67 protein-coding genes, 1 tRNA gene and 1 pseudogene are annotated in these 82,567 nt (G+C 59.9%); 50 read left to right on the top strand and 19 right to left on the bottom strand.

All coding sequences use genetic code 11. From position 1 onward, the window contains the following. Both D3P04_RS21155 and guaD read left to right on the top strand, forming a co-directional pair. Nucleotides 1–438: XdhC family protein (locus D3P04_RS21155; protein ID WP_182912955.1), on the top strand; the 438-nt coding region annotated here is incomplete at its 5' end. Next, nucleotides 426–1,715, top strand: a complete 1,290-nt coding sequence (gene guaD / locus D3P04_RS21150; protein WP_119751865.1) for a guanine deaminase — start codon at nt 426–428, stop codon at nt 1,713–1,715. The genes D3P04_RS21155 and guaD, both read left to right, overlap by 13 nt. Before the next feature lie 146 nt (nt 1,716–1,861). On the opposite strand, the gene D3P04_RS21145 is transcribed toward guaD, so the two are convergent. Next, nucleotides 1,862–2,659: a helix-turn-helix transcriptional regulator gene (locus D3P04_RS21145; protein WP_119751868.1), complete on the bottom strand. Its 798-nt coding sequence runs from the start codon at nt 2,657–2,659 to the stop codon at nt 1,862–1,864. 163 nt (nt 2,660–2,822) lie between these two features. Here D3P04_RS21145 and D3P04_RS21140 point away from each other — a divergent pair, with 163 nt between their 5' ends. From D3P04_RS21140 to D3P04_RS21115, 6 genes are all read left to right on the top strand, one after another. Then, a complete protein-coding gene (locus tag D3P04_RS21140; RefSeq protein ID WP_119751864.1) occupies nt 2,823–3,590 on the top strand; it encodes an SDR family NAD(P)-dependent oxidoreductase in 768 nt (255 codons plus the stop codon). Between the two features lie 22 nt (nt 3,591–3,612). After that, entirely contained in the window at nt 3,613–4,884 is a 1,272-nt protein-coding gene (locus tag D3P04_RS21135) for a D-arabinono-1,4-lactone oxidase (protein ID WP_119751863.1), read from the top strand. 62 nt (nt 4,885–4,946) lie between these two features. Continuing rightward, nucleotides 4,947–6,143: an ethanolamine utilization protein EutH gene (gene eutH / locus D3P04_RS21130; RefSeq protein ID WP_119751862.1), complete on the top strand. Its 1,197-nt coding sequence runs from the start codon at nt 4,947–4,949 to the stop codon at nt 6,141–6,143. A gap of 230 nt (nt 6,144–6,373) precedes the next feature. Beyond that, nucleotides 6,374–7,906 carry a mannose-1-phosphate guanylyltransferase/mannose-6-phosphate isomerase gene (locus D3P04_RS21125; RefSeq protein ID WP_119751861.1) on the top strand — a complete coding sequence of 511 codons (1,533 nt, stop codon included), beginning with the start codon at nt 6,374–6,376 and terminating at the stop codon, nt 7,904–7,906. 141 nt (nt 7,907–8,047) lie between these two features. After that, entirely contained in the window at nt 8,048–9,280 is a 1,233-nt protein-coding gene (locus tag D3P04_RS21120; protein WP_119751860.1) for an aromatic ring-hydroxylating oxygenase subunit alpha, read from the top strand. 3 nt (nt 9,281–9,283) lie between these two features. Next, nucleotides 9,284–10,360, top strand: coding sequence for a hybrid-cluster NAD(P)-dependent oxidoreductase (locus tag D3P04_RS21115; RefSeq protein ID WP_119751859.1), 1,077 nt, complete (start codon nt 9,284–9,286; stop codon nt 10,358–10,360). 63 nt (nt 10,361–10,423) lie between these two features. Here D3P04_RS21115 and metH read toward each other — a convergent pair whose 3' ends face one another. From metH to D3P04_RS21100, 3 genes are all read right to left on the bottom strand, one after another. Beyond that, entirely contained in the window at nt 10,424–13,135 is a 2,712-nt protein-coding gene (gene metH, locus D3P04_RS21110; protein WP_119751858.1) for a methionine synthase, read from the bottom strand. Continuing rightward, complete coding sequence (locus D3P04_RS21105; RefSeq protein ID WP_119751857.1) at nt 13,128–14,171, bottom strand: homocysteine S-methyltransferase family protein; 1,044 nt, start codon at nt 14,169–14,171, stop codon at nt 13,128–13,130. The genes metH and D3P04_RS21105 overlap by 8 nt, the downstream gene beginning before the upstream one ends. Before the next feature lie 106 nt (nt 14,172–14,277). Next, entirely contained in the window at nt 14,278–15,441 is a 1,164-nt protein-coding gene (locus D3P04_RS21100) for a deoxyguanosinetriphosphate triphosphohydrolase (RefSeq protein WP_119751856.1), read from the bottom strand. Between the two features lie 69 nt (nt 15,442–15,510). Between D3P04_RS21100 and D3P04_RS21095 the strand changes: the two genes are divergently transcribed. From D3P04_RS21095 to D3P04_RS21085, 3 genes are all read left to right on the top strand, one after another. Further along, nucleotides 15,511–15,834: a HesB/IscA family protein gene (locus D3P04_RS21095; RefSeq protein ID WP_119751855.1), complete on the top strand. Its 324-nt coding sequence runs from the start codon at nt 15,511–15,513 to the stop codon at nt 15,832–15,834. 145 nt (nt 15,835–15,979) lie between these two features. Beyond that, nucleotides 15,980–16,765 carry an exodeoxyribonuclease III gene (xth, locus tag D3P04_RS21090; protein WP_119751854.1) on the top strand — a complete coding sequence of 262 codons (786 nt, stop codon included), beginning with the start codon at nt 15,980–15,982 and terminating at the stop codon, nt 16,763–16,765. A 180-nt stretch (nt 16,766–16,945) separates the two neighbouring features. Beyond that, nucleotides 16,946–17,698 (top strand): FkbM family methyltransferase, encoded by a 753-nt coding sequence (locus tag D3P04_RS21085; protein WP_119751853.1) that lies wholly within the window; start codon nt 16,946–16,948, stop codon nt 17,696–17,698. Nucleotides 17,699–17,717: 19 nt separating this feature from the next. Here D3P04_RS21085 and D3P04_RS21080 read toward each other — a convergent pair whose 3' ends face one another. Both D3P04_RS21080 and D3P04_RS21075 read right to left on the bottom strand, forming a co-directional pair. Next, on the bottom strand, nt 17,718–18,419 hold the full coding sequence (locus D3P04_RS21080) for a response regulator transcription factor (protein WP_119751852.1): 702 nt from the start codon (nt 18,417–18,419) through the stop codon (nt 17,718–17,720). After that, entirely contained in the window at nt 18,416–20,287 is a 1,872-nt protein-coding gene (locus D3P04_RS21075; protein WP_119751851.1) for a PAS-domain containing protein, read from the bottom strand. The genes D3P04_RS21080 and D3P04_RS21075 overlap by 4 nt, the downstream gene beginning before the upstream one ends. A 192-nt stretch (nt 20,288–20,479) precedes the next feature. On the opposite strand from D3P04_RS21075, the gene D3P04_RS21070 reads away from it, so the two are divergent. The 12 genes from D3P04_RS21070 to D3P04_RS21015 all read left to right on the top strand — a co-directional run bounded on the left by D3P04_RS21070 (nt 20,480) and on the right by D3P04_RS21015 (nt 34,744). Further along, nucleotides 20,480–22,456, top strand: a complete 1,977-nt coding sequence (locus tag D3P04_RS21070) for an AMP-binding protein (RefSeq protein WP_119751850.1) — start codon at nt 20,480–20,482, stop codon at nt 22,454–22,456. Continuing rightward, nucleotides 22,453–23,265: an ABC transporter ATP-binding protein gene (locus tag D3P04_RS21065; RefSeq protein ID WP_119751849.1), complete on the top strand. Its 813-nt coding sequence runs from the start codon at nt 22,453–22,455 to the stop codon at nt 23,263–23,265. Before D3P04_RS21070 ends, D3P04_RS21065 begins: the two co-directional genes overlap by 4 nt. Before the next feature lie 21 nt (nt 23,266–23,286). Beyond that, nucleotides 23,287–24,273, top strand: a complete 987-nt coding sequence (locus D3P04_RS21060; protein WP_182912957.1) for a branched-chain amino acid ABC transporter permease — start codon at nt 23,287–23,289, stop codon at nt 24,271–24,273. Between the two features lie 108 nt (nt 24,274–24,381). Further along, nucleotides 24,382–25,458: a branched-chain amino acid ABC transporter permease gene (locus tag D3P04_RS21055; protein WP_119751847.1), complete on the top strand. Its 1,077-nt coding sequence runs from the start codon at nt 24,382–24,384 to the stop codon at nt 25,456–25,458. A 51-nt stretch (nt 25,459–25,509) separates the two neighbouring features. Then, nucleotides 25,510–26,793, top strand: a complete 1,284-nt coding sequence (locus D3P04_RS21050) for an ABC transporter substrate-binding protein (protein WP_119751846.1) — start codon at nt 25,510–25,512, stop codon at nt 26,791–26,793. Between the two features lie 54 nt (nt 26,794–26,847). After that, entirely contained in the window at nt 26,848–27,669 is an 822-nt protein-coding gene (locus D3P04_RS21045) for an ABC transporter ATP-binding protein (RefSeq protein ID WP_119751845.1), read from the top strand. A 9-nt stretch (nt 27,670–27,678) separates the two neighbouring features. Further along, a complete protein-coding gene (locus D3P04_RS21040) occupies nt 27,679–28,899 on the top strand; it encodes a phenylacetate--CoA ligase family protein (RefSeq protein WP_119751844.1) in 1,221 nt (406 codons plus the stop codon). An 89-nt stretch (nt 28,900–28,988) separates the two neighbouring features. After that, complete coding sequence (locus tag D3P04_RS21035) at nt 28,989–29,741, top strand: flagellar motor protein MotB (RefSeq protein ID WP_119751867.1); 753 nt, start codon at nt 28,989–28,991, stop codon at nt 29,739–29,741. Continuing rightward, nucleotides 29,701–31,140 carry a flagellar hook protein FlgE gene (locus D3P04_RS21030; protein ID WP_333473111.1) on the top strand — a complete coding sequence of 480 codons (1,440 nt, stop codon included), beginning with the start codon at nt 29,701–29,703 and terminating at the stop codon, nt 31,138–31,140. Before D3P04_RS21035 ends, D3P04_RS21030 begins: the two co-directional genes overlap by 41 nt. 40 nt (nt 31,141–31,180) lie before the next feature. Next, nucleotides 31,181–32,629, top strand: coding sequence for a flagellar hook-associated protein FlgK (gene flgK / locus D3P04_RS21025; RefSeq protein WP_119751842.1), 1,449 nt, complete (start codon nt 31,181–31,183; stop codon nt 32,627–32,629). Between the two features lies 1 nt (nt 32,630). Beyond that, entirely contained in the window at nt 32,631–33,647 is a 1,017-nt protein-coding gene (locus tag D3P04_RS21020; protein ID WP_119751841.1) for a hypothetical protein, read from the top strand. Further along, a complete protein-coding gene (locus D3P04_RS21015; RefSeq protein WP_119751840.1) occupies nt 33,644–34,744 on the top strand; it encodes a flagellar basal body P-ring protein FlgI in 1,101 nt (366 codons plus the stop codon). Before D3P04_RS21020 ends, D3P04_RS21015 begins: the two co-directional genes overlap by 4 nt. Before the next feature lie 48 nt (nt 34,745–34,792). On the opposite strand, the gene D3P04_RS21010 is transcribed toward D3P04_RS21015, so the two are convergent. Together D3P04_RS21010 and D3P04_RS21005 are read right to left on the bottom strand one after the other, a co-directional pair. Further along, nucleotides 34,793–35,437 (bottom strand): GntR family transcriptional regulator, encoded by a 645-nt coding sequence (locus D3P04_RS21010; protein WP_119751839.1) that lies wholly within the window; start codon nt 35,435–35,437, stop codon nt 34,793–34,795. Between the two features lie 31 nt (nt 35,438–35,468). Beyond that, nucleotides 35,469–36,155: a M48 family metallopeptidase gene (locus D3P04_RS21005; protein ID WP_232845113.1), complete on the bottom strand. Its 687-nt coding sequence runs from the start codon at nt 36,153–36,155 to the stop codon at nt 35,469–35,471. Nucleotides 36,156–36,260: 105 nt separating this feature from the next. Between D3P04_RS21005 and D3P04_RS21000 the strand changes: the two genes are divergently transcribed. The 7 genes from D3P04_RS21000 to D3P04_RS20970 all read left to right on the top strand — a co-directional run bounded on the left by D3P04_RS21000 (nt 36,261) and on the right by D3P04_RS20970 (nt 44,179). Next, nucleotides 36,261–36,581: a TIGR02300 family protein gene (locus D3P04_RS21000; protein ID WP_119751837.1), complete on the top strand. Its 321-nt coding sequence runs from the start codon at nt 36,261–36,263 to the stop codon at nt 36,579–36,581. A 47-nt stretch (nt 36,582–36,628) separates the two neighbouring features. Further along, on the top strand, nt 36,629–37,021 hold the full coding sequence (locus D3P04_RS20995) for a DoxX family protein (RefSeq protein ID WP_119751836.1): 393 nt from the start codon (nt 36,629–36,631) through the stop codon (nt 37,019–37,021). 145 nt (nt 37,022–37,166) lie between these two features. Further along, nucleotides 37,167–39,023: an extracellular solute-binding protein gene (locus tag D3P04_RS20990; protein WP_119751835.1), complete on the top strand. Its 1,857-nt coding sequence runs from the start codon at nt 37,167–37,169 to the stop codon at nt 39,021–39,023. Nucleotides 39,024–39,130: 107 nt separating this feature from the next. After that, on the top strand, nt 39,131–40,210 hold the full coding sequence (locus D3P04_RS20985) for a microcin C ABC transporter permease YejB (RefSeq protein ID WP_119751834.1): 1,080 nt from the start codon (nt 39,131–39,133) through the stop codon (nt 40,208–40,210). Continuing rightward, on the top strand, nt 40,210–41,313 hold the full coding sequence (locus D3P04_RS20980; RefSeq protein ID WP_119751833.1) for an ABC transporter permease: 1,104 nt from the start codon (nt 40,210–40,212) through the stop codon (nt 41,311–41,313). Before D3P04_RS20985 ends, D3P04_RS20980 begins: the two co-directional genes overlap by 1 nt. Then, entirely contained in the window at nt 41,310–42,959 is a 1,650-nt protein-coding gene (locus D3P04_RS20975) for an ABC transporter ATP-binding protein (RefSeq protein WP_119751832.1), read from the top strand. Before D3P04_RS20980 ends, D3P04_RS20975 begins: the two co-directional genes overlap by 4 nt. Continuing rightward, nucleotides 42,956–44,179: a glycosyltransferase family 4 protein gene (locus tag D3P04_RS20970; RefSeq protein ID WP_119751831.1), complete on the top strand. Its 1,224-nt coding sequence runs from the start codon at nt 42,956–42,958 to the stop codon at nt 44,177–44,179. The genes D3P04_RS20975 and D3P04_RS20970 overlap by 4 nt, the downstream gene beginning before the upstream one ends. Nucleotides 44,180–44,232: 53 nt before the next feature. Here the strand turns inward: D3P04_RS20970 and bhcR are convergent, their stop codons facing one another. Next, the gene (bhcR, locus tag D3P04_RS20965) at nt 44,233–45,033 is read right to left on the bottom strand and encodes an HTH-type transcriptional regulator BhcR (RefSeq protein WP_119751830.1); all 801 of its coding nucleotides are present in this window, start codon (nt 45,031–45,033) and stop codon (nt 44,233–44,235) included. A 185-nt stretch (nt 45,034–45,218) separates the two neighbouring features. Between bhcR and bhcA the strand changes: the two genes are divergently transcribed. From bhcA to D3P04_RS20935, 6 genes are read left to right on the top strand one after another with little or no spacing between them, the layout of a single operon-like run. After that, nucleotides 45,219–46,406, top strand: coding sequence for an L-aspartate--glyoxylate aminotransferase BhcA (gene bhcA, locus D3P04_RS20960; protein ID WP_119751829.1), 1,188 nt, complete (start codon nt 45,219–45,221; stop codon nt 46,404–46,406). Continuing rightward, nucleotides 46,406–47,383, top strand: coding sequence for a beta-hydroxyaspartate dehydratase BhcB (gene bhcB / locus D3P04_RS20955; RefSeq protein ID WP_220475385.1), 978 nt, complete (start codon nt 46,406–46,408; stop codon nt 47,381–47,383). Before bhcA ends, bhcB begins: the two co-directional genes overlap by 1 nt. Continuing rightward, a complete protein-coding gene (bhcC, locus tag D3P04_RS20950) occupies nt 47,380–48,543 on the top strand; it encodes a 3-hydroxy-D-aspartate aldolase BhcC (protein WP_119751827.1) in 1,164 nt (387 codons plus the stop codon). Before bhcB ends, bhcC begins: the two co-directional genes overlap by 4 nt. Then, entirely contained in the window at nt 48,543–49,505 is a 963-nt protein-coding gene (gene bhcD, locus D3P04_RS20945; RefSeq protein WP_119751826.1) for an iminosuccinate reductase BhcD, read from the top strand. Before bhcC ends, bhcD begins: the two co-directional genes overlap by 1 nt. A 35-nt stretch (nt 49,506–49,540) precedes the next feature. Then, entirely contained in the window at nt 49,541–51,034 is a 1,494-nt protein-coding gene (locus D3P04_RS20940; protein WP_119751825.1) for a nucleobase:cation symporter-2 family protein, read from the top strand. Then, entirely contained in the window at nt 51,021–52,379 is a 1,359-nt protein-coding gene (locus D3P04_RS20935; protein ID WP_119751824.1) for an 8-oxoguanine deaminase, read from the top strand. The genes D3P04_RS20940 and D3P04_RS20935 overlap by 14 nt, the downstream gene beginning before the upstream one ends. Before the next feature lie 41 nt (nt 52,380–52,420). On the opposite strand, the gene D3P04_RS20930 is transcribed toward D3P04_RS20935, so the two are convergent. The 4 genes from D3P04_RS20930 to D3P04_RS20915 all read right to left on the bottom strand — a co-directional run bounded on the left by D3P04_RS20930 (nt 52,421) and on the right by D3P04_RS20915 (nt 57,197). Beyond that, nucleotides 52,421–54,142: an ABC transporter permease gene (locus D3P04_RS20930; protein ID WP_220475384.1), complete on the bottom strand. Its 1,722-nt coding sequence runs from the start codon at nt 54,140–54,142 to the stop codon at nt 52,421–52,423. Nucleotides 54,143–54,161: 19 nt separating this feature from the next. Next, entirely contained in the window at nt 54,162–55,130 is a 969-nt protein-coding gene (locus D3P04_RS20925) for an ABC transporter substrate-binding protein (RefSeq protein WP_119751823.1), read from the bottom strand. 29 nt (nt 55,131–55,159) lie between these two features. After that, entirely contained in the window at nt 55,160–56,251 is a 1,092-nt protein-coding gene (locus tag D3P04_RS20920; RefSeq protein WP_119751822.1) for an ABC transporter ATP-binding protein, read from the bottom strand. A gap of 343 nt (nt 56,252–56,594) precedes the next feature. Continuing rightward, nucleotides 56,595–57,197 carry a thiamine phosphate synthase gene (locus D3P04_RS20915; protein ID WP_119751821.1) on the bottom strand — a complete coding sequence of 201 codons (603 nt, stop codon included), beginning with the start codon at nt 57,195–57,197 and terminating at the stop codon, nt 56,595–56,597. Between the two features lie 72 nt (nt 57,198–57,269). Here D3P04_RS20915 and D3P04_RS20910 point away from each other — a divergent pair, with 72 nt between their 5' ends. The 3 genes from D3P04_RS20910 to D3P04_RS20900 are packed head-to-tail and all read left to right on the top strand — an operon-like array spanning nt 57,270 to nt 60,653. Beyond that, the gene (locus D3P04_RS20910; RefSeq protein WP_119751820.1) at nt 57,270–57,998 is read left to right on the top strand and encodes an RNA methyltransferase; all 729 of its coding nucleotides are present in this window, start codon (nt 57,270–57,272) and stop codon (nt 57,996–57,998) included. A gap of 40 nt (nt 57,999–58,038) precedes the next feature. After that, nucleotides 58,039–59,184 (top strand): heme A synthase, encoded by a 1,146-nt coding sequence (gene ctaA, locus D3P04_RS20905; RefSeq protein WP_119751819.1) that lies wholly within the window; start codon nt 58,039–58,041, stop codon nt 59,182–59,184. After that, nucleotides 59,181–60,653, top strand: a complete 1,473-nt coding sequence (locus tag D3P04_RS20900; RefSeq protein WP_119751818.1) for a carboxypeptidase M32 — start codon at nt 59,181–59,183, stop codon at nt 60,651–60,653. The genes ctaA and D3P04_RS20900 overlap by 4 nt, the downstream gene beginning before the upstream one ends. 403 nt (nt 60,654–61,056) lie before the next feature. On the opposite strand, the gene D3P04_RS20895 is transcribed toward D3P04_RS20900, so the two are convergent. Both D3P04_RS20895 and D3P04_RS20890 read right to left on the bottom strand, forming a co-directional pair. After that, nucleotides 61,057–61,812 carry a hydroxypyruvate isomerase family protein gene (locus D3P04_RS20895; RefSeq protein WP_119751817.1) on the bottom strand — a complete coding sequence of 252 codons (756 nt, stop codon included), beginning with the start codon at nt 61,810–61,812 and terminating at the stop codon, nt 61,057–61,059. 5 nt (nt 61,813–61,817) lie between these two features. Next, the gene (locus D3P04_RS20890; RefSeq protein WP_119751816.1) at nt 61,818–62,366 is read right to left on the bottom strand and encodes a DUF1285 domain-containing protein; all 549 of its coding nucleotides are present in this window, start codon (nt 62,364–62,366) and stop codon (nt 61,818–61,820) included. Between the two features lie 63 nt (nt 62,367–62,429). Between D3P04_RS20890 and D3P04_RS20885 the strand changes: the two genes are divergently transcribed. The 11 genes from D3P04_RS20885 to D3P04_RS20835 all read left to right on the top strand — a co-directional run bounded on the left by D3P04_RS20885 (nt 62,430) and on the right by D3P04_RS20835 (nt 77,213). After that, nucleotides 62,430–63,437, top strand: coding sequence for an AAA family ATPase (locus D3P04_RS20885; RefSeq protein ID WP_119751815.1), 1,008 nt, complete (start codon nt 62,430–62,432; stop codon nt 63,435–63,437). Nucleotides 63,438–63,444: 7 nt separating this feature from the next. After that, nucleotides 63,445–64,314, top strand: coding sequence for a DUF58 domain-containing protein (locus D3P04_RS20880; protein WP_119751814.1), 870 nt, complete (start codon nt 63,445–63,447; stop codon nt 64,312–64,314). After that, nucleotides 64,314–67,070 carry a DUF4159 domain-containing protein gene (locus tag D3P04_RS20875; RefSeq protein ID WP_119751813.1) on the top strand — a complete coding sequence of 919 codons (2,757 nt, stop codon included), beginning with the start codon at nt 64,314–64,316 and terminating at the stop codon, nt 67,068–67,070. Before D3P04_RS20880 ends, D3P04_RS20875 begins: the two co-directional genes overlap by 1 nt. After that, the gene (locus D3P04_RS20870) at nt 67,067–69,199 is read left to right on the top strand and encodes a hypothetical protein (RefSeq protein WP_119751812.1); all 2,133 of its coding nucleotides are present in this window, start codon (nt 67,067–67,069) and stop codon (nt 69,197–69,199) included. The genes D3P04_RS20875 and D3P04_RS20870 overlap by 4 nt, the downstream gene beginning before the upstream one ends. A gap of 58 nt (nt 69,200–69,257) precedes the next feature. Further along, a complete protein-coding gene (fabZ, locus tag D3P04_RS20865) occupies nt 69,258–69,737 on the top strand; it encodes a 3-hydroxyacyl-ACP dehydratase FabZ (protein WP_119751811.1) in 480 nt (159 codons plus the stop codon). Next, the gene (gene lpxA / locus D3P04_RS20860; RefSeq protein ID WP_119751810.1) at nt 69,730–70,515 is read left to right on the top strand and encodes an acyl-ACP--UDP-N-acetylglucosamine O-acyltransferase; all 786 of its coding nucleotides are present in this window, start codon (nt 69,730–69,732) and stop codon (nt 70,513–70,515) included. The genes fabZ and lpxA overlap by 8 nt, the downstream gene beginning before the upstream one ends. Then, a complete protein-coding gene (locus D3P04_RS20855) occupies nt 70,512–71,312 on the top strand; it encodes an LpxI family protein (RefSeq protein WP_119751809.1) in 801 nt (266 codons plus the stop codon). Before lpxA ends, D3P04_RS20855 begins: the two co-directional genes overlap by 4 nt. Nucleotides 71,313–71,393: 81 nt before the next feature. Continuing rightward, nucleotides 71,394–72,554 carry a lipid-A-disaccharide synthase gene (gene lpxB / locus D3P04_RS20850; protein ID WP_119751808.1) on the top strand — a complete coding sequence of 387 codons (1,161 nt, stop codon included), beginning with the start codon at nt 71,394–71,396 and terminating at the stop codon, nt 72,552–72,554. 120 nt (nt 72,555–72,674) lie between these two features. After that, on the top strand, nt 72,675–74,018 hold the full coding sequence (gene aroA, locus D3P04_RS20845) for a 3-phosphoshikimate 1-carboxyvinyltransferase (protein WP_119751807.1): 1,344 nt from the start codon (nt 72,675–72,677) through the stop codon (nt 74,016–74,018). Between the two features lie 142 nt (nt 74,019–74,160). Then, on the top strand, nt 74,161–77,019 hold the full coding sequence (gene uvrA, locus D3P04_RS20840; protein ID WP_119751806.1) for an excinuclease ABC subunit UvrA: 2,859 nt from the start codon (nt 74,161–74,163) through the stop codon (nt 77,017–77,019). A gap of 119 nt (nt 77,020–77,138) precedes the next feature. Then, nucleotides 77,139–77,213: transfer RNA gene (locus D3P04_RS20835), tRNA-Gly, on the top strand. Nucleotides 77,214–77,643: 430 nt separating this feature from the next. Here D3P04_RS20835 and ispG read toward each other — a convergent pair. The 4 genes and pseudogenes from ispG to D3P04_RS20815 all read right to left on the bottom strand — a co-directional run. Further along, entirely contained in the window at nt 77,644–78,765 is a 1,122-nt protein-coding gene (ispG, locus tag D3P04_RS20830) for a flavodoxin-dependent (E)-4-hydroxy-3-methylbut-2-enyl-diphosphate synthase (RefSeq protein WP_119751805.1), read from the bottom strand. 96 nt (nt 78,766–78,861) lie between these two features. Next, a complete protein-coding gene (gene metK / locus D3P04_RS20825) occupies nt 78,862–80,040 on the bottom strand; it encodes a methionine adenosyltransferase (RefSeq protein ID WP_119751804.1) in 1,179 nt (392 codons plus the stop codon). A gap of 3 nt (nt 80,041–80,043) precedes the next feature. Continuing rightward, nucleotides 80,044–81,435 (bottom strand): adenosylhomocysteinase, encoded by a 1,392-nt coding sequence (ahcY, locus tag D3P04_RS20820; RefSeq protein WP_119751803.1) that lies wholly within the window; start codon nt 81,433–81,435, stop codon nt 80,044–80,046. Nucleotides 81,436–81,652: 217 nt separating this feature from the next. Further along, a pseudogene (locus tag D3P04_RS20815) lies at nt 81,653–82,567 on the bottom strand (translational GTPase TypA); the annotation flags it as partial.

The following is an 82,567-nucleotide window of genomic DNA, read 5'->3' as shown; positions in this document are numbered from 1 at the left end:
GCATTGGCGCTTGCGCTGCACCCGCTGCCGGTCAATGCGGTCCTGATCGATCAACGTGCCGAAGAGCTGTCGCTGGCGACCCCTGGGCTGGATACCCGTCTCACCCCGCTGCCCGAAGCCGAAATCCGCCACGCCCGTCCCGGCAGTTTCATCGTCATCGTGACCCATGATCACGCGCTGGATTTCCTGCTGGCCGCAGAGGCGCTTGCCCGAAACGATCTTGCCTATATCGGCATGATCGGCAGCGGCACGAAGCGCGCGCAGTTCAACCGCTTTGCCCAGCAGCGGGGGATCGACCCCGCGCCGCTGATTTCACCGATCGGCGCGGGGTTCTCACCCGACAAACGCCCGGCGGTGATCGCCGCCTTTACCGCTGCCGAGTTGATGACCCGGCTGAACGCAACAACTTCCTTGTCAAGGCACTCATGCAACATCTGATCCGGGGGCGCGTCCTCGGCTTTCACGCCGATCCCGCCCAAACCGAAGACAATCACCGCTATCTCGAAGACGGCGCCATTCTGATCGAGGATGGCCGCATTGTCGCTGTCGACGATTATACCGCGCTTGCCCGGCCCGATCTGGCCGTGACGGATCACCGCCCGCATCTGATCATGCCGGGTTTCATCGACCCGCATATCCATTTCCCGCAGGTGCAGGTGATCGCAAGCTGGGGCGCGCAGCTTCTGGACTGGCTGAACAGCTATACTTTCCCGGAAGAGGCGCGTTTCAGCAATCGTGGTCACGCCACCCGCATGGCAGGGCTGTTCCTTGATCAACTTGTGGCGCATGGCACGACCTCTGCCGTTGCCTTCTGCTCGGTTCATCCCGAAAGCGCCGAGGCGTTGTTCGAGGCGGCCGAAGCCCGGAACATGGCCATGGTCGCCGGCAAGGTGATGATGGACCGCAACGCGCCGGACGGGGTTCTGGATACGCCGCAGCAGGGCTATGATGACAGCAAGCGGTTGCTGGAGAAATGGCACGGGCGCGGCAGGCTGCGTTATGCGATCACGCCGCGCTTCGCCATTACCTCGACGCCGGAACAGATGGAGATGGCGGGCGCCTTGGTCCGCGAATACCCGGAATGTCACCTCCAGACCCATCTCAGCGAAAATCTCGAAGAAATCGAATTTACGCTAAATTTATACCCCAAGGCACGGGATTATCTGGATATTTATGAAAGTTACGGGTTGCTTTCGGACAGGCTATTGCTTGGACATTGCATCCATCTGCGTGAACGTGAAATCGCCCGGATGGCGGAAACGGGCAGTCGTGCGGTGTTCTGTCCGACCTCGAATCTTTTCCTTGGCTCGGGGCTGTTTGACGAGGCTGGGTTAAGCGCGGCGGGTATCGTCAGCGGAATCGCCACGGATGTCGGCGGAGGAAGCAGTTATTCCATGCTGCAGACGCTGAACGAGGGTTACAAGATCCTGCAGCTGAACGGGCAGAAACTGCATCCGCTGAAGGCGTTTCACTGGGCCACGCGCGGAAATGCCGTCGCATTGGGGATGCAGGACCGGATCGGGACATTGGCTCCGGGATCGGATGCGGATCTGGTCGTGCTGAACGTTCATGCCACCGGCGCGATGTCCTTGCGGGCCGAGCGGGCGCAAACGCTGGCCGAAGAATTGTTCATTTTGCAGATCATGGGCGACGATCGCGCAGTTCAACAGGTCTATATCGCCGGAGCGCCAGCGAAAGACATAACGGGCATTTAGAGCATGTCGCGCCTTCCCGGATTGGTTCCCTCTTCTCCTCCTTCTTCTTTGCGGTAAATACCTCAGGGGTCCGGGGGCAGCGCCCCCGGCCTTCGCGGGACGCACATAACCGCCGTTTCCGATTCAGCGCGACAGGCTCTTGGGCCTTATTCCACAAGATGGTCAATAAATCGCTGGAAGAGCTCGCTTTGGCTGGAAATGCCAAGGCGGCGATAGATGTTGGACCGGTGAAGCTTGACCGTGCCTTCCGTAATGCCAAGATGCTCGGCGATTGACAGGCTGCTGTGTCCGCGCAGGATCAGTTGAGTCACCGAATGCTGGGCCGGGGTAAGCGCATCCCCGAAAACCTGCTGAAAGACCAGGTCGGCATCCCGGCGAGCGGCCGGGGCGTCCGCCTCCGAATTCTGGATGAACGGCCAGTGCTGCCTTATGCTGGCGGCGATGATCGGTGTCAGCCTGGCCAGGGACTCGAATTCGGCGTCGTCGAATAGCTGGCCGCCGCGATTGCGCATCAGTGAATAATTGGCTGCCGTTCCGTTGGCGAGGGGAACGATGAAGCCCACTTCCTCGACCAGCGTTCCGGCCTGATCCGAAATGCAGGGATGAACCTCGCGCGACCATGCGAATTGCGCGTCATAAAACCGGTCCGGCGCCAGATCGCGCATGCGCCACAGACCTTCGGCCACGCCCGAGACGCAGGCGGTATAGAAAGGATCCAGAAGATAGGCCCCGCGAAGATAGGAACGCAGGGCGCGACGATCGACGGTCTCGGAATAGCCGTCATGGATGACGATGGGCCTATGGTTGGAACTGAAGACGAATGCGCAGCTCATGTCGAATTCTGCCGCATATTCTGTCAATGAATCAAGAGCTTGTCCATAATGCACATTGCCGGTGGCCGCGATCATCCCTGCCACCGCATCGGAAAGTCGTTGCGAGATCATCTGCCCGCCTCCGGACATATAACTTTCGACATATGGCCATTCATGTGCTGTCGCCTAGGCTTTCTCTTACCCGGCCTTGGGAGGGACCGGCCCAGGGTTCGCCCAGGGTTCCATGAACCCGTATTGTGGCCGGGTGCGCAAGTTCTGGTCAAGGGAGGCTGATGTGACAGGAAGATTGGCGGGCAAGGTGGCGTTGATTACCGGCGGTGCGGGCGGTTGCGGACTGGCCGCGTCAGAGCTTTTCGCGGCGGAAGGCGCGAAGGTCGGTATTGTCGATCTGCCGCAAAGCAAGGGGGACGACGTCGCCCGGCGTTTGCGCGATGCCGGCCATGACGTGATTTTTGCCCCTGCGGATGTTTCGGACGCAGATCAGGTGAAGCATTGCGTCAAGGCCGTGACGGACGCATTTGGGCCGGTCACGGTGCTGATGAATCATGCCGGAATTCTGGCAGCCGTGCCATTCCTCGAAACAAGCGAGGAGGAATGGGACAGGATCATGGCCGTGAATGTGAAAAGCATGTTCCTTGTCAGCAAGGCGGTGCTGCCCGGCATGATCGAGGCGGGCGGCGGCAGCGTGATCTGCACCTCTTCGATTTCAGCGGTGGTCGGCACGCCGATGGAAGTGCTTTACTGCACCAGCAAAGGCGCGTGCCACATGTTCGCGCGTGCATTGGCCGTAGAGTTCCGGGACCGCAATATCCGCTCGAACGCGGTCTGTCCCGGTTTCATCGCGACCGCTCATGGCCTGCGCGAGATCGAGTTGCTGACCAAAAATGGCGTCGATGTATCCGAGGAGGCCATCGCCGCCGCTCAGGGCAGGCTTTGCCGTCCCGATGAGGTCGCGAAAGCTGCTTTGTTCCTGGCCAGCGATGATGCGAGCTTCGTGAACGGGGCGCATCTGTTCGCCGACAATGCCTACACCGCCATCTGATCCGGAAGCAAAGGGGGAAGATATGAACACGTCGTCACATGGGATGACCATCAATGATTTCGGCCTGGAACACGCCCATTGGCGCAACTGGGTCGGTAACCAGTCCTGTGTCCGCGCCGCAAGAGGGGCGCCGCAAAGCGAAGATGAGCTATGCGCCATGATCGCCGATGCGACAGCGAAAGGGCTTAATGTCCGGGTTGCCGGCTCGGGTCACAGTTTTACACCGGTTGCCCTGACCAACGGGCTTCACCTGACGCTGGCCAATATGAAGGGCGTCAAAAGCATCGATCATGAGAAACGCAGGGTGACCGCCTCTGCCGGGACGACGTTCAACGATCTTGTCAAGGTGCTGAAGGCGGAAGGCCTGTCGATGATCAATCAGGGCGATATCGACAGTCAGGCGATTGCCGGGGCGTTGACCACCGGTACGCATGGCACCGGCGCGAGTCTGCCGGTTCTGGCGGATTCCATCGTTGGCATGCGTCTGATCCAGCCCGATGGGTCCGTCCAGATCGTCGATGAAAGCACGCCCGAGCTTCTTCTTGCCAGCCGTGTTTCGCTGGGAACATTAGGGGCGATTTCGGAAATGACGCTGCAACTGACCGACAGTTACCGGCTGCACGAGAAAATCTGGCGCGAGGATTTCGATTCCGCGATGGAGAGGCATGACGAGCTTGCCGAGACGCATCGTCATTTCAGCTTCTTCTGGTGCCCTTATGAGGAAAGCCGGCATTGTTATTGCCTGCCAGACACCTCGGCCACCTCGAAGACGGGGCGCAGTACGGATGTCTGCGAAATGAAGGTGATCGACATCACTGACGCGGAACCATTCGAAACCGAATTCGAGAAAGTCGCCTATAGTTCGGATGTCTATCCGATCGAATATATCGCGAATTTCCACGAACTCGAATATGCCGTACCGCGCGAACACGGAAAGGATGCAGTGCGCGCGGTTCGCAAGCTGATGCTGGAAGAGTTCCCCGAGGCGATCTATCCCATCGAATACCGCTTCACCGCCGGTGACGAGGCGTGGCTTAGTCCCTTCTACCGGCAGGACAGCGTGACCGTCTCGGTCTCGGGCGAGCCCGGCAAGGATTACTGGGATTATCTGCGTGCGGTCGATCGGATCCTGCGCAGCTTTGGTTCGCGTCCGCATTGGGGCAAGATGCACTTCCTGACCGGCGAGGATGTTACCTCGATCTATCCGCGCGCCGACGATTTCCGCGAGTTGCGGCGCAAGCTGGACCCGGAAGGGGTCTATCTCAACGACCATCTGGCTCAGCTTTTCCGCTGAGCTTTCGGTGGAAGCGGACTGCAAGAATCCGCCCGCCTCTCACCTCGACAGGGAGTTCGCCAATGGCCCATATCGGCACATTCGTTATCTACATCATCATGATTTCAGCGATTATCGGCGCGGTTGCCTCGATCATCGACAGCGAAAGCCCGTTGGGGAAAGAGTTCAATGCGGGTCTCCACGCCATCGGCTATATCTTCATTCCCGTGGCCGGGATCATGGCATCGATCCCTTATCTTTCCGCCTTCGTTACGGCGGTGATCAGTCCTGCCTTTCAGGCAATCAATGCCGATCCGGCCATGGCGGCGACCTCGATCATCGCTGTGGATATGGGCGGTTATCAACTGGCCAAAGAGCTTGCGCTCTCAACCGAGGGCTGGATCATGGCCTCCCTTACCGGATTCATGGCCGGCGCCACAATCATCTTCACTATCCCCGTGGGGCTCGCCATGCTGGACAAGGAAGATCATGAATTCATGGCCGTTGGCATCATGTGCGGCGTGTTGTCGATCCCTATAGGCGTGCTGGTCTCTTGCCTGGTGCTGGGCGTGATGGAGGTTGCAATCCGGCCCGAGATCGCGGCCACCGGGGAGGCGACCTATCAACTGGCGATGGGTATGCTGGGCGTTTTGCGAAACATCGCACCGCTGATTCTGTTCTGTGTGGTCCTTGCAGTAGGGTTGCGGCTGTTTCCGGCATTCATGATCCGGCTGTTCCTTGGGTTCGGGCGGATCATGAATGCGGCCATCACGCTGGTTCTGGTTTTCTCGATCGTCGAATATTTCACCGGTTTCTTCACCTCGATTTTCGGTCACTGGGGTTTCGCCCCGATCATCGCTGATGAAGAGGACCAGTTCCGTGCGCTTGAAATCGCAGGCTATATCGGGATCATGCTGTGCGGTGCGTTCCCGATGGTCTGGATGCTGAATCATTTCCTGCAAAAACCGATGCAATGGGTGGGAGCCCGGCTGGGCCTGTCATCGGCAGGCACGGCCGGTCTGCTGGCCGCCTCGGCCAATGTGCTGGCGATGTTCAGGTTGATCAAGGACATGCCACCGCGCGACAAGGTGCTGGTGATCTCCTTCGCGGTCTGCGGTGCCTTCATGTTCGGGGACCATCTGGCCTTTTCGGCGAATTTCCAGCCGACAATCATTCTGCCGTTGCTGCTTGGGAAACTGGCGGGAGGTGTGGCAGGGTTTGCGCTTGCGGTCTGGGTATTGGCGGCCCGGTCCAAACAGCCGTTGGCGTCAAGCGGCTAGAATTGCCTCGCCCCCGCGCCAGACCGCAGGTTGCGATAGGACTTGAACGCTTGTGGGCGGCATGTTCGGGCGGGTGGGAAAAATGGCGAAACAGGTACGCGCCTCCGTTCTTCGGCACTTCCACATAATGCCGAAAATTGTAGCGATCTCCTTCACTGGCCACCCGATTGCGGGCATGTTTGTCAAGGCGCAATGCGGTGCCGTGTTCAGGGTAATTGGGACATTGGACGATGAAGGATCATGTTTCGGGGAAAATCACCCCTGTATTGCTGGCAGGAGGTTCCGGCACGCGGCTTTGGCCCGTTTCACGCAAGACATTCCCCAAGCAATTTTCTTCAATTACGGGCGATGAAACGCTTTTTCAGGCGGCGGTTCGCCGCCTCGCCGGGCCAGTCTATGCACCACCAATCGTCATGACGAATGCAGATTTCCGGTTCATCGTTGCCGGGCAGCTTGAGCAAACCGGCGTTTCGGGCGCGACAATCGTTGTCGAGCCTGTGGGTCGGAATACCGCTCCGGCCATATTGGCTGCCGCGCAAATGGTCGCCTCGGGGAACCCTCTTGGTCTGGTTCTGGTCGCGCCATCGGATCACATGATTTCGGATTCAGCCGCGTTTTCGGCAATTGTGACGAAGGCGGTGGAAATTGTGAAAACCGGCCGGATCGTCGTTTTCGGTGTCCGGCCAGACCGTCCGGCATCCGCCTATGGTTATCTGGAACTGGCCGATCAGGAAGGCGATTTTCAGATGGTGCGCCGCTTTATCGAGAAACCGGCAACCGATCGCGCGGCGGATCTCCTGGCCGATGGCAATTGTCTGTGGAATGCGGGGATATTCCTGTTCCAGGCGCAGGCCATGATCGACGAATTCCGAAACCATGCGCCGGAATTTCTGTCGCCGGTTCAGGCCTCTCTTGATCTTGCCCGACATGATACTGATTTTCTGTGGCTTGGGGATGAGCCGTGGCGGGAATTGCCGGATCGCTCGATTGATTATGCGATCATGGAAAAATCCGGGAATATTGCGGTCTGCCGCCTTTCTTGCCACTGGGCCGATCTCGGTGGATGGGATTCCGTCTGGCATGAGGCGGTGGCGGCCTGTCCGACCGGAAATGCAGTTGTCGCGGATGAGGGCGCTACCGCGATAGATTGCCGGAATGTGTTATTGCGTTCGGGGGGCGACGATTTGCAGGTCGTCGGCATCGGATTGCGGGATATGATCGTCGTGGCCACAAGCGACGCGGTTCTGGTGGCGGATTTGAAACGGGCGCAGGATGTGCGTCTGGCCGTTGATGCGCTCGCCGCGAAACGGCGCAAACAGGCCGTCGCATTTCCGAGGGAACACCGCCCCTGGGGGTGGTATGAGACGCTGGCGCGCGCTGATCGGTTTCAGGTCAAGCGCATCATGGTCGAACCGGGTGCGTCGCTTTCGCTGCAAAAGCACATGCACCGGTCAGAGCATTGGGTGGTCGTTTCCGGAACCGCTCAGGTGACGATCAATGACGACCTGCGGCTGGTGAGCGAAAACGAGTCCGTTTATGTGCCGCTGGGCGCGGTTCACCGGATGACGAATCCGGGCAAGGTACCGGTCATCCTGATCGAGGTGCAGACCGGTGTTTATCTGGAAGAAGACGATATCATCCGCTATCACGATCAATATGCGCGGCCGGTTCATCCGCAAATGCCCGTGGATGGGGACGGGGCTGAAGCCCTGCCGTTCGCTGCACAAGCAGACGTGAATAACGCTGCGCGCCACGTGTCTTAATCCGTCAATGTTGTGTCGCAAATTGTCCTTATGGCCCGGCTGCAGAGGTTAGATTGGTAAAACAGGCAGTACGACTCAGCGGTCGTGGAGCCTGCGTCAACCAAGTCGCGCATGATGCGCATGTCACAAGCCAGGTACGTGATGATCACAGCACACTCTACCGCCGAACTGATCGCGGCCCGAAAGCCCGGCTTCTCGTTGCCGCGCGATCTTTACTGCAGCCAACAGGCATATCAGGATGATCTGGAGCAAATCTGGTATCGCGAATGGCTGTTCGCGCTGCCTTCCTGCGAGATTCCCTCGACCGGCAATCTTGTTACGCTGAATGTCGGACAATATCCGGTGATCGTCGTCAGGGGTGCCGATGGCCGTATTCGTGCCTTCCACAATGTCTGCCGGCATCGGGGGCAGCGGCTTTGTCCCAAGACCAATGGCACCGGTCCCAAACTGGTCTGCCCATATCATCAGTGGACCTATGATCTGGACGGCAAACTCCTTTATGCGCGCGATATGGGTGAGGGGTTCGATCCGGCGAAATTCGGGTTGAAACCGGTTCATTGCGTCGATCTGGGCGGCATGGTTTTCATCTGCCTTGCGCAAATCCCCCCTGCCATCAATGAGCTTGCCCAGAATCTGATGACCTATCTCACCCCCAGCGGGCTTGCAGATTCCAAGGTTGCGTTCAGCTCGACCATCATCGAGAAGGGCAACTGGAAGCTGGTGATGGAGAATAACCGCGAATGTTATCATTGCGGCGGCTCGCATCCTTCGCTTTGCCGGACCTATTCGGAAGATCCCGAAATGACGGTGATGGAGGGGCCGCATTCCGCCAGCGACATCATTCTGGAACATTGGGACCGCTGCGACGCCGCCCGGTTGCCCTCCCGTTTCGTGAGCGCGCCGGATCTGCAATGGCGCATGGCGCGGGTGCCGCTGATGGATCATCAGGAAAGCTTCACCATGTCGGGCAAGGCCGCCGTCGCCCGGCGGATGGGAACGATTCCGTGGAACGATGCCGGGTCGCTGATGTTCTATCATTTCCCGACCAGCTGGAACCATCTTTTGCCCGATCATGCCATCCTCTTCAGAATCCTGCCGATCAGCCCGACGGAAACCGAAGTCACGACCAAATGGCTGGTCCACAAGGATGCCGAGGAAGGGAAGGATTACGACCTGGCCAAGCTGACCGAAGTCTGGCTGGCGACAAATGACGAAGATCGTCAGGTGGTCGAAGAAAATCAGGCCGGCATCCTGAGTCCGGCCTATGAGCCCGGTCCTTATTCTCCGCGGCAGGAAATGGGGGTTCTGCATCTGATCGACTGGTATTGCGGAGTAATGAGCAGCCGGCTGGCGTTGCAGACGGCGGCGGAGTAGGTAATGGTCAAGCAGCGTATAAACTGGTCGGCCGAGCCGTGGGACGATTCCGAGCTTCTGGAATTTACCCAGATGGTGCCGGAAACGGCGGATACCGCGACATTTACCTTTCGCGCGCCGTCCGGTGCCTGGTTCGATTACGAGCCGGGGCAGTTCATCACGCTGGACCTGCCCGTGCCGGGCGGGAATGTGCAGCGAACCTATACGCTTTCTTCTTCGCCTTCGCGGCCGATGTATGTCTCGATCACCGCGAAGGCGCAGCCCAATTCGATCGCGACCCGGTGGATGATGGATAACCTGAAGCCGGGAATGCAGGTCAAGGCGTACGGTCCTGCCGGGATTTTCAGCCTTCAGCGGCATCCGGGTGAGAAATATCTTTTCATTTCTGCCGGTTCCGGAATCACGCCGATGATGTCGATGACGACATGGCTGTGGGATTCGGGGAAGAAACCCGATGTCGCTTTTCTCCATGCAGCCCGGCGTCCATCCGATGTGATCTTCAAGGAACAGTTGCATCACATGGCAAACCGGGAATCCGGTCTGCAGTTGCATATCACCGTCGAAGAGCATGACGAGTTTCAGTCATGGCACGGTTATCGGGGCAGAATCAGCCAGTTGATGCTAGGTCTCATGGCGCCCGATTACCTTGAGCGAGAGGTGTTCTGCTGCGGCCCCGAGCCCTTCATGCAGGCGGTGCGCGATATCCTGATCTCGCTTGGCTTCGACATGGATCATTATCATCAGGAAAGCTTCGGCGCGCCGGTCGAAACCGAGGCCGAGGCACCGGATCTGGACGATGTCGTTCCGGACGTGGAATCCAAATCAGAGCTTGTATTTGCCGCGTCGGGGGTCAGTGCGCGCTGCAACGAGACCGATACCGTTCTGGCCGTTGCCAAGGCAAGCGGACTGAATATCCCCTCGGGCTGTACATTCGGCCTGTGCGGTACCTGCAAGACCCGCAAGCTCGAAGGCGAGGTGCATATGGTCCATAACGGCGGCATATCGGATGAGGATATCGAGGCGGGGTATATCCTGGCCTGTTGCTCGAACCCGATTGGAAAGGTCGTTGTGGATATCTGACACGGCACCGGGGGATCGTTTCCCCCGGGTTCCGTCATCCTCGGTCATGGCGATGGCTGCCTGTCAGGCAACCGCATCCTTGCGGATGTAATTGAGGATCGGGGCCAGCCAGCGTTCCGTTTCCTTTAGCGACATCCCTTTGCGGGTGGCGTAATCCCGAACCTGATCCTCTTCGACCTTGGCGACACCGAAATAGTAAGCCTCGGGATGTCCGATATAGAATCCGGACACCGACGAACCCGGCCACATCGCCATGCTTTCAGTCAGTTCGACGCCCGTTGCATTGGTGGCGTCAAGCAGGTTGAACAGGGTCAGCTTCTCGGTGTGATCCGGTTGGGCAGGATAGCCGGGAGCAGGGCGGATACCGTCATAACGCTCGGCAATCAGGTCGGCATTGCCAAGATTCTCGTCCGGCGCATAACCCCATAATTCGCGGCGCACACGTTCATGCAGCATCTCGGCCATGGCTTCGGCGAAACGGTCGGCCAGCGCCTTGACCATGATCGAGGAATAATCGTCATTCGCGCGCTCGAACCGGGTGGCGATCTCGGATTCCTCGGGTCCTGCCGTGACCACGAAGCCGCCGACATAATCCGGCCCGGCTCCTTCCGGCGCGACGAAATCCGACAGCGCCACATTCGGACGGTTACCGCGTTTCCACACCTGCTGCCGCAGGGTGTGCAGCATGGTCAGGGTCTCTGTCCGATCCTCGCCGGTATAAAGACGGATATCGTCGCCTACGGAATTGGCAGGCCAGAAACCGACCACGGCACGGGGGCGGAACCAGTTTCCGTCGATGATGCGGGCAAGCATTTCCTGAGCCTCGGCGAACAGGGCACGGGCAGCCTCGCCCTGTTTCTCGTCATCGAGGATGCGGGGATAGACGCCTTTCATTTCCCATGTCTGGAAGAATGGCGTCCAGTCGATATAGCGGGCGATATCCTGCAAATTCCAGTCATCGATGATGCGCGTACCGGTGAAAGAGGGGGTATGCGCCGCGAAGCCGGCCCAGTCCAGCTTAAGGGCGTTTGCCCGCGCATCGGCCAAAGGCAGCCGTTTTTTGGCCGCTTCCGAGCGTTCATGCCGTTCGGCCACATCCAGATATTCGGCGCGGATATTCTCGATATAAGCTTTTTGCTGCGAGGGGCTCAACAGCGATGACACGACACCGACGGCCCGGCTGGCATCGGTGACATAGATCGCCGTGTTCTTCTGATACTGCGGAGAAATCTTGACCGCGGTATGGGTCTTCGAGGTCGTTGCCCCACCGATCAGCAGCGGGATATTGAAACCCTCACGCTCCATCTCCGAGGCGACATGCACCATCTCGTCCAGAGACGGGGTGATCAGGCCGGAAAGGCCGATCGCGTCGACATTCTGTTCGCGCGCGACCTCAAGGATTTTCTGCGAGGGCACCATCACGCCAAGATCGATCACCTCGTAATTGTTGCAGGCCAGGACGACGCCGACGATATTCTTGCCGATATCGTGTACATCGCCCTTGACCGTGGCCATCAGCACCTTGCCCGCAGTTTCGCGGTCACTGCCGCCGTTCAGGCGCTTTTCCTCCTCCATATAGGGCAGCAATACGGCGACGGCCTGTTTCATGACACGGGCGGATTTGACCACCTGCGGCAGGAACATCTTGCCCGCGCCAAACAGGTCACCGACGACATTCATACCGGCCATCAGCGGTCCTTCGATCACGTCAAGCGGCCGGGTGGCTTGCAGGCGGGCCTCTTCGGTGTCGGCTTCGACATATTCGACAATGCCATTGACAAGCGCATGCTCCAGCCGCTTTTCGACTGAAAATTCGCGCCATGACAGGTCTTTCTCACGTTTGGGGCCACCAGCCTCGCCACGGTATTTTTCGGCTATTTCCAAAAGCCGCTCGGTGGCGTCGTCGCGACGGTTCAGAACGACATCCTCGCAAGCCTCGCGCAACTCGGCGTCGATCTGATCGTAGACCGCAAGCTGTCCGGCATTGACGATGCCCATATCCATCCCGGCCTGAATGGCGTGATACAGGAACACCGCGTGCATCGCCTCGCGCACGGGCTCATTGCCGCGAAAGCTGAAGGACAGGTTCGAGACGCCGCCCGAAATATGAGCATGTGGCAGGTTCTGGCGGATCCAGCGGGCCGCCTCGATGAAATCCACGCCGTAATTGTTATGTTCTTCGATCCCGGTCGCGATGGCGAAGATATTCGGGTCGAAAATGATGTCCTCGGGCGGGAACCCGATTTCCTCGGTCAGAATCTTATAGGCGCGGGCGCAGATCTCGGTCTTGCGTTCGAACGTGTCGGCCTGTCCGGATTCGTCGAAGGCCATGACGACCACCGCCGCACCATAGGCCAGACAGAGCCCGGCATGATGGCGGAACTGTTCCTCGCCTTCCTTGAGGCTGATCGAGTTCACGACGGATTTGCCCTGCACGCATTGCAGCCCGGCCTCGATTACCTCCCATTTGGAACTGTCCAGCATGATCGGGACGCGGGCGATATCGGGTTCAGCCGCAAGAAGATTCAGGAACTCGACCATCACGGCTTTCGAATCGATCAGCCCCTCATCCATGTTGATATCGATGATCTGGGCACCGTTCTCGACCTGATCGCGGGCGACTTCCAGCGCCGTGGCGTAGTCGCGTTCCTTGATCAGCTTGCGAAAACGGGCCGAGCCGGTGACATTCGTGCGTTCCCCGACATTCACGAAGGGAATGTCAGAGGTCAGGACAAAGGGCTCCAGCCCGGAAAGGCGCAGAAGACGTTCAGGCATATTCCGGCACCTTTCGGGGGCTATGTTCGGCCACGGCTTCGGCGATGGCGCGGATATGTTCAGGGGTCGTGCCGCAGCAGCCGCCGACCACATTCACAAGCCCTTCGCGGGCGAATTCGGCGACCTGCTGGGCGGTATCCTCGGGGCCTTCGTCATATTGACCGAAGGCATTGGGCAGGCCGGCATTGGGATAGGCGCAGACCAGCGTATCGGCCACGCCCGAAATCTCGCTCAGATGCGGACGCATGGCCTCGGCGCCAAGGGCGCAGTTCAGGCCGACCGTCCAGGGGCGGGCATGGCTGACGGAATACCAGAAGGCCGTGGGCGTCTGGCCCGATAATGTGCGGCCCGAGGCATCGGTGATCGTGCCCGAGATCATCAGCGGCAATTGCCTGCCATGCGCCTGCATCGCCTGTCCACAGGCGAAGATCGCGGCCTTGGCGTTCAGCGTGTCGAAAATGGTTTCGATCAGCAGGAGATCCACCCCGCCCTCGATCAGGGCGGTCGCCTGTTCCAGATATGCCACGCGGAGGCCGTCAAAGCTGATGGCGCGGAAACCGGGATCGTTCACGTCCGGGCTGATGGATGCCGTGCGGTTGGTCGGGCCAAGGGCTCCGGCGACATAGCGCGGTTTGCCGTCTTCCGCAGTCGCGCGGTCCATGGCGCGGCGTGCGGCCTGCGCACCGGCGACGTTCAGATCATGTACCGCCGCCTGCAATCCGTAATCCGCTTGCGCGATCGTGGTCGAGGAAAACGTGTTCGTTTCGACGATTTCTGCCCCGGCCATGGCAAATTTGTAATGGATCTCCTCTATCACCTTGGGTTGGGTGAGGCTGAGCAGATCATTATTGCCCTTTTGCGGATGCTCGGTCCTGTGGCGCAGGGATTGGCCCGAGGAGGTGCCGGTAAAATCACCCTCGTCCAGCCCCAGCGTCTGGATCTGCGTGCCCATGGCTCCGTCCAGAATCAGGATTCGCTCACGGGCGGCGCGGTTCAGCGCCTCGAATACGGGGGAAAGGGTCAGTTTGCCGCTCATTACTCTTATCCTTGCTCAGGCCAGCCGTAACATAGGCAGTGTATGACCCGCCCGCAAATTCATAATTTTCTACAAGATCATGAGGTGGATTGATAATTCGTTGAGATTATCCGTTCTGCGCCGAAAACAATCGCTGATGCTCGGCAATTGCATAGCGGTCGGTCATGCCCGCGACGTAATCCAGAACGATGCGGGCGCGTTCGGTCTCGTTGCCAGCCTGCTCGGCAGCCTGTCGCCAGCTTTGCGGAAGCTGCGAAGGATCGTTCAGGAACAGCGGAAACATATCGTTGAGGATTGCGGTGACCTGATGGCGTTCATCCACGACCGAAGGGGCGCGGTACATCCGTTGGAACAGGAAGGCCTTTATCGCCTTGATATTCTGATACAGCGGTTTCGAGAACCGGATGATCGGCCCGTCCATGTCGCGGATTTCCTGCGCCGACCGGGGTTGCAGCCCGGTCAGCCGGTTTTGGGCCACGGCAATCACATCCTCGACCATCACGCCGAAGACCCGGCGCAGGGCCTCGTGCCGTCGCCGCATGCGATCCAGTCCGGGATGTAGCCGGTCCACCTCGGCAAATGCCGGGCCGATGACGGGCAGTTCGGCCAATTCCTCTTCAGTGAACAGACCGGCACGCAGCCCGTCATGCAGGTCGTGATGGTTATAGGCCACATCATCGGCGACCGCCGCGACCTGCGCCTCGGCGCTTGCATTCGTGTGCAGTTCCAGATCCCATGCGGCATTCACCTCTGCCAGCGCGTAGGGCAACGGACCGGTCACCGGGCCGTTATGCTTGGCGATGCCTTCCAATGTCTCCCATGTCAGGTTGAGGCCGTCGAAATCGGCGTAATGCCGTTCCAGCATGGTAACGATCCGCAATGCCTGTGCATTATGGTCAAAGCCGCCATAAGGCTGCATCAGCACGGCCAGCGCATCCTCGCCCGTATGACCGAAAGGCGGATGTCCCAGATCATGCGCAAGGGCGACGGATTCGGCCAGATCGGTGTTCAGTTCCAACGCGCCGGCAATCGTGCGCGCGACTTGCGCAACCTCGATCGTATGCGTCAGCCGGGTCCGGTAATAATCGCCGCGATATTCCTCGCCGTCATGCTCGACAAAGACCTGCGTCTTGTGCTTCAGCCGCCGGAAAGCCGAGGAATGGATGATCCGGTCCCGGTCCCGCTGCCATGGCGAGCGGAAGGTTGATAATTGTTCGGACCACAGCCGGCCGCGGCTGTCTTCGGGTTTGCAGGCATAGGGTGCAGTCATGGACCATCCTTGCAGGGTGTTCGACGCAAGCCTATATTCCCATTAAGCAGACGAAAACGGGAACGCCCCATGAACGTGCCTCCGAAAGTGACCGAACGCGCCTTTGCCCAACTGGCCGAGATCAACGCAGATACCGATCCCCGCCCGCTTCGTGTGGCGGTTGCGGGGGGCGGCTGTTCAGGATTCCAGTACGATATCCGGCTGGATGACGCCGAAGATGACGATCTGATTCTGGAAGGTGGTGGCCAGAAGGTTGTGGTTGACCCGGTGTCGCTGCCCTATCTGACCGGCGCGGTCATAGATTTCACCGATGAATTGATCGGCGCGCGCTTCACGATCGAGAATCCGAATGCCACCTCGAGCTGTGGCTGCGGCACCTCCTTCTCGATCTGAACTATTCACCTTAACCGCTTCTTCTTCATGGAAATATCCTTGGGGGAGTCCGATCCGTCCTGATCAGGCGGAGGCAGGCAGCTCCCTATGCCAATAGCCCTGCTCAGCGCTTGCCAATTCTGTCGCAGCGCCCCACTATGTCGCCATGAAAATCGCATCCTTCAATATCAACGGCATCAAGGCCCGTATCAATGCGCTGACCGACTGGCTGGCCGGGGCAGATGCCGATGTCGTGGTTCTGCAAGAGATCAAATCCGTCGACGAGACTTTCCCGCGCGCGCATTTCGAGGATCTGGGCTGGAATATCGAAACGCATGGGCAAAAGGGTTTCAACGGGGTGGCGATCCTGTCGAAGCTGCCGCTGGAAGATGTGATCCGCGGCCTGCCGGGCGACGATGGTGATGAACAGTCCCGTTATATCGAAGCGACCGTAACAGGCGCGCAGGCGGTTCGGATCGCGGGATTGTACCTGCCGAACGGCAATCCGGTGCCGGGACCGAAATATGACTACAAGCTTGCTTGGATGGAGCGGCTGCGGCTGCGTGCCCAGGAATTGCTGGCGGCAGAGATGCCGGTCGTGATGCTGGGCGATTTCAATATCATCCCCGAGGCGCGCGATGCCGCCAGTCCCGAGAAATGGCGGGAAGACGCATTGTTCCTGCCGCAAAGCCGTGCTGCCTTGCGCAGAATCGTCTGGCAAGGCTGGACCGATGCGATCCGGGCCCGTGATCCGTGGTCCACGCGCGGTCCCTTCACCTTCTGGGATTTCCAGGGCGGAGCGTGGAACAAGGATGACGGAATCCGGATCGATCACATGCTCCTGTCGCCTCAGGCGGCCGATCTGCTTGAGGAAACCGGCGTAGACCGTGAGGCCAGGGCAGGGGAAAAACCCAGCGATCATGTTCCGGTCTGGGTGCGCTTGTCTGCATAGGCGGTATCCGGTCTTCCCGCTCCTATTCGCTTGGGTCCGATGATGAAGGCGACTTCATGCCGATTCGATGTGCCAGCATCGCCGACGGAAATTAAGGATGTAATAATGCTCAGATATCGTTAATATTTGTCGGTATTCGTAACGATTGCCAGCCCATTTCCTGGTAAGAGAGGGCATGATATGTCTGTCAGCACTGAACATCTGTTTTCCATACCCTATCTGCGGACACGCATCCGCCACAGCAAGCTTGAATATGAAATCGAAATTGATGTGCCCGTCCGCGGAGGACATCGTCCGGCGGTCAGGTGCTGCCTTGCCGGTAATTATTATGAACCGTTTTCCCATGTGAATTTCAAGAAGATACTGGATTATCGCAAGAATGGCTCGGCGATTCATGCGGGCACGTTTTTCGGCGATATGCTGCATACTTATTCCCGCTCGGCCAGAATGGTCTATGCGTTTGAGCCGGTGCTGGAAAATTATGTTCTCGCCAAGCAAAACGCCGAAAGGCTTGGTCTGAGGAATGTCGTTCTGGTCAATGCTGCGCTGTCGCGTGAGAACGGGATAATGTCCCTGTCCACGCATGACGCGGAAGGGGGATTCCTGGGTGGCGCGTCGGGCTTTCACAATGAGAATATCGGCAGGTGCGAACTTGTTCCGACCTTCAGGATCGACGATTTCAAAACCGAGGATATCTGCCTTATTCAATTGGATGTGGAAGGCCACGAACTGAGTGCGCTTGAAGGGGCGGCCAACACGATCACGCGTCACTCTCCGGTCATCCTGATCGAAGACAATCTGAAGAATTGCGGGCCATTTCTGAATAACCTTGATTACGCGCATTGTTTTACGCGCGGCGGTCTGAGCTATTGGGCAAGGCAAGCCGATTACGATTTCGTCAGTACACTCAGGGGTGACCCGCAGACAGGATGATATTCCGAAAAGACGCAGGTCATGTTACTTCGGCAAGGAAAATATAACCGGCTCCATAGATCGTCTTTATCAGTTGCGGGTTTCTGGGATCCTCGCGAAGCTTTGTGCGCAGGCGCGAGATCCGGACATCCATGGCGCGATCGAAACTGTCCCCGGCCGAGCCTCCCAATGCGTCAAGCATCTGGGTCCGGGTAATCAGGCGTCGCGGGGCATCCGTGAACATGCGCAGCACCTCGGCCTCGGCATGGCTGAGCGGGATCTCGGCCTTGTCAGGAGCAATCAGCAGATAACGGTCGAAATCCGCGGTCCAGCCCGAGAATCCGACGATCTGGGCGTCGTGGCTGGCAGGCTGAACCGGGCGTCGCAGCCGGGCGCGGATACGGGCAACGACCTCGACAGGCTCGAATGGCTTGATGACATAATCATCCGCGCCCAGTTCCAGCCCCGCCACACGGTCCTGCACCTGAGCGCGACCCGAAATGATGATGATTGCGGCCCCCGATTCCGTCGCGAGCCGGTGAACAAGGGCAAGCCCGTCCCGGTCCGGCAGACCAAGGTCGATCAGGCAGGCATCCGGGGTGATCCGGCGCAAAGCGGCCTCGAACTCGGCGGCGCGGGCAAAGCTGTGCGTCCGGAACCCCGCTTCTTCGAGGGCGGATGACAGCAGGCGCCGGATTTCGGGCTCATCATCCAGAATCGCGATAACGGGAATATCTGTCATGCGGATTCCTTCATTGCGCCGTTCAGGGCGGCCGCCAGACGGGCGGCAGTGAAAGGCTTGGTCAAGACCTGCCCGGAAATCGAACGCCGCAGCGGGTCATCCGGCGGTACGGAACTCATCAGCAGGATCGGCAGGCCCGCGCCCGTCAGATCAAGCCCAAGCCCGTCGCCCAGATGGATATCCGACAGGATCATCGTCAATCCCGGCAGATCGGTCATCCTGCGGGCTTCCGTCAGGCTGCCTGCCTCGATGACGGAATGCCCCAGATTGGTCAGCTGGCTCCGGATATCGGCGCGGATCGTGTCGTCATCCTCGACCAGCAGGATCATCTGCGGCGTGACCGGACGGTATGGCAGGCGCAGGCTGACCCGCGCGCCTGTGGCGGTATTTTCCAGCCGCATGACCCCGTCGACCAGCTTGGTCTGATCATAGACCATGGACAGACCAAGCCCCGAACCCTGTTCCTTCTTGGTGCTGAAAAAAGGCTCGGTTGCACGTGTAAGCGCTTCGTTCGAGAAGCCGGGACCGGTATCGGCGACGGCGATTTCGATCCAGTCGCCACCGATCTGTGCGATCAGATCGATTTGTCCCGGCCCATCAAGCGCGGCATTCGCGTTGAGGATCAGGTTCAAAAGCGAATCCTGCAAGGCATCAGGATCAAGAAGCAGCGGCGCATCCGGCAACCTGGCGGTCAAGCCAAGTGTCACCCCCTCATGAAGCGACGGGCGGGCGAGTGTCACCATCTCGTTCAGAAGTGGCCGCAATTCCACGGGTTGCAACGCGGTTTTGCGAGGACCGCTGATCTTGGCAAGCCGATCCAGAAGCGAGGCGCCGCGGCGGGCCGCGGCCAATGTCGCCTTCACGTCTTCGGCTGCCTCTGCGGGCAAGGCCATCGAGGCAAGTCGTCCCTGAAGACCAAGGATAATCGTCAGAAGGTTGCCGAAATCATGGGCCATTCCCGAGGTCAGCCCGGCGGCAAGGCTGCGCTTGCTGGCATGCGTCAGTGCTTCCCGGGCCTGCACTTCGGCACTGACATCGGTCGACAGGACATAGACCCCTTGTCCCAGACGATCAGGCGTAAGCGCGATGCGGACACGATGTCCCGACGGTCTGTGGGTCATTTCGAAGACCTGGGACTCTCCGGCCAGCGCGCGATCGATCCACGGTTGCAGGGTTGCGAAAGTCTCGGCCCCCAGTGCCTCGGCAACCGTATTTCCGATCACCTTGCCGGTACTGCCGGGAAAGACCGTCGGTTGCTGGTGGTTCGAGAATGTATAGCGATAAGCGGTATCCAGATGCGCGATATGCGCTGGCACCATCTCGGTCACTTGCCGGGTACGGGCTTCGATCTGCGTCAGGACCCGCTGCGCTTCCTGCAGGGCGGCATTGGCGGCGGCCAGCTCGCGATTGGCGCTGGCAAGCCGTTCGGTATGATCCAGCAATTGCTCGGACAATTCCTCGGACCGGGCGCGCAGCAGGGATTCCTGCTTTTTGCTGTGGGTGATGTCGGTATAGACGGTGACCCAGCCGCCTTGCGACAGGGGCGCGCCCTCGACCGCGATCCAGCGGCCATTGGCGCGTTGACGCTCGAAGTAATGCGGCTCGAACGCGCGGGCCTGTTCCACGCGTGAGGCGACGGCCGCCCTGGGGTCGTCCTGGGGACCATAATCACCGCGATTGACCATGTGGCGGATGGTGTCCTCGAAGCTGGTGCCGGGCTTCACGAGTTCATCGGGCAAGTCGAACATGCTTTGATATTGCCGGTTCGCCACCGCCAGACGCAGATCGGCGTCGAAGATCGACAATGCCTGACCTATGAGGTTCAGGCCCGAGCGGGTCAGATCATCGCGCATCTCAGTTGGCGTCATTCGTGTTTCTGTCCTCCGCGGACCTGATTAGCACCGGTTCAGGTTCAAATGGAAATGTTTCAATCGAAGCGGCGTAACAATTCGTAGGATTCGCGCAAAACTGCGGTAAAGATTGCTGGCAAATGTGATCGTCAACCGGGGTGGGAGGCGCTTCGGCAGACATGCGGTAAACGCATGCGACAGGGAGGAGACATGACGGACCAGCAGACGCCTGCGGGCGCGTTGCATTCGATTCCTGCACTTCTGGCGCGGAATGTGGCCCTCTTTGGCGACAGACCCGCCTATCGGGAAAAAGAATTCGGCATCTGGCAAAGCTGGACCTGGGCCGAGGCGGCCGAAGAAATCAGGGCGCTTGCACTCGGGATGCTGGTTCTCGGTCTCAGACAGGGCGATTACGTGGCTGTCATCGGCCGGAATCGTCCCGCGCATTACTGGAGCATGATCGCTGCTCAGATGTGCGGGGCGATTCCGGTGCCGCTTTATCAGGACGCGGTGGCGGAAGAGATGGCCTATGTGCTGGAACATTGCGGCGCGCGCTTCGTGATCTGCGGCGATCAGGAGCAGGTGGACAAGGTTCTGGAGGTCGAAGAATCCGTCAAGGGGATCCAGCGGATCCTTTATAACGACAAGCGCGGGATGCGGAAATACGACCATTCCCGTATGAATTCCATTGCCGATACACAGGATCAGGGTCGGGCGGCGGAACCCCGGCTGGGGCTTGAACTGGACGCGCGTATTGCTGCACTGGATGAGAGCAGCATCTGCGTGATGCTGTATACGTCGGGCACGACGGGCAAGCCCAAAGGCGTGGTGCTGTCCAACCGCAATATCATCGAGACGGCGAAGAATACCTGCGATTTCGACCGCCTGACCATGCGCGAGGAAATCGTCGCCTATCTGCCGATGGCATGGGTAGGCGATTTCATCTTTTCGATGGGGCAGGCGCTTTGGGCGGGCTTTACCGTCAATTGCCCCGAAAGCGCGCATACGATGGCGACGGATACACGCGAAATCGGCCCGACTTATTTCTTTGCGCCGCCACGGGTCTTCGAAGGGCAACTGACCTCGGTGATGATCCGGATGGAGGATGCCGGGCGGGTCAAGAAATGGCTGTTCGACCGGTTCATGAAGATCGCACGGCGCGTTGGACCGGCGCTTCTGGACGGGGAAACCGTCGGGTTCACGGATCGGTTGGCATATGGGCTGGGCAAGCTGCTGGTTTACGGCCCGCTGAAAAATACGCTGGGCTACAGCCGTATCAGGGTTGGATACACCGCCGGCGAGGCGATCGGCCCCGAGATTTTCGATTTCTACCGCAGTCTGGGTATCAATCTGAAACAGCTATACGGCCAGACCGAGGCCTCGGTGTTCATAACCCAGCAGCCGGACGGCCAGGTACGTTCCGATACGGTCGGTGTGCCGTCTCCGGAGGTCGAGGTGAAGATTGCCGAGAATGGCGAGGTCTTCTATCGCAGCCCCGGCACTTTCGTTGAATATTACAAGAACCCGGACAGCACCGCCTCGACCAAGGATCCTGACGGATGGGTCGCGACGGGCGATGCAGGCTTTTTCGAGGAATCGACCGGGCATCTGCGCATCATCGACCGGGCCAAGGATGTGGGCAAGATGGCCGACGGCAGTATGTTTGCGCCGAAATACGTTGAAAACAAACTAAAATTCTTTCCAAATATTCTTGAGGCAGTCGTGCTTGGGAATAATCGCGACTATTGCACGGTGATGATCAACATCGATCTGAACGCTGTCGGCAATTGGGCCGAGCGGAACAATATCGCCTATGCCTCCTATCAGGAACTGGCCGCGCATCCGCAGATCTATGCGGCCATCAGGACCCATGTCGAAGAGGTGAATGCCTCGGTGGCTGAAGATGAGATGCTGTCCAATTGCCAGATTCACCGCTTTCTTGTGCTGCACAAGGAACTCGATCCCGATGATGGCGAAATGACGCGCACCCGCAAGGTGCGCCGCGCCGTCATCAGCGAGAAATTCGCCGATCTGGTCGGGGCTCTCTATGATGGTTCGGACAGTATCTATACCGAAACCGAAGTGACTTATGAGGACGGCCGCAAGGGCAAGATAAAGGCAACGCTAAGAATCGAGGATGTGCAGGTCTTCGGCGGTGCGGTGCAGCAGAAGGTGGCGGCGCAATGAATACGCAGACGGATATCGCCATAGCCGACCGTCAACTAGGCGGCACCTTGATGGAGCTGAGGAACATCACGCTGCGTTTCGGCGGTGTCGAGGCGATCAAGAATATCAGCTTTGACATTCGCGAGGGCGAGATCCGCGCGATCATCGGGCCGAATGGCGCCGGAAAATCCTCGATGCTCAACGTGATTTCGGGTTTCTATGTTCCTCAGGAGGGCGAGGTCTGGTTTCGGGGCGAGCGGCGCGGGCCGGTCAAACCCTATGAGGTGGCCCGGCTGGGCATTGCCCGGACCTTCCAGAATATCGCCCTGTTCGACGGGATGAGCGTGCTGGATAATATCATGACAGGACGCCTGCACCGGATGAAGGCGGGATTTCTGTCGCAGGCGCTGTGGTGGGGGCCCGCGGAGCGCGAGGAGATCGAGAATCGCGCGCAGGTCGAGCGGATCATCGACTTTCTGGAAATCCAGAATATCCGCAAGACGCCGGTCGGACGGTTGCCCTACGGGCTGAAGAAGCGGGTCGAACTGGCCCGCGCCCTGGCAGCAGAGCCGCAGCTTTTATTGCTGGACGAACCGATGGCGGGAATGAATGTCGAGGAAAAGGAAGACATGTCGCGCTTCGTCCTCGATGTGAATGACGAGTTCGGGACCACCATCGCGCTGATCGAACATGACATGGGTGTCGTCATGGATCTTTCGGACCGGGTAGTGGTGATGGATTACGGTCGCAAGATAGGCGACGGCTCTCCCGATGAGGTTCGGAACAATCAAGAGGTTATCGATGCCTATCTGGGGGTGGCGCATGACTGACATGCAGGCAGGGGGTGCAAGCTGATGGACCAACTGGTCTTCGCCGCCGAGGTGTTCATGAACGGCCTGATGACCGGCGTGATGTATGCGCTTGTCGCCCTGGGTTTCGTGCTGATCTTCAAGGCCTCTGGCGTCTTCAACTATGCGCAGGGCGTGCTGGCCTTGTTCGCGGCGCTGACACTGGTGGGAATACAGCAGGGGCAGGTGCCTTTCGCGCATCTGATCAACTCGATATTCGGCACTCATTTGGAATATTTCGGCTGGACCGTTCCCGTGGTTCTCGCGATCCTGCTGGCGGGTGCGGTCATGGTGCTGCTGGCCTTCCTGGTCGAAAAACTGGTGCTTCAGCATCTGGTCGGACAGGAGCCGATCATCCTGTTCATGGCGACGATCGGGTTGGCCTATTTCCTGGAAGGGCTGGGCGATGTGATGTGGGGGGCGGATATCAAGAACCTGGATGTCGGGCTGCCGCAGGGAATCTCGGAAAGCATCGAGAGCGTCTCGGCGAACTGGTTCGGCTACGGGTTCTTCATTGACAGGCTCGATATCTGGGCTGCGATCATCGCGGCATTGCTGGTCACCGCCCTTGTCGCCTTCGCGCAATATACCAAGCAAGGCCGCGCCATGCGGGCAGTGGCCGATGACCATCAGGCGGCGCTGTCGGTGGGGATCTCGCTGCGCTTCATCTGGGTGATGGTCTGGTCGATCGCGGGTTTCGTGGCGCTTGTCGCCGGGATCATGTGGGGCACAAAATCCGGCGTTCAGTTCAGCCTTTCGCTGATCGCGCTGAAGGCATTGCCGGTGCTGATGCTGGGTGGGTTCACCTCGATTCCCGGCGCCATCGCGGGCGGGCTGATCATCGGCGTGGGCGAAAAGATGTTCGAATTCTTCATCGGCCCGATGATCGGCGGCGCGACCGAAAACTGGTTCGCCTATGTGCTGGCGCTCTTGTTTCTCGTCTTCCGTCCGCAGGGGCTGTTCGGCGAGAGGATTATCGAAAGGGTCTGAGGGATGGACAGGTTTGATGCCTCCGGTGAGGATATTTGGGTGACGAAGCCGCACGGCCTTCTTCTGCATATGAATATCCAAATCCGGCAGATCGGGCAGGAGTGACAAATGCTGTATCGTGAGGCGGGCGATTTCAAGACGAGCTATCGTGACGATGGCCAGACATTCCCGATCCGGCTGGACCGGGTCGCCTATTATGCCGTGCTGATCGTGGCGTTCCTGATCGTGCCCTTCGTTATCAACGATTATTGGGCGAATGCGGTTGTGGTGCCGTTCCTGATCTATGCCATTGCGGCATTGGGGCTGAACATCCTGACGGGATATGCCGGGCAGGTCAGTCTTGGGACCGGCGGCTTCATGGCGGTGGGGGCCTATGCGGTTTACAAGCTGATGACCACCTTCCCCGAGATCAATATCATCATCCATATCCTGTTGGCCGGCGGCATCACCGCGATCGTCGGAGTGCTGTTCGGGCTGCCTTCGCTGCGGATCAAGGGATTCTACCTGGCCGTCGCGACGCTGGCCGCGCAGTTCTTTCTTGTCTGGCTTTTCAACAAGGTGCCGTGGTTCTACAATTATTCCGCATCGGGGCAGATCACGGCGCCGACACGCACCGTATTCGGCCTTGCCGTGACCGGGCCGTCGACCAGCGCCGCGGCAAAATATCTGATCTGCCTGCTATTTGTTTTCATTCTGGCCTGGGTGGCGCGGAACCTGACGCGGGGAACGCTGGGCCGCAAATGGATGGCTATCCGCGATATGGATATCGCTGCCGAGATCATCGGGGTGAATCCCTTGAGCGCCAAACTCTCGGCATTTGCCGTATCGAGCTTTTTCGTCGGGGTCTCCGGGGCGTTGCTGTTCTCGGTCTATCTTGGGGCTGCGGAAGTGGGCGAGGCCTTCGGGATCAACAAGAGCTTTCTTGTTCTGTTCATGATCATCATCGGTGGCTTGGGCAGCATCTTCGGAAGCTTCGCTGGCGCGGCTTTCATGGTTCTGATGCCGGTGGTGCTGAAGAACCTGCTGGTCGGACAATTCGGCTGGGCCACCGATCTTGCAGCGCATTTCGAACTGATGATCGTGGGCGCGCTGATCGTGTTCTTCCTGATCGCCGAACCGCATGGGCTGGCGCGCCTCTGGGCACTGACCAAGGAGAAACTGCGGCTCTGGCCATTCCCGCATTAACCTTAGTGACCGGGACAACCGGCCAATCTCAACTTTGGGGAGGAGACCCGAATGAAACGGAAATTCATTGCGCTTCTGGCAGCCGGGATAGTGGCGGCAAGCCCGGCACTGGCCGATCTGGTGGTGCCTAACCTGTCCTATCGCACAGGTGCATATGGGGCGAACGGGACCCAATATGCCGACGGTTTCAACGATTATTTCACTTTGCTGAACGAACGTGACGGCGGGATCGGCGGCGAGAAGATCCAGGTGCCGGAATGCGAGACGGCCTATAACACCGAAAAGGGCGTGGAATGCTACGAGGCGACCAAGGATTCGGGCGCATTGGTTTACAACCCGCTTTCGACGGGGATCACTTATCAGCTTATTCCGAAGGTCTCGGTCGACAAGAAAGTCCTGTATACGCCGGGATATGGACGCACTTCGGCCAAGAACGGCACGGTGTTCGAGTGGATTTTCAATGCTCCGGCGAATTACTGGGACGGAGCCTCGGTTGCGATCAAATATCTGCTGGACGAGAATGGCGGCGATCTGAACGGCAAGAAGATTGCCTTGGTCTATCATAATTCGGCCTATGGGAAGGAACCGATCCGGACGCTTCAGGTTCTGGCTGAAAAGCATGGCTTCACGCTGACGCAGCTTCCGGTGGATGCGCCGGGACAGGAGCAGAAAAGCCAATGGCTCCAAATCCGCCGCGATCGCCCGGATTACGTCATCATGTGGGGTTGGGGCGTGATGAACCAGGCGGCGATTCAGGAGGCCGCGAATATCCGTTTCCCGATGGAGAATTTCATCGGAATCTGGTGGTCTGGCTCCGAGGTTGATGTGAAGCCGGTAGGCGCCCAGGCGAATGGCTACAAGGCATTGACCTTCCACGGCGTCGGTACGGATTATCCGGTCTATGACGACCTGCAGGAATATGTGATCGAGCCGGGCAAGGCCTCGCAGGGCGGCGAGCATGTCGGCTCGGTGCTGTATTCGCGCGGCATGTATGCGGCGCTGGTGATTTCCGAGGCGATCCGGAAGGCGCAGGAACTTGCCGGGACCCCGGAGATCGATCCCGAGCAACTGCGCGATGGCTTCGAGCAGCTTGACATCACGCCCGAACGGCTGACGGAGCTTGGCCTTCCCGATTTCGGTCCCGAGATCAAGATGACCTGCGACAATCACGGCGGCAGTGGAATGTCGCGGATGCAGCAATGGGATGCCAAAGCCGGCAAGTGGAACCTGATCACCGAATTCACCGAGCCGGATCAGGACGTTCTCAAGCCGCTGATCACCGAGGACAGCGAGGCCTATGCCAAGGAAGCCGGGGTCACCCCCCGCGATTGCTGACGACATGTCCGGCGGCGGAGATCGCCGCCGGATCCCTATTGCCGGAGAAGGTCCATGCTTGACGCCGAAGACGGTGAAACCCTGCTGGAAGTCAATAATATCGAGGTGATTTATAATCACGTCATTCTGGTCCTGAAGGGCGTCAGCCTTTCGGTTCCAAAGGGTGGGATCACTGCCCTGCTTGGCGGTAACGGCGCTGGCAAGACAACGACGTTGAAGGCGATCTCGAACCTTTTGGCCAGTGAGCGGGGAGAGGTGACAAAGGGCTCCATCCTCTATCGTGGCGAGCCGGTGGCAGCGCGAAATCCCGCGGCGCTGGTGTCGCGTGGAGTCATTCAGGTGATGGAAGGGCGGCACTGCTTCGAACATCTGACCGTCGAAGAGAACCTGCTGACCGGTGCTTACACTCGTAAGGACGGCGGGGCGGCGATCAGGCGCGATCTCGAGATGGTCTATGATTATTTTCCTCGTCTGCGCGAGCGCCGTAAATCTCAGGCCGGTTATACCTCGGGCGGTGAGCAGCAGATGACCGCCATGGGGCGTGCGCTGATGTCGCGTCCCGAGACGATTCTGCTGGACGAACCTTCGATGGGGCTGGCTCCGCAACTGGTCGAGCAGATTTTCCAGATCGTGAAGGCGGTGAACGAGGGCGAGGGGGTGACCTTCCTTCTGGCCGAGCAGAATACCAATGTGGCGCTGCGCTATGCGCATTACGGCTATATCCTTGAAAATGGCCGGATCGTGATGGACGGTCCCGCTGCCGCCCTGCGCGAGAACCCGGATGTCAAGGAATTCTATCTGGGCATGTCGGATGAAGGCCGGAAATCCTTCCGCAACGTGCGCAGCTACCGCCGCCGCAAACGCTGGCTGGCGTAAGGAGCAACAATGACCGGAAATTACGACGATCTGGAAACCCGCGATCCCGAGGCGCGTATCGCCGATCTGGCCGAGGCACTGCCCAGGGCGATCGCCCGTGCCAAGGCCGCGCCTGCGCTGGCCCGGCTGCTGCAAGAGGTCGAGCCCGGGCAGGTGACCGATCATGCCGCCCTTGCCCATTTGCCGGTGATCCGCAAGGCCGAACTCTCAACGGCGCAGAAGGAATACCCGCCTTTCGGTGGCTATACCACGCGGTCGCCTGCGGAATTCGATCTGATCTTTCAAAGCCCCGGCCCGATCTATGAACCGGGGCGGCACGAGCGCGACTGGTGGCGTCTGGGCCGCTTTCTGCATGCTTCGGGCATAGGGCGTGGCGATATCGTGCAGAATTGCTTCAGCTATCACCTGACGCCAGCGGGGATGATGTTCGATTCCGGCGCCCGGGCGGTCGGCGCGGCGGTGCTGCCTGCCGGAACCGGTCAGACCGATCTTCAGGTGCAGGCCGCCGTGGATATCGGCTCCACATGTTACGCCGGAACGCCGGATTTCCTGAAGGTCATTCTGGATCGTGCCGACGAATTGGGTCTGCATCTGTCCATAACTCGCGCCGTGGTCGGCGGGGGAGCGCTGTTTCCGTCACTGCGGCAAGGCTATGCGGATCGTGGGATCGTGACACGGCAATGCTACGCGACCGCCGATCTGGGGAATATCGCTTATGAAAGCGATGCCCTGGACGGGATGATCGTCGATGAAGGTGTGATCGTCGAGATCGTCCGGCCGGGCACCGGTGACCCGGTGCCGGATGGTGAAGTGGGTGAGATCGTGGTGACGTCGCTCAATCCCGATTATCCGCTGATTCGATTTGCGACTGGTGATCTGTCGGCCGTGATGCCGGGGATTTCGTCCTGCGGGCGAACCAATATGCGTATCAGGGGCTGGCTGGGCCGTGCCGATCAGACCACGAAGATCAAGGGCATGTTCGTTCGGCCCGAACAGGTCGCGGTTCTGATTGCCAGACATCCCGAAATCACCCGCGCGCGCATCATCGCCGAGCGCGAGGGCGAGATGGATCTGATGACCGTGCAGATCGAAGCGCAGCAGGGGGACCCGAATGTCTACGCGGGGTCGGTGGTGGATACGCTCAAACTGAAGGGGCGGATCGAAATCGTTCCGCCGGGCAGTCTTCCCAATGACGGCAAGGTCATCGAGGACCGGCGAAGCTATGACTGAGCACGAAGATGAACTGCATTTGATGCATTAACTTGTTCCCTGATTGTTCTCCTCCATAAATGCATTCGTTGCAATTGGTGGGTATAATCATGGCTGTGGACAGGAATAAGATCATTATCAAAAGGGTCGTCGCTGCGGGGCGCGCGCAGCATCATGGGGGGGCCTGGAAGGTCGCCTATGCGGATTTCGTAACGGCAATGATGGCCTTCTTTCTTTTGATGTGGCTGCTGAATGCCACGACCGAACAGCAGCGTTCGGGCCTTGCGGATTATTTCAATCCGACAATAGTCCAGAAATCCGGCGCTTCCGGCGATGGGGTGGAACTAGGGGTTCGCCATGCCATATTCGAAGATCTTCCTGATAGTCAGAAGAGCTCTGATTTCGAAGAACTGGCTAGGCAGGTTCAGGATCGGCTGACCGGAACCGGGGCAGAATCTCAGCAATTGACCAATCTGCTGCGCCATGTCGTCACCAGAATGACGGATGAGGGTCTGGTAATCGAAGTCGGTGATCTGACCGATCAGCCGCTTTTTGTGGAAGATACCGCCCAGGCACGACCGGTTTTGAAAGAGATTGCAACGGTGCTTGCCCGTGTTCTTGAAGACACCAGAAATGACTTGGCAATTTCTGGTCACGTGCGTGCCTATCCCGAGACGCTGATTGCCTCGCCGGTCTGGGCGCTGTCCGATGCAAGGGCGCATACATTGCGTAATCTGCTTGATCAGGCCGGATTGCCGGATCGGCGCATTCAGCGGGTGACCGGCTTTGCGGATCGGAAGAATCGCAACGGAAACCCCATGAATGCCGCCAATAACCGGATTGAAGTCATCCTGCTTCGTTAAGGTGCAATATCGCGCCGTTAGGCGAATCTTAAACTGTCTCTCTGATGCTGCCGGTATTGGACCAAGTAAAGAGGTTTCTCTTATGTCGATGACTTCAGCAATGGGTGCCGGTGTCGCCGGTCTGACGGCAAACGCGATCCGGCTCGCCTCCATATCGGATAATATCGCGAATTCCTCGACAATGGGATATCGCCGGGTCGAAACGGAATTCGACGCAGTCGTTTTGGGCGGTACGGGTGGCGGGGGATATTCCGCCGGTGGTGTGCGCACGTCGAATGGCCGCCGGGTGGATCAGTCCGGCCCACTTGTCTCGACCAAAAACGCATTGGATTTGGCAATTGACGGTGGTGGAATGCTTCCCACGACGGGAATCGCCGATGTGGTTGCGGATTCTTCAAATCTGCCCCTGCTCATGACCCGAACCGCAAGTTTCGAGCCCGATGCCGATGGCTATCTGCGAACCGCCTCGGGATTGGTATTGATGGGATGGGCCTATAATGCGGATGGTACATTTTCGTCGCCGTCTCGTGATACCTCCTCCAGTCTGACACCTGTTCGGCTGCCGCTCAGCCAGGCAACAAGTACTCCGACGACCAGGATTGAACTGGGCGTTACCCTGCCCGCGACCGAGACCGCCCTGGGGGCTGATGGCGCCGTGTCTCGTTCCACGATCGAATATTACGCCAATTTGGGAACGACGGAGTTTCTGGATATCACCTACACGCCGCAGGTGTCGAACACGAACGATATGTCGTTGACCTGGCGGATGGATGTCAGGGATCTGGCCAAGGGACCGACGGATAACCTGATCGGCTCATATACCGTGGTGTTTGATGGCACGGCGGAATATGCTGGCTCGATCGCCTCGGTGACGACGATTTCCGGAGAAGATTATGATCCGGAAACAGGTATCATTCCCCTGAATGTCGCGGGAGGGGAGCTTGATCTGATGATTGGTCAGCCGCGCGGGCAGAACAAGTTACTGCAACAGATCGGTGACACCTATGCACAGGAAAATATTGATCGGAACGGCGCTCCGGTAGGCAGATATGTTTCGGCGGAAATTGATAAAAACGGCATCCTCCGGGTGAAATATGACAACGACGAAATTCAATCATACTATAAGATTCCCGTCGTTACCGTTCCGAACATGAACGGTCTGAACGCTGGGAATGCCCAGACATATACCGTGTCCCAGGCCTCTGGAAGATTCTTTCTCTGGGATGCCGGAGACGGGCCGGCAGGTACGATCAACGGTTACGCGCGCGAATCATCGACCACAGATATCGCGGAAGAATTGACGAATATGATTCAAACCCAGCGCGCCTACGCGTCGAATGCGAAAATCATCCAGACCGTGGACGAGATGATGCAGGAAACGACCAATATAAAACGATAATTCAAAGCATATCATCCCAGGGTTAATCAGGAGTTGTGGCATGAGTTTGGGAAATGCATTGCTGAATGCGGTATCGGGCCTCGCCGTTTCCTCGCGCGGCACCGAGATTGTCGCCGACAATTTGGCGAATGCCAAAACTCCGGGATTTGTGCGCCGCGAAATGCATGTGAGTTCGCGCGGCCAAAGCGGGGGAGTACGAATTGACGGGATCGCACGCGTCGTCAATACCGGGCTTCTGGCCGAGCAGCGGCACGCGGCAGCGGCGCGTAACGATTCCGAAATTCGCTTCAAATTCTTTCAGAACATGGAGAATGTGATTGGCTTGCCCGGAACGCCCGGCGGGCTGAGCCAGACCTTGAATGAACTTCAGGTAAGTTTTGTCGACGCAAGCAGGCGACCGGACAGTGATTTGAACCTGGAGAATGTCGTTCAGGCGGCTCGAACTTTTGGCAATCGCTTGCGAAATGCGTCCGAAGCTGTTCAGACCGCGCGTGTAACGGCCGATTCCGCAATTGCAAAAAGCGTGGAAGAACTGAATTTACGTGTTTCGCAGGTTGCGTATCTTAACCGACGGATATCAAGCCTATCAAATCAGGGAAAAACGACGGCGGCGTTGGTTGATAAGCGTCAAGAACTTATCAGCCAGATAAATGCATTCGTTCCCGTGCATGAAGTTCCCCGAAAATCCGAAAAAGTGGCCCTGTTTACGATAGGTGGGTTAGCTTTGCTGGATGGCACTACTCCGACGCAAATCAATTTCGATCCGACTCAGCAGTTTACGCCCCAGAATGATCTTCCTGGTAATATGGCCGGCCGTTTGATCATCAACAATGAAGAACTTTCTGATGCACAGATGAAATTTTTTGCGGGTGGTTCGATACATGCGAATTTTGCGGTCAGAGATGATCTGGCGCCGCGGGTTCAGCACGAGTTGGATTCATTTGCCATGGAGTTACACGATCTCTTTGCTGATCCACAGACGGATTCCACACTGACTGATAATGCCCCCGGACTATTTCTGGATGGTGAAAATAGGGCGAGTATCGACAATCTGAGCGGGCTGTCATTGCGATTGAAATTGAATCCCAAAATTGATCCTTCCGCAGGAGGTGATCTTTGGAAAATACGCGATGGTCTGAATGCGGAACGTGAGGGCTCAGCGGGAAATACTGAATTGTTAGTGAAGTTGAGTAACGTATTTTCCGAAAATAATTCTCCAGTTTCTGGAGGCGCATTTAAAGGAAGTGACTCATTAAGCGGAAGGTTGGCGGAAATTGAAACCCATATCGCATCGACACGATTGGCGTTTGAAAAGGACTATGTGAATAAAAGCAGTGTGACTGATGCATTGTCGGTGGGAGTTTGGGAGAGCGGGGTGAATACGGATACGGAAATACAAAAACTGATTACGCTTGGGCAGTCCTATGCCGCGAATGCACGTGTGGTTCAGGCTGTTGACGAAATGCTAGATCAAATTTTGAGGTGGTGAGATGCAAAGTAATTACATTGGTGATCAGGCGAGAATTTTTGCACTGCGATCGAATGCTGCGCGTCTCGGAGAGCAATTGAATAAATTAACGAAAGAATCTGCAAGCGGTGAGGTGGCGGATCTTGGGCTGCGATTGCAAGGCGATACAGTTATCTTGAACAATCTGGAAAATCGGATTTCGTTGATCCAGCAATACGAAAAAAACTCTCAGGATGCGAGTGTGACCTTGAAGTGGCAGCAGCAAGTACTTGCGATGGCAAATGATTTCACCTCGGAATTTGCCAATGAAATTCTGACGCTGCCGCAAGCTTTTGATGAGGTCGTCGTTGAGGAGCTTGCACAAGAGGCGACCGAGAAGTTTTCGATCATTGTTGACCAGTTGAATCGGGATGTGTCGGGAAGATACATTTTTTCGGGATTGGATATAAATGAACGTCCGTTTCGATCGCCTAGTGAAGTTATTGGTAAAATGACTGAAATTGCCAATCAAGCTACATCGGCAGAGGAGATTTTTCAGAGAATTTCAATTTGGTTCGATGCTGAAGCCGGTGAGGAGGGCTTTGATAGCTTCGCTTATAATGGAGCGAGTAATAATAATATCAGATTCAATATTTCCGAAGGTGAGGTCGTCGATATCGGAATATCCGCGATAGAGCCGGAAATAAAGAATATGTTGAAGGGGCTGGCAATCGCCGCGCTTGCGGATCACGTCGATCTTGGTGGCGATAGTGCCGAGATTGGTAGATTATTAGAAAGTGGAGCGAGGGAAATCTGGAATAATGAGGTAAATCTCATTCAACGGATCTCGGCTATCGGTGCCGCTCAGGAAGAGGTGGAGCGTGGCCAGGTCAGGAACAGCGCGACGCTATCCGAACTGACGATAGCAAGGAATGATATCCGGCAGGTGGATTTATACGAAACGTCGTCTGCTATACTTGAAACCGAGTCGCAATTGCGCAATCTCTATCTGCTTACCGCCCGCATTTCCAGCTTGAATCTTGCGGATTATTTGCGATGATTCGCATCATTTTACTTCTTGTGATCACATCCGTATTCGCGTGGCCCGTGACTGCTGCGGTCCGGATCAAGGACGTGGCGGATTTTGATGGTGTCCGTGGAAATGATCTTGTCGGATATGGGCTGGTGGTGGGGCTTGACGGGACCGGAGACAGTTTTCGTAATGCGCCATTCACGGAAGAATTGCTCTCTGGGCTTTTGGAGCGGCTGGGAACCAACGTGACCGATGACGCTTTGCGGTCAAAGAATGTTGCGGCGGTGGTGGTGACCGCTGAATTGCCGCCTTTCGCGCGTTCGGGCAGTCGTATCGATGTTGGTGTTTCGACGATCGGGGATGCGAAAAGTCTTCTTGGCGGAACATTGGTAATGACTCCGCTCAAGGCGGCGGACGGCAATATTTATGCGGTTGCGCAGGGTTCACTGATTTCGGGCGGTATTTCGGCGACAGGTGAAGCCGCACGGGTTGTCGAGGGCGTTCCGACGGCCGGCACGATTCCGTCTGGCGCGCGTGTCGAACGTGAGGTTGCCTTTAATTTTCCTGAAATCGAGAATATCCGCATCGCATTGCGCAATGCTGATTTTACAACCGCCGCAAGGATCGAAGCCGCCATTAACCGGGATTTCAATCGCTCTATTGCGGCGACGCAGGATAGCGGCACGGTCATCGTCCGTTTTCGTGATCTGGGAGACGTAAGCCCTGCCCATGTCCTGGGGCGGATCGAAAATCTGCTGGTCGAGCCCGAGGATCGCGCCAAGGTGGTGATCGATCACAGATCGGGGACAATTGTCATGGGGGAGCATGTCAGGATCTCCAGCGTCGCGGTTTCGCAAGGCAATCTGACCTTGCGGGTGAGTGAGGCGCCGTTGGCGTCCCAGCCAAATCCCTTCGCGGATGGCGACACGGTGGTTCTGCCGCGCAGTTCTGCGGAACTCGCGAATGAACCGGGGATCGGTTTCGTCAAACTGCCCGGCGATGCCTCGCTTGGTGATCTGATCGAAGGGTTCAACGCCTTGGGGGTGGCTCCGCGAGACATGATCGATATCCTCAAATCCATTCATGCCGCCGGCGCATTGCACGCAGATTTGATTGTGGAGTGATATCTCCTGCCCGCTAATTGCAACAGGGTGGCAACTCCCGCGATAGCCTTATCCCGCTGTCAGATGCCGCAAGCCGTGGGTCACATCGGCCCGGATCGCCAGCCGTAAAGCCGGCTCGTCCCCAGCCCGCAACGCGGCAAGGATCATCCGGTGATGGCGGGGAGGCTCATTGCGTCGGACACGACCGTAAAGCTGCCGCATCGTCGGGCCAAGCTGAAGCCAGATCGTTTCAAGCATCGCCAGCATGAGGGGGGCCTGCGCGCGAAGATACAGCATCCGGTGAAAATCGAGATTGCAGCGGATATACCCAACCGCGTCATGCTTTTCGACAGCATCGCCGATTTGGGCATTCACCGTTGCCAGCCGGTCGATCAGGGCGAAATGCGCCCGGGGAAGTGCGCGCGATGCCAGTTCGGGTTCAAGCAGGGCGCGCATGGCGGCAAGTTCCTCGATCCGCTCATCCGACAGTTCCGGCGTCGAAAGCCTGCCCGAGCCGGATAAGGTCAAAGCGCCCTCAGCCACAAGACGGCGGGCGGCCTCGCGCGCAGGGGTCATGGACATGTGATAATCCTGGGCAAGGCCTCGCAATGTCAGGGCCTCGCCCGGCGGCAATTCGCCCAGCATGATCCGGCCGCGAAGACTGCGATAAAGCCGTTCATGTGCGGCGGGGTCGGAGGTCCGGGGCGAGGTCATGGGCGATATGTGATCACAACGCCGGATGGCGTCAATCGCGAAAACTCCAGGCCAGCAATTCGTTGCCGTGATCGCGCAGCCATTCGCGTTCCGCACGGTAGCCGGGCATCAGGGTCTCGACCCCAGCCCAGAATCGCGGCGAGTGATCCATATGCAGCAGATGCGCGACCTCGTGGGCGGCGACATATTCCAGTATCCGGGGTGGCGCCATGGCAAGTCTCCAAGAAAACATCAGCCGTCCGTCCGAGGTGCAGCTTCCCCAGCGCGACCGGGTATCGCGAAGGGCAAGGGCGCGATAATTCCGCCCCAAAGCAGACGCATAGCCGTCGCAGGCATGGCGCAGGCGTTCCGCGGCAAGATGCTTGAGATAGGCCTGTACGGTCGGCGCGGTTTGACGACCCTCTGGCAGCAGAAGGCGGTCGCCCTCGACCCGGGTCCGGCGGATGGGGAAGGGGGTCAGTTGCAGCGGGCGGCCTTCCACAGGCAAGATGGCACCGAGGCAGACCTTCTGCGGCGGAACCTGTTTCGATCTTGCGCGGCGCAGCCATTCTGCCTGCATTTCGGCGAAGGCGCGACCCTCGTTCAGGGAAACGCGAACCGGTAATGTCAGTACGGGCTCGCCGCCGGCGCGGGGGACGCGCAGCGTCATTCGCCGCGCTCTGGCGGACCTGCGCAACGCGATACGGATACCGTCGGAGAGCGTGATGGTATCAGTCAATTGTCCTAATCTCTTTCACCCAGACGAAAAGAAAGCCTTTGACAGCCCCGGGCCCTTGTGGCAGGGGGTCGCAAAATTCCCTAATCGCGGCGGAAGGAGATTACCATGCCCAAAGAGGAATGGGGCACGAAACGTCTGTGCCCGCATTGTGCCACCCGGTTCTACGACCTGAACAACAATCCGATGACCTGTCCGGCCTGCGGCAGCGAGATGACACTGGAAAGCCTGAAAGAAGGCCGGACCAAATCGCTGGTCAGTGACAAGACGGCTGCAGATAGCGATGATGATGCCAATCTGGTGGATGATGACGACGATCTGGACACGGATGGCGGTGATCTGGACGATGATCTGCTGGAAGACGACGATGACGACGGCGACGTGTCCCTGGACGATATCGCGGACGTGTCCAACGAGGACGACGAGTGACCAGCCCATTCCGGGCAGCGCTTGATTGAACAGAGGATGGAAATGACATGTCTTTGAAATCTCTTTCGCGCTATGCGCCAATCTTCCTGAGCGTGCTGCGGATCGTCGCGGCACTGATCTTCATGGCGCATGGCACGCAGAAATTGCTGGGTTTCCCGGCCAGCGATATGAGCCCTGCGGTTCTATCGCTTCCGTGGATCGCCGGAGCTATGGAACTGGTGGGCGGAGCCTTGCTTGTCCTGGGCCTGTTCACGCGCCCGGTGGCCTTCCTGCTTTCGGGCGAGATGGCCGTCGCCTATTGGATGGTACATGCGCCTCAAAGCCCGTTCCCGGTGCTGAACGGTGGCGACGCCTCGATCCTGTATTGCTTCGTGTTTCTGTATATTTTCTTTGCTGGTCCCGGACCGATCAGCGTGGATGCCCAGGGTGGCCGTGCCTGAACCTGAACAGGCGACAAAATCGGAAAACGGGGCCCTGTGGCCCCGTTTTCATTATGAAGCGACGTGAACTCACGAAAACGCGGGTTGATCGTCGGGCGGCGGCTGCCTAGCGTTGCGCCTGACCATTCCTTGCAGGAGCCTGCCGATGCGCCATCTCGTCCTGATCGCCACCCTGACCCTGGGAGCAGCCCCGGCTGCGCTGTCACAAGAGGCATCTGCCGATGGCGAGACGATCATCAAATCTCACGGCATTACCTATTTCGGCGAACCGAGCCTGCCTGCGGATTTCAAGCATCTGCCTTACGTGAATCCCGACGCGCCCAAAGGGGGGGAACTGTCGCAATACGGAATCGGCGGATATAACAGCTTCAACCCCTATACGTTCCGGGGGCGGGCGACGGCGCCCAGCGTCATGGCGATCGAGAACTTGATGATTCCGGTCGCTGACGATCCTCTGGCCAGTTATTGCCTGCTTTGCGAAACGATTGAATATCCGGAAAGTCGCGACTGGGTGATCTTCAATCTGCGGCCCGAGGCGAAATTCAGCGATGGCACGCCGCTGACCGCCGATGACGTGAAATTCACCTATGAAATGCTGCGCGAAAAGGCGTTTTCCTCTTATCGTACCATGCTTGAGGAATATGTCGCGTCGGTAGAGGTGCTTGATCCGCATCGCGTCAAATTCGTCTTTACGCCTGAAGCTCCGCGTCGGGATATCATTTCGCAGATGGGCGGGATGAGCGTATTCTCCGAAAAGGATTTCGAGGATAACAATTACGATCTGGAACAGCCGACGAAAAAGCCGTTTCTCGGCTCGGGTCCCTATGCGCTGGAACGGCAGGATTTCGGCCGTTCGATCACTTTGAAAAGAAACCCCGATTATTGGGGGAAGGATTTGCCGATCAATATCGGACGGAACAATTTCGACAGGTTGCGCTTCGAATATTTCGACGATTACGATGCCGCTTTCGAAGCGTTCAAGGCCGGGATCTATACGTTCCGAGCCGAGCAATCCGATCAGCACTGGGCAACGCGCTATAATTTCCCTGCTGTGGAAAACGGTCAGGTGATCAAGGAAGAAATCCCCAATGGCGATCTGGCGGATGCCGACGCATGGGTATTCAATCTGCGGCGCGAGAAATTTCAGGATCCGCGTGTGCGTGAAGCCATCGGACTCGCCTTCAATTTCGAGTGGAGCAATTCCGCGCTCTTCTACGATCTGAATGAGCGTGTCACCTCACTTTGGGAGAATTCGGATCTCAAGGCCAGCGGTACTCCGTCGGAAGCCGAACTGGCCTTGCTTGAACCTCTGGCGGACAGCTTGCCCGAAGGCGTTCTGACCGATGAGCCGGTGTCTCCGCCGGTTTCCGGCGAACGCCAGCTGGATCGCAAGAACATGCGTCAGGCCGGTGTGCTGCTGGAAGAGGCCGGATGGCGCACCGGCGATGACGGAATGCGCCGGAATGACAAGGGGCAGACCCTGAAGGTCGAATTTCTTTATTCCAACCAAAGCGTCGAACGGTACACGACGCCCTTTGTCCAGAACCTTCGGACGATCGGCGTGGATGCCGTGGCCACCCGCATTGATCCGTCCGAATTGACGACCCGCACCCGCTCGCATGAATTCGATATCGTGGAAGCGACGCTGGGCGGGGCCTATGTCTTTGCCGGCGGAATGGAGCAGCGTTACGGATCGGAAGACGCCAATGATGTCTTCAATCCGATGGGGCTGGCCGATCCTGCCGTCGATGCCCTGATCGCGCATGGCCAGAAAGCGACGACGCTGGAAGAAACCAATATCGTCATCAGTGCCCTTGACCGGGTGATGCGGGCTTTGCGCTTCTGGGTGCCGCAATGGTACAAACCGGATTATCTGGTTGCATATTACGATTACTACGAACATCCCAAGGAATTGCCGCCCCATGCGCTTGGAGTGACGGATTTCTGGTGGGCCAACCCCGAGAAACTCGATAAGCTCAAGCAAGATGGCGTGCTGCAGTAACGATCACTTGGCTTGATTTCGGGTGCCGGATTGCCCACAAGGCAAGATAATCGAACAGGGCCGGTAAGGTCCGCGACCCCCGAAGGGGTGGGCAGAAGGACAGGCTGATGGGCGCCTATATCCTGCGGCGAGTGCTGCTGATCATCCCCACGCTGATTGGCATCATGCTGATCAATTTCACGCTGACGCAATTCGTGCCCGGCGGCCCGATCGAGCAAATCGCCGCGCAGATGCAGGGCGAAGGGGATGTCCTCGCCAATCTCTCCGGGAGCGGCGCCGAGGTGGGCGGCTCGGAAGAGATGTACAAGGGCGCCTATGGTCTTCCACCCGAATTCATCGCGAAGCTTGAAAAGGAATTCGGCTTCGACAAGCCCGCGCATGAACGTTTCCTGATGATGATGGGTAATTATCTGCGCTTCGATTTCGGGGAGAGCTGGTTCTATGGGCGCGACGTGATCGATCTGGTGATCGAGAAACTGCCGGTATCGATCACATTAGGGTTATGGTCGACGCTTCTGGGTTATCTGATCTCGATTCCGCTGGGGATCCGCAAGGCCGTCCGGGACGGTTCGCGTTTCGACAACTGGACGTCCGGCATTATCGTCATGGGATATGCGATCCCGGCCTTTCTTTTCGCGGTGCTTCTGATCGTGCTTTTCGCGGGCGGCACCTATTGGAAGATTTTCCCGCTCCGCGGCTTGACCAGCGATGTCTCCGTCTGGTCCGAGCTTTCGCTTTGGGGCAAGATCCTGGATTATATGTGGCACGCCGCGCTGCCGGTGATCGCCATGTCGATCTCGGCTTTCGCGACGCTGACCCTGTTGACCAAGAACAGCTTCCTGGATCAGATCAGCAAGCAATATGCCATGACCGCGCGCGCCAAGGGCCTGACCGAGCGGGGGGTGCTGTATGGCCATGTCTTCCGCAATGCGATGCTGATCGTGATCGCGGGTTTTCCGGCCACCTTCCTCGGTGCGTTTTTTGGGTCGTCCATCCTGATCGAGAATATCTTCTCGCTTGACGGTCTGGGCCTGCTGGGCTTCGAGGCGACGGTCAAGCGCGATTATCCGTTGATCTTCGGCACGCTTTACGTCTTTGGCCTGCTTAGTCTGGTGATCGGCATCCTGACCGACCTGACTTATGTTCTGGTCGATCCAAGGATCGATTTCGAGAAGAGGGACGGGTGATGGCGCTCTCGGAACTCAATCGTCGCCGCCTGCGCAATTTCCGCCGCAATCGCCGCGCTTTCTGGTCGCTGGTGATCCTGACGATCCTGTTTGTGATCTCGTCTTTTGCCGAACTCGTTGCCAATGATAGACCGATCGTCGTCAGCTATCGCGGAGAGCTTTACTGGCCGGTCATGAATTTCTATCCCGAAAGCGCATTCGGAAGCGATTTCAATACCGAAGCGATCTATACCGACCCGGCAGTGCAATGCCTGATCAAAAGCGGAGGCCGTGAAGCCTGCTGGGACGAGCCCGAACAGATCATCGCGTCGATCGACAACGGGACCAGCGATGTCCCCAAAGCCGAGCAGGGCTGGATGATCTGGCCACCGATCCCCTATCATTACCGGACCATCAATAATGTCGGCACGGTGCCAAGCGCGCCCGATGCCGATCACTGGCTTGGGACGGACGATACCTCTCGCGATGTGCTGGCGCGGGTGATATACGGCTTCCGCACCTCAATCCTGTTTACCCTGATCGTGACGACATTGGCATCGCTGGTCGGGATCACTGCCGGGGCGATTCAGGGCTATTTCGGCGGGCGCACGGATTTGATCCTGCAGCGCCTGCTCGAAATATGGGCCTCGACGCCGACGCTTTACGTCATCATCATCCTGTTTGCCGTTCTGGGACGAAGTTTCTGGCTGTTGGTCTTTGTCATGATCCTGTTCAGTTGGCCCGCCCTGGTGGGGGTGGTCAGGGCCGAGTTTCTCAGGGCACGGAACTTCGAATATGTGCAGGCGGCGCGTGCGCTTGGCGTCTCGGACCGCAAGATCATGTTCCGCCATATTCTGCCTAATGCGATGGTCGCGACGATGACGATGCTGCCCTTCATCGTGACCGGAACGATCAGCACGCTGGCCGGGCTGGACTATCTGGGCTACGGCCTTCCGACCTCGGCTCCGTCGTTGGGCGAACTGGCACTGCAGGCGAAACAGAACCTGCCTGCGCCATGGCTGGCATTCACGGCCTTTTTCACCTTTACCGTTATGCTGTCGCTTCTCGTGTTCATATTCGAGGGCGTGCGCGATGCCTTCGATCCGCGGAAGACGTTCAAATGACCAGTGCCGAAGACACCATCATCCGCTCCGAACAGCCCGGCGAGGCATCTTGCGATCCGGTGCTGGAGGTGCGGGATCTGCGCGTGGCATTTCAGCAGGACGGCAAGCGTGTCGATGCCGTCAAAGGGGTCAGTTTCCATATCGGGCGGGGCGAAACGCTTGCCCTGGTCGGCGAATCCGGTTCGGGGAAGTCGGTTTCGGCATTGTCTACGGTGCGGCTTCTGGGGGATGCCGCCGAAGTCTCGGGCTCGGTGCGCTATGAAGGGCGGGAAATTATCGAAGCGCCTGAAAAACTGCTGCGTACCATCAGGGGCAACGATATCAGCTTTATTTTTCAAGAACCGCTGACATCCCTGAATCCGTTGCATACGCTGGAAAAGCAGATCACGGAAAGTGTCAGGCTGCATCAGGGCCTGACCGGCGCAAAAGCCCGGGAACGGGTGATAGAGCTTTTGAACCGCGTCGGCATCCGTAATCCCGAATCGCGGCTTGCGGATTATCCGCATCAGCTTTCGGGCGGCCAGCGGCAACGGATCATGATCGCCATGGCGTTGGCCAATGGACCCGAGCTGCTGATCGCCGATGAACCGACAACGGCCCTTGACGTAACCATTCAGGCGCAGATCCTCGACCTGTTGGCCGAATTGAAGAAGGCCGAGGGGCTTAGCCTTCTGTTCATCAGCCACGATCTGGGCGTCGTGCGCCGTATCGCCGACCGGGTCTGCGTGATGAAGGACGGCGTGATCGTCGAGCAGGGACCGACCGAGAAAATCTTTTCGGATCCGCAACATGAATATACGAGGAAACTTCTTGCGGCCGAGCCGAAGGGCATGGCCGATCCTGTTCGCGACGATGCAAAGACGATGGTCGAGACCCGAGATCTGAAGGTCTGGTTTCCGATTAAGCGCGGATTTCTTCGCCGGGTTGTGGGGCATGTGAAAGCCGTGGATGGCGCGACCCTTTCCGTGAGGCAAGGCGAGACATTGGGGATCGTCGGAGAATCCGGCAGCGGCAAGACGACGCTGGCGCTGGCGATCATGCGGCTGATCGAGAGCCAGGGACCGATCCTGCTCATGGGGCAGGATATCGCTGGCAGGCAGGGCAGGCAGTTGCGTCGGCTGCGCCGCGATATGCAGGTCGTGTTTCAGGATCCCTTCGGCAGCCTGTCACCCCGCATGACGGTCGAGCAGATCATCGCGGAAGGGCTTGGCGTGCACGAGGTCGATCCGACCCGCGACCATCGCGAAATGGTCGCCGAGATCATGGCCGAAACCGGGCTGGACCCTTCGGTAATGCATCGCTATCCGCATGAATTCAGCGGTGGCCAGCGCCAGCGTATCGCCATTGCCCGCGCGATGATTCTACGTCCCAAGGTCGTGGTGCTGGACGAGCCGACATCGGCGCTGGATATGACGGTGCAGGTCCAGATCGTTCAGCTTCTGCGCGATCTTCAGCGAAAACATAACCTGACCTTCCTGTTCATCAGTCACGATCTGCGGGTGGTCCGCGCCATGTCACATCAGATCATGGTCATGCGCGCGGGCGAGGTGCTGGAATATGGCGAGGCTGCCGGGATCTTTAACAATCCGAAGACCGAATATACCCGGGCTCTGTTGAAAGCGGCCTTTCCTGAACGTGATCTATGAAGATTTTATTTGTTCACCAGAATTTTCCCGGACAGTTCCCCCATCTCGCCCCCGCACTCGCCGATCGCGGGCACGAGGTTCTGGCGCTGACGGATGCGAATAACCAACGGCCCTCTCCGGTCCGGACGGTCCGCTACAAGGAGCCGAACAGGATTCAGACCGACGGTGTTCTGGGCCGGGCCTATTCGGTCAATGCGGAACGCGGATTGATGGCAGCCCGCGGCGCACGTGCGCTGCGCGACGATCACGGGTTTACCCCGGATGTCATCATCGGCCATTCAGGCTGGGGCGAGACATTGTTTCTGAAGGAAATCTGGCCCGAAGCGAAACTGCTGATCTATGCCGAACTGATGTACCGGACCACCGGTGCCGATGTCGGGTTTGATGCCGAAATGTCTCCGGAAAACCTTGAGGCACGGCTGATGACCGTCGCGCGCTCGGCGCATCTGATTCAGGGCATCGTTCAGGCGGATGCGGCCATCGCTCCGACACAGTATCAGGCCGACAGCTTCCCGCCGGAACTGCGCCGGAAAATCTCGGTGATCCATGATGGTATCAATACGCAAAGGGTACGCCCGAACCCTGACGCGCGGCTGATCCTTCCCAACGGGCGCGAATTGCGGGTCGGGGATGAGGTGCTCAGTTTCGTTTCCCGCTCGCTGGAACCCTATCGCGGCTTTCATGTCTTCATGCGGGCGTTGCCGGATGTACTGGCGCGGCGTCCCGATGCCCAGGTGGTTCTGGTCGGTGGGGATGGCGTCAGCTACGGCAAGTCGCCCGAAGACGGTCGAAGCTGGAAGGATGTCATGCTCGAGGAAATCGGGGGAAGGCTTGATCCCGAACGGGTGCATTTTGTCGGACGTCTGCCCTATGGGCAATATCTGTCGCTGATGCAGCTTGCCCGCGTGCATTGCTACCTGACATATCCATTCGTCCTGTCCTGGTCACTGACCGAGGCGATGTCCGCAGGGGCCTATATCGTGGCGTCGGATACCGAACCCGTGCGCGAGGTGATCCGCGATGGCGAGAACGGGCGGCTGGTGCCGTTCTTCGATCAGGCGGCACTGTCTGCGGCGATGATCCGTGGATTGGAAGGCGATCCCGAGGCCGAACGGCTGAAACGCGCCGCCCGCCAGACAATTTGCGATGGCTATGATCTGCATCTGCGCTGCCTGCCGCGCCAGATCGAATGGGTGGAAGGTTTCGACCCGGCGCGATAGGCGCGTGCCGCCATGCATGCAGGATACCTCCGGATTGGTCTGATGGATGGTTTTCAGCCGCCCATGGCTTGGGTCAAATCCTGGGCGGCGGCGGCCACGGCGGCGCCAAGCGTCTTGACATGTTCATGGCCGATCCGATGCGTCGGACCGCTGACCGATATGCCCGCGACGGCCTCTCCGGTCAGATCGAAGACAGGGGCGGCGATGCAGCGCATGCCGCGCGTCTTCTCTTCGTCATCGAAAGAGAAACCGCGGGCGCGGATGCGGGTCATATCCTCCTGCAGGGCGGCGGCTGTCGTCAGGGTCTTGTCGGTGAAACGGATCAGTTCACCCTCATCCAGAAGCATCCGCAGGGTTTCTGGACGCCCGAAGGCCAGAAGCGCCTTGCCGATGCCCGATGCATGAAGTGGTGAACGTGTACCGGGCGGGAAGAAGGCACGGATCGTCTCTTGCGTTTCAGCCTGGGCGACGAACAGCACCGCATCGCCGTTCAGAATACCGAGATTGGCAGTCTCGAATGTATGTTCCATCAGGCCGCGCAGGATGGGGCGGGCACGTTCGACGATCCCTGAGCGCCGCATGAAGGCCGAACCCAGCCGGAATGTAGCCGGGCCGATATGCCATGTCTGTGTCGCCGGATCGGCTTCGGCCACACCGCGAGCAGACAGCGTGTGCAGCACCCGATGGACCGTCGAGGGCGATTGTTTCATCTGCTCGGCGATTTCGCTAAGCGTCAGGCCGGGCTGGGCCGCCAGCAGGTCCAGCATGTCCAGAGCGCGGTCCAGTGCCTGAATGGTGCCGGAAGATTCGCCTGAGTTGCGCGGGCGGCCGCGGCGGCGGGTAGGTTCGGGCATTATTTACCTCTGCTTGATGATGTATCCTCATTGCGGCGAAAATGGCTTTCGGCAAGTGGAAAATGCCAACCATCTGTAATGACGCCAGATTATGGCATAATTCTGCCTATTGAAAATATTTTCCAGAAAAATTGCAGCATTGCAATACCCGAGTTAGTCTGAGGATAACTCGCAGGAGGAATGTCATGACAAACCAGAATCCCGTTTTCATCCCCGGTCCGACCAATATCCCCGAGGTCTTGCGCAAGGCCGTGGACATGCCGACCATCGATCACCGCAGCCCGGTTTTCGGTGAAATCCTTCATCCCGCGCTTGAAGGGGTGAAGAAGGTTCTGAAAACCGTCAAGGGACAGATCTTTGTCTTTCCCTCGACCGGAACGGGCGGATGGGAAACGGCCATCAGCAACACGCTTTCCCCCGGTGACAAGGTGCTGGCGACCCGCAACGGCATGTTCAGCCATCGCTGGATCGACATGTGCCAGCGGCACGGGCTGGATGTGCAGGTCGTGACGCAAGAATGGGGCGGTGGTGTCCCTGCCGACAAGTTCGAAGAGATCCTGACCGCTGATAAAGAACATCGGATCAAGGTCGTTCTGGCCACGCATAACGAGACCGCAACCGGCGTGAAATCTGATATTGCCGCCGTGCGCCGCGCACTTGATGCGGCGGGGCATCCGGCGATGCTGTTCGTCGATGGGGTCAGCTCTATCGGCAGCATGGATTTCCGCATGGACGAATGGGGCGTCGATATCGCCGTCACCGGCTCGCAAAAGGGTTTCATGCTGCCGCCTGGTCTGGCGATCGTTGGCGTCTCGCCCAAGGCGATGGAAGCAACGGAAACCGCGAAACTGCCGCGCACATTCTTTGATATCCGCGATATGGCCAAGGGCTATGCGAATAACGGTTATCCCTATACGCCGCCGGTCGGCCTGCTGAACGGGCTGAACCTGTCCACCCGGATGTTGCTTGATGAGGGGCTGGAGAATGTCTTCGCCCGCCACCATCGCATTGCCGAGGGGGTTCGTCAGGCGATTGCCGCGTGGGGGATGCAGCTTTGCGCCCTGCGGCCGGAACTCTATTCCGATAGCGTCAGTGCGATCCGGGTGCCCGAAGGTTTCGACGCGAATCTCGTAGTCAGCCATGCGCTTGAAGCCTATGGCATCGCATTCGGTACGGGACTTGGCGATGTCGCGGGCAAGGTGTTCCGCATCGGCCATCTGGGCAGTCTGACGGATGTCATGGCGCTGTCCGGTATCGCGACCGCCGAAATGGTGATGGCCGATCTGGGCCTGCCTGTCGCGCTGGGCAGCGGTGTCGCCGCCGCGCAGGAGCATTACCGCCAAAGCGCCGCCGCATTGAAAAAGGCCGCGTGATGAAGGATCAGGCCATGTATATTCCAACCCTGGACGATATGAAGGCAGCGCGCGAACGGATCGCGCCCCATATTCATCGCACGCCGGTTCTGACCTCGCGCATGCTGAATGAACTGACCGGGGCCGAGCTGTTCTTCAAATGCGAGAACCTGCAAAAGGCCGGCGCGTTCAAGGCGCGCGGGGCCAGTAACGCGGTGTTCGGCCTGACGGATGCGCAGGCGGCCCGTGGTGTCGCCACGCATTCCAGCGGCAATCACGGGACTTGCCTGTCCTATGCCGCCGGGCAAAGGGGGATACCCTGCACGGTGGTGATGCCGCGCACCGCGCCTCAGGCCAAGAAGGACGCGGTTCGCGGCTATGGCGCGCGGGTCGTCGAATGCGAACCGTCAACCAGCAGCCGCGAAGCTGTCTTTGCCGAGGTGGTGGCCGAGACGGGGGCCGAATTCGTACATCCCTATAATGATCCGCGTGTGATCGCGGGGCAGGGCACCTGCTCGGCTGAGATGATCGAACAGATCGAGGATCTGGATGCCGTAATCGCCCCGATCGGCGGGGGTGGAATGGTCTCGGGCACTTGTCTGACGCTGTCGAACCTTGCCCCGAAAGTGAAGATTTATGCCGCCGAGCCCGCGCAGGCCGATGATGCCATGCGCAGCTTCAAGGCCGGGCATATCATCGCCGATGATGCCCCGAAGACGGTTGCCGATGGTCTGCTGGTGCCGTTGAAGGAGCTGACATGGCATTTCGTGCAGCGCCATGTCACCGACATCCTGACCGCCTCGGATCCCGAGATCGTCGAGGCGATGAAACTGATCTGGAAACGCATGAAGATCGTGATGGAGCCGTCAAGCGCCGTGCCCTTGGCCACGATCCTGAAGAACCGCGATATTTTTGCCGGCAAGCGGGTCGGCGTCATCATCACTGGCGGCAATGTCGATCTCGACAAGCTGCCGTGGAATCAAGGAGAGTTGCAATGAACGCGCCTGTGAATTTCGACAATCTTGAAGTGGGTTTCGACGTTCCCGCCCTGCCGGGGATGGATGAGGCCGATATCCAGACGCCTTGCCTGATCCTGGATCTGGATGCGCTGGAGCGGAATATCAAGAAGATGGGCGATTACGCCCGTGCGCATGGGATGCGCCACCGCGCCCATGGCAAGATGCATAAATCCGTCGATGTGCTGAAATTGCAGGAAAAGCTGGGCGGCGCGATTGGCGTTTGCTGTCAGAAGGTCAGCGAGGCCGAAGTTTTCGCCCGCGGTGGGATCAAGGATATTCTGGTCAGCAATCAGGTCCGGGACCCGCAGAAGATCGACCGGTTGGCGCGGATGCCGAAACTGGGCTGCCGGGTGATTGTCTGCGTCGATGACGTCGCCAATATCGCCGATCTGTCGGCTGGTGCGCAAAAGCATGGCACCACTCTGGACATTTTTGTCGAGATCGATTGCGGGGCGGGACGCTGCGGCGTCAGAACGACCGAAGAGGTCGTGGCGATCGCCAAGGCTGCGGATGCCGCAGAAGGGCTGAACTTCCTTGGAATTCAGGCCTATCAGGGCGCGATGCAGCATATCGACAGCTATGAGGACCGCAAGGCCAAGCTGGATGCCGCGATTGCGCAGGTGAAAGACGCGGTCGAGGGGCTCAAGGCCGAGGGGCTGGAGCCCGAACTGGTCTCGGGCGGCGGCACCGGCAGCTATTATTTCGAAAGCAATTCGGGTGTTTACAATGAATTGCAATGCGGTTCCTACGCCTTCATGGATGCCGATTACGGTCGTATCCTGGACGAAAACGGCAAACGCATCGACAAGGGTGAATGGGAGAACGCGATGTTCATCCTGACCAGCGTCATGAGTCACGCGAAGCCCGACAAGGCGATCTGCGATGCCGGCCTCAAGGCGCAATCGGTCGATAGTGGCCTGCCTTTCATCTATGGCCGCGACGATGTGGAATATATCAAATGCAGCGACGAGCATGGCGTGATCAGCGACCCCAATGGGGTGCTGAAGGTCAATGAAAAGCTGCGGCTGGTTTCGGGGCATTGCGATCCGACCTGCAATGTTCATGACTGGTATGTGGGTGTTCGGAACGGCAAGGTCGAAACGGTGTGGCCGGTTTCGGCACGGGGGAAGGCCTACTGATGTGGATCGTTCCGGAAAAAGAGATCGCCGGGCTGATGACGCCCGAAGCGGCGTTCGATGCGGTTCAGGCGGTATTTGCCGCCATGGCAAGCGGGGAAGCCAGCAACTTCCCCGTGGTGCGCGAAGCCATCGGGCATGAAGATGCGCTTTACGGGTTCAAGGGCGGTTTCGACCGCAGCGCCCTGAACCTTGGCTTGAAGGCTGGCGGCTACTGGCCCAACAACCAGAAACGCGAGTTGATCAATCATCAGTCCACCGTGTTTCTGTTCGATGCCGATACCGGCCGGGTTCAGGCAGCGGTCGGGGGAAACCTGCTAACCGCGCTGCGCACCGCTGCGGCAAGCGCCGTCTCGATCCGGCATCTTGCGCCTGAAGGCGCGAAGGTGCTTGGCATGATCGGTGCGGGCCATCAATCGGCGTTCCAGATGCGGGCCGCCGCCCGTGTGGGTGATTTCGAGCGGGTGCTTGGCTGGAATCCGCATCCCGAGATGCTGTCCCGCCTCGCCGATACCGCCGCCGAACTGGGTCTGCCTTTCGAAGCCGTGGAGCTTCCACGTCTGGGGGCAGAGGCGGATGTGATCATCTCGATCACCTCGGCATTCGAGCCGCTGTTGCTGGATGGTCAGGTCAAGGGCCGTACCCATATCGCCGCGATGGGAACGGACACCAAGGGCAAGCAGGAACTTGACCCGAAGCTGGTCGCGCGGTCGCGGCTGTTTACCGATGAGGTTGCCCAATCGGTCAGCATCGGGGAGTTTCAGCACGCATTTACGGATAAATCCATTTCCACTGACGATGTGACCGCGATAGGTCAGGTGATTATCGGTCAACACCAAGGACGTGGAGATGCGGAGGTTACGATTTTTGACGGTACCGGGGTTGGATTACAGGATCTTGCAGTCGCGGGGGCCGTTCTGGAGCTGGCAAAACAACAAAAAAAGGCCGTCGAGGTCGATATCTGACACGACAGCGACATCAGTGGAAAGGGAGGTCCGCAATGTCTGACGCAACTATTCAGGCAGGAGAATCAGGGGCGGTGCATGCTGTCGATGAGATCCTGCCCGCCCCGAAACTTCTGACGCTCGGGTTTCAGCATGTGCTGGTCATGTATGCGGGGGCGATTGCGGTCCCGCTGATCGTCGGCCGGGCGTTGCAGCTGACGCCCGAAGAAGTCGCGTTCCTGATCTCGGCCGATCTGTTCGTCTGCGGGATCGTCTCGATCATTCAAAGCCTTGGGACGACCCAGTATTTCGGGATCAAGCTGCCGGTGATGATGGGCGTCACATTTGCCTCGGTCGGGCCGATGGTGGCGATCGCCTCCGCGACGCCGGGACATGAGGGGGCAAGGGCGCTGTTTGGCTCGATCATCGCGGCGGGACTGCTCGGCATTGTCCTTGCGCCGGTGGTCAGCAAGATGCTGCGCTTCTTTCCGCCGGTCGTGACCGGCACCCTGATCCTGACCATCGGTATCAGCCTGATGCCTATCGGGATCAACTGGATCTTCGGTCTGCCGGCCGGTCCGACTGCGCCCAAGCTTGTGGACCCGGCGGCGCAGGAATGGCTGCAACAGGCCATTGCCGCGGGCGGCGTGCCTGAAAGCGTTCAACTTGCGCCGACGATCAGCAACCCGGCATATGCTTCAAGCCAGAATATCCTGATCGCGGTGCTCGTGCTGGGAACGATCCTGCTGATCTCGCGCTATGCCAGCGGTTTCCTTGCCAATATCGCCGTGCTGATCGGTATTGCGGTGGGTGGCGTGGTTGCGACCATGCTGGGCATGATGCATTTCGAAAAGATCGGCGAAGCAAGCTGGTTCGCATTGATCAAGCCTCTGCATTTCGGGATACCGACCTTTGATCCGATCATGATCCTGACCATGCTGCTGGTGATGCTGGTCACGATGATTGAATCCACCGGCATGTTCCTCGCGCTCAGCGATATCTGCAAGAAGCCGCTGTCCCAGAAACCTCTGGCCGCCGGCCTGCGGGCGGATGGGCTGGGAACGGCGATTGGCGGGCTGTTCAACACCTTTCCCTATACGTCCTTTTCGCAGAATGTCGGGCTGGTGGGGGTCACCGGTATCCGCTCCCGCTTTGTCTGCGTGGCGGGTGGTGCGATCATGATCGTGCTGGGGCTGATCCCGAAAATGGGCGCCCTGGTCGAGTCGCTTCCGACCACGGTTCTGGGCGGTGCCGGGCTGGTCATGTTCGGCATGGTCGCCGCAACCGGAGTGCGCATTCTGGCGCGTGTCGATTTCGCCGGTAACCGGCATAACTTGTTCATCGTCGCCATCTCGGTGGGTATCGGCATGATCCCGATGATCGCGCCCGATTTCAACCAGTGGATGCCGCACGCGCTTCACCCGCTGATCCATTCGGGGATCCTGCTGGCCGCGATTTCGGCGGTGCTGCTGAACTGGTTCTATAATGGCGCGCCTCATATCGACGAAGAAGCCGTGAAAGAGGCGGGGCACGCGAATGAAGGCCACTAGGACGCTGATCCGCAATGCCGATATCGTCGTCACCATGAATGACGACCGGCAAGAGATCGCGGGCGGGGATATCCTGATCGAGAATGGCAGAATCGCAGCGGTGGGTCACAACCTGCCGCGCGAGAGCGCCGAGGTGATCGAGGCCGGGGGATGCGTTGTCACCCCCGGTCTGATCAATACCCATCACCATCTGTTCCAGACCCTGACCCGCGCGGTTCCGGCCGCGCAGGACGCGGCGCTGTTCGGCTGGTTGCGGACACTTTATCCGATCTGGGCACGGATGGGACCTGATGATATCCGGCTTTCGGCACAGGTCGGGCTGGCGGAACTGGCGCTGTCGGGTTGCACCTGCTCGTCGGACCATCTTTATCTGTTCCCGAATGGTGCAAGGCTGGACGATTCCATCGAGGCGGCCTCGGAAATCGGCATCCGCTTCACCGCCACAAGGGGCGCGATGTCCATCGGCGAAAGCAAGGGCGGATTGCCGCCCGATGCGCTGGTCGAGGATGAAGCCGCGATTCTGCGCGATAGTGAGCGGGTGGTGGATGCGTTCCACGATCCCGGCGAGGGGGCGATGGTGCAGGTGGCGCTTGCCCCTTGCTCGCCCTTTTCCGTCAGCCGTGAATTGATGCGCGACGCCGCCGTTCTGGCGCGTGAGAAAGGCGTGCGCCTGCATACTCATCTGGCCGAGAATGATGAAGATATCCGCTATTCCCTGGATAATTTCGGTATGCTTCCGGGGGATTACGCCGAAAGCCTTGGCTGGACCGGAGACGATGTCTGGCATGCCCATTGCGTCAAGCTGTCCGCCCCTGAAATCGACCTTTTTGCCCGCAGCGGAACCGGAGTGGCGCATTGCCCCTGTTCGAATGCGCGGCTGGCCAGTGGGATCGCGCCAGTCCGGGCCATGCGCGATGCGGGAGTGCCGGTGGGCCTGGGCGTGGACGGCTCGGCCAGCAATGATTGCAGCCATCTGGGGCTGGAGGCGCGGCAGGCGATGCTGGTCGCTCGCCTGAAAGACGGTCCGGCGGCGATGGGTGCGCGAGAAGCGCTTGAGATCGCGACGCTTGGCGGCGCGCGCGTGTTGGGCCGCAGCGATATCGGGGCGTTGAAGCCCGGCATGCAAGCGGATCTGGTTCTGTGGGATGTCAGCGACCTGCCCTTGGCCGGGCAATGGGATCCCGTGGCCGCATTGACATTCTGCGCACCGATCCGGCCTCGGGCGGTGTATGTGCAGGGCAGGGCGGTCGTTCAGGATCACCGCTTGCAGACCGCCGATCCCCGCGACCTGTATGCGCGGGCGAAAACGGCCGTTGCCCGGCTTGCTGGTGAGACCCCGCTTTGACGATGCGTTGCGGCGGGGGGCATCCGCTCTGGAAATCACCCTCAGTCGCGCCAGGGTAAAACCCCGGGCGGCAGCCGGCGGCCGAATATCAGGCTGGCCAGCATCAGGATCAGGACAAGCGCGACCATCAGGCAGCCCACCGCCGCCGCCAGCGTGGAGGAGCCTGCCTCTTCCAGAAAGATGATCATCGGTCCGATGGTCTGCGCCCGCGATGTGACCAGCAGGACGGAGACCTGAATCTCGTTGATCGCGGTCATGAAGACCAGCACCGCCGAGGCCATGACCGAAGGGGCGAGACCGGGCAGGGCGATATCGCGCAGGCGGGCGAAAAGACTGGCGCCGGTCAGTTGCGCCGCCTCGTCCAGAACCCGGTCGATCTGCGCATAACCGCCCAGTATCGGACGTAGCGTGAGGGCCAGAAAATTCGACAGATAGGCGGCAAGGATCACCCAGACGGTACCGTAAAGCCCGGTGCCGATCAGCGGCAGAGGGCGCAGAAAGAACAGGATCATCGCCACTCCGATGATGATGCCGGGCAATGCATAGGCCAGTTCCGAGGCCAGCATCAGTCCCCGGGCCAGCCACCCCCGGCGCCAGCTTAACACATAGCCGAGCGCGACCGAGACCGGGATCAGCACCGCCACCGCCGCCAAGGTCAGCCACAGACTGGTCAGAAAGGCATCGCGGATGCCTTCATGACGAAACAGTGCATTGGCGAAATTCTGGAAGGTGATGGTTTCGGCATTCAGCGGTTGCCCATAGCCGCGCACCAATGCGCTGCCCAGCAATGCGGTCAGGGGCAGGATCAGGCAAAGCGCCAGATAGCCCCATGCCAGCAGCGTGACCGGTGCGCGCCATGCGCCCAACGACAGGCGCGGTGGCCGGCTGCTGTTGTCCACGCGCTGATCGCCTCGTTTGCCCAACCATGCGGTCACAGCCATTCCCATGACCGTCAACCCGGCCAGCAGAAGCGCCAGAAGCGCCATGTCGTTCAGTGCCGAGGGACCGTAGGAATTCATTTGCCTGTAGATCAGGGTGATCAGGGTGGGCACCCGCGCGGGAATTCCCAGCATTGCCTGAATGCCGAAATTGCCGATCGAGGATACGAACGCCAATGCCGCTCCGGCAAAGATCCCGCCGCGGATCAAGGGCAGCACGATGTCACGGGTGACGGGCAGCGGGCGTGCTCCGGCCGAGCGGGCCGCTTCGATCAGCGGCGCGGGCAGGCGATACAGGCTGGCACGAACCGACAGGAACACCAAAGGCGCATTGTAAAGCCCCAGCAGGAAGACGATTCCACCGGCAGAATAAAGCGGATGGCGCGTGCCTGGCGTCAGCGACAGGCCAAGTGGTCCCAGCAGCGGGCTGGCCGGAGAAAACGCCTGCAGCCAGGCAAGCGCGGTGACTTGCGGTGGAATCATCAGCGGCAGCACGAAGCCAAAGACCCAGAGCGTGCGCGCGCGCATATCGGTCAGCCCGGCCAGCAGTGCCGCGGCGGTTCCGATCACCGTGGCCAGCGCGGTGGCCGAAACCGAGATCCAGATGGTGTTGAGCGTCGCATCGATCACCCGGCCCCCGGCAAGCGTCCGGAGAATGCGCGCGGCATCGAACCCGCCATCGGGGATCAGTGCCGCATATCCCAGCCGTGCAAGCGGCGCGATGGACAATATGCCCACGAACAGGATCAGCAGCAGCATGACAATGCGTTCGTCCTGCGTCCGCAAGAATGTCCGAAGCGCCCGCAAGGGGCGCTTCGTTTGCATCACCGCCTGACGCATCGGGTCATTGACCGAACGTTTCCGAGAATTTCTCGCGCATTTCGGCGTCGTTCTTGACGGCCTCCTGGACGTCGTAGCCCAGCAGCTTCATATCCGAGAGTTTTGGAAAACCCTCGGGGCCTTCGATGCCTGGCATGATCGGCAGGTAGCCCTGTTCGGTGACCAGCTTCTGCCCGTCCTCGCTCAGCAGGAAATCGACGAATTGCTTCGCTGCGTCCGCGTTGTCGGTTGTGGACATGATGGCCACCGGCTCGGTGATAAAGGAAACGCCGTCGCTGGGTGCGATGAAATCGATCGGCGAGCCGTCGGCCTTGGCGTTCAATGCATTCGCATCCACGAGAATGGCGTATTTCGCCATGCCCGAGGCGACCGCCTTGGTGGCCGGGCCATTGCCGCCCTCGGGCACGATATCGAGATCGTTCAGCCCCTCAAAGAACGCCCAGCCAATATCGGGCGCATTGGTCAGCGCGTGCAGATGGATCAGTGCGGCGCCGGAATAAAGCGGGCTGGGCATGGCAATCTGGCCACGGTTCTCCTCGGTCAGCAGATCGGCCCAGCGTTCGACCGGCTCGGCGATATCGGGGTTATAGGCAATGCCGGTGGTCAGGGCCTTGGTGCCGAAATAGGTCATGTCGGCGTCATAGGTCGCCGGGTCATAATTTTCGACCGGCGCGTCGGGATAAGCCATCAGGTGTCCGCCCGCCTTCAATTCACCCAGATTGATGTCATCTGCCACAAGCAGCACATCCGCCTGAACCTGCCCGGCCTCGATCTCGGCGCGGATCACATTCATCAGCGCCGAGGTGCCGTTGCGGGTCCATTCGACCTTGATATCCGGATAGGCCGCCTGAAAGGCGTCCACGGTGCTTTGCGCCTGTTCAGGCGGCTGGCTGGTATAAAGGGTCAGCGTGGTTTCGGCATGGGCCGCACCGCAAAGCAGGGTGGCGGCAAGGGACAGGGAAAGGAAACGCATGGGAGATTCGTCCTTCGGTTGGAGGAGGGTTAAAACTGGGCCCGCGCGGCGGGAACGGGAATGACCCAGCCATCGCGCAGCCCTACCCGGACCCGTTGCCCGGGGGTCAGCGAAGCCGGGGCGGCGACATTCAGCGACAGAGGCACGGAACCCGAGGGTCCGGCCATAAGCTCTGCCCGCAGATAGGCGCCGCGATAGGTTGCGCGGGTGACATGGGCGTCAAAGCCCGGGGCGGCGTCTTCCGCCAGCAATTCCAGATCGCCGGGGTGGAACGAGATTTTGCCGCTGCGCTGTCCGCGTTGATCTGGCGCACATCGCAGCCGGACCGACTGCCCCAGCAGCGAAGCCGAGGCATGGCCATTGCCGATCGGCTGGATATGTTCGGCCTCGATCACGCGGCCTTCGCCGATGAAGCCCGCAACGGTTTCGGTTGCGGGTTGGCGAAACAGCGCATCGGGACGGTCGAACTGGACGATGCACCCGTGATCCATCACTGCGACCCGATCGGCCAATGCAAGCGCCTCGGCCTGATCATGGGTGATATAGAACATCGTCGCGCCCGAACGGGCATGGAAATTCGCGAATTCGGCTTCCAAGGCGCCGCGCAGATGCACATCCAGATTGGCAAGCGGCTCGTCCAGCAAAACGATCCGGCTTTCCATCGCCAGGCACCGCGCAAGCGCGACACGCTGTCGCTGGCCGCCGGACAGATCGGCGGGGCGCCTGCCGGCAAACCCGCCCAGTTCGACCAGATCCAGCGCATGGGCGGTGCGGGCCTCGCGTTCCCTGCGCGGCATGCCCGCGATCTTCAGGCCATAAGCGACATTCTGCGCTACGGTCATATGCGGCCATAGCGCATAGTTCTGAAACACCACGCCGATGCCGCGCTGCTCGGGTGGCAGATGATGATCCGGCGAGGAGACGAGATGGCCATCGACAGAGATTCGACCGGAATCGATCCGCTCGAATCCTGCAATACATCGCAGTAGTGTCGTCTTGCCGCAGCCCGACGGACCAAGGACCGAGACGAACTCCCCTGAACCGATGGACAGCGCGACCTGATGCAGAACCTGTGTCTGGCCAAAGGATTTATCCAGACAGGCAATGTCGATCGCGCTCATCCCGGCCCCGTATGCTTGCTTTGCAAAGCTGTGCAGCTTGGGGCGTGTTTCGGAGGATTATGCGACAGCCTGACGACGAAAACATGACGAAATCATGAAATCCCGCCATGGTAACGCGTCTGGCCCGGGGCGCTGTCCGTCACAGGTCAGGCTCTACCCCGGACCGGGATATTTGGATGAAGAAGAAAGGGCAGAGGGGAATTCGATCAGATGCGGCAGGTGATGAAAATGCAGGCTGGCGCATAAGATCGTGAATAGGGCGCGATCAAGGGCGTTTTTCGCCAAATCATCCGCGATTTATCGAGCAGATATTATGGGCGGAGATATTGCGGCGGGATCCCTCTCAGTCCCAGATCGAAGCTAACGCGGCGGTAGGGTCGTCTTCGCCCCAGATCTCGGAGCCGACTGCGACGAAATCGCAGGCCGTGGAGAATTTCTGGATCAGATCGCGTGACAGCGCGCCCTCTGCGACGACCGGCAATTCGATCATGTCGCTCCACCATTGAAACAATTCGAACGGCGCCTGCTCGCCCCGGCCCAATGCGGTTTCGCCGACCGGGCCGAAACTGACATAATCGGCACCGGCCTCACCTGCATTCATGGCGTCATGGCGGGATGCGCCGCAATAGGCCCCCACGATGGCATCCGCGCCCAGTTCCTTGCGGGCCGCGCGGACGCCGCGTGCGCCATCGGTCAGATGGACGCCGTCCAGCCCGTGCCGCTGCACCAGCCGGATGTGATCTTCGATCACCACGGCGACATCGCGGGCATGGGCGATTTCGCGGGCAAGATCGGCAAGACGGCCAAGTTCGTCCTCTTCCGCGCCGCTGCGGATTCGCAGGCAGGCGACCGGGAAACGGTCCATCACCTCGGTCAGAAGAGGGCCAAGCGCGGATGCTTGCGCGCCTGCGGGGGTCATCAGGTAAAGCTGTGGGGCCTCGGTCATGATCTACTCCTGCATATCCCCTGCAGATAGCGCAGCTTGCCCGCCGCTGCCAGAGCGACTATTGCGCAGGCCATGGAAAACGATCGTCGACCCGTCATCATCCTTGTCCGCCCGCAGATGGGCGAGAATATCGGCGCGGCCGCCCGCGCGATGCTGAATTTCGGACTGGCCGAAATGCGGCTTGTCGCGCCGCGTGACGGTTGGCCCAATCCAAAGGCGGTGGCCATGGCCTCGGGGGCTGCCGGGCGGGTATTGGATCGGGCGCGGGTCTATCCGACATTGGCCGAGGCGATGGAGGGGGTGGAATTCGCATTCGCCACCACCGCGCGGGGGCGCGAGTTGTCGAAGCCCGTCCATACCCCGCAAAGCGCGATGGAGACGGCCCGCGCTTCTCAGGGGCGGGTGGCGATCATTTTCGGGCCTGAACGAGCCGGACTTGAGAATGAGGATGTCGCCCGTGCGAATGCGATCGTGACGGTGCCGGTCAATCCCGATTTCCCCTCGCTCAATCTGGCGCAGGCGGTTCTGCTGATGGGCTATGAATGGGGCCGCGACGATTTGCCGCCGGAGCCGTCGCCCCATGCCCGCCGCGAACGGGCCGAGATTCTGGCCGACAGGATCGAGATCGAGCGGCTGGGCGATCATTACGAGGAAAAGCTGGCTGAAGCCGGGTTTTTCTTTCCTGAAACCAAGGCGGCGAATATGCGGATGAACCTGCGGAACATGTGGGCGCGGCTGGTGCTGACGCGCGGCGATGTACGTATCCTGCATGGCATTCTGCGCCAATTGACCCGCCGATAAGCCCGGCATACTGTCCGCCCGATCTCAAGAGGAGCAAGCGATGGCCAAGCGCCCCGTTTTCGAGGAAATCTCGGATGACAAAGCCAGCCGCCCCGCCATTCAGACCGGCATGATCGACGCTGCGCCGAAGGGCGCGCGCAAGGCTATCAGGCTGTGGATGATCGTGCTTTTCATTCTGGTGGCGGCGATGATCGCGCTTGGCGGGGCGACGCGGCTGACCGGCTCGGGCCTGTCGATCACCGAATGGGCGCCGGTAACCGGCGCATTGCCGCCCGGCTCGGACGCGGATTGGCAGGCAGAGTTCGACGCTTACAAGCAGATCCCGCAATATGCGGAGGTCAACCCGGATATGGATCTGGCCGGATTCAAGCAAATCTACTGGTGGGAGTGGTCGCACCGTCTGCTTGGCCGTGTCATCGGTCTGGTCTGGGCAGTTGGTTTCCTTGGCTTCCTGATCACCCGCCGGATTCCGGTGGGATGGACGTCCCGCATGCTGACGCTGGGCGTACTGGGCGGGATGCAGGGTGCGCTTGGCTGGTGGATGGTCAGTTCCGGGCTGGTTGCCGGGATGGTGCGCGTCGCCTCGTATCGGCTGGCGCTGCATCTGGGACTCGCCTTTCTTATTCTGGGGCTGATCGCCTGGTATGCGAATCAACTCAGCCGCAGCGAGGCGGAATTGTTGCGCGCAAGACGTGCTGGCGAACGCAAGCTGTTCGGCATGTCCACCGGTCTGATGCATCTGGCTTTCGTGCAAATCCTGCTGGGCGCGCTTGTGGCCGGGATCGATGCGGGACGGCAATATACCGGCTGGCCGACCATGGGTGGTGAATGGATCCCCGCCGCGATCTGGGACGCGGCATTGGGCTGGCGCAACTTCTTTGAAAACCCCGCTCTGGTGCAATTCATTCATCGCATGGCCGGATATCTTCTGGCGATTTTCGCCGTGGTCGTCTGGCTGCGTGCCCGCCGCTCGCCTCATCCGGTGACGCGCGGGGCGTTCACGGCGATGATCGTGATGGTCGCCGTACAGGTGGGGCTGGGGATCATGAATGTGCTGCACGCCTCGCCCCTGTCTCTTGCACTGACCCATCAGCTTGGCGCGATCGCGCTGTTTACATTGATCATTCGGGCGCGTCATCATGCCCGTTACCCGTTTGAAACCTCGGTCAGAGGAGACCGCAAATGACTGTCATGGACGATTTGCTTGCCTTTCAGCGGCGGACCGAGGCGCTGTCTTCGGTGGCCGAGCGGTTGGGATGGGATCAGGAAACGGTCATGCCGCGCGGCGCGACCGAACAGCGATCCGAGGAAATGGCCGCCATGGAGGATGTGCTGCACGAGCGCCGCACCGATCCGCGGATCGGCGAATGGCTGGCTGCCGCGCTGCCTCAGAACGAGGCCGAATCCCGGATTGTCGAGCTGATCAACCGCGATTTCACCCGCGCTTGCCGGATTCCTGCGCGTCTGGCGACAGAACTCGCCCGGACGACCTCGCTTGCCCAGGGCGTCTGGGCCGAAGCACGCGCGAATGATGCCCCGGACGATTTCCTTCCGGTGCTGGATCAGGTCCTGTCACTGAAACGCGAAGAGGCGGCGGCGCTGGCGGACGGTGGCGATCTGTACGATGCCTTGCTGGAGGATTACGAACCCGAAACCACCGGTGCCGAGATTGCCGCCTTGTTCGACGCCATGCGGCCCCGGCTTGTCGCCCTGCGCGAGGATGTGCTTGGGGCCGAGCATCAGCCCGAGGCTTTGACCGGACATTTCCCACAGGAAACGCAATTGCGGCTTGCCCGTATCTGCGCTTCGGCTTTCGGTTATGACTGGACGCGCGGGCGCATGGATCTGGCCGTGCATCCGTTCAGCAGCGGCCGCTGGCAGGATAGCCGGATCACGACCCGCGTGGTGGAAACCGATCCGTTCAATTGCCTGTATTCGACCATCCACGAGGTCGGCCATTCCAGCTATGAACTGGGAATCGATGAGGATTACGCTTTCACGCCCCTTGGCCGCGGCGTCTCGATGGGGGTCCATGAAAGCCAAAGCCGGATCTACGAAAACCAGATGGGTCGGGGCCGGGCGTTCACGGGATGGCTGTTCAGCCGCATGTCGGACGCGTTCGACGGGCTGAATATCAGCGATCCCGACAGCTTCCATGCCGCCGTGAACCGGGTGACATCCGGTTATATCCGTACCGAGGCGGATGAGATTCAATATAACCTGCATATCATGCTGCGGTTCGATCTGGAGCGAGACCTGATCGCGGGCAAGCTTGACACCGATGATCTGGTCGAGGCGTGGAACGCGCGTTTCCTGCGTGATTTCGGTGTCGCCGTGGATCGTCCGGCGAATGGCCTGTTGCAGGATGTTCACTGGTCGGTGGGTTTGTTCGGGTATTTTCCGACATATGCGCTTGGCAATGTCTATGCCGGCTGTCTGAACCGTGCCATGCGCGATGCCGTTCCCGACCTGGATCCGGGACTTGCGCGGGGAGACGCCATGCCGGGCGTCGAATGGCTGCGCGAGAATGTGCAGCGTCATGGCGGGCTCATGCCCCCACGCAGCATCATCGAAGAAGCCACGGGTGCGCCGGCGGATCCCGCGCCGCTGCTGGATTATCTTGAAGAGAAATTCACCCGGATTTACGGGCTGTAATGCTTTCCCCAAAGGCCGGTCGGGGAGCTGCCGGGCGGTCTTGGGGCGGATTTCCACGCGGGACGGGCTGGGCAGAATTGCCTTGGTGAAGACGTCTGCAGGATTTCGGTGCGGATTTACCGAAGCGCTCAGGACGCGGGTGCGGGTGGTACGGGACAGAGGAAAGATCGCCTGCCGCGACCGGCTCCGGGAATGCCGGCCCTGAACGTCTTTGTTCTTCGCTCACACGGGATTTTGCCTTAGCGCAGCCCCAGAGCCGAGAGGATGAAAAGCACCACGACGACGAGCCCTACGATATAGATGATGGAATTTATCATGCAGCCTCTCTTTTTCCGGCTGTTGGCCGTTTTCGGTTGTTCATGCAGTTTACAACAAGCATCCGGGCAAGAGCAATCGCGGCCGTTTATCCGCGCGGCAGCCAGCCAAGGCCGTTTTCGGTCAGATGCTCGGGATCGTATTCTCCGCTGACCCATCCGCGATAGCCCGACTGGTCGAGCTCGGCAAAAAACGCGGTGAAATTGAATGCTCCGTTATTGGGTTCGTGGCGCCCGGGAAAGCCCGCGATCTGGATATGGCGAATGATTCCTGCGTGTTTGCGCCACAATCCAAGCGCGTCCCCAGAGAGGACCTGCGCGTGATAGCTGTCGAATTGCAGGCCAAGATTCGGGGCCCCGATCTCTGCGATGATCTCTGCTGCAAGGTCGAAATCCGACAGGAAGTAACCGGGCATGTAATCCCGGTTGATGACCTTGATATTGAGGCTGGCATGGGGTGCGCGTTTGACCGCCCATGCCAGGTTTTCCGTGAAGGTCGCACGCGCCTCGGCGCCATCCGCGGCACCCGACATGATATGAATCTGGCGCGCGTGCAAGACCTGTGCAAAGCGAAGTGTACGGTCGAAATTGTCCCGGAAACGCTGCTCCTGCCCGGGGATGGCCGCGAAACCGCGCGGCCCGCCGGACCAGTTCGGGGGGGGCGTGTTGATCAGCACGATTTCCAGCCCGGCAGCCAGAGCAAGCCGCGACAGATGATCGGCAGGGATATCATAGGGAAACAGGATCTCGACGCCGGTGAAGCCTGCGCGGGCGGCGGCGTCGAAACGCTCGTCCATGGGCATCTCGGTGAACAGACGAGTCAGGTTGGCAGCGAAGCGGGGCATCTGGTTCAGACCTCGAGCGCGAAGTGCTGCCCGCATGAGCGTACGCCCGCACGTCCATCCGGCCCTTCTTCGGCAGCCGCCGCAAGCCGGTAGAAGGTCTTGCGATCGATCAGTGCCTCAAGTCCGGCACGAATATGGACATAGGGCCGGGGTTCGGACCGGTCGCCCCGGATGACGATCGGGTGATCGGCATCCGCGACCACCTCGTCGCCGACATTGGTGGTAAATGTGATCCGGTCTGGCGCGATTTCTGCATCGGTCGCGATGAATGGCGCGTCCTGAACGCGAATCCCCACCTTTTCGACCGGTGTGACAAGGAAATACTTATCGCCTTCGCGCTTCAGCACCGTCGAGAACAGGCGAACCATTGCCGGGCGTCCGATCGGGGTGCCTTCATAGAACCAAGTACCGTCAGCACGAATCTCCATGTCCAGATCGCCGCAGAACGGAGGGTTCCAAAGATGAACCGGCGGCAATCCGCCTTTTTTCGCGGCTTTGCTGGCCTCTGCCGCGATTCCATCGGCACTCACGTGATTGTCAGTCTTATCCGGCATTCGATATGGTCGCCCGCGTATGTCTTGCTTATGCTTCGTCTAAAGCAACAGAAGGGCATTGTCATGGCTTCGGATGAAAATCTGGTTCACGAGGTCGAGGCGCTCGGGCAGCGGCTCGACGAGGCGCGCAGCAGCATCGAGCGGCGCTTCGTCGGTCAGCATGCGGTGGTTGAACAGGTTCTGGCGGCAATTCTGTCGGGCGGGCACGCATTGCTTGTCGGGCAGCCGGGGCTGGGCAAGACGATGCTGGTCGATACGCTGGCCACGGTGCTGGGTCTGGGTAGTCAGCGGGTGCAGTTCACGCCCGATCTGATGCCTGCCGATATTCTTGGATCCGAGGTGCTGGACGTCCTGACAGATGGAAGCCGTGCCTTCCGGTTCATCGAAGGCCCGGTTTTCACACAGCTTCTGATGGCGGATGAGATCAACCGCGCCTCGCCCCGGACGCAATCCGCGCTGTTGCAGGCCATGCAGGAGCGCGAGGTGACGGTCAGCGGCCAGCACCGTCCGCTGGGCCGCCCCTTCCATGTGCTGGCGACCCAGAACCCGATCGAGCAAGAGGGTACCTATCCGCTGCCCGAAGCGCAGCTTGACCGTTTCCTGTTGCAGGTCGATGTGGGTTATCCCGACCGCGAGACCGAGCGAGACATCCTTCTGGCCACGACCGGAGTCGAAGAGGGGGCCGCGCATGAGTCTTTCGATGCCGAAGGGTTGATCGCGGCGCAGCAGCTGATCCGCCGGATGCCGGTCGGTGAAGCCGTGGTCGAGGCGATTCTCGATCTGGTCCGCGCCAGCCGTCCGGGCGATCCCGAGGCTGAGGGTTTCATTGATGATACGCTGATCTGGGGGCCGGGGCCGCGTGCTGCGCAGGCCCTGATGCTGGTTTCGCGGGCGCGGGCGGTGCTGAACGGGCGTTTTGCTCCGACGCTGGAAGATGTCGAGGCTTTGGCCGCGCCGGTCCTGCGTCATCGAATGGCGCTGTCCTTCACTGCGCGGGCACGTGGGGAAAGCGTGGATTCGGTGATCGACCGGCTGGTCGGATCGCGTCTGGGCGCACGGCAGGCGGCATGAGGCGATTTTGACACTGAGTTCCACCGAACTTCGGGCGCGCGCGCAGGCTGCCAGCGCCCATTTGCCCGGTCTGATCCTGTCGGCAGAGCGTCTGGCGGCGATGGTTGCGCCCGGCGCGCATGGATTGCGCCGCGCCGGACCGGGTGAGGATTTCTGGCAATATCGCCCCGCCACCGCGGGCGATACCGCGCGCAGTATCGACTGGCGCCGCTCGGCCCGTTCGGATTCCGAATTCGTCCGGGACCGTGAGGCGCAGACGGCACAGACGATCGCCCTTTGGGTCTCGGGCGGGAAAGGCATGGGATATGCCGGGGCGAAGGATCGCCCGAGCAAGGGCACACGGGCGCAATTGCTGGCGCTTGCACTCGGGATGGTGCTGCTGCGCGGAGGAGAGCGCGTCGCGCTACTTGGCCAGCAGGCCCGGTCGGGACGTGCGCAAATCGGGCGGCTGGCCGAGGGACTGGCTGGTCAGGCCTTGGCCGAGGGCGATGAAGATGCCCCCTCGCCAGAGGTCTTGCGCCCGAATCAGCGATTGGTGGTGCTGTCGGATTTCCTGACCGATCCGGCATGGATCGAGGCTTTGCTGGAGCGGGCGGCGGCCATGGGTGTCCATGGCGTGCTGCTGCAGGTGCTTGACCCGGACGAAGAAAATTTTCCCTGGTCCGGCGCCGTGCGTTTCCGCTCGCTTTCCGGTGCGCTTCGTCATGACAGCCGCGATGCCGCGGGATTGCGCGACGCTTATCTGGCGCGACTGGCCGACCGCCGGGACTGGCTGCGCATACGGGCCGAGGGCGCGGGCTGGCATTTCGGGCAGCACAGGACCGACCATCCGTCCGCCCACGCGCTGAACTGGCTTTTTCAGGTGCTGGAGGGCTGATGCTGATCCTTGGCCCTCTTGGGTTCATGACGCCCTGGATTTTAACGGCGCTGCTCGCGCTGCCGGTATTGTGGCTGATCCTGCGCGCAACCCCGCCCGCGCCGCGCCATGTGGCCTTTCCCGGCGTGGCGCTGCTGAAAGGGCTGCTGGACAAAAGACCGGTCGCGCGCCGCACCCCGTGGTGGTTGCTGTTGTTGCGGCTGCTGGCGGTTGCCGCGCTGATCATTGCTTTTGCGGGACCGGTCTGGAAGCCGGTTCTGCGCACGGGCACCGATGGGCCGCTGCTGGTGGTTATGGATGCAGGATGGGCTGCCGCGCCCGATTGGGCCGCCCGCCAGACACGGGCCGAGCGGGCGCTGACCGAGGCCGCTTCCGATGGCCGCGCCGCCGCGCTTTTGCTGGCCGATGGACGGGGCGAACCGGGAGCGTTGCGATTCGCGCCTGCCAATACATTGCTGGCAGGGCTGCGCGCCGCGAATCCGGTTTCCTGGGAAACGACATTGCCCCCCGATCCGGAAGCCGCATTGTCCGATCTGCCCGAGGGTGAGTTGTCGACTTTATGGCTTGCCGACGGGTTGGAGCATTCGGGGCAAGCCGAATGGCTGGCGGAACTGAACGCGCGCGGTCCCGTCACCGTTGTGCCGCCTGCGCATTCCGTCCGGGCGCTGGGCCTGGAAGGCGGTGATACACCTGCGCTGACGCTGGCATCGATGGATGATGCTGTGCCCGAGATCCTTGCAATCGGCCCCGATCCGCAAGGGATCGAACGAGAGCTGGCGCGGCTGCGTCCGGGCGATGCGACAACCGAGGCCGGGGTGGTGACCCGCCCGGTCGCCATCGACATGCCGCCCGAACTGCGCAACCGCATCACCCGTTTCCAGATCGACAAGGAAGCCCATGCGGGTGCCGTGGTGCTGGCCGATGATCGGGTCAAGCGGCGCAAGGTGGGGCTGGTCGGTGATCCGGATGCCTATGCCGAGGGGCAGCAGCTTCTGTCGCCGCTGTATTATCTGCGTCGTGCGCTTGCTCCGACAACGGATCTGGTCGAAGGCGGGCTTGGCGATGTACTTGATTCCGCGCCCGATGTCGTCGTCCTTGCCGATCAGGTGGAACTGGCCGAGATCGGAGAGCTGGCGGAATGGGTCGACAAGGGCGGCCTGCTGATCCGTTTCGCGGGGCCGCGCATGGCGGGTTATGATCGGCTGATGGACGAACCGCTGCTGCCGGTGCCGCTGAGACAGGGCGGGCGGGATATTGGCGGCGCACTGAGCTGGGGCGATCCCCGGGGGTTGCAGCCTTTCGATGCCGACGGTCCCTTTGCCGGGTTGACCCCGCCCGAAGACGCGACGGTACGGGCGCAGCTCATGGCGCAACCTTCGCCGGAACTGGCCGAGCGCACCATTGCCTCGCTGACCGACAATACGCCAGTTGTCACGCGGGACCGGCTGGGAGAGGGGCAGGTGGTGCTGTTTCACATCACTGCCAATGCCGAATGGTCGAGCCTGCCGCTGTCGGGCCTTTTCGTGCAGATGCTGGAACGACTGGTGACGACCGCGCGTGTCGGTGCGGCCGACAAACAGCCGGACGACCGCGAACATGCGTTCTGGACGCCTGAAACCGTGTTGGACGGTTATGGTCGTGCGGGACCGGCCGAGGATCTGGTTCCGGTTTCTTCCGAAGATCTGGAGAAAGGACCGGGTCCTGAACGCCCCGCAGGGATTTACGTATCCGGCGAGCGCCGCGTGGCATTGAATGCCGGCGGTGACTTTACCCTCGCGGAATGGCCCGGCGCGACAGTCGAATCCCCTTCGGCTACGGCAGAGCGTGACCTTTCCGCATGGCTGATCGCCTTTGCCGCGCTGGTTTTTGCGCTGGATGCACTGGGAACTGCGGCGCTTGCGCGCGGGGGGCGGATTGCCGCGATTCTGCTGATCGGGATTGCCGGTATTTCGGGTCAGCCCGCCAAGGCGCAGGACGCCGAGGTCGATCCCGACGTAATGCGTGCAGCGGGCGAGATGGTGCTGGCCTATGTCGAAACCGGCGATGAGGAACTGGATCAGACCTCCTATCAAGGTTTGCAAGGTCTGTCCGCCGCCCTGCGGAACCGAACCACGGTCGAACCCGGAGAACCCATCGGGATCGATCTGGACAATGATGACTTATCGGCGCTGACCTTCCTTTACTGGCCGGTGACCGAGGATCAGCCCATGCCCTCGCCGCAGGCCTATCTGCGGCTGAACGACTATCTGCGGACCGGCGGAATGATCCTTTTCGATACCCGTGACGGAGATGTTGCCGGTCTGGGCGGACCAGATGGATCTGCGGCATTGCAGACCCTGGCCGCTCCGCTGGAAATTCCGCCTCTTTCGCCGATTCCCGAAGACCATGTTCTGTCCCGGAGCTTCTATCTGCTACAGGATTTTCCGGGAAGATGGCAGGATGGCCCGGTCTGGGTCGAGGCGCCGCCGGCAGGGGTCGAGGCTGGCGCAGGACAATCGTTCCGGCATCTGAACGATGGTGTCAGCCCCGCAGTGATCGGCGGCAATAGCTGGGCCGAGGCATGGGCGGTCGACGACAATGGTTACTACAGCTTCCCCATGGGCAGCGGTTTCGAGGGCGAGCGTCAGCGCGAGATGTCGCTTCGCTTCGGGATCAACCTCATCATGTATGCGCTGACCGGGAATTACAAATCAGATCAGGTGCATGTGCCCGATCTTCTTGACCGGCTTCGCATGGAAGAGGAGCAGGCCCAATGACCGCTTTGCGCTTCGATCCTGGATTGCCATGGTGGGTCATCGCAACCCTTGCTGCGCTTGCCGCCGTGGTTGCCGGTTTCGCTTATTGGCGCGGATTGCGTGGCTGGGCATGGCGCGGCTGTGCGGGCCTGCTTGCAGCGGCGGCGCTGGCCGCGCCTGCGCTTGAGAAAGGCAACAGGACCGGCCTGTCCGACATCGTGATTCTTGCCGATGATCGCAGCGCCAGTCAAAGCCTGCCCGGCCGGGGCGAGCAGACGGATGCCGCCATCGACCGGATTGCCCGGCAGATCGAGGAGTTGCCCAATACTGAATTGCGGCGGGTGACGGTGGGCGACGATCCCGATGGTACCCTGCTGGGAGAGGCACTGGCCCATGCCGTTGCCGCTGAGCCCGAAGGACGGCTGGCCGGGGTGATTTCCGTTACCGATGGACGGTTGCACGATGCCGAAATGCTGCCCGCCGATCTTCCGGCACCTTTTCATGTGCTGCTGACCGGGCGCGAAGAGGACTGGGACCGCCGCCTTGTCATCGAGGAAAGCCCGGCATTCGGCCTGATCGATCAGGAAGTCAAGATCCGCATCCGCATCGAGGATCAGGGCGAGGTTCCCCCGGATGTGCAGACCGGTTCGGTCAATCTGCGCATCAGCATCGATGGCGAGGACGAGCAGGTCGTTTCCGTTCCCATGGATCGCTCGCTGGAACTTCCGGTCACGCTGACCCATGCGGGCCAGAATGTTGTGCAGCTGGGAATCGATTCGCCCGAAGGCGGTGAACTGACCCGGCGAAACAATATGGCCGCAGTCAGCATCAACGGCGTGCGCGACCGGCTGCGTGTCCTGCTTGTCTCGGGTGAGCCCCATCCGGGCGAGAGAACATGGCGGAACCTGTTGAAATCCGATGCATCCGTCGACCTGATTCATTTCACCATCCTGCGCCCGCCGACGAAATCCGACGGTGTGCCGGTCAATGAACTGGCACTGATCGCCTTTCCCACCCGCGAATTATTCCTTGAGCGGATCGATGATTTTGACCTGATCATTTTCGATCGCTACAGCGTCCGGGGTATTCTTCCGCCCGATTATTTCCAGAATATCGTCCGCTACGTGGAAAACGGTGGCGCGCTTCTGGTCGCCGCCGGGCCGGAAATGGCAACGGTTGAAAGTCTCAACCTGTCGCCGCTGGGGGCAATTCTGCCCGCCCGGCCGACAGGCCGGGTCATCGAACGCCCCTTTACGCCCAAACTCACCGATGCGGGCAGGCGGCATCCCGTTACCTCGGGTCTTTCGGGCGCGCCCGGTGAAGGGTCCGGAGATGAGGGTGAGACCTGGGGCCGTTGGCTGCGCATGGCCGAAGTTCAGCCCGAACCGGGCGCCGAAGTGGTCATGACCGGCGCAGACGATCTGCCGTTGCTGATCATGAACCGGGTCGGGGAAGGGCGTGTCGCGACATTGGCTTCGGATCAGGTCTGGCTCTGGGGGCGTGGCTTCGAAGGCGGCGGTCCGCAGCTTGAGATGCTGCGCCGGATCGCGCATTGGTCGATGAAAGAGCCAGAACTGGAAGAAGAGGCGCTGGCGGCGGATGTCTCGGGTCTGGAAGTCAGTTTCACCCGGCGGAGTATGCAGGATCAGGTGCCCCCGCTGGAAATCACCCATCCCGACGGCGAGACCGAAAATCTGGAGCTGTCTGAAGCTGAACCGGGCCGGTTCACCGGCGACTGGACAGCGCCCGAAGAGGGGCTTTACCGGCTACAAAACGGTGATTTGCGGCGTGTTCTGGCGCTTGGCCCTGCCGCGCCGCGGGAATTCGAACAGACGGTTGCCAGTGGTGACACTCTTGCGCCGCTGGCCGAGGCGACGCAGGGTGCGGTGCTGCGGCTGTCGGATGGCCTGCCCGATCTGCGCACCAGCAGGCAGGGCCGGCCCGCGCATGGCAGGGGTGTCAGCGGCGAGTGGATCGGGATCACGCCGCGCGACGCGGCAACCGTCAATGGTTTGGAACGAACCCCGTTGCTTCCGGGTTGGGTGTGGCTGATACTGATTGCGGGGCTGATCCTCATCGGGTGGCTGGTCGAAGGCAGGGCGGGCATCGGCGCAGGAAACGCTGCGCGAGACGGTGCCGGACCGGCCTGAAGCTTGCCAACCAACGGGCTCGTTGATACCCCAAGAATAACCGCTGCAAGGAATGTACATGGCCGACGACACCCAAAGCCCCGCCCTTTACACGGAAGCTGATCTGGCGCTTATCAAACGGATCATCCCGCACCGCTATCCTTTTCTGTTCATTGATAAAGTTCGTGATATCGTGGCGCATCAAGGCGGTGTCGGCATCAAGAACGTCACCTGTAACGAGCCGCATTTCGCGGGCCATTTCCCCGATCAGCCCGTCATGCCCGGCGTGACCATCGTCGAGGCGATGGCGCAGACATCGGCGGTCGTGGTCGGCGTCAGCAGGAATATCATCGATCAGCCGATGCTGACCTATTTCATGGGCATAGATAACTGCAAGTTCCGCCGGATGGTGGTGCCCGGCGATGTGCTTGAATTGCATGTGACCTCCAAACGCGGCGGTGGTAAGATATGGAAATTCGAAGGCAAGGCGCTGGTCGACGGCCAGCTTTGCGCACAGGCCGAATTTACCGCGATGATGGCGCCGAAGGCTGATGGCTGAAGCGAAAATTCACCCGAGCGCCGTTATCGAGGACGGCGCCGAGATCGGCGATGACGTCAAGATCGGGCCATTTTGCGTGGTCGGTCCGCAGGTTCGGCTTGCCCGGGGCGTGGTGCTGAAATCCCATGTGGTCGTGACCGGGGAAACCTCTGTCGGCGCCGAGACAGTGGTGTTTCCCTTCGCCTCGATCGGAGAGATCCCGCAGGATCTGAAATTCCGCGGAGAGCGCGCGAGACTCGAGATCGGGGCGGGTAATCGCATCCGCGAATATGTCACCATGAATCCGGGTACCGAAGGCGGCGGCGGCGTGACGGTGGTCGGCGATGAGGGCCTGTTCATGGCGGGGGCGCATGTCGCCCATGACTGCCGCATCGGCAATCGTGTGATTCTGGTCAACAATGCGTCGGTCGCGGGGCATTGCGTGCTTGAAGACGATGTGATCGTGGGTGGTCTGTCGGGCGTTCATCAATTCGTCCGCATCGGGCGGGGCGCGATGATCGGCGCGGTGACGATGGTGACGGCGGATGTCATTCCCTTTGGATTGGTCCAGGGGCCTCGCGGGCATCTGGACGGGCTGAATCTGGTCGGATTGAAACGCCGCGGGGCAAGCCGTGCGGATATCGCGGCGCTCCGTGACCTTCTGGGCGCGTTGGGGCAGGGCTCGTTCCGGGATACCGCCCGCGCGCGCTCCGGCAATGAGGTAAGTGCGATGGAGCGCGACGTGCTTGACTTTATTCTCGGTCCTTCCGACCGCTCATTTCTGACGATGAAATCATGACCCGTACCGCAGTTATCGCAGGGCAGGGAGCATTGGCTCCGGCTGTCATCGCCGCTTTGGACGATCCGCTGGTTTATGCGCTTGACGGTTTCGCGCCGCACCTTCCCGCGATACCGTTCCGGCTTGAGCGGCTGATCCCCTTTCTGGACGATCTCGTCGAAAAAGGCGTCGGGCGTGTGGTTTTCGCGGGCGCGATCCGCCGGCCCCGGCTTGATCCCGAGGCGTTCGATCCACGTACCGCGCAACTGGTGCCGCGAATCCTGACGGCGATGCAATCAGGCGACGACGCGGCGCTGCGCGAGGTTCTGAAGGTTTTCCAGGAACATGATCTGACGATTGCCAGTGTCGAAGAAATTATTCCCGACCTGATTCCCGCCGAGGGCGTTCTGACCGGACAGCCGGAGGATGCGGATCGGCGCGATGCCGCCAAAGGCGCAAGCATCCTTCAGGGACTTGGAGCATTCGATGTCGGACAGGGTGTCGTGGTGGCGCAGGGCCTGTGCCTTGCGATCGAGACATTGCCCGGAACCCGGGCCATGCTGGAATTCGCGGCGGCTCATGGCGCGTTGAAACCGAATCCGAACGGTGCGCGGGGCGTGTTCTACAAGGCTCCGAAACCGGGGCAGGACCGGCGCGTGGATCTGCCTACACTTGGTCCCGACAGCGTAACGCAGGCTGCAGAAGCGGGGCTTGCCGGGATTGCGTGGCAAGCTGGTGGCGTGATCCTGCTGGAACGCGATGAATCCATCCGGCGTGCGGAAACGGCGGGGATGTTTCTTTGGGCGCGCGGAGAATAGGTATTTATGCAAAGAAGAAAGGCTGGTTTCTTCTTCGTTGCTGACATACCCATGAAGCGATGCAGCAAGTGACGGGACGCCATGAAGTTCTTTCTGATTGCGGGCGAACCCTCGGGGGATCAACTGGGGGCGGCATTGATGGCCGGCCTGAGGCAGCTTGTGCCGGACAGTGTCTTTGTCGGCATCGGCGGCCCGCTCATGGCGGAGCAGGGGCTATCCAGCATGTTCCCGATGGATGAGCTGAGCTTGATGGGTATCTGGGAGGTGCTGCCGAAATACCGTCATCTCAAGCGCCGGATTGCCGAGACCGCGGCAGCGATCGCCGAGCAGGTCCCCGACGCGTTGATCACCATCGACAGCCCGGATTTCTGCCTGCGCGTGGCGGGCGCGGCCCGGAAACTGAATCCCGGGCTGCGGACGATTCACTATGTGGCGCCCTCGGTCTGGGCATGGCGACCAGGCAGGGCAAAGGGAATGGCGCCGGTGATCGACCATGTGCTTGCGCTGCTGCCATTCGAACCGCCCTATATGCGCGCGGCAGGGATGACGTGCGATTTCGTGGGGCATCCGGTGGTGGATATGGAGATCGGCGGGCCTGAAGATGCCTTGCGGTTCCGCGAAAGCCACGACATTAAGCCGGATGCGCCGGTTGTTCTGTGCCTGCCCGGATCGCGCAGATCGGAGGTCGGGCGGCTGGCGTCACGATTCGACGAGGCATTGATGCGGTTTCGGGATCGGGTTCCGGAAATTCGTGTGGTGCTGCCGACGGTTCCGGGCGTTTCGCAGATGATTCACGAGATGACCCGGAGATGGCCAAGCGAGCCGATCGTGGTCGAGAATAGCCAGGACAAGCGTGCTGCCTTTGCTGCGGCAGATCTGGCATTGGCTGCATCGGGGACGGTCAGTCTGGAACTGGCGGCGAATCGTATTCCGATGGTGATTGGATATGACATGGCGCCGGTCAGCCGGTTGCTGATCGGGCTGCTGCTGCGGACCGATACGGTGACGTTGGTCAATCTGGTCAGCGAAACCCGAAGCATTCCCGAATTTCTGGGCCGCGACTGTCAGCCGGGACCGATGGCACTGGCGCTGCAGACTGCTTTGGAGGACATGACCTCACGCAAGGCGCAACTGGACGCCATGGACCTGACGATGGAGCGTCTTGGCAAAGGCGGCGAAGCGCCCGGGCTGCGTGCGGCGCGCTCGGTGTTGCGGGCAATCGCCGATAAGCAGCGAGACTGAATCCGGCGAGAGCGGATGCTTTGCCGCGATCTTGGGATCTGAAACGGAACGGACCGCAAGAAGGAGGTGGCAGCCGTGACCCGGTGGCGCTAAAAGACCAGCGAAACAGCGAGGTCCACGATGTCACATGCTGCCGATCCCCAACCGATGATTTCCCGTAGTGGAGGGCCTCTTTCCGGTGTGGCTCAGGTGCCCGGAGACAAGTCGATCAGCCATCGCGCATTGATCCTTGGCGCCCTGTCGGTCGGAGAAACCCGCATCACGGGGCTGCTTGAAGGGCAGGATGTGCTGGACACCGCCAGAGCGATGGCGGCCTTCGGTGCCCAGGTCGAACGGGTTGGGCCGGGAGAGTGGTCGGTTCATGGCGTCGGCGTCGGCGGGTTTTCCGAGCCTGCGGCGATTCTGGATTGCGGCAATTCCGGCACGGGGGTGCGCCTGATCATGGGGGCAATGGCGACCACGCCGATTACCGCGACCTTTACCGGCGACGCCAGCCTGTCGCGTCGCCCGATGGCACGTGTCACCGATCCGCTGTCAGAGTTCGGGGCGCAGATCACCGCCCGGGAAGGTGGGTGTTTGCCGATCACGATACAGGGCGCGGCAGATCCGCTTCCCCTGCGCTACCGGACCCCGGTTGCAAGCGCGCAGATCAAATCAGCGATCCTGCTTGCCGGGCTGAACGCACCGGGCGAAACGGTGGTGATCGAATCCGAGCCGACCCGCGATCATTCCGAGCGGATGCTGGCCGGTTTCGGGGCCGAGATTCGCAGCGAATCCACCGAAGAGGGCCATGTGATCACATTGAAGGGGCGGCCGGAGTTGCGTGCCCAGCCGGTTGCCGTGCCGCGTGATCCTTCCAGCGCGGCTTTCCCCGTGGCCGCCGCCCTGATCGTTCCCGGCTCCGAGATCCGGGTTCCGGGTGTTTCCCGGAATCCGACGCGTGACGGGCTTTATATCACCTTGCTTGAAATGGGCGCGGATATTCGCTTTGAAAATGAGCGTGAAGAAGGCGGTGAGCCGGTCGCGGATATGCATGTGAAACACGGGCCGCTGACAGGGGTCAGCGTTCCGGCCGAACGCGCGGCCAGCATGATCGATGAATTTCCGATCCTTTCTGTGATTGCCGCTTTTGCCGCGGGAAAGACGGTGATGAACGGTGTCGCCGAATTGCGGGTGAAGGAAAGCGACCGCATCGACGCCATGGCGCTGGGGCTAAGGGCGAATGGTGTTCGCGTCGAAGAGACCCGGGACAGCATGACGGTTCACGGCATGGCCGCGGTGCCGGGCGGTGGCCTGGCGGTGACGCATCTGGATCACCGGATCGCGATGTCGTTCCTTGTGCTTGGATTGGGAACCGGCTCGCCCGTTGCGATTGATGACGGCAGCCCGATCATGACCTCTTTCCCCGATTTCATTCCCCTCATGCAGGGATTGGGGGCCGATATCGCCGAGACATCGGCTTGACCGGATACCGGGTGGGTCCCGGTCCGGGGTTTATGGCGTATATATGACGGCTTGCGGTTCCGTTCACTTTATGTTCACATATCCCGGTTGCTTTTTCAGCCGCTGATATTATGTCTGGCGTCGGATCGTTCGAGGCACGCCTATGGAACAGAAGTTCATCGAGGTTCGCGGCGCGCGCGAACATAATCTGAAGAACGTGGATATGGATATTCCGCGCGACAAGCTGGTGGTGATCACCGGGCTGTCGGGCAGTGGAAAATCCAGCCTTGCCTTCGACACGATCTATGCCGAGGGGCAGCGGCGCTATGTCGAAAGCCTGTCGGCCTATGCGCGGCAGTTCCTTGATATGATGGGCAAGCCGGATATGGATCATATCAGCGGTCTGTCCCCGGCGATTTCGATCGAGCAAAAAACCACCTCGAAAAACCCCCGCTCGACCGTCGGCACGGTGACCGAGATTTACGACTATCTGCGCTTGCTGTTCGCCCGCGCCGGGACGCCCTATAGCCCCGCCACCGGCCTGCCCATCGAGGCGCAGCAGGTGCAGGACATGGTCGACCGGATCATGGCTATGGAAGAGGGCATGCGCGCTTATCTTCTGGCCCCGATCGTGCGCGACCGGAAGGGCGAGTACAAGAAAGAGTTCATTGAACTGCGCAAACAGGGCTTTCAGCGGGTCAAGGTGAACGGAGAGTTTTATGAACTGGATGAGCCTCCGGTTCTCGATAAGAAATTCCGCCACGATATAGACGTGGTTGTCGACCGGCTGGTCGTGCGCGAGGGGCTTGAGACCCGGCTGGCCGATAGTCTGCGGACCGCGCTTGATCTGGCGGATGGGATTGCCGTCCTGGAAACCGCCCCGGCTGACGGTGAGCCGGAGCGCATCACCTTCAGCGAAAATTTCGCCTGCCCGGTCAGCGGTTTCACCATCCCCGAGATCGAGCCGCGCCTGTTCAGCTTCAACGCGCCTTTCGGCGCCTGTCCGGTCTGCGACGGGCTGGGGGTCGAACTGTTTTTTGACGAAAGGCTGGTGATTCCCGATACTGCGCTGTCGATAGGCAAGGGGGCGATTGCGCCGTGGTCGAAGTCGAAATCCGCATATCTGACCCAGACGATCAACGCGCTCGCCAAGCATTACGGTTTCGACAAGAAAACCGCGTGGAAGGATCTGCCTGAAAACGTTCAGAACCTGTTCCTTTACGGTTCGGGCGAAGAGCAGATCAAGTTCCGCTTCGATGATGCGGGCCGGGTATATGAGGTCACGCGGGCCTTTGAAGGCGTCATTCCGAATATGCAGCGGCGCTTGCGCGAATCGGATTCGCAATGGGTCCGCGACGAGTTCGAGCGTTATCAGAACAACCGTCCCTGCGGCGCCTGCAGCGGCTATCGCCTGAGGCCCGAGGCGCTGGCGGTGAAGATTGCCGGCAACCATGTCGGTCAGGTGGTCGAGCTTTCGATCAAGGATGCGCTTGCCTGGGTCGAGGATGCGCCGAAACATCTTGGCAAGCAAAAGAACGAAATCGCTGCGGCGATTCTTAAGGAAATCCGCGAACGGCTTGGATTCCTTGTGAATGTCGGGCTGGATTATCTGACGCTTTCCCGCGCTGCGGGAACGCTTTCGGGCGGTGAAAGCCAGCGGATCAGGCTGGCCAGCCAGATCGGCAGCGGGCTGACCGGGGTTCTCTATGTGCTGGACGAGCCTTCTATCGGGCTGCATCAACGCGATAACGACCGGTTGTTGCAAACGCTGATGAACCTGCGTGATCAGGGCAATTCGGTGCTGGTCGTCGAGCATGACGAGGATGCGATTCGCCATGCCGATTATGTCTTTGACATGGGGCCGGGCGCGGGGGTTCATGGCGGCACAGTGGTCAGCCACGGCACACCCGATCAGATTGCTGCCGACTCGAAAAGCCTGACCGGTCAGTATTTGTCGGGCGAACGCGAAATCGCCGTGCCCGCCGAACGGCGGCAGGGAAACGGGAAATCCGTGACGGTCGTGGGGGCCACCGGCAATAATCTGAAACATGTCGATGCCGGGTTTCCGCTTGCCAGGTTCATTTGCGTCACCGGTGTATCGGGCGGCGGTAAATCGACCCTGACCATCGAGACATTGTTCAAGACCGCATCGTTGCGGCTGAATGGCGCGCGTCAGACTCCGGCGCCATGCGAGACCATCAAGGGGCTGGAGCATCTGGACAAGGTCATCGATATCGACCAACGCCCCATCGGACGCACGCCGCGCTCGAACCCGGCGACTTATACCGGCGCATTCACCCCCATTCGTGACTGGTTCGCGGGGCTGCCCGAATCGAAGGCGCGTGGCTACAAGCCGGGGCGGTTCAGCTTCAACGTCAAGGGCGGACGCTGCGAGGCCTGTCAGGGCGACGGAGTGATCAAGATCGAGATGCATTTCCTGCCCGATGTCTATGTCGAATGCGAGACCTGCAAGGGTGCGCGCTATAATCGCGAGACCTTGGAAATAAAGTTCAAGGGCAAGAGTATAGCCGATGTTCTTGACATGACGGTCGAGGATGCGCAGCAGTTCTTTGCAGCCGTTCCCTCGATCCGTGAAAAGATGGATGCGTTGATGCAGGTCGGGCTTGGCTACATCAAGGTCGGGCAACAGGCGACCACGCTTTCAGGTGGCGAGGCGCAGCGGGTGAAACTGTCCAAGGAACTGTCTCGCCGGTCGACCGGGCGTACCTTGTATATCCTTGATGAGCCGACGACGGGGCTGCATTTCGAAGATGTCCGCAAGCTGCTGGAAGTGCTGCATTCGCTTGTCGATCAGGGCAATACGGTGGTGGTGATCGAGCATAATCTCGACGTCATCAAGACCGCTGACTGGATCATCGATATCGGTCCAGAAGGTGGCGATGGCGGCGGCAGGATTGTCGCAACCGGCACGCCAGAGGAGATCGCGACGGTGGATGCAAGCCATACCGGGCATTATCTGGCGCCCATGTTGAAACCGGCGCGGATCCGGGCGGCCGAATGAGCCCGGTTGCCTGTGGCAGAAGAAAAAATCTGCTGAATTCGCGCATTTCCCCCTTGCACCCTTCGGCGCAGTCCAATAAATCACCCCTCACCGAAGGTGATATGGCCTCGGGACAGGATGCGGGCGTAGCTCAGGGGTAGAGCGCAACCTTGCCAAGGTTGATGTCGTGAGTTCGAATCTCATCGCCCGCTCCAAATTTTTCTATGGAAAGCAAGTCGTTAAATTTATCGTTTGCGATAATTCCCTGCTGATGCGGTTTTTCCGATGGGTAAGCAGCGAAACCCACTGGCGGTGGAAACATGGAACCCAAATACAACTTTCCATGTTGAGATAGGGAGGCAGCATCTGACGCCGTCGTCAGTTCCGGTAACCGCCTCTACGTCGCTTTAGGAGGGGCGGATTATGAATAACATCATTTATCTTGTCGGCCTTGTGGTCGTCGTTCTGTTCATCCTCTCGTTTCTTGGTCTGAGATGAGGAAGACAGGCCACGAGCCGAATTTGACCATCTCAAAGTGAGTGCAGAATTATGCTGCTTCCCGCGCTCGTCACGGGATGCGGGATTTAGCCTCGGGGCAGTTTCGTCTGTCGCGGTGATAGTGGCAGGAATCCGCAGTTTCCCTGTTCACGCGGTTTCTTTCGCCACTTCCTCGATCTTCGCAGCGCGTTCCTCGACCAGTTGAACGATATGGTCGATCATCTGGTCATTGGTCATCTTGTGACTTTGTTTGCCGGCCATATAGACCATGCCGCTGCCTGCGCCGCCACCGGTGAAGCCGATATCGGTCATCAGGGCCTCGCCCGGGCCGTTCACCACGCAGCCGATGATCGAAAGGCTCATCGGCGTCTTGATATGCTCAAGCCGCTTTTCCAGCTTCTCGACAGTCTTGATCACGTCGAAACCCTGTCGCGCGCAGGACGGGCAGGAGATGATCTGAACGCCCCGTGTCCGCAGACCCAGAGATTTGAGGATTTCATAGCCGACCTTGACCTCTTCCACAGGATCGGCGGACAGGCTGACGCGGATCGTATCGCCGATGCCCATCCAAAGCAGATTGCCCAGCCCGACGGCCGATTTCACCGTGCCGCCGACAAAGCCGCCCGCTTCGGTGATGCCCAGATGGATTGGCGCGTCCGTTGCTTCGGATAGTTGCTGATAGGCTGCGGCGGCAAGGAAGACATCGCTTGCCTTCACGCTGATTTTGAACTCGTGAAAATCATTGTCCTGAAGGAGCTTGATGTGATCCAGCCCTGATTCCACCATCGCGTCGGGGCAGGGTTCTCCGTATTTCTCAAGCAGATGCCGTTCAAGCGAGCCGGCATTCACCCCGATCCGCATCGAGCAGCCATGATCACGGGCCGCCTGAATGACTTCGCGCACACGTTCGGCGCTGCCGATATTGCCGGGGTTGATGCGCAGGCAGGCAACGCCGGCTTCTGCGGCTTCGATGGCGCGTTTGTAGTGAAAATGGATATCCGCGACGATCGGCACGGGGCTTTCGCGGCAGATTTCCTTCAATGCGCGGGTCGTTTCCTGATCGGGGGCGGAAATGCGTACGATATCCGCGCCGGCATCGGCGGCGCGGATGACCTGCTCCAGCGTCGCCTTGACGTCGTGGCCATCGGTATTGGTCATGGTCTGAACGCTGATCGGCGCATCGCCGCCGACCGGTACATTGCCCACCATGATCTGACGGGATTTCCGCCGTTCGATATTTCGCCATGGACGAATCGGGTTCAGCGACATGAATGCCTCCGGGCAGCTTGGAACAGCAGATAAGACATCGCGAGGGCCGCGACAACCGCTGCACGGGTCTGTGATCGACCGATCGTCTGAACCCTATCAGGTCAGCGCGGCCTTCAATGCCTCCGCCCGGTCGGTCTGTTCCCAACTGAAAGCCGTCGCGCCGTTCAGCGAATAGGCATCGCGTCCGAAATGACCATAACTTGCCGTCGGGCGGTAGATCGGATGCAGAAGATCAAGGTCGCGGATGATGGCGAATGGGCGCAGGTCGAAGACCTCACGCACCGCGGCGACGATCTTGTCATGCGCGACGGTTTCCGTTCCGAAGGTGTTCAGCGAAATCGAGGTCGGTTGCGCTTCGCCGATCGCATAGGAAACCTGAAGCTCGCAGCGGCTGGCCAATCCGGCGGCCACGATGTTCTTGGCGACCCAGCGGCCCGCATATGCCGCCGAGCGGTCCACCTTGGATGGATCCTTGCCCGAGAACGCGCCGCCGCCATGTCTTGCCATGCCGCCATAGCTGTCCACGATGATCTTGCGCCCGGTCAGGCCGCAATCACCCACCGGCCCGCCGATCACGAACTTGCCGGTCGGATTGATGAAATATTTCGTCTGATCCGACAGCCAGTCTGCGGGCAGAACGGGCTTGATAATCTCTTCGATCACGGCTTCGCGCAGATCCGCCAGCGCGATATCGGGATTGTGCTGGGTCGACAACACAACCGCGTCGATCGCTTCGGGACGGCCATCCGCGCTGTAGCGCAGGGTCAGTTGCGATTTTGCGTCGGGCCGCAGCCAGGACAGGGTGCCGTCGCGCCGGACCTTTGACTGACGCTCGACCAGACGGTGTGCGTAGGTGATCGGTGCCGGCATGAGCACATCAGTCTCGTCCGAGGCATAGCCGAACATCAGCCCTTGATCGCCGGCCCCTTGCTGTTCAAGGCTTTCACGGTCCACGCCCTGATTGATTTCGGGTGATTGCTTGCCGATGATATTGATGACCGAGCAGGTTGCGCCGTCAAAGCCGACTTCCGATGATGTATAGCCGATATCACAAATCACATCGCGCACGATGGATTCAAGATCGACCCAGGCATTGGTCGAGATTTCGCCGGAAATGATGGCGACGCCGGTTTTGACCATCGTCTCGCATGCGACGCGGGCGCGCGGGTCTTCCGCCATGATCGCGTCAAGGATGGCGTCGCTGATCTGATCTGCGATCTTGTCGGGATGCCCCTCGGAGACGGATTCCGAGGTAAACAGGGAATATTCGCTCATATCTCAATACCGGTAATGATCTGATTTGAAGGGACCTTCGGGAGTGACGCCGATATAGGCGGCCTGTTCAGGAGAAAGCTGTGTCAGCTTTACCCCGATCTTGTCCAGATGCAGCCGGGCGACTTTTTCGTCCAGATGCTTGGGCAGGATATAGACGCCGGGCTGATATTCATCGCCCTTGGTCCAAAGTTCGATCTGCGCCAGCACCTGATTGGTAAAGCTGGCGGACATCACGAAAGAGGGATGCCCGGTTGCATTGCCGAGGTTCAGAAGGCGGCCTTGCGACAACAGGATGATCCGGTTGCCCGAAGGCATCTGAATCATGTCCACCTGATCCTTGATATTGGTCCATTTGTGGTTTTTCAGCGCCGCAACCTGAATTTCGTTGTCGAAATGACCGATATTGCCGACGATGGCCATATCCTTCATCTCGCGCATATGCGCCAGCTGGATCACATCGCGGTTGCCGGTAGTGGTGATGAAGATATCGGCCGAAGCGACGACATCTTCCAGCGTCACCACCTCGAACCCGTCCATGGCGGCCTGTAGTGCACAGATCGGATCGACCTCTGTCACCTTCACCCGCGCACCGGCGCCTGCCAGCGAGGCGGCCGAGCCTTTGCCCACATCGCCATAGCCGCAGACCACGGCGACCTTGCCGGCCATCATCACATCGGTGGCGCGGCGAATGCCGTCGACCAGCGATTCCTTGCAGCCATATTTATTGTCGAATTTCGACTTGGTGACGCTGTCATTCACATTGATTGCCGGGAAGGGCAGGAGGCCCTTCTTGTGCAGGTCGTAAAGGCGATGCACACCGGTCGTGGTTTCCTCGGAAACGCCGCGAAGCGCCTCGCGCTGGGCGGTGAACCAGCCGGGGCTCTCCGCCAGTCGCTTGCGGATCTGGGCAAAAAGCGCCTCTTCTTCTTCGCTGGTCGGCGTGGCGATCAGATCGGTTTCACCGGCCTCCACCCGTGCGCCCAGAAGAACGTAAAGGGTCGCGTCGCCGCCATCGTCAAGGATCATATTCGCCGTACCTTCGCCGAACTGGAAGATCCGGTCGGTATAGGACCAGTATTCTTCTAGGGTTTCGCCCTTGATGGCGAAGACCGGCACGCCCGATGCCGCGATTGCGGCGGCGGCATGGTCCTGCGTCGAATAGATATTGCAAGACGCCCAGCGAACCTCGGCGCCAAGAGCCGTCAGCGTTTCGATCAGCACGGCGGTTTGCACCGTCATATGCAGGCTGCCCGCGATTCGGGCACCCTTCAGCGGTTTCGCATCGCCATATTCCGCGCGCAGAGCCATGAGGCCCGGCATCTCGGTTTCGGCGATATCCAGTTCTTTCCGGCCGAAATCAGCCAGAGCGATATCCTTGATAATATGATCGGTCACGGAAATCCTGCCTTGTCGTTCACGTGCAAGCTACTGCTGCAATAATGGAAGAAGAGTTAAAACAAAAGAGTCGGTTAATGCCAATCATCCCTGTAGGGCGGCAACATGGTGGAATCCGGGGGAATAAATCGGAATTGGCCGCCGCCGGGAGGCCATACAAATGGTCTGCCACAGGAAAAAACCTGTGACAGAGCAAAGTTAAGATGCCGGGACGTGTTCAGCCTTCGCTGCGAGCCTGTCGCTTGCGTTCATGCGGATCAAGATAGCGTTTGCGCAGCCGAATGCTTTTGGGCGTAACCTCGACCAACTCATCGTTGTTGATATAAGCGATCGCCTCTTCCAGCGACAGGCGGACCGGCGGAGTCAAGCGCACGGCCTCGTCGGTGCCGGAAGCACGGACATTGGTCAGCTTCTTGCCCTTGAGCGGGTTCACTTCCAGATCATTGTCGCGCGAATGCTCGCCGATGATCATGCCCTGATAAACCTGTTCCTGAGCGCCGATGAACAGCTTGCCGCGCTCTTCCAGATTCCACAGCGCATAGGCGACGGACACACCGTCTTCCATCGAGATCAGGACGCCTTGCCGCCGTCCCTGGATCGTTCCCTTATAGGGAGCCCAGCCGTGGAAAATCCGGTTCAGGACACCATTGCCGCGCGTATCGGTCATGAATTCACCATGATAGCCGATCAGCCCGCGCGACGGGACATGGGCGACGATCCGGGTCTTGCCGTGACCCGCCGGATGCATGTCGACCATATCGCCCTTGCGATCACCAGTCAGCTTTTCGATCACCGCTCCGGTATAGTCGTCATCCACATCGATGATGACCTCTTCTATGGGTTCCAGTCTTGCGCCGTCCTCTTCGCGAAAGATGACGCGCGGACGGCTGATCGAGAGTTCATAGCCTTCGCGGCGCATGTTCTCGATCAGAACGCCCATCTGCAATTCGCCCCGGCCGGACACGACGAAAGCCTCGCCGCCCGGAGTATCCTCAACCTTGATGGCGACGTTGGACTCGGCTTCTTTCATCAGCCGTTCACGGATCACGCGCGACTGTACCTTCTTGCCGTCACGACCGGCCAAGGGACTGTCATTGATGCCGAAAGTCACGCTGATTGTAGGCGGGTCGAT

Source organism: Paracoccus onubensis, from assembly GCF_003591515.1.
Classification (GTDB): Bacteria; Pseudomonadota; Alphaproteobacteria; order Rhodobacterales; family Rhodobacteraceae; genus Paracoccus; species Paracoccus onubensis.
This window is presented reverse-complemented; position numbering and strand designations above follow the sequence as displayed.

What these genes read in the sequence shown, in the direction of transcription:
- bhcR (WP_119751830.1), bottom strand. Translation starts at nt 45,033, where the DNA reads ATGCCCGAACCTACCCGCCGCCGCGGCCGCCCGCGCAACTCAGGCGAA.
- D3P04_RS21120 (WP_119751860.1), top strand. Translation starts at nt 8,048, where the DNA reads ATGATCACAGCACACTCTACCGCCGAACTGATCGCGGCCCGAAAGCCC.
- D3P04_RS20995 (WP_119751836.1), top strand. Translation starts at nt 36,629, where the DNA reads ATGTCTTTGAAATCTCTTTCGCGCTATGCGCCAATCTTCCTGAGCGTG.
- D3P04_RS21015 (WP_119751840.1), top strand. Translation starts at nt 33,644, where the DNA reads ATGATTCGCATCATTTTACTTCTTGTGATCACATCCGTATTCGCGTGG.
- D3P04_RS20940 (WP_119751825.1), top strand. Translation starts at nt 49,541, where the DNA reads ATGTCTGACGCAACTATTCAGGCAGGAGAATCAGGGGCGGTGCATGCT.
- lpxB (WP_119751808.1), top strand. Translation starts at nt 71,394, where the DNA reads ATGAAGTTCTTTCTGATTGCGGGCGAACCCTCGGGGGATCAACTGGGG.
- D3P04_RS21050 (WP_119751846.1), top strand. Translation starts at nt 25,510, where the DNA reads ATGAAACGGAAATTCATTGCGCTTCTGGCAGCCGGGATAGTGGCGGCA.
- D3P04_RS21100 (WP_119751856.1), bottom strand. Translation starts at nt 15,441, where the DNA reads ATGACTGCACCCTATGCCTGCAAACCCGAAGACAGCCGCGGCCGGCTG.
- D3P04_RS21145 (WP_119751868.1), bottom strand. Translation starts at nt 2,659, where the DNA reads ATGATCTCGCAACGACTTTCCGATGCGGTGGCAGGGATGATCGCGGCC.
- xth (WP_119751854.1), top strand. Translation starts at nt 15,980, where the DNA reads ATGAAAATCGCATCCTTCAATATCAACGGCATCAAGGCCCGTATCAAT.
- D3P04_RS20935 (WP_119751824.1), top strand. Translation starts at nt 51,021, where the DNA reads ATGAAGGCCACTAGGACGCTGATCCGCAATGCCGATATCGTCGTCACC.
- D3P04_RS20875 (WP_119751813.1), top strand. Translation starts at nt 64,314, where the DNA reads ATGCTGATCCTTGGCCCTCTTGGGTTCATGACGCCCTGGATTTTAACG.
- D3P04_RS21070 (WP_119751850.1), top strand. Translation starts at nt 20,480, where the DNA reads ATGACGGACCAGCAGACGCCTGCGGGCGCGTTGCATTCGATTCCTGCA.
- ispG (WP_119751805.1), bottom strand. Translation starts at nt 78,765, where the DNA reads ATGTCGCTGAACCCGATTCGTCCATGGCGAAATATCGAACGGCGGAAA.
- D3P04_RS21010 (WP_119751839.1), bottom strand. Translation starts at nt 35,437, where the DNA reads ATGACCTCGCCCCGGACCTCCGACCCCGCCGCACATGAACGGCTTTAT.
- eutH (WP_119751862.1), top strand. Translation starts at nt 4,947, where the DNA reads ATGGCCCATATCGGCACATTCGTTATCTACATCATCATGATTTCAGCG.
- uvrA (WP_119751806.1), top strand. Translation starts at nt 74,161, where the DNA reads ATGGAACAGAAGTTCATCGAGGTTCGCGGCGCGCGCGAACATAATCTG.
- D3P04_RS21105 (WP_119751857.1), bottom strand. Translation starts at nt 14,171, where the DNA reads ATGAGCGGCAAACTGACCCTTTCCCCCGTATTCGAGGCGCTGAACCGC.
- D3P04_RS20970 (WP_119751831.1), top strand. Translation starts at nt 42,956, where the DNA reads ATGAAGATTTTATTTGTTCACCAGAATTTTCCCGGACAGTTCCCCCAT.
- D3P04_RS20900 (WP_119751818.1), top strand. Translation starts at nt 59,181, where the DNA reads ATGACTGTCATGGACGATTTGCTTGCCTTTCAGCGGCGGACCGAGGCG.
- metK (WP_119751804.1), bottom strand. Translation starts at nt 80,040, where the DNA reads ATGAGCGAATATTCCCTGTTTACCTCGGAATCCGTCTCCGAGGGGCAT.
- D3P04_RS20910 (WP_119751820.1), top strand. Translation starts at nt 57,270, where the DNA reads ATGGAAAACGATCGTCGACCCGTCATCATCCTTGTCCGCCCGCAGATG.
- D3P04_RS20915 (WP_119751821.1), bottom strand. Translation starts at nt 57,197, where the DNA reads ATGACCGAGGCCCCACAGCTTTACCTGATGACCCCCGCAGGCGCGCAA.
- D3P04_RS20980 (WP_119751833.1), top strand. Translation starts at nt 40,210, where the DNA reads ATGGCGCTCTCGGAACTCAATCGTCGCCGCCTGCGCAATTTCCGCCGC.
- D3P04_RS20890 (WP_119751816.1), bottom strand. Translation starts at nt 62,366, where the DNA reads ATGCCGGATAAGACTGACAATCACGTGAGTGCCGATGGAATCGCGGCA.
- D3P04_RS21020 (WP_119751841.1), top strand. Translation starts at nt 32,631, where the DNA reads ATGCAAAGTAATTACATTGGTGATCAGGCGAGAATTTTTGCACTGCGA.
- bhcA (WP_119751829.1), top strand. Translation starts at nt 45,219, where the DNA reads ATGACAAACCAGAATCCCGTTTTCATCCCCGGTCCGACCAATATCCCC.
- D3P04_RS20870 (WP_119751812.1), top strand. Translation starts at nt 67,067, where the DNA reads ATGACCGCTTTGCGCTTCGATCCTGGATTGCCATGGTGGGTCATCGCA.
- D3P04_RS21080 (WP_119751852.1), bottom strand. Translation starts at nt 18,419, where the DNA reads ATGACAGATATTCCCGTTATCGCGATTCTGGATGATGAGCCCGAAATC.
- D3P04_RS21065 (WP_119751849.1), top strand. Translation starts at nt 22,453, where the DNA reads ATGAATACGCAGACGGATATCGCCATAGCCGACCGTCAACTAGGCGGC.
- D3P04_RS20975 (WP_119751832.1), top strand. Translation starts at nt 41,310, where the DNA reads ATGACCAGTGCCGAAGACACCATCATCCGCTCCGAACAGCCCGGCGAG.
- metH (WP_119751858.1), bottom strand. Translation starts at nt 13,135, where the DNA reads ATGCCTGAACGTCTTCTGCGCCTTTCCGGGCTGGAGCCCTTTGTCCTG.
- D3P04_RS20885 (WP_119751815.1), top strand. Translation starts at nt 62,430, where the DNA reads ATGGCTTCGGATGAAAATCTGGTTCACGAGGTCGAGGCGCTCGGGCAG.
- bhcD (WP_119751826.1), top strand. Translation starts at nt 48,543, where the DNA reads ATGTGGATCGTTCCGGAAAAAGAGATCGCCGGGCTGATGACGCCCGAA.
- D3P04_RS21045 (WP_119751845.1), top strand. Translation starts at nt 26,848, where the DNA reads ATGCTTGACGCCGAAGACGGTGAAACCCTGCTGGAAGTCAATAATATC.
- D3P04_RS20895 (WP_119751817.1), bottom strand. Translation starts at nt 61,812, where the DNA reads ATGCCCCGCTTCGCTGCCAACCTGACTCGTCTGTTCACCGAGATGCCC.
- D3P04_RS21000 (WP_119751837.1), top strand. Translation starts at nt 36,261, where the DNA reads ATGCCCAAAGAGGAATGGGGCACGAAACGTCTGTGCCCGCATTGTGCC.
- D3P04_RS21125 (WP_119751861.1), top strand. Translation starts at nt 6,374, where the DNA reads ATGAAGGATCATGTTTCGGGGAAAATCACCCCTGTATTGCTGGCAGGA.
- D3P04_RS21095 (WP_119751855.1), top strand. Translation starts at nt 15,511, where the DNA reads ATGAACGTGCCTCCGAAAGTGACCGAACGCGCCTTTGCCCAACTGGCC.
- ctaA (WP_119751819.1), top strand. Translation starts at nt 58,039, where the DNA reads ATGGCCAAGCGCCCCGTTTTCGAGGAAATCTCGGATGACAAAGCCAGC.
- D3P04_RS21075 (WP_119751851.1), bottom strand. Translation starts at nt 20,287, where the DNA reads ATGACGCCAACTGAGATGCGCGATGATCTGACCCGCTCGGGCCTGAAC.
- flgK (WP_119751842.1), top strand. Translation starts at nt 31,181, where the DNA reads ATGAGTTTGGGAAATGCATTGCTGAATGCGGTATCGGGCCTCGCCGTT.
- D3P04_RS21115 (WP_119751859.1), top strand. Translation starts at nt 9,284, where the DNA reads ATGGTCAAGCAGCGTATAAACTGGTCGGCCGAGCCGTGGGACGATTCC.
- aroA (WP_119751807.1), top strand. Translation starts at nt 72,675, where the DNA reads ATGTCACATGCTGCCGATCCCCAACCGATGATTTCCCGTAGTGGAGGG.
- D3P04_RS21030 (WP_333473111.1), top strand. Translation starts at nt 29,701, where the DNA reads ATGCCGCCAATAACCGGATTGAAGTCATCCTGCTTCGTTAAGGTGCAA.
- D3P04_RS20920 (WP_119751822.1), bottom strand. Translation starts at nt 56,251, where the DNA reads ATGAGCGCGATCGACATTGCCTGTCTGGATAAATCCTTTGGCCAGACA.
- D3P04_RS21135 (WP_119751863.1), top strand. Translation starts at nt 3,613, where the DNA reads ATGAACACGTCGTCACATGGGATGACCATCAATGATTTCGGCCTGGAA.
- lpxA (WP_119751810.1), top strand. Translation starts at nt 69,730, where the DNA reads ATGGCTGAAGCGAAAATTCACCCGAGCGCCGTTATCGAGGACGGCGCC.
- D3P04_RS20855 (WP_119751809.1), top strand. Translation starts at nt 70,512, where the DNA reads ATGACCCGTACCGCAGTTATCGCAGGGCAGGGAGCATTGGCTCCGGCT.
- bhcB (WP_220475385.1), top strand. Translation starts at nt 46,406, where the DNA reads ATGAAGGATCAGGCCATGTATATTCCAACCCTGGACGATATGAAGGCA.
- D3P04_RS20985 (WP_119751834.1), top strand. Translation starts at nt 39,131, where the DNA reads ATGGGCGCCTATATCCTGCGGCGAGTGCTGCTGATCATCCCCACGCTG.
- D3P04_RS21055 (WP_119751847.1), top strand. Translation starts at nt 24,382, where the DNA reads ATGCTGTATCGTGAGGCGGGCGATTTCAAGACGAGCTATCGTGACGAT.
- D3P04_RS20930 (WP_220475384.1), bottom strand. Translation starts at nt 54,142, where the DNA reads ATGCAAACGAAGCGCCCCTTGCGGGCGCTTCGGACATTCTTGCGGACG.
- bhcC (WP_119751827.1), top strand. Translation starts at nt 47,380, where the DNA reads ATGAACGCGCCTGTGAATTTCGACAATCTTGAAGTGGGTTTCGACGTT.
- D3P04_RS21085 (WP_119751853.1), top strand. Translation starts at nt 16,946, where the DNA reads ATGTCTGTCAGCACTGAACATCTGTTTTCCATACCCTATCTGCGGACA.
- D3P04_RS20925 (WP_119751823.1), bottom strand. Translation starts at nt 55,130, where the DNA reads ATGCGTTTCCTTTCCCTGTCCCTTGCCGCCACCCTGCTTTGCGGTGCG.
- D3P04_RS21040 (WP_119751844.1), top strand. Translation starts at nt 27,679, where the DNA reads ATGACCGGAAATTACGACGATCTGGAAACCCGCGATCCCGAGGCGCGT.
- guaD (WP_119751865.1), top strand. Translation starts at nt 426, where the DNA reads ATGCAACATCTGATCCGGGGGCGCGTCCTCGGCTTTCACGCCGATCCC.
- D3P04_RS21035 (WP_119751867.1), top strand. Translation starts at nt 28,989, where the DNA reads ATGGCTGTGGACAGGAATAAGATCATTATCAAAAGGGTCGTCGCTGCG.
- D3P04_RS20990 (WP_119751835.1), top strand. Translation starts at nt 37,167, where the DNA reads ATGCGCCATCTCGTCCTGATCGCCACCCTGACCCTGGGAGCAGCCCCG.
- fabZ (WP_119751811.1), top strand. Translation starts at nt 69,258, where the DNA reads ATGGCCGACGACACCCAAAGCCCCGCCCTTTACACGGAAGCTGATCTG.